This window comes from Mycobacterium sp. NGS51 (genome assembly GCF_059812525.1).
This window is the reverse complement of record NZ_JCALCV010000009.1, coordinates 1-115,343: the sequence shown is the minus strand read 5'-3', so window position 1 is coordinate 115,343 and position 115,343 is coordinate 1. Positions and strand designations below refer to the sequence as shown.

Annotated in this window: 99 protein-coding genes and 3 pseudogenes (1 of these 102 running past the window's edge); 57 read left to right on the top strand and 45 right to left on the bottom strand. The window is 66.1% G+C overall.

The window, feature by feature from the left end; genetic code table 11:
• On the top strand, positions 1 to 386 hold the final stretch of the coding sequence (locus AC5Y5W_RS13225; protein ID WP_500013270.1) for an NAD(P)H-quinone oxidoreductase. It extends 595 nt beyond the left edge of the window; the window shows 386 of its 981 coding nt (coding positions 596-981); its start codon lies beyond the left edge, outside the window; it ends in the stop codon at positions 384 to 386.
• A gap of 7 nt (positions 387 to 393) precedes the next feature.
• Here the strand turns inward: AC5Y5W_RS13225 and AC5Y5W_RS13220 are convergent, their stop codons facing one another.
• Complete coding sequence (locus tag AC5Y5W_RS13220) at positions 394 to 1,590, bottom strand: cysteine desulfurase-like protein (protein ID WP_500013272.1); 1,197 nt, start codon at positions 1,588 to 1,590, stop codon at positions 394 to 396.
• A 110-nt stretch (positions 1,591 to 1,700) separates the two neighbouring features.
• On the opposite strand from AC5Y5W_RS13220, the gene AC5Y5W_RS13215 reads away from it, so the two are divergent.
• The 6 genes from AC5Y5W_RS13215 to AC5Y5W_RS13190 are packed head-to-tail and all read left to right on the top strand — an operon-like array spanning position 1,701 to position 7,056.
• Positions 1,701 to 3,665, top strand: coding sequence for a DUF6541 family protein (locus tag AC5Y5W_RS13215; protein WP_500013274.1), 1,965 nt, complete (start codon positions 1,701 to 1,703; stop codon positions 3,663 to 3,665).
• A gap of 2 nt (positions 3,666 to 3,667) precedes the next feature.
• Positions 3,668 to 4,189, top strand: a complete 522-nt coding sequence (locus AC5Y5W_RS13210; RefSeq protein ID WP_500013276.1) for a bacterial proteasome activator family protein — start codon at positions 3,668 to 3,670, stop codon at positions 4,187 to 4,189.
• A gap of 10 nt (positions 4,190 to 4,199) precedes the next feature.
• Positions 4,200 to 5,006 carry a galactan export ABC transporter ATP-binding subunit Wzt/RfbE gene (gene wzt / locus AC5Y5W_RS13205; protein ID WP_500013278.1) on the top strand — a complete coding sequence of 269 codons (807 nt, stop codon included), beginning with the start codon at positions 4,200 to 4,202 and terminating at the stop codon, positions 5,004 to 5,006.
• Positions 5,003 to 5,965, top strand: coding sequence for a galactofuranosyltransferase GlfT1 (gene glfT1 / locus AC5Y5W_RS13200; RefSeq protein ID WP_500013280.1), 963 nt, complete (start codon positions 5,003 to 5,005; stop codon positions 5,963 to 5,965). The genes wzt and glfT1 overlap by 4 nt, the downstream gene beginning before the upstream one ends.
• Positions 5,962 to 6,792: a galactan export ABC transporter permease subunit Wzm/RfbD gene (gene wzm / locus AC5Y5W_RS13195; protein WP_500013282.1), complete on the top strand. Its 831-nt coding sequence runs from the start codon at positions 5,962 to 5,964 to the stop codon at positions 6,790 to 6,792. The genes glfT1 and wzm overlap by 4 nt, the downstream gene beginning before the upstream one ends.
• A gap of 60 nt (positions 6,793 to 6,852) precedes the next feature.
• Positions 6,853 to 7,056: a CsbD family protein gene (locus AC5Y5W_RS13190; RefSeq protein WP_500013283.1), complete on the top strand. Its 204-nt coding sequence runs from the start codon at positions 6,853 to 6,855 to the stop codon at positions 7,054 to 7,056.
• Positions 7,057 to 7,065: 9 nt separating this feature from the next.
• On the opposite strand, the gene AC5Y5W_RS13185 is transcribed toward AC5Y5W_RS13190, so the two are convergent.
• Positions 7,066 to 7,851, bottom strand: coding sequence for a type 1 glutamine amidotransferase domain-containing protein (locus AC5Y5W_RS13185; protein ID WP_500013285.1), 786 nt, complete (start codon positions 7,849 to 7,851; stop codon positions 7,066 to 7,068).
• A gap of 163 nt (positions 7,852 to 8,014) precedes the next feature.
• On the opposite strand from AC5Y5W_RS13185, the gene AC5Y5W_RS13180 reads away from it, so the two are divergent.
• From AC5Y5W_RS13180 to AC5Y5W_RS13130, 11 genes are all read left to right on the top strand, one after another.
• Positions 8,015 to 8,500 (top strand): GreA/GreB family elongation factor, encoded by a 486-nt coding sequence (locus tag AC5Y5W_RS13180; RefSeq protein ID WP_500013286.1) that lies wholly within the window; start codon positions 8,015 to 8,017, stop codon positions 8,498 to 8,500.
• 25 nt (positions 8,501 to 8,525) lie between these two features.
• Positions 8,526 to 8,939 carry a GtrA family protein gene (locus AC5Y5W_RS13175; protein WP_500013288.1) on the top strand — a complete coding sequence of 138 codons (414 nt, stop codon included), beginning with the start codon at positions 8,526 to 8,528 and terminating at the stop codon, positions 8,937 to 8,939.
• A 33-nt stretch (positions 8,940 to 8,972) separates the two neighbouring features.
• A complete protein-coding gene (gene dprE1, locus AC5Y5W_RS13170) occupies positions 8,973 to 10,352 on the top strand; it encodes a decaprenylphosphoryl-beta-D-ribose oxidase (RefSeq protein WP_500013290.1) in 1,380 nt (459 codons plus the stop codon).
• The gene (gene dprE2, locus AC5Y5W_RS13165) at positions 10,353 to 11,117 is read left to right on the top strand and encodes a decaprenylphospho-beta-D-erythro-pentofuranosid-2-ulose 2-reductase (protein WP_500013292.1); all 765 of its coding nucleotides are present in this window, start codon (positions 10,353 to 10,355) and stop codon (positions 11,115 to 11,117) included.
• Positions 11,118 to 11,122: 5 nt separating this feature from the next.
• The gene (locus AC5Y5W_RS13160; RefSeq protein WP_500013306.1) at positions 11,123 to 13,075 is read left to right on the top strand and encodes a galactan 5-O-arabinofuranosyltransferase; all 1,953 of its coding nucleotides are present in this window, start codon (positions 11,123 to 11,125) and stop codon (positions 13,073 to 13,075) included.
• Between the two features lie 98 nt (positions 13,076 to 13,173).
• Entirely contained in the window at positions 13,174 to 16,359 is a 3,186-nt protein-coding gene (locus AC5Y5W_RS13155) for an arabinosyltransferase domain-containing protein (RefSeq protein ID WP_500022376.1), read from the top strand.
• A gap of 129 nt (positions 16,360 to 16,488) precedes the next feature.
• On the top strand, positions 16,489 to 19,758 hold the full coding sequence (locus tag AC5Y5W_RS13150) for an arabinosyltransferase domain-containing protein (protein ID WP_500022374.1): 3,270 nt from the start codon (positions 16,489 to 16,491) through the stop codon (positions 19,756 to 19,758).
• Positions 19,759 to 19,831: 73 nt separating this feature from the next.
• Positions 19,832 to 23,029 (top strand): arabinosyltransferase domain-containing protein, encoded by a 3,198-nt coding sequence (locus AC5Y5W_RS13145; protein WP_500022373.1) that lies wholly within the window; start codon positions 19,832 to 19,834, stop codon positions 23,027 to 23,029.
• A 127-nt stretch (positions 23,030 to 23,156) separates the two neighbouring features.
• Positions 23,157 to 23,285 carry a hypothetical protein gene (locus tag AC5Y5W_RS13140; protein ID WP_500022372.1) on the top strand — a complete coding sequence of 43 codons (129 nt, stop codon included), beginning with the start codon at positions 23,157 to 23,159 and terminating at the stop codon, positions 23,283 to 23,285.
• Between the two features lie 15 nt (positions 23,286 to 23,300).
• Positions 23,301 to 23,927, top strand: a complete 627-nt coding sequence (locus AC5Y5W_RS13135) for a haloacid dehalogenase type II (RefSeq protein ID WP_500022371.1) — start codon at positions 23,301 to 23,303, stop codon at positions 23,925 to 23,927.
• Between the two features lie 17 nt (positions 23,928 to 23,944).
• Entirely contained in the window at positions 23,945 to 24,778 is an 834-nt protein-coding gene (locus tag AC5Y5W_RS13130; RefSeq protein WP_500022370.1) for an SGNH/GDSL hydrolase family protein, read from the top strand.
• A gap of 99 nt (positions 24,779 to 24,877) precedes the next feature.
• Here the strand turns inward: AC5Y5W_RS13130 and AC5Y5W_RS13125 are convergent, their stop codons facing one another.
• The 11 genes from AC5Y5W_RS13125 to glf form a co-directional block, all read right to left on the bottom strand.
• Positions 24,878 to 26,431, bottom strand: coding sequence for an acyl-CoA carboxylase subunit beta (locus AC5Y5W_RS13125; protein WP_500022369.1), 1,554 nt, complete (start codon positions 26,429 to 26,431; stop codon positions 24,878 to 24,880).
• The gene (pks13, locus tag AC5Y5W_RS13120) at positions 26,428 to 31,680 is read right to left on the bottom strand and encodes a polyketide synthase Pks13 (protein WP_500022368.1); all 5,253 of its coding nucleotides are present in this window, start codon (positions 31,678 to 31,680) and stop codon (positions 26,428 to 26,430) included. Before pks13 ends, AC5Y5W_RS13125 begins: the two co-directional genes overlap by 4 nt.
• Before the next feature lie 12 nt (positions 31,681 to 31,692).
• The gene (gene fadD32 / locus AC5Y5W_RS13115) at positions 31,693 to 33,603 is read right to left on the bottom strand and encodes a long-chain-fatty-acid--AMP ligase FadD32 (protein ID WP_500022367.1); all 1,911 of its coding nucleotides are present in this window, start codon (positions 33,601 to 33,603) and stop codon (positions 31,693 to 31,695) included.
• Between the two features lie 272 nt (positions 33,604 to 33,875).
• Positions 33,876 to 34,898, bottom strand: coding sequence for a carboxylesterase Culp6 (gene culp6 / locus AC5Y5W_RS13110; protein WP_500022366.1), 1,023 nt, complete (start codon positions 34,896 to 34,898; stop codon positions 33,876 to 33,878).
• A gap of 153 nt (positions 34,899 to 35,051) precedes the next feature.
• A complete protein-coding gene (locus AC5Y5W_RS13105) occupies positions 35,052 to 35,945 on the bottom strand; it encodes an esterase family protein (protein ID WP_500022365.1) in 894 nt (297 codons plus the stop codon).
• Positions 35,946 to 36,088: 143 nt separating this feature from the next.
• On the bottom strand, positions 36,089 to 37,204 hold the full coding sequence (locus AC5Y5W_RS13100) for an esterase family protein (protein ID WP_500022364.1): 1,116 nt from the start codon (positions 37,202 to 37,204) through the stop codon (positions 36,089 to 36,091).
• Between the two features lie 330 nt (positions 37,205 to 37,534).
• Positions 37,535 to 39,508, bottom strand: a complete 1,974-nt coding sequence (gene aftB, locus AC5Y5W_RS13095; RefSeq protein WP_500012871.1) for a terminal beta-(1->2)-arabinofuranosyltransferase — start codon at positions 39,506 to 39,508, stop codon at positions 37,535 to 37,537.
• Entirely contained in the window at positions 39,492 to 40,406 is a 915-nt protein-coding gene (locus AC5Y5W_RS13090) for a decaprenyl-phosphate phosphoribosyltransferase (protein ID WP_500012853.1), read from the bottom strand. The genes aftB and AC5Y5W_RS13090 overlap by 17 nt, the downstream gene beginning before the upstream one ends.
• Positions 40,399 to 40,950, bottom strand: coding sequence for a phosphatase PAP2 family protein (locus tag AC5Y5W_RS13085; protein ID WP_500012851.1), 552 nt, complete (start codon positions 40,948 to 40,950; stop codon positions 40,399 to 40,401). The genes AC5Y5W_RS13090 and AC5Y5W_RS13085 overlap by 8 nt, the downstream gene beginning before the upstream one ends.
• The gene (locus AC5Y5W_RS13080; RefSeq protein ID WP_500012849.1) at positions 40,943 to 42,880 is read right to left on the bottom strand and encodes a glycosyltransferase; all 1,938 of its coding nucleotides are present in this window, start codon (positions 42,878 to 42,880) and stop codon (positions 40,943 to 40,945) included. The genes AC5Y5W_RS13085 and AC5Y5W_RS13080 overlap by 8 nt, the downstream gene beginning before the upstream one ends.
• Entirely contained in the window at positions 42,877 to 44,070 is a 1,194-nt protein-coding gene (gene glf, locus AC5Y5W_RS13075) for a UDP-galactopyranose mutase (RefSeq protein ID WP_500012847.1), read from the bottom strand. Before glf ends, AC5Y5W_RS13080 begins: the two co-directional genes overlap by 4 nt.
• A gap of 288 nt (positions 44,071 to 44,358) precedes the next feature.
• Between glf and AC5Y5W_RS13070 the strand changes: the two genes are divergently transcribed.
• On the top strand, positions 44,359 to 45,309 hold the full coding sequence (locus AC5Y5W_RS13070) for a hypothetical protein (RefSeq protein ID WP_500022363.1): 951 nt from the start codon (positions 44,359 to 44,361) through the stop codon (positions 45,307 to 45,309).
• Between the two features lie 160 nt (positions 45,310 to 45,469).
• Positions 45,470 to 47,092, top strand: coding sequence for an N-acetylmuramoyl-L-alanine amidase (locus AC5Y5W_RS13065; RefSeq protein WP_500012843.1), 1,623 nt, complete (start codon positions 45,470 to 45,472; stop codon positions 47,090 to 47,092).
• Positions 47,093 to 47,097: 5 nt separating this feature from the next.
• Here AC5Y5W_RS13065 and AC5Y5W_RS13060 read toward each other — a convergent pair whose 3' ends face one another.
• The 4 genes and pseudogenes from AC5Y5W_RS13060 to AC5Y5W_RS13045 all read right to left on the bottom strand — a co-directional run bounded on the left by AC5Y5W_RS13060 (position 47,098) and on the right by AC5Y5W_RS13045 (position 50,121).
• Positions 47,098 to 47,913, bottom strand: coding sequence for an HAD family hydrolase (locus AC5Y5W_RS13060; RefSeq protein WP_500012842.1), 816 nt, complete (start codon positions 47,911 to 47,913; stop codon positions 47,098 to 47,100).
• Between the two features lie 34 nt (positions 47,914 to 47,947).
• A pseudogene (locus AC5Y5W_RS13055) lies at positions 47,948 to 48,529 on the bottom strand (lysophospholipid acyltransferase family protein); the annotation flags it as partial.
• A 55-nt stretch (positions 48,530 to 48,584) separates the two neighbouring features.
• Positions 48,585 to 49,334 carry a lysophospholipid acyltransferase family protein gene (locus AC5Y5W_RS13050; RefSeq protein WP_500012840.1) on the bottom strand — a complete coding sequence of 250 codons (750 nt, stop codon included), beginning with the start codon at positions 49,332 to 49,334 and terminating at the stop codon, positions 48,585 to 48,587.
• A gap of 4 nt (positions 49,335 to 49,338) precedes the next feature.
• Positions 49,339 to 50,121 carry a lysophospholipid acyltransferase family protein gene (locus tag AC5Y5W_RS13045; RefSeq protein WP_500012838.1) on the bottom strand — a complete coding sequence of 261 codons (783 nt, stop codon included), beginning with the start codon at positions 50,119 to 50,121 and terminating at the stop codon, positions 49,339 to 49,341.
• Between the two features lie 295 nt (positions 50,122 to 50,416).
• Here AC5Y5W_RS13045 and AC5Y5W_RS13040 point away from each other — a divergent pair, with 295 nt between their 5' ends.
• Together AC5Y5W_RS13040 and AC5Y5W_RS13035 are read left to right on the top strand one after the other, a co-directional pair.
• Positions 50,417 to 51,967, top strand: a complete 1,551-nt coding sequence (locus AC5Y5W_RS13040) for a Rieske 2Fe-2S domain-containing protein (protein ID WP_500012836.1) — start codon at positions 50,417 to 50,419, stop codon at positions 51,965 to 51,967.
• On the top strand, positions 51,964 to 52,305 hold the full coding sequence (locus AC5Y5W_RS13035; RefSeq protein ID WP_500012834.1) for a hypothetical protein: 342 nt from the start codon (positions 51,964 to 51,966) through the stop codon (positions 52,303 to 52,305). The genes AC5Y5W_RS13040 and AC5Y5W_RS13035 overlap by 4 nt, the downstream gene beginning before the upstream one ends.
• Here AC5Y5W_RS13035 and AC5Y5W_RS13030 read toward each other — a convergent pair.
• Both AC5Y5W_RS13030 and AC5Y5W_RS13025 read right to left on the bottom strand, forming a co-directional pair.
• Entirely contained in the window at positions 52,302 to 53,864 is a 1,563-nt protein-coding gene (locus AC5Y5W_RS13030; RefSeq protein WP_500012832.1) for a phytoene desaturase family protein, read from the bottom strand. The two genes, AC5Y5W_RS13035 and AC5Y5W_RS13030, sit on opposite strands and share 4 nt — an antisense overlap.
• A gap of 57 nt (positions 53,865 to 53,921) precedes the next feature.
• Positions 53,922 to 54,527, bottom strand: coding sequence for a TetR/AcrR family transcriptional regulator (locus AC5Y5W_RS13025; protein WP_500012830.1), 606 nt, complete (start codon positions 54,525 to 54,527; stop codon positions 53,922 to 53,924).
• A gap of 78 nt (positions 54,528 to 54,605) precedes the next feature.
• On the opposite strand from AC5Y5W_RS13025, the gene AC5Y5W_RS13020 reads away from it, so the two are divergent.
• Entirely contained in the window at positions 54,606 to 55,097 is a 492-nt protein-coding gene (locus AC5Y5W_RS13020; RefSeq protein ID WP_500012828.1) for a DUF2834 domain-containing protein, read from the top strand.
• Here the strand turns inward: AC5Y5W_RS13020 and serS are convergent.
• Positions 55,094 to 56,353, bottom strand: a complete 1,260-nt coding sequence (gene serS / locus AC5Y5W_RS13015; RefSeq protein WP_500022362.1) for a serine--tRNA ligase — start codon at positions 56,351 to 56,353, stop codon at positions 55,094 to 55,096. The two genes, AC5Y5W_RS13020 and serS, sit on opposite strands and share 4 nt — an antisense overlap.
• 121 nt (positions 56,354 to 56,474) lie before the next feature.
• Between serS and AC5Y5W_RS13010 the strand changes: the two genes are divergently transcribed.
• The 3 genes and pseudogenes from AC5Y5W_RS13010 to AC5Y5W_RS13000 all read left to right on the top strand — a co-directional run bounded on the left by AC5Y5W_RS13010 (position 56,475) and on the right by AC5Y5W_RS13000 (position 58,453).
• Entirely contained in the window at positions 56,475 to 57,839 is a 1,365-nt protein-coding gene (locus tag AC5Y5W_RS13010; protein WP_500022361.1) for a septum formation family protein, read from the top strand.
• 4 nt (positions 57,840 to 57,843) lie between these two features.
• Positions 57,844 to 58,265: pseudogene (locus tag AC5Y5W_RS13005) on the top strand (metallopeptidase family protein).
• Positions 58,262 to 58,453: a hypothetical protein gene (locus AC5Y5W_RS13000; RefSeq protein WP_500022360.1), complete on the top strand. Its 192-nt coding sequence runs from the start codon at positions 58,262 to 58,264 to the stop codon at positions 58,451 to 58,453. Before AC5Y5W_RS13005 ends, AC5Y5W_RS13000 begins: the two are co-directional and overlap by 4 nt.
• A 19-nt stretch (positions 58,454 to 58,472) precedes the next feature.
• On the opposite strand, the gene AC5Y5W_RS12995 is transcribed toward AC5Y5W_RS13000, so the two are convergent.
• Together AC5Y5W_RS12995 and pheA are read right to left on the bottom strand one after the other, a co-directional pair.
• The gene (locus AC5Y5W_RS12995; protein ID WP_499889449.1) at positions 58,473 to 59,162 is read right to left on the bottom strand and encodes a histidine phosphatase family protein; all 690 of its coding nucleotides are present in this window, start codon (positions 59,160 to 59,162) and stop codon (positions 58,473 to 58,475) included.
• Positions 59,159 to 60,082 (bottom strand): prephenate dehydratase, encoded by a 924-nt coding sequence (gene pheA / locus AC5Y5W_RS12990; protein ID WP_500022359.1) that lies wholly within the window; start codon positions 60,080 to 60,082, stop codon positions 59,159 to 59,161. The genes AC5Y5W_RS12995 and pheA overlap by 4 nt, the downstream gene beginning before the upstream one ends.
• Before the next feature lie 86 nt (positions 60,083 to 60,168).
• Between pheA and AC5Y5W_RS12985 the strand changes: the two genes are divergently transcribed.
• The 4 genes from AC5Y5W_RS12985 to AC5Y5W_RS12970 all read left to right on the top strand — a co-directional run bounded on the left by AC5Y5W_RS12985 (position 60,169) and on the right by AC5Y5W_RS12970 (position 63,631).
• Entirely contained in the window at positions 60,169 to 60,972 is an 804-nt protein-coding gene (locus tag AC5Y5W_RS12985) for a DUF2470 domain-containing protein (protein WP_500022358.1), read from the top strand.
• 66 nt (positions 60,973 to 61,038) lie between these two features.
• Positions 61,039 to 61,800, top strand: coding sequence for a CPBP family intramembrane glutamic endopeptidase (locus tag AC5Y5W_RS12980; protein ID WP_500022357.1), 762 nt, complete (start codon positions 61,039 to 61,041; stop codon positions 61,798 to 61,800).
• The gene (locus tag AC5Y5W_RS12975) at positions 61,800 to 62,918 is read left to right on the top strand and encodes an LCP family protein (protein ID WP_500022356.1); all 1,119 of its coding nucleotides are present in this window, start codon (positions 61,800 to 61,802) and stop codon (positions 62,916 to 62,918) included. Before AC5Y5W_RS12980 ends, AC5Y5W_RS12975 begins: the two co-directional genes overlap by 1 nt.
• A gap of 167 nt (positions 62,919 to 63,085) precedes the next feature.
• Positions 63,086 to 63,631 (top strand): ferritin, encoded by a 546-nt coding sequence (locus AC5Y5W_RS12970; protein ID WP_500022355.1) that lies wholly within the window; start codon positions 63,086 to 63,088, stop codon positions 63,629 to 63,631.
• Between the two features lie 68 nt (positions 63,632 to 63,699).
• On the opposite strand, the gene AC5Y5W_RS12965 is transcribed toward AC5Y5W_RS12970, so the two are convergent.
• The 3 genes from AC5Y5W_RS12965 to AC5Y5W_RS12955 all read right to left on the bottom strand — a co-directional run bounded on the left by AC5Y5W_RS12965 (position 63,700) and on the right by AC5Y5W_RS12955 (position 65,968).
• The gene (locus tag AC5Y5W_RS12965) at positions 63,700 to 64,524 is read right to left on the bottom strand and encodes a glycerophosphodiester phosphodiesterase (protein WP_499889437.1); all 825 of its coding nucleotides are present in this window, start codon (positions 64,522 to 64,524) and stop codon (positions 63,700 to 63,702) included.
• 4 nt (positions 64,525 to 64,528) lie between these two features.
• Entirely contained in the window at positions 64,529 to 65,557 is a 1,029-nt protein-coding gene (locus AC5Y5W_RS12960) for a DUF4328 domain-containing protein (protein ID WP_500022354.1), read from the bottom strand.
• Positions 65,558 to 65,620: 63 nt separating this feature from the next.
• Complete coding sequence (locus AC5Y5W_RS12955; RefSeq protein WP_500022353.1) at positions 65,621 to 65,968, bottom strand: rhodanese-like domain-containing protein; 348 nt, start codon at positions 65,966 to 65,968, stop codon at positions 65,621 to 65,623.
• A 462-nt stretch (positions 65,969 to 66,430) separates the two neighbouring features.
• Here AC5Y5W_RS12955 and AC5Y5W_RS12950 point away from each other — a divergent pair, with 462 nt between their 5' ends.
• From AC5Y5W_RS12950 to rraA, 10 genes are all read left to right on the top strand, one after another.
• Entirely contained in the window at positions 66,431 to 66,589 is a 159-nt protein-coding gene (locus tag AC5Y5W_RS12950) for a hypothetical protein (RefSeq protein WP_500022352.1), read from the top strand.
• A 176-nt stretch (positions 66,590 to 66,765) separates the two neighbouring features.
• A complete protein-coding gene (locus AC5Y5W_RS12945) occupies positions 66,766 to 67,389 on the top strand; it encodes a superoxide dismutase (protein ID WP_500022351.1) in 624 nt (207 codons plus the stop codon).
• A 162-nt stretch (positions 67,390 to 67,551) separates the two neighbouring features.
• Positions 67,552 to 68,085, top strand: a complete 534-nt coding sequence (locus tag AC5Y5W_RS12940) for a peptidase (protein ID WP_500022350.1) — start codon at positions 67,552 to 67,554, stop codon at positions 68,083 to 68,085.
• 296 nt (positions 68,086 to 68,381) lie between these two features.
• Entirely contained in the window at positions 68,382 to 69,077 is a 696-nt protein-coding gene (locus AC5Y5W_RS12935; protein ID WP_500022349.1) for a TMEM165/GDT1 family protein, read from the top strand.
• A gap of 332 nt (positions 69,078 to 69,409) precedes the next feature.
• A complete protein-coding gene (locus AC5Y5W_RS12930) occupies positions 69,410 to 69,808 on the top strand; it encodes a transcriptional regulator (RefSeq protein WP_500022348.1) in 399 nt (132 codons plus the stop codon).
• A gap of 108 nt (positions 69,809 to 69,916) precedes the next feature.
• Positions 69,917 to 70,573 carry a DUF6474 family protein gene (locus AC5Y5W_RS12925; protein ID WP_499898572.1) on the top strand — a complete coding sequence of 219 codons (657 nt, stop codon included), beginning with the start codon at positions 69,917 to 69,919 and terminating at the stop codon, positions 70,571 to 70,573.
• A 16-nt stretch (positions 70,574 to 70,589) separates the two neighbouring features.
• The gene (locus AC5Y5W_RS12920) at positions 70,590 to 71,237 is read left to right on the top strand and encodes a YcnI family copper-binding membrane protein (protein WP_500022375.1); all 648 of its coding nucleotides are present in this window, start codon (positions 70,590 to 70,592) and stop codon (positions 71,235 to 71,237) included.
• On the top strand, positions 71,234 to 71,749 hold the full coding sequence (locus AC5Y5W_RS12915; protein WP_499889420.1) for a copper resistance CopC family protein: 516 nt from the start codon (positions 71,234 to 71,236) through the stop codon (positions 71,747 to 71,749). Before AC5Y5W_RS12920 ends, AC5Y5W_RS12915 begins: the two co-directional genes overlap by 4 nt.
• A gap of 113 nt (positions 71,750 to 71,862) precedes the next feature.
• Positions 71,863 to 72,405 (top strand): hypothetical protein, encoded by a 543-nt coding sequence (locus AC5Y5W_RS12910; protein ID WP_500022347.1) that lies wholly within the window; start codon positions 71,863 to 71,865, stop codon positions 72,403 to 72,405.
• Positions 72,402 to 72,896 carry a ribonuclease E activity regulator RraA gene (rraA, locus tag AC5Y5W_RS12905; protein WP_500022346.1) on the top strand — a complete coding sequence of 165 codons (495 nt, stop codon included), beginning with the start codon at positions 72,402 to 72,404 and terminating at the stop codon, positions 72,894 to 72,896. Before AC5Y5W_RS12910 ends, rraA begins: the two co-directional genes overlap by 4 nt.
• 5 nt (positions 72,897 to 72,901) lie before the next feature.
• Here the strand turns inward: rraA and AC5Y5W_RS12900 are convergent, their stop codons facing one another.
• Positions 72,902 to 74,377 (bottom strand): flavin-containing monooxygenase, encoded by a 1,476-nt coding sequence (locus AC5Y5W_RS12900; protein WP_500022345.1) that lies wholly within the window; start codon positions 74,375 to 74,377, stop codon positions 72,902 to 72,904.
• A gap of 76 nt (positions 74,378 to 74,453) precedes the next feature.
• On the opposite strand from AC5Y5W_RS12900, the gene AC5Y5W_RS12895 reads away from it, so the two are divergent.
• From AC5Y5W_RS12895 to AC5Y5W_RS12870, 6 genes are all read left to right on the top strand, one after another.
• Positions 74,454 to 75,095, top strand: a complete 642-nt coding sequence (locus AC5Y5W_RS12895; protein WP_500022344.1) for a TetR/AcrR family transcriptional regulator — start codon at positions 74,454 to 74,456, stop codon at positions 75,093 to 75,095.
• A 24-nt stretch (positions 75,096 to 75,119) separates the two neighbouring features.
• On the top strand, positions 75,120 to 76,340 hold the full coding sequence (gene dinB, locus AC5Y5W_RS12890; RefSeq protein ID WP_500022343.1) for a DNA polymerase IV: 1,221 nt from the start codon (positions 75,120 to 75,122) through the stop codon (positions 76,338 to 76,340).
• Between the two features lie 632 nt (positions 76,341 to 76,972).
• Complete coding sequence (locus AC5Y5W_RS12885; protein ID WP_500012806.1) at positions 76,973 to 77,929, top strand: EspA/EspE family type VII secretion system effector; 957 nt, start codon at positions 76,973 to 76,975, stop codon at positions 77,927 to 77,929.
• A 29-nt stretch (positions 77,930 to 77,958) separates the two neighbouring features.
• Positions 77,959 to 78,279, top strand: coding sequence for an ESX-1 secretion-associated protein (locus tag AC5Y5W_RS12880; RefSeq protein ID WP_500012804.1), 321 nt, complete (start codon positions 77,959 to 77,961; stop codon positions 78,277 to 78,279).
• Positions 78,280 to 78,282: 3 nt separating this feature from the next.
• Positions 78,283 to 78,807 carry a hypothetical protein gene (locus AC5Y5W_RS12875; protein WP_500012803.1) on the top strand — a complete coding sequence of 175 codons (525 nt, stop codon included), beginning with the start codon at positions 78,283 to 78,285 and terminating at the stop codon, positions 78,805 to 78,807.
• Positions 78,808 to 78,824: 17 nt separating this feature from the next.
• On the top strand, positions 78,825 to 80,267 hold the full coding sequence (locus AC5Y5W_RS12870; RefSeq protein ID WP_500022342.1) for a 9-bladed beta-propeller domain-containing protein: 1,443 nt from the start codon (positions 78,825 to 78,827) through the stop codon (positions 80,265 to 80,267).
• A gap of 6 nt (positions 80,268 to 80,273) precedes the next feature.
• Here AC5Y5W_RS12870 and AC5Y5W_RS12865 read toward each other — a convergent pair whose 3' ends face one another.
• The gene (locus tag AC5Y5W_RS12865; protein ID WP_500022341.1) at positions 80,274 to 81,278 is read right to left on the bottom strand and encodes a PHP domain-containing protein; all 1,005 of its coding nucleotides are present in this window, start codon (positions 81,276 to 81,278) and stop codon (positions 80,274 to 80,276) included.
• A gap of 22 nt (positions 81,279 to 81,300) precedes the next feature.
• Entirely contained in the window at positions 81,301 to 81,735 is a 435-nt protein-coding gene (locus AC5Y5W_RS12860) for a hypothetical protein (RefSeq protein ID WP_500022340.1), read from the bottom strand.
• 54 nt (positions 81,736 to 81,789) lie between these two features.
• On the opposite strand from AC5Y5W_RS12860, the gene AC5Y5W_RS12855 reads away from it, so the two are divergent.
• Positions 81,790 to 82,638: an LLM class F420-dependent oxidoreductase gene (locus AC5Y5W_RS12855; RefSeq protein WP_500022339.1), complete on the top strand. Its 849-nt coding sequence runs from the start codon at positions 81,790 to 81,792 to the stop codon at positions 82,636 to 82,638.
• Between the two features lie 10 nt (positions 82,639 to 82,648).
• Here the strand turns inward: AC5Y5W_RS12855 and AC5Y5W_RS12850 are convergent, their stop codons facing one another.
• From AC5Y5W_RS12850 to gltB, 3 genes are all read right to left on the bottom strand, one after another.
• Positions 82,649 to 84,085, bottom strand: a complete 1,437-nt coding sequence (locus AC5Y5W_RS12850; RefSeq protein WP_500022338.1) for a WXG100 family type VII secretion target — start codon at positions 84,083 to 84,085, stop codon at positions 82,649 to 82,651.
• 490 nt (positions 84,086 to 84,575) lie between these two features.
• Positions 84,576 to 86,042, bottom strand: a complete 1,467-nt coding sequence (locus AC5Y5W_RS12845; protein WP_500022337.1) for a glutamate synthase subunit beta — start codon at positions 86,040 to 86,042, stop codon at positions 84,576 to 84,578.
• Positions 86,035 to 90,627, bottom strand: a complete 4,593-nt coding sequence (gene gltB, locus AC5Y5W_RS12840) for a glutamate synthase large subunit (protein ID WP_500022336.1) — start codon at positions 90,625 to 90,627, stop codon at positions 86,035 to 86,037. Before gltB ends, AC5Y5W_RS12845 begins: the two co-directional genes overlap by 8 nt.
• 680 nt (positions 90,628 to 91,307) lie before the next feature.
• Here gltB and AC5Y5W_RS12835 point away from each other — a divergent pair.
• Positions 91,308 to 92,456 carry a MinD/ParA family ATP-binding protein gene (locus AC5Y5W_RS12835; protein WP_500022335.1) on the top strand — a complete coding sequence of 383 codons (1,149 nt, stop codon included), beginning with the start codon at positions 91,308 to 91,310 and terminating at the stop codon, positions 92,454 to 92,456.
• On the opposite strand, the gene sigI is transcribed toward AC5Y5W_RS12835, so the two are convergent.
• Positions 92,453 to 93,325 carry an RNA polymerase sigma factor SigI gene (gene sigI, locus AC5Y5W_RS12830; protein WP_500022334.1) on the bottom strand — a complete coding sequence of 291 codons (873 nt, stop codon included), beginning with the start codon at positions 93,323 to 93,325 and terminating at the stop codon, positions 92,453 to 92,455. The two genes, AC5Y5W_RS12835 and sigI, sit on opposite strands and share 4 nt — an antisense overlap.
• A 114-nt stretch (positions 93,326 to 93,439) precedes the next feature.
• Between sigI and AC5Y5W_RS12825 the strand changes: the two genes are divergently transcribed.
• Positions 93,440 to 94,276: an NmrA family NAD(P)-binding protein gene (locus AC5Y5W_RS12825; protein ID WP_500022333.1), complete on the top strand. Its 837-nt coding sequence runs from the start codon at positions 93,440 to 93,442 to the stop codon at positions 94,274 to 94,276.
• A 15-nt stretch (positions 94,277 to 94,291) separates the two neighbouring features.
• Complete coding sequence (locus tag AC5Y5W_RS12820) at positions 94,292 to 94,726, top strand: nitroreductase family deazaflavin-dependent oxidoreductase (RefSeq protein ID WP_500022332.1); 435 nt, start codon at positions 94,292 to 94,294, stop codon at positions 94,724 to 94,726.
• 32 nt (positions 94,727 to 94,758) lie between these two features.
• Here AC5Y5W_RS12820 and eccA read toward each other — a convergent pair whose 3' ends face one another.
• The 12 genes and pseudogenes from eccA to AC5Y5W_RS12760 all read right to left on the bottom strand — a co-directional run bounded on the left by eccA (position 94,759) and on the right by AC5Y5W_RS12760 (position 107,313).
• Positions 94,759 to 96,609, bottom strand: coding sequence for a type VII secretion AAA-ATPase EccA (gene eccA / locus AC5Y5W_RS12815; protein ID WP_500022331.1), 1,851 nt, complete (start codon positions 96,607 to 96,609; stop codon positions 94,759 to 94,761).
• Between the two features lie 3 nt (positions 96,610 to 96,612).
• On the bottom strand, positions 96,613 to 98,145 hold the full coding sequence (gene eccE / locus AC5Y5W_RS12810; protein ID WP_500022330.1) for a type VII secretion protein EccE: 1,533 nt from the start codon (positions 98,143 to 98,145) through the stop codon (positions 96,613 to 96,615).
• Complete coding sequence (locus AC5Y5W_RS12805) at positions 98,142 to 99,647, bottom strand: S8 family serine peptidase (protein ID WP_500022329.1); 1,506 nt, start codon at positions 99,645 to 99,647, stop codon at positions 98,142 to 98,144. Before AC5Y5W_RS12805 ends, eccE begins: the two co-directional genes overlap by 4 nt.
• Complete coding sequence (gene eccD / locus AC5Y5W_RS12800; protein WP_500022328.1) at positions 99,644 to 101,119, bottom strand: type VII secretion integral membrane protein EccD; 1,476 nt, start codon at positions 101,117 to 101,119, stop codon at positions 99,644 to 99,646. Before eccD ends, AC5Y5W_RS12805 begins: the two co-directional genes overlap by 4 nt.
• A pseudogene (locus AC5Y5W_RS12795) lies at positions 101,119 to 102,060 on the bottom strand (MinD/ParA family ATP-binding protein); the annotation flags it as partial. The pseudogene AC5Y5W_RS12795 and the gene eccD, both read right to left, overlap by 1 nt.
• A 19-nt stretch (positions 102,061 to 102,079) precedes the next feature.
• Positions 102,080 to 102,886 carry an ESX secretion-associated protein EspG gene (locus tag AC5Y5W_RS12790; RefSeq protein ID WP_500022327.1) on the bottom strand — a complete coding sequence of 269 codons (807 nt, stop codon included), beginning with the start codon at positions 102,884 to 102,886 and terminating at the stop codon, positions 102,080 to 102,082.
• Between the two features lie 53 nt (positions 102,887 to 102,939).
• On the bottom strand, positions 102,940 to 103,230 hold the full coding sequence (locus tag AC5Y5W_RS12785) for a WXG100 family type VII secretion target (protein ID WP_500022326.1): 291 nt from the start codon (positions 103,228 to 103,230) through the stop codon (positions 102,940 to 102,942).
• A gap of 28 nt (positions 103,231 to 103,258) precedes the next feature.
• The gene (locus AC5Y5W_RS12780) at positions 103,259 to 103,576 is read right to left on the bottom strand and encodes a WXG100 family type VII secretion target (RefSeq protein WP_500012787.1); all 318 of its coding nucleotides are present in this window, start codon (positions 103,574 to 103,576) and stop codon (positions 103,259 to 103,261) included.
• A 172-nt stretch (positions 103,577 to 103,748) separates the two neighbouring features.
• On the bottom strand, positions 103,749 to 104,945 hold the full coding sequence (locus AC5Y5W_RS12775) for a PPE domain-containing protein (RefSeq protein WP_500012786.1): 1,197 nt from the start codon (positions 104,943 to 104,945) through the stop codon (positions 103,749 to 103,751).
• An 11-nt stretch (positions 104,946 to 104,956) separates the two neighbouring features.
• Positions 104,957 to 105,253, bottom strand: coding sequence for a PE domain-containing protein (locus AC5Y5W_RS12770; protein ID WP_500012868.1), 297 nt, complete (start codon positions 105,251 to 105,253; stop codon positions 104,957 to 104,959).
• Between the two features lie 138 nt (positions 105,254 to 105,391).
• Positions 105,392 to 106,087 carry a type 1 glutamine amidotransferase gene (locus AC5Y5W_RS12765; RefSeq protein ID WP_500012785.1) on the bottom strand — a complete coding sequence of 232 codons (696 nt, stop codon included), beginning with the start codon at positions 106,085 to 106,087 and terminating at the stop codon, positions 105,392 to 105,394.
• On the bottom strand, positions 106,084 to 107,313 hold the full coding sequence (locus tag AC5Y5W_RS12760) for a Mur ligase family protein (protein WP_500012783.1): 1,230 nt from the start codon (positions 107,311 to 107,313) through the stop codon (positions 106,084 to 106,086). Before AC5Y5W_RS12760 ends, AC5Y5W_RS12765 begins: the two co-directional genes overlap by 4 nt.
• 95 nt (positions 107,314 to 107,408) lie before the next feature.
• On the opposite strand from AC5Y5W_RS12760, the gene AC5Y5W_RS12755 reads away from it, so the two are divergent.
• Positions 107,409 to 108,398, top strand: coding sequence for a DEDDh family exonuclease (locus tag AC5Y5W_RS12755; RefSeq protein WP_500012782.1), 990 nt, complete (start codon positions 107,409 to 107,411; stop codon positions 108,396 to 108,398).
• A 120-nt stretch (positions 108,399 to 108,518) separates the two neighbouring features.
• Here AC5Y5W_RS12755 and leuA read toward each other — a convergent pair whose 3' ends face one another.
• A complete protein-coding gene (leuA, locus tag AC5Y5W_RS12750) occupies positions 108,519 to 110,339 on the bottom strand; it encodes a 2-isopropylmalate synthase (RefSeq protein ID WP_500012781.1) in 1,821 nt (606 codons plus the stop codon).
• A gap of 291 nt (positions 110,340 to 110,630) precedes the next feature.
• Here leuA and AC5Y5W_RS12745 point away from each other — a divergent pair, with 291 nt between their 5' ends.
• The 6 genes from AC5Y5W_RS12745 to AC5Y5W_RS12720 all read left to right on the top strand — a co-directional run.
• A complete protein-coding gene (locus tag AC5Y5W_RS12745) occupies positions 110,631 to 111,896 on the top strand; it encodes an aspartate kinase (RefSeq protein ID WP_500012780.1) in 1,266 nt (421 codons plus the stop codon).
• Positions 111,897 to 112,928, top strand: coding sequence for an aspartate-semialdehyde dehydrogenase (locus tag AC5Y5W_RS12740; RefSeq protein ID WP_500012779.1), 1,032 nt, complete (start codon positions 111,897 to 111,899; stop codon positions 112,926 to 112,928). It abuts the gene before it with no gap.
• A gap of 124 nt (positions 112,929 to 113,052) precedes the next feature.
• Entirely contained in the window at positions 113,053 to 114,096 is a 1,044-nt protein-coding gene (locus AC5Y5W_RS12735) for a DUF4185 domain-containing protein (protein ID WP_500012777.1), read from the top strand.
• Positions 114,097 to 114,160: 64 nt separating this feature from the next.
• Positions 114,161 to 114,538: a hypothetical protein gene (locus AC5Y5W_RS12730; protein WP_500012775.1), complete on the top strand. Its 378-nt coding sequence runs from the start codon at positions 114,161 to 114,163 to the stop codon at positions 114,536 to 114,538.
• A 105-nt stretch (positions 114,539 to 114,643) separates the two neighbouring features.
• Positions 114,644 to 114,811 carry a hypothetical protein gene (locus tag AC5Y5W_RS12725; protein ID WP_500012773.1) on the top strand — a complete coding sequence of 56 codons (168 nt, stop codon included), beginning with the start codon at positions 114,644 to 114,646 and terminating at the stop codon, positions 114,809 to 114,811.
• A gap of 42 nt (positions 114,812 to 114,853) precedes the next feature.
• The coding region (locus AC5Y5W_RS12720) for a hypothetical protein (protein ID WP_500012771.1) at positions 114,854 to 115,343 on the top strand (490 nt) is incomplete at its 3' end.

Genomic DNA, 115,343 nt, shown 5'->3' with positions numbered 1-115,343 from the left:
AGGCCAGTGACGGCGCGGGCGCCGACGTGATTCTGGACATCATGGGCGCGGCCTACCTGGACCGCAATATCGATGCGCTGGCCGCTGACGGGCAGCTGGTCATCATCGGTATGCAGGGCGGCGTCAAGGGCGAGCTCAACATCGGCAAGTTGATCGGCAAACGGGCACGGGTCATCGGGACCGCGTTGCGGGGCAGGCCGGTGGCTGGTCCCAGCGGTAAGAGCGCCGTCGTAGCGGCGGTACGGAAGTCGGTCTGGCCGATGTTTGCCGACGGCCGCGTGCGCCCGGTCATCGGTGCTCGGATGCCGATTCAGCAGGCTGCTGAGGCCCATCGAATGCTCAGCTCAGGCGGGGTGACTGGAAAGATCGTGCTGACGCTCGATTAGCGTCGGCTCACCCAAGGGAGGCCAGCGCCCGGACCAGTTGGTCGACCTCCGCCATGGTCGAGTAGTGCGCCAGACCCACCGTGACCGCGCCGCCGACGTCGTTGACACCGATCACGTTGAGTACCCGGGAGCTGGCATTGGAGACCGCCAGGATCCCGTTGTCCGCCAACCGTTGCACGACCCGCTCGGCCGGCACCTCTTGGACGGCGAAACTGACGACAGGTATTCGCGCCTCGGGCCGGCCGATCACCATCACCAACGGCAGCGACCGCAGCGACGTCATCAGGTAATCGAATATCCGGCTCATGTACGACGCGGCGGATTCCATCGAAACCGCGAGTCGTTCGCGTCTGCTTCCGCGAGCCGACTCGTCGAGCGACGCGAGATACTCGACGCTCGCGACGAATCCGGCCAGCAGCCCGAACTGGTGCACGCCGACTTCCAGCCGGGCCGGGCCGGTCGCGAGCGGGTTCGTCGAGACCGAACCGAACGAGTTGATCAGCGTGGGATCGCGAAATACCAACGCGCCGATCGGCGGACCGCCCCAGCCGACCGCGTTCACTGCCACCACGTCGGCGTCGATCTCGTCGATGTCGATCAGTCGGTAGGGTGCCGCGGCGGAGTGGTCGACAACCACCAGGCCGCCGACGTCGTGGATCAGCTTGGTTGCCGCGCGAAGGTCGGTGACGGTACCCAACGTTCCCGATGCCGACGTCACCGCGACTAGACGGGTGGATTTGCCGATCAGGCTCTCCCATTGCCAGGTCGGCAGCTCGCCGGTCTCGATGTCGACCTCGGCCCACTTCACCTTGGCGCCGAATCGGTTTGCTGCGCGAAGCCACGGGGCAATATTTGCCTCGTCGTCCAGGCGGCTGACGATCACCTCGTAGCCCAGGCCGGCCCGCGAGGACGACGCATCGGCCAGCGAGGCCAGCAAAACCGCGCGATCGGCACCCAGCACCACCGCACGCGGATCGGCGCCCACCAGGTCGGCCACCGCGACCCGCGCGGCCTCCAGCACGGCGGCGCTGCGCTGTGCCGAGGGGTGGGGGCCGGTGGCGCTGGGGAACGATCCGCGGAACGCGGTCGACACCGTGGTGGCCACCGAGTCGGGGACCAGCATCCCCGCAGGTGCGTCGAAGTGCACCCACCCGTCTCCCAGCGACGGGTGTAGACCGCGCACTCGGGCGACGTCGTATGCCATGCCAGCCACCTTAAGAATCCCGCAAATTCCGCAAACCGTGACGGTAGCGGGGCACCCGGATGCGTCCCCGCCGTCCCGAGCCAGGTCACCCGGCCAGCCATACTAGTCCAGTGGCGCTGACGTTCGGAACGCTGATCGCACTGTTTTTGCTGATCGTCCCGGGGGCAATCGTCGCCCGCAGCGCTCAGCTAACTTGGCCCATCGCCGTGGCGGTTGGCCCTGCGCTGACCTACGGCGTCGTCGCGCTGGCCATCATTCCCTTCGGCGCGGTCGGAATCCCTTGGAACGCTTGGACAGCTCTGGCCGCGCTGGTGATCGTGGCGGTACTGGCGGCGGGTTTGCGGGTGGGGTTGGCCCGCTACCGCGACGTAGCGGGCGAATCGCGGGCGGTCACCGGCCGGCCGGCGCTGACGGTGGCTGTCGGAGTGCTGCTGGGAGCGCTGCTCATTTGGTACGCAGCGCTGCGCGGCATCCCGCACTGGCAATCGATCCCCAGCACTTGGGACGCGGTCTGGCACGCCAATACGGTCCGGTTCATCCTCGACACCGGCCAGGCGTCGTCCACTCACATGGGTGAGCTGCGCAATGTGGACACCCGCGACGTGCTGTACTACCCGTCGGCGTTTCATGCGCTGGTCGCGGTGGATTGTCAGCTGACCGGCGCCGCGCCCACCACCGGCTACACGCTGAGCTCACTGGCGGCGGCCATTTGGCTGTTCCCGGTCAGCGCGGCGGTGCTCACCTGGCGGGTGGTGCGGGCGCATACCAGCGTCGGACGCACCGCCTGGGCCGCGGCCGCCGCGGCGGCGCTCTCGGCGTCATTCACCGCGGTGCCCTACATCGAATTCGACACCGCCGCAATGCCCAACCTGACCGCCTACGGTCTTGCGGTGCCCGCTTTTGCGGTGGTCACCTCCACACTGCGGCACCGCGACCGGATCCCGGTGGCAGCGCTGGCGTTGTTCGGGGTGTTTTCGGTGCACATCACCGGCGGCATCATCGCCATCCTGTTGCTGGCCGGGTGGTGGCTGCTGGAGGCGCTGCGCCATCCGGTGCGTGGCCGCCTCGCGGACTTCTGGACGCTGGTCGCCGTCGCAGTACCCACCGGGCTGGTGCTGTTGCCGCAGTTCCTCGTGGTGAAAAAGCAGGAAGACATCATCGCCGGGCATTCGTTTCTGACCTACCTGAGTAAGAAGCGGGGGTTGTTCGACGCGGTCTTCCAGCATTCGCGGCATCTCAACGATTTCCCGGTGCAGTACGCGCTGACCGTTTTGGCAGCCGTCGGCGGGCTGGTGCTGCTGATCAGGATGGTCTGGTGGCCGCTGGCGGTGTGGCTGCTGCTGGTCGTGATGAACGTCGACGCCGGGACACCGCTGGGTGGCCCGGTGGGAGCCGTCGCCGGACTGTTCGGCGAGTTCTTCTACAAAGATCCGCGCCGGATAGCGGCGGCCACCACGCTGCTGCTGACACCGATGGCCGGGATCGGGCTGCTGGCATTAGTTGCGTTACTGATGGCGGTACTACGACGGCTGGGTGGCCGGCGGCTGTCCGCCCGAGCCCTCGGCACAGCCGGTGCGGTAGCGCTGTTGGCAGTCACGCTGGTCAGCGCGTGGCACTACTTTCCCCGCCACCGGTTCTTGTTCGGCCACAAGTACGACTCGGCGATGGTCAGCCAGCGGGACCTCGAGGCGATGGCCTATCTGGCGCGGCTGCCCGGCGCCCGCACCACGCTGATCGGCAACGGCAACACCGACGGCACGGCGTGGATGTATGCGGTGGCTGGCCTGCATCCGCTGTGGACGCACTACGACTACCCGGTGCAGCAGGGACCCGGCTATAACCGCTTCATCTTCTGGGCCTACGCCGACGACGCTGACACCGACCCGCGAGTAGCTGAGGCAGTTCGGGTACTCGATATCCGCTACGTCCTGACCAGCAAGCCAGTGGTCGGGGGGTTCGCGATGCCCGACGGGCTAGTGTCACTCGAGAAGTCCACGTCGTGGGTGAAGATCTATGACAACGGCGAAGCCCGGATTTACGAATGGCGCGGCGCCCCTACGACCCCTAGAACATGAGGATGGTGACTGGATTGAGTACTCAAGACGACGACGACAACATCGAGATCGTCGGCGGCATGGACCCGCGGCTGATCACGGGCGGCGAGGACGACGACTCCGATGACCGGTCACTGACCGACCTCGTCGAGCAGCCCGCCAAGGTCATGCGGATCGGCACCATGATCAAACAGCTGCTCGAGGAGGTCCGGGCTGCCCCGCTCGACGAGGCCAGCCGCAACCGGCTCCGCGAGATCCACGCCACCAGCATTCGCGAGCTCGAAGACGGGCTGGCGCCCGAGCTGCGCGACGAACTCGACCGGTTGACATTGCCATTCAGCAACGAAACCCCGTCGGACTCCGAGCTGCGCATCGCCCAGGCCCAGTTGGTCGGCTGGCTGGAAGGGCTGTTCCACGGAATCCAGACGGCGCTATTCGCCCAGCAGATGGCTGCCCGCGCCCAACTCGAACAGATGCGCCAGGGCGCCCTGCCGCCCGGGATCGGCCGCAGCGGGCACGGCCCGGGTACCGGGCAATACCTGTAAGCAGACGCTGGTGAGCACACCGCAGATCGAGACACGCGATGCGTGGGTGGAGTTTCCCATCTTCGATGCCAAATCGCGCTCGCTGAAAAAGGCATTCCTCGGCAAGGCCGGCGGCACGATCGGGCGCAACGCGTCCAACGTGGTGGTCGTCGAGGCGCTGCGGGACATCACCATGTCGCTGAACCTGGGCGACCGGGTCGGCCTGGTCGGCCACAACGGGGCGGGAAAATCGACTCTGCTGCGCCTGCTTTCCGGGATCTACGAGCCGACGCGGGGTTCGGCTTCGGTCACCGGCCGGGTGGCGCCGGTCTTCGATCTCGGCGTCGGCATGGACCCAGAGATCTCGGGCTACGAGAACATCATCATCCGCGGCCTTTTCCTCGGTCAGACCCGGCGCCAGATGCTGGCCAAGGTCGACGAGATCGCCGAGTTCACCGAACTGGGCGATTACCTGTCGATGCCGCTACGCACCTATTCCACCGGGATGCGGGTCCGGCTGGCGATGGGAGTGGTCACCAGCATCGACCCGGAGATCCTGCTGCTCGACGAGGGCATCGGGGCAGTAGACGCCGAGTTCTTGAAGAAGGCCCAGACCCGGCTGCAGCGGCTGGTGGAGCGTTCCGGAATCCTGGTATTCGCCAGCCATTCCAACGAGTTTCTGGCGCGGCTGTGTAAGACCGCGATGTGGATTGACCACGGCAGTATCCGGCTCACCGGCGGCATCGAAGATGTCGTGCGGGCCTACGAGGGTGAGGATGCCGCCCGGCATGTGCGTGAGGTGCTGGCCGAGACTGCGGCGGACGAGGTGTCGGGATGAGTAGCACAGTATGTGCCGTCGTGGTGACCCATCGGCGCCCCGACGAACTGGCCAAGTCACTGGATGTGCTGACCACCCAGAGCCGGCTGCCCGATCACCTGATTGTGGTCGACAATGGGAACGAAGACAGGGTCCGGGAGCTGGTGACCGGCCAGCCGATTCCCACAATGTATCTGGGATCGCGCCGAAACCTCGGTGGTGCAGGGGGTTTCGCGCTGGGCATTCTGCAGGCTTTATCGCTGGGCGCGGATTGGGTGTGGCTGGCCGACGACGACGGCCACCCGGCCGACACCGAGGTGCTGGCCACCCTGCTGGCCTGCGCTCAGCAGTACGGCCTGGCCGAGGTGTCGCCGATGGTGTGCAATGCCGACGACCCGCAGCGGCTGGCATTCCCGCTGCGGCGCGGCCTGGTGTGGCGCAGGTTGGTCAGCGAATTACGCACTGACCGTGGCGATCGGAAGCGCGGCGAAGCCGGGCGCACCGGGTCGCCACCAGATCTTGCCGCCCAGGATCTACTGCCGGGGATCGCGTCGCTGTTCAACGGCGCGCTGTTTGCCGCCTCGACGTTCGAGGCGATCGGTGTACCCGACCTGCGGTTGTTCATCCGCGGCGACGAGGTCGAAATGCACCGCCGGCTGGTGCGCTCCGGGCTGCCGTTCGGGACCTGCCTGACCACGTCGTATCTGCATCCCTGCGGTTCCGCCGAGTTCAAGCCGATCCTGGGCGGCCGAATGCACACCCAGTATCCCGACGACGCCGCCAAGCGGTATTTCACCTACCGCAACCGCGGTTATCTGCTGTCGCAGCCTGGGCTGCGCCGCCTGCTTCCCCAGGAGTGGCTGCGGTTCGGCTGGTTTTTCCTCGTTTCTCGCCGCGACCCAGCCGGACTGGTGGAGTGGTTTCGGTTGCGGCGCTTGGGCCGTCGTGAACACTTCGGCCGACCCGGGGAGCGTGCGTGACCATCATTGACGCTGCGGCGCAGTCCAAGACGTTCACCCGCGCCTGGCGCGATCTGGCCGATGGTTTCCGGCGCCGTGAGCTGTGGCTGCACCTGGGCTGGCAGGACATCAAGCAGCGGTACCGCCGCAGCGTGCTGGGCCCGTTCTGGATCACGATCGCGACGGGAGTTACTGCCGTCGCGATGGGTGGCCTGTACTCCAAGCTCTTCCATCTCGAGCTCGCGGTGCACCTGCCCTACGTCACGCTCGGGCTGATCATCTGGAACCTGATCAACGCCGCCATCCTGGAAGGCGCCGACGTGTTCGTCGCCAACGAGGGACTGATCAAACAGTTGCCGGCGCCGCTGAGTTTGCACGTCTACCGGCTGGTCTGGCGGCAGGTGATCCTGTTCGCCCACAACATCGTCATCTACGTCGTTATCGCGATCATCTACCCCAAACCGTGGTCGTGGGCCGACCTGACCGTGATCCCGGCACTGCTGCTGATCGTGCTCAACGCCGTGTGGGTGGCGCTGTGTTTCGGCATCCTGGCCACCCGTTACCGCGATATCGGCCCGCTGCTGTTCTCCGTCGTGCAGTTGCTGTTCTTCATGACGCCGATCATCTGGAATGACGACACACTGCGACAGCAGGGCGCCGGCCGGTGGGGCAAAATCGTCGAACTCAACCCGCTATTGCACTATTTGGACATCGTGCGTGCGCCGCTGCTGGGCGCTCAGCAAGAACTGCGGCACTGGGTGGTGGTGCTGGTGCTGACGGTGGTCGGATGGGTGCTGGCGGCCATTGCGATGCGCCAATATCGTGCGCGCGTGCCGTATTGGGTCTAGCCGCTGCCGGTTGACCATCGTCCGCCGCGGGTATGCGGGAAGGCGGACAGAGGAGTCGTTATGAGTTTGACCGACAAGGCCAGAAACAAGTTGCAGAAGGTCAAGGGCACTGCGAAGGAGACCCTTGGCCGCGCCACCGGCGACCGCGATATGGAAAACCGCGGTGTCGGCGATCGGGTGGGATCAGATTTGAAGGATGCCGGCGAAAAGGTCAAAGACGCATTCCGCGGCCGCGGCCGTGGACGCGGCCGGCGACGCGCTTGATCGCGAAATTCAGCGGCCGCGCTGCACCTTGCTGACGAATGCGGCACCGAACGCTTTCGCCGAGTAGGGATCTTGACCGGTGATCAGCTCGCGGTCCTCGACGACCTTGCTGCCCATCGGCAGCACGGTCTGCTCTACCTTGGCGCCGCGAGAGGCCAGCAGCTGAGTCGGATCGTCGATGAGATGTCCATGGAAGCGGCGGGCCAGCGGGATCGTCGACAGCATCGTGTCGACGCCGGTCTTGAAGCACGTCATCCGGTAGCCGTCGTAGATCCAGCGGCGGTCGACGTTAGGCGCCGCAGCGAGCGCAGCCGGAGCATGACAGATCAACCCGGTGGTCCGTTGCGCGTCATGGAAATACCGCACGAGGGCCCCGAAGTCGTCGTTGAGAGACTGATCGGTGAACGCATCGCGGTGCAGCAAGTCGACCAGTGGCGCATGGCCACCCGGCACGAAGACAGCGTCGAAACCGGCCAACCGATGAGTGTCGTGGGCGATCTCCTCGAGTTTGGCGGGTTGTGCGAGACCGAGTTCCAGCAGCCGTCGATAACTGGACAGTGCCACGTCGCGTTTGCCTCGCGACAGGCCGAAATACAGCAGACTGCACGAGGTTCCGTCGATGGTGGGGATGCGCCCATTGGGCGTCGCGAACGACAATTCAAAGCCCGCAGCCAGCATCGCGTCGGTCGGCTCGACCAACTCGCCCAGATACGTGCCGGTCGGCTCGCTGCGCCCTTCCCGCAGCGGAATCCGATCGGCCGCCGACACCACGACCAGCACGCGGGGGGAATTCATCTGCACGGTGTCGGCAGTACCCGCAATCGGCGTGCATCAACCGGTCGCGCAATGGCACCACTCGGAACGACTGCGCGGGAATATATTGACGGAACAACCACAAAAACAATCGAGGCGCTCCGGGGTGGCTATCGCCGCTGCGCCCTGAGGGACAGGTGCGAAGGTGAGCGAGGAAGTCGAAGCCACGGGGTTGTCGGATGTGGCGCGCGAGCGCATCACCGCGGAGTTGGACCGGCTACGTGAACGCCGCGACCGGCTGGAGATCGAGGTCAGAAACGACCGCGGCAGTGTCAGCGACCATGCGGATGCCGCCGATGCCATCCAGCGCGCCGACGAACTGGCCGGCCTCGACGAGCGGATCGTCGAGCTCGACAGGCTGCTGCGCACCGGGCCGTCGCCGTCGAACGGAACCGACGCGCTGCCCGGCGGCACCGAGGTGACCTTGCGGTTCGGCGACGGTTCGGTCGTCACAATGCAGGTGATTTCCATTGTCGAGGAGACTCCGGCGGGCCACGAAGCCGAGACGCTGACGGCCGGCAGTCCGCTGGGGCAGGCCCTTGCCGGCCGTCAGCCCGGCGACAAGGTCACCTATACGACACCGCAAGGGGAAAGCCAGGTCGAACTGCTCGACGTGAAGTACCCGAGGTAGTCAGCCCGCCCGTAGACTTCCCGCGATGGCCGAAATCGCCCCACCGCGCGCAGACCTGAGCTTGACGACACAGGTGTGGCGGTTTGTCGTCACCGGGGGCTTGTCGGCGATCGTCGACTTCGGGCTTTACGTCGCCGGGCTGGCCGTCGGCCTTCAGGTCAACGTGGCAAAATCGCTGAGTTTCGTGGCGGGCACTGTCACCGCCTACCTGATCAACCGGCGCTGGACGTTTCAGGCGGCGCACACCACCGCCCGCTTCCTGGCGGTGTGTGGGCTCTACGGCGTGACATTCGCGGTACAGGTCGGCATCAATTACCTCTTCTATGTGCGGTTCGCCGCTCAGCCCTGGCGGGTTCCGGTCGCATTCGTGATCGCGCAGGGCACCGCCTCGGTGATCAATTTCGTCGTGCAGCGTTCGGTGATCTTCCGGATGCGCTGAGGCGCCCGGGCCAGGCGGTACCCTCTTTCACTGATGTTGCCCACGTTTCCCACCACCACGAAGCGGCTGACCGGCTGGGGCCGCACCGCGCCCTCGGTGGCGCAGGTGCTGGCGACGCCGGACGCCGAGCTGATCGCCAAGGCGGTGGCCCAGGCCGCCGACGCCGGCGACCGCGGCGTGATCGCGCGGGGGCTGGGCCGTTCCTACGGCGACAACGCGCAAAACGGCGGCGGGCTGGTCATCGACATGACGCCGCTGAATCGCATTCACTCGATCAGCGCCGACACCGGCCTGGTCGACGTCGACGGCGGCGTCAACCTGGACCAGTTGATGAAGGCCGCGCTGCCGTTCGGGCTGTGGGTTCCGGTGCTGCCCGGCACCCGGCAGGTCACCATCGGCGGGGCGATCGCTTGCGATATCCACGGGAAGAATCACCACAGCGCGGGCAGCTTCGGTGATCACGTGCGATCCATGGACTTGTTGACCGCCGGGGGCGAGGTCCGCCGGCTCACCCCCGACGGCGACGATGCCGAACTGTTCTGGGCCACGGTTGGCGGCAATGGTCTGACCGGAATCATCCTGCGCGCGGTGATCGCGATGACCCCGACCGAGACGGCGTACTTCATCGCCGACGGCGACGTCACCGCTAGCCTCGATGAAACGATCGCCTTTCACAGCGACGGCAGCGAGGCCAACTACACTTACTCGAGCGCGTGGTTCGACGCCATCAGCGCACCGCCGAAGCTGGGCCGGGCTGTGATTTCTCGTGGGTCTCTGGCAACTGTGGATCAATTACCGAAGAAACTGCAGAAGAACCCTCTCAAATTCGATGCGCCGCAATATTTTACGATGCCAGATATCTTTCCCAACGGCTTGGGCAACAAGCTGATCTTCGGCACACTGACGGATCTGTGGTACCGCATGGGCGGCACCTATCGCGGCAAAGCCCAGAACCTGACGCAGTTCTACCATCCGCTGGACATGGTCGCCGAGTGGAACCGCGCTTACGGCCCAGCCGGTTTCGGGCAGTACCAGTTCGTCGTGCCCGTCGAAGCGGTCGAGGAATTCAAGGGCATCATGTACGACATCCAACGCTCGGGTCACTATTCGTGGCTCAACGTGTTCAAGCTGTTCGGACCGGGCAACCAAGCACCGCTGAGCTTCCCAATTCCGGGCTGGAATGTCTGCGTCGATTTTCAGATCAAGCCCGGCCTCAACGAGTTCCTCAACGAACTCGACTGCCGGGTCCTGGAATTCGGCGGGCGCGTCTACACCGCCAAGGACTCCCGCACCACTGCCGAGATGTTCCACGCCATGTACCCGCGCATCGACGAATGGACTGCCGTACGCCGCAAGGTCGATCCCACCGGGGTGTTTGCTTCCGATATGGCCCGACGTTTGGAGCTGCTCTAGATGGTCTTTGACGCCGTTGGTAATCCGCAGACCATTCTGCTGCTCGGGGGCACCTCCGAGATCGGGCTGGCGATCTGCGAGCGCTACCTGCAGAACGCGCACGCGCGAATCGTACTGGCCTGCTTGCCCGACGACCCCGGCCGCGATGACGCCGTAGCGCAGATGAAAGCCGCCGGGGCCAAGGCGGTGGAGCTGATCGACTTCGACGCGGTCGACACCGACAGCCATCCCCGAGTCATCGAGCAAGCGTTCGCTGGCGGGGACGTCGACGTCGCGATCGTTGCGTTCGGACTGCTCGGCGACGCCGAGGAGCTGTGGCAGAACCAGCGCAAGGCGGTGCAGATCGCGGGAATCAACTACACCGCAGCGGTTTCAGTGGGCGTTCTGCTCGGCGAAAAGATGCGTGCTCAGGGCTTCGGCCAGATCATCGCGATGAGCACGGTGGCCGGCGAGCGGGTGCGTCGCTCCAACTTTGTCTACGGCTCCACCAAGGCCGGCTTGGACGGCTTTTATCTCGGTCTTGCAGAAGCGCTGCGGGAGTATGGCGTTCGGGTATTGGTCATCCGGCCGGGTCAGGTTCGCACCAGGATGAGTGCCCATATCAAAGAGGCGCCGTTGACGGTGGACAAGGAATATGTAGCCAACCTCGCGGTCACCGCGTCCGCGAAAGGTAAGGAATTGGTTTGGGCGCCAGGAGCATTCCGTTATGTGATGATGGTGTTGCGACACATTCCGCGGCCGATCTTCCGCAAACTGCCCATTTGAGCAGCATGCGAAACGCGCTGGCCACCATCGGTCAGATGCTGATCGCCGCCGCGGTGGCATTGCTTGTCGCGGTCGTCGCGCTGAAGGCCGTCGCCAGAGTGAACTGGCCGGCCTTCCCGTCGTCGAACCAACTGCACGCGCTGACCACGGTTGGCCAGGTCGGTTGCCTGGCCGGACTGCTCGGTGCCGGCTGGTTGTGGCGGCGGGGCCGGCAGCGGCTGGCGCAACTCGGCGCGCTGGTGTTCGTGTCGGCGTTTTCGGTGGTGACACTGGCGATGCCGTTGGGTGCCACCAAGCTCTATCTGTTCGGCATCTCCGTCGACCAGCAGTTCCGCACCGAATATCTGACCCGGCTCACCGACAGCGCCGCGTTGCAGGACATGACCTATATCGGGTTACCGCCGTTCTATCCGCCGGGCTGGTTCTGGATCGGCGGGCGCATCGCCGCGCTGACCGGAACACCGGCCTGGGAGATGTACAAGCCGTGGGCCATCACCTCGATCACGATCGCGGTTGCCGTGGCGCTGGTGTTGTGGTGGCGGATGATCCGCTTCGAGTACGCGCTGGTCGTCGCGACGGCCACCGCCGCGGTGACCCTGGCCTATAGCTCGCCGGAGCCTTACGCCGCGATGATCACCGTGCTGCTGCCGCCGGTGCTCGTGCTGACATGGTCGGGTCTGCGCGCTGGCGAGCGCAGCCTCCCCGCCGAACGTGAAGCTAACTTCACGCTGGGCGCCGACCGTGAACCCAACTTCACACTCGCGACCGTCGCCGGCCGCGGCGGGTGGGCGGCGGTGATCGGGGCCGGCATCTTCCTCGGCTTCGCGGCCACCTTCTACACACTGCTGCTGGCCTACAGCGCATTCACCATCGCGCTGATGGCGGTGCTGCTGGCGGCGTCGCGGTGGCGCGACGGGATCAAGGCCGCCCTGGGTCCGTTGCTGCGGCTGGCCGTCATCGCCGTGATCGCCGCAGCCATCGGGGCAACCACTTGGCTGCCGTATTTGCTGCGCACTGCCCACAATCCGGTCAGCAACACCGGCAGCGCCCGGCACTATCTGCCTGCTGACGGCGCCGAGCTGACCTTCCCGATGCTGCAGTTCACCCTGCTCGGCGCGCTCTGCATGGTCGGCACCCTGTGGCTGGTGCTTCGCGCTCGCGCCTCGGTGCGGGCCGCCGCGTTGGCGATCGGTGTCGTCGCCGTCTATCTCTGGTCGCTGCTGTCGATGCTGACCACGTTGGCCCGCACCACGCTGCTGTCGTTCCGGCTGCAGCCGACACTGACCGTGCTGCTGGCAGCCGCCGGAGTGTTCGGCTTCGTCGAACTGGCGCTCGCGGTCGCCCGCAGGCGCGACCGTCGGGTGATCGGCGTGGCCGTCGTCGTGGGGCTGGCCGGAGCGATCGGCTTCAGCCAGGACATTCCCGGCGTGCTGCGGCCGGACATCACCATCGCCTACACCGACACCGACGGGCACGGCCACCGCGGCGATCGCCGACCGCCCAGCGCCGAGAAGTACTATCCCGCCGTCGACGCCACGATCAGCCAGCTGACGGGCAAACCCCGCGACGAAATCGTGATGCTGACCGCGGACTACAGCTTTCTGTCCTACTACCCTTACTGGGGCTTTCAGGGGTTGACATCGCATTACGCCAACCCCCTTGCACAGTTCGACAGCCGGGCGGCCGCGATCAAGGCCTGGTCCAAGCTCAAGACCGCCGACGAATTCGTCCACGCCCTGGACACCCTGCCCTGGCAGCCGCCGACGGTATTCCTGATGCGACGCGGCGCGAACGACACCTACACGCTGCGGCTGGCCGAAGACGTCTATCCCAATCAGCCGAACGTCCGCCGCTACACCGTTGACTTCAACGACACGTCGTTTGCCGGCCCGCACTTCACGGTCAGGGATATCGGGCCGTTCGTCCTGGCAATCCGCAATCCGGAGACCCCTGGCTGATGGCGACTGAATCCACCAAGGCCGGGGAATTAGCATCTAGCTCCGTGAGCCGCGCTGTCGACAATGCAGAACGAAGCGATGAACAGCAGCGGCGCCCACTGACCGACGCGGGTGACAATCACCGGGTCGCCCGGGTTGTGGCCGTGCTCGCTGGACTGCTCGGCGCCCTGCTGGCGATCACCACCCCACTGCTGCCGGTCAAACAGACCACCGCCCAGTTGAACTGGCCGCAAAACGGCGTGCTGGGCAGTGTCGACGCACCGCTGATCGGCTACGTGGCCACCGACTTGAACATCACCATTCCGTGCCGGGCCGCCGCCGAACTGACCGGTGCCAAGTCGGTGCTGTTGTCCACGGTGCCCAAGCAGGCACCGAAAGCCGTCGACCGCGGGTTGTTGATCGAACGGGTCAACGACGATTTGCTGGTCATCGTCCGCAACACACCGGTGGTGGTGGCGCCGTTGAGCCAGGTGCTCAGCGGCGCCTGTCAGAAGCTGGTGTTGACCGCACACGCCGACAAAGTCACCGGCGAATTCGTCGGGCTGACTCAGGGACCCAACGCCAAAGACCCCGGCGCACCGCTGCGCGGCGAACGCGGCGGCTATGACTTCCGGCCGCAGATCGTCGGCGTATTCACCGATTTGAGCGGGCCGGCCCCGCCCGGCTTGACCTTCTCGGCGACCATCGACACCCGCTACAGCAGTGGGCCGACCTGGCTGAAACTGGCGGCGATGATCCTCGGGGTCTCGTTGACCGTCGCCGCACTGATCGCCCTGCACGTCTTGGACACTGCCGATTCCACTCGGCACCGCCGCTTCCTGCCCGCGCGCTGGTGGACTATCAGCGGGCTGGACGCCCTGGTCGCCGCCGTATTGGTGTGGTGGCACTTCGTGGGCGCCAACACCGCCGATGACGGCTACATCCTGACCATGGCCCGGGTTTCTGAACACGCCGGATACATGGCGAACTACTACCGGTGGTTCGGCACGCCCGAGGCGCCGTTCGGCTGGTACTACGACCTGCTGGCGCTGTGGGCGCATGTCAGCACAGCCAGCATTTGGATGCGCCTGCCCACCCTGCTGATGGCGCTGGCCTGCTGGTGGGTGATCAGCCGGGAAGTCATCCCCCGACTCGGCGATGCCGTCAAACACAGCCGCGCCGCGGCATGGACGGCGGCCGGGGTGTTCCTGGCGTTCTGGCTGCCGCTCAACAACGGGCTGCGGCCCGAGCCGATTATTGCCCTGGGCATCCTATTGACCTGGTGTTCGGTGGAACGGGCTGTGGCCACCAGTCGGCTGCTGCCGCTGGCGATCGCCTGCATCATCGGCGCCCTGACCCTGTTCTCCGGGCCGACCGGCATCGCGTCGATCGGCGCGCTGCTGGTGGCGATCGGGCCGCTGCGCACCATCCTGCACCGCCGTTCCAAACAGTTTGGGCTGCTGCCGCTGGTGGCACCGGTTGCGGCCGCGGTCACCGTCACAACGATCGTGATTTTCCGGGACCAGACGCTGGTGGGCGAAGCCCAAGCCAGCATGCTCAAATCCGCTGTCGGGCCCAGTTTGGCCTGGTTCGAGGAGCATGTCCGTTACGAGCGGCTGTTCCTGGCTACCCCCGACGGCTCGGTTGCCCGGCGGTTCGGCGTGCTGGCGTTGCTCGTCGCGTTGGCCGTGTCGGTGGCAATGTCCTTGCGCAAGGGCCGGATTCCGGGCACCGCCGTCGGGCCCAGCCGCCGGATCATCGGCATCACCGTCATCTCGTTCATCGCGATGATGTTCACGCCCACCAAGTGGACCCACCACTTCGGTGTGTTCGCCGGTTTGGCCGGCTCGCTGGGTGCGCTGGCTGCGGTCGCGGTGAGCGCGGCAGCGATGCGCTCCCGGCGCAACCGCACCTTGTTTGCCGCGCTGGTGCTGTTCGTCCTGGCGCTGTCATTCGCCAGCGTGAACGGCTGGTGGTACGTGTCCAATTTCGGTGTGCCGTGGTCGAATGCGTTCCCGAAATGGCATTTGGCATTCGCCACCGTGCTGGTCGGCCTGACGGTGCTGGTACTGCTGGCGGCGGCATGGTTCCATTTCGTCAACAACGGCGACTCGCCCGGCCGCCGCACGAGCTCTCGACTGGCGTCAATCATCCAGTCTCCTCTAGCGATTGCCGCGTGGGTGCTGATCTTCTTCCAGGTGCTGTCGCTGACCCTGGCGATGGTCGGCCAGTATCCGGCGTGGACGGTGGGCCGCTCCAACTTGCAGGCGCTGACCGGCAAGACCTGCGGGCTGGCCGACGACGTCTTGGTGGAGCAGGATCCCAACGCCGGCATGCTGGCACCGGTCGGTGTGCCGGCGAAAGACGCGCTGAGCGCCGGATTTGACCAAGGTTTCGAGGCCAACGGCATCCCCACCGACGTCTCCGCCGACCCCGTGATGGAACGCCCCGCCGACCGCAGCTTCGTCAGCGACGACGGGATGGTCACCAGCAGCGAGGCCGGCACCGAAGGCGGCACCACCGCCGCGCCGGGAATCAACGGGTCACGCGCGCGACTGCCCTACAACCTGGACCCCGCCCGCACGCCGGTGCTGGGCAGCTGGCGCTCGGGCGCGCAGGTACCCGCGGCGCTGCGGTCGGCGTGGTATCGACTGCCGCCGCGCGACGAGGCCGGGCCGCTGCTGGTGGTATCGGCAGCGGGCCGGTTCGACTCCGGCGAAGTTCAGGTGCAGTGGGCGGGCGATGACGAAAAGCCCGCGGGCACGGTAAGTTTCGGCGATGTCGGAGCATCGCCGGCCTGGCGTAACCTGCGTGCGCCGTTGGCGGCGGTGCCCCGCAGCGCCACCCAGGTGCGGGTAATCGTCAGCGACGACGACCTGGCGCCGCAGCACTGGATCGCGCTGACCCCGCCGCGAATACCGCGATTGCGCACCTTGCAGGAGGTAGTGGGCTCTCAGGATCCGGTGCTGCTGGACTGGCTGGTCGGCCTTGCGTTTCCCTGCCAGCGACCGTTCGGTCATCAAAACGGCGTCATCGAGGCACCGAAGTGGCGGATCCTGCCCGATCGGTTCGGCGCCGAGGCCAACTCGCCGGTGATGGACAACCTCGGCGGCGGCCCGCTGGGCATTACCGAACTACTGGACCGGGCAACCACCGTGCCCACCTATCTGAAGGACGACTGGTTCCGGGACTGGGGCGCGCTGCAGCAGTTGACGCCGTATTACCCCGCCGCGGTGCCGGCCCACCTCGACCTTGGCTCGGTGACACGCAGCGGGGTATGGAGTCCGGGGCCGCTTCGGCACTAGGGCGTTGCCTTGAGCGTGAAACTGTTGCGAGTTTCCGGCGAGAATTTCGCAGCAGCCTCACGCTCGGCGATTCAGACGCGCGGGCAGCCTCGTCGGAGCACCTAAGCCCGTCGCCTACGATCGACCCTCGTGCCCCACGACGATAAGACGGACCGGATCGCCCGGTTGGTCGCCATCGTCGCGGGAATTGCAGGGGTGTTGCTCTGCGGCGTAGTTCCGCTGCTTCCGGTGAAGCAGACCACTGCGACGGTCCTGTGGCCGCAGGGCGCGAAAGACGGCCACGTCAGCGCTATCACCGCACCGCTGGTGTCCGGCGCGCCGCGGGCACTGGACATCTCGATTCCCTGCCCGGCCATCACGACCCTGCCGGCCGCCGGCGGGCTGGTGTTGTCGACGCTGCCAACCAACGGCTTCGAGACCGGCAAGAGCGGCCTGTTCGTCCGCGCCAATAAAGACACGATCGTCGTCGCGTTCCGCGACTCGGTGGCCGCGGTCGCGCCTCGCTCCGCTATCGCCGCCGGAGGCTGCAGCGTCCTGCACATCTGGGCCGGCGCCGGCGGCGCGGGCGCGGACTTCGTCGGGATTCCCGGTGCGGCGGGCACGCTGGCCCCCGAGAAGAAGCCCCAAGTCGGCGGCATCTTCACCGAACTCGAAGTGCCCGCACAGCCCGGGCTGTCGGCGCGCATCGACATCGATACCCGCTTCATCACCGCACCGACGTTGTTGAAGAAAGCGGTGATGGTTCTCGGCGGCCTGTCAGTGCTGGCCGCGATCGTCGCGCTGGGCGTCCTCGACCGACGATCCGGCCGCCGTGCACCGCGCAACTGGCGACACTTCTGGCGGGCCGGTATCGCCACCTGGCTTGCGGATGCCGGCGTGCTCACCGCGCTGCTGATCTGGCACGTCATCGGCGCCATCTCGTCAGACGACGGCTACAACCTGACCATCGCCCGGGTCTCCCAGCAGGCCGGGTACATAGCCAACTACTACCGGTTCTTCGGGACAACCGAAGCGCCGTTCGACTGGTACCCCGCGCTGCTGGCGCACTTGGCCGCAGTGAGCACCGCCGGAGTGTGGATGCGACTGCCGGCCACGCTCGCCGGCATCGTCTGCTGGCTGATCATCAGCCGCTACGTGTTGCGGCGGCTCGGTCCCGGCAAGGGCGGCCTGGCCGCCAGCCGGGTGGCGGTGTGGACCGCCGGCGCGGTCTTTTTGGCCGCCTGGCTGCCGTTCAACAACGGGCTGCGCCCCGAGCCGCTGATCGCGCTGGGCGTCATTGTCACCTGGGTGCTGGTGGAGAGCGCGATCGCCACTCGACGGTTGGTCCCGGCCGCCGTCGCGATCATCGCGGCGATGCTGACCGCCACGCTGGCCCCGCAGGGCTTGATCGGTATCGCCGCGCTGCTCACCGGCGCTCGCGCGATCGCCCGCATCATCGCCCGGCGCCGCGCGACCGACGGGTTGTTGGCACCGCTGATGACGTTGGCGGCATCGCTGTCGTTGATCACCGTGGTGGTGTTCCGATCGCAGACGCTGGCCACGGTGGCGGAGTCGGCGCGCATCAAATACAAGGTCGGTCCGACGATCGCCTGGTATCAGGAGTGGCTGCGCTACTACTTCGTCACGGTGGAGAGCAACGTCGACGGGTCGATGTCGCGGCGATTCGCGTGGCTGATCCTGTTTTTCTGCCTATTCGGTGTGCTGGTGGTGTTGCTGCGGCGCGGCCGAGTCGCCGGTCTGGCCAGCGGCGCGGTGTGGCGGCTGATCGGCACTACCGCCGTGGGTCTGCTGTTGCTGACGTTCACGCCGACGAAGTGGGCGGTGCAGTTCGGCGCGTTCGCCGGGCTGGCCGGCGCACTGGGCGCCGTCACCGCCTTCGCGTTCGCCAGGGTCGGCCTGCACAGCCGTCGCAATTTGTCGCTGTATGTCACCGGGTTGCTGTTCGTGCTGGCCTGGGCGACGTCAGGGATCAACGGCTGGTTCTATGTCGGCAACTACGGGGTGCCGTGGTTCGACATCCAGCCGGTGATCGCCAGCCATCCGGTGACGTCGATGTTCCTGGCGCTCTCGATCGTGACCGGGCTGCTGGCCGCCTGGCAGCACTTCCGGCTGGACTACGCCGGGCACACCGAGGTCAAACCCACTCGGCGCAACCGGATTCTGGCGTCGACGCCGCTGCTGGTGGTGGCCGCGATCATGGTCGTCATGGAAGTGGGCTCGCTGGCCAAGGCCGCCGCCGTTCGCTACCCGATGTACACCACCGCCAAGGCCAACGTGGCTGCGCTCGAGTCGGGGCTGGCCGAGACCGCTTGCGCGATGGCCGACGACCTGTTGGCCGAGCCAGACGCCAATGTTGGTCTGCTGCAGCCACTCCCGGGACAGCAGTATGGACCGGCCGGACCGCTGGGCGGCGTGAACCCGGTGGGCTTCACCCCGACCGGGGTTGGTGAGGACCTGAGGTCTGACCCGGTGGTGTCGAAGCCCGGGCTGGTCAACTCCGACGCCTCCCCGAACAAGCCCAACGCCGCGATGAGCGACTCGGCGGGCACCGCCGGCGGTTACGGCCCGGTCGGGGTAAACGGATCGCGAGCCGCGCTGCCGTTCGGTCTGGACCCGGCCCGCACGCCGGTGATCGGCAGTTACGGCGAGAACAGCCTTGCCGCCACCGCGACATCGGCCTGGTACCAACTGCCGCCCCGCACACCGGACCGGCCGCTGGTCGTGGTCGCCGCCGCCGGTGCCATCTGGTCCTACAAAGAGGACGGCGACTTCAGCTACGGCCAGCAGCTGAAACTGGAGTGGGGCGTCACCCGGCCGGACGGCAGCACGCAACCTTTGGGGCAGATGTACCCGATCGACCTCGGCCCGCAACCGGCGTGGCGCAATCTGCGGTTCCCGCTGGCCGGGGCGCCGCCAGAGGCCAATGTGGCCCGCATCGTCGCGTATGACCCCAACCTGAGCTCCGAGCAGTGGTTCGCCTTCACCCCGCCCCGGGTGCCGGTGCTGCAGAGCTTGCAGCAGCTGGTCGGATCTCGGGCGCCGGTACTGATGGACGTCGCGACCGCCGCGAATTTCCCCTGCCAGCGGCCATTCTCCGAACACCTCGGCGTCGCCGAACTCCCGGACTACCGCATCCTGCCCGACCACAAGCAGACGGCGGCGTCGTCGAACCTGTGGCAGTCAGCCGAGGATGGCGGGCCGTTCATGTTCACCACCGCGCTGCTGTGGACCTCCACCATCCCGACCTATCTACGCGACGACTGGTACCGGGACTGGGGATCAGTGGAGCAGTACCACCGCGTGGTCCCGGCCGACCAGGCGCCGGACGCCGTCATCGACCAGGGGGTCGTCAAGGTCTACGGCTGGAGTCGACAAGGGCCGATTCGAGCACTGCCATGACCGCGCCGGCGACGATATACAACGCAGCGATGAGGCGGGGGCACCTCCCGCTTGCGGGGGAGAGCGGCGCCTCATGACGATGACTCAGGAAAACACCGCTCCCGACACCACCACTCGCGACGTGCAGGTGGCACGGTGGGTGGCGACGATCGCCGGGCTGATCGGCTTCCTGCTGTCGGTCGCGACACCGCTGCTGCCGGTCGTGCAGACCACCGCGACACTGAATTGGCCGCAACAGGGACAATTCAACAACGTCACCGCGCCGCTGATTTCGCAGACACCGGTCGCGGTGACGGTGACGGTGCCGTGCTCCGTGGTGAACGCGATGCCGGACAAGGGTGGTCTGGTGCTGGGCACCGCGCCCAAGAGTGGCAAGGACGCTGCGCTGCAGGGTCTGTTCGTGAACGTCACCACCCAACGGGTCGACGTCACCGACCGCAACGTGGTGATCGCCAGTGTGCCGCGCGCCCAGATGAGCAATTGTCAGCGCGTCGAGGTCACTTCGACGCACGCGGGCACCTTCGCCACCTTCGCCGGGTTGCCCGGACCAGCGGGACAGCCCTCGGGGTTCCCCGACCCCAACTTGCGCCCGCAGATCGTCGGTGTATTCACCGATCTCACCGGTCCGGCGCCGCCCGGCCTGCAACTCTCGGCGACGATCGACACCCGGTTTTCCACCAAACCCACCGCGCTGAAGCTGGCCGCAATCGTGCTGGCGATCACCGCCACCGTCGTGGCATTGGTTGCGCTGTGGCGGCTGGACCGCATGGACGGCCGCCGGATGCACCGCATCATCCCGGGCCGCTGGCACGGTTTCAGCCTGGCCGATGCCACGGTGATCTTCGCGTTCTTGCTCTGGCACGTGATGGGGGCCAACTCGTCGGACGACGGCTACATCCTGGGCATGGCCCGCGTCGCTGACCATGCCGGCTACATGTCCAACTACTTCCGTTGGTTCGGCAGCCCGGAAGACCCGTTCGGCTGGTACTACAATCTGCTGGCGCTGATGACCCATGTCAGCGACCAAAGCATCTGGGTTCGGTTGCCCGATCTTGCTGCCGGGCTGGTGTGTTGGCTGCTGTTGTCCCGTGAGGTGTTGCCGCGGTTGGGGCCCGCGGTGGCGTCGAGCAAGGCCGCGGTCTGGGCGGCCGGCCTGGTGCTGTTGGCGGCGTGGATGCCGTTCAACAATGGGTTGCGGCCCGAGGGCATCATCGCCGTCGGTTCGCTGATCACTTACGTGCTGATCGAGCGGTCGATGAACTCCGGGCGGATGACGCCGGCGGCGCTGGCGATCATCGCCGCGGCGTTCACCCTCGGCATCCAGCCGACGGGTCTGATCGCGGTGGCCGCGCTGGTGGCCGGCGGTCGCCCGATTCTGCGGATTCTGGTGCGCCGGCATCGGTTGGTGGGCACCTGGCCGCTGGTGGCGCCGCTGCTGGCCGCCGGCTTTGTGGTGCTGACCGTGGTGTTCGCCGACCAAACGTTGTCAACGGTGTTGGAAGCCACCAGGATTCGCAGCGACATCGGTCCCAGCCAGGCCTGGTACACCGAGAACCTGCGCTACTACTACCTACTCCTGCCTACCGTCGACGGCTCACTGTCCCGCCGCTTCGGCTTCTTGATCACGGCACTGTGCCTATTCACATCGCTGTTCATCATGTTGCGGCGCAAGCGCGTTCCGGGGGTGGCTCGCGGGCCGGCGTGGCGGCTGACGGGCGTCATCTTCGGCACCATGTTCTTCCTGATGTTCACCCCCACCAAATGGGTGCACCACTTCGGCTTGTTCGCCGCCGTCGGGGCGGCGATGGCGGCGCTGGCCACCGCACTGGTCTCGCCCAAGGTGCTGCGCTGGTCACGCAACCGGATGACGTTCGTCTCGGCCGTCTTTTTCCTCCTCGCGTTGTGCTTCGCCACCACCAACGGCTGGTGGTACGTGTCGAGCTACGGTGTGCCGTTCAACAGTGCTATGCCTAAAATCGCCGGAATCACAGTCAGCACAGTCTTTTTCGTGTTGTTTGCTCTGACGGCGCTGTATGCGGTCTGGCTGCACTTCGCTCCTCGGGACCGTGGCGAGGGCCGGGTGGCCCGCGCGCTGACGGCCGCGCCGGTGCCGGTCGCGGCCGGCTTCATGGTGTTGGTGTTCATCGCGTCGATGGTGATCGGTGTAGTGCGCCAGTACCCCACCTACTCCAACGGCTGGGCCAACCTGCGGGCGTTCTCCGGCGGGTGCGGGCTGGCCGACGACGTCCTGGTCGAGCCCGACGCCAACGACGGCTACATGGGCCCGCTGCCCGGGGGTTACGGCCCGCTGGGACCGCTGGGTGGTGTCAACCCGGTGGGCTTCACACCAAGTGGCGTCCCGGAACACACAGTGGCAGAAGCGATTCGGATGCCAACACCGCCGCAGCCAGGCACCGACTACGACTGGGACGCGCCGACCAAGCTCAAGACGCCCGGCGTCAACGGCTCGACGGTGCCGTTGCCGTACGGCCTGGACCCGGCGCGAGTTCCGTTGGCGGGCAGCTACACCACCGGGGCGCAGCAGCAGAGCCGGCTCACCTCGGCGTGGTATCAGCTGCCCACGGCCGACGACGGGCATCCGCTGGTGGTGGTGACCGCCGCGGGCAAGATCACCGGCAACAGCGTGCTGCACGGACACACCGAAGGGCAGACCGTCGTGCTGGAGTACGCGCGGGCCGACCTGGCGCCGGCCGGGCGGCTGGTGCCCGACGATCTGTACGGTGAGCAACCGAAGGCGTGGCGCAACCTGCGCTTCGCCCGCGCCGACATCCCAGCCGACGCCACTGCGGTGCGCGTTGTGGCCGAAGACCTCTCGCTGACTCCGGAAGACTGGATCGCGGTGACCCCGCCGCGGGTGCCGGAGCTGCGCTCGTTGCAGGAATACGTCGGCTCGTCGCAGCCGGTGCTGATGGACTGGGCGGTCGGGCTGGCCTTCCCGTGCCAGCAGCCGATGCTGCATGCCAACGGCGTCACCGAGATACCAAAGTTCCGCATCACCCCGGACTACACCGCTAAAAAGCAGGACACCGACACCTGGGAAGACGGTGTCAACGGCGGTCTGCTGGGCATCACCGACGTGCTGCTGCGCGCCCACGTCATGGCCACCTACCTGTCCCGGGACTGGGCCCGCGACTGGGGATCACTGCGCAAGTTCGACACGATCGCCAATACGCAGCCGGCGCAGCTTGAGCTCGGTACCGCGACCCGCAGCGGTTGGTGGTCGCCCGGGCAGATCCGAATCAAGCCGTAGTCCACATCGCAACTGGACGTCGAAAGTGGAGTTGTTGCACGGTTTTCCGTGATTTGCGCGCAACAACTCCACGTTCGGCGAGGCGGTCCGTGATTGACAGCGGCCGATGATGGGTAGTCGGGTCCCTATGCGCGCTGAAGAAGGGGACGAAACCGTCAAGGGCCTGGCCGACGAAGCCGGGCAAGCGAAGAAGGAGCTCAAGGAGTCCACGACGACGGGAAAGAAGGCCCAGGAAGAGTCCGACGAGTCCGACTGACCCGGGATCGCCGAGATGGCCGTCATCGCGTTCGACGTCAACGGGACCTTGCTTGATCCTCAGGCGTTGGATTCGCTGCTGGGCGGGGACGACGTGCGCCGACGCTGGTTTTCGCTAATGTTGCAGAACGCGTTCGTCGGCGGCCTGACCGGCAACTACATCGACTACCCCAGTGCGCAGCAGGCTGCGTTGGAAATGCTCGACCTGCCGCGCGAAGCCGACGTGATCGCCGGGATGAAGCAGTTGCCGGCCTACCCTGACGTCGGGCCGGCTCTAGACCGGCTTGCTGATTTCACGTTGGTGGCGCTGACCAATTCACCGCTCGAATCAGCGACCACCGCGTTGGAAAACGCCGGAATTGCCGGACGGTTCGCCATGATTCTCTCCGCTGATGATGTGCGGGCTTTAAAACCGCGCGCCGAGGCCTACCAGCATGTGGCGAAATCGGTGGGCGTCGGCTTGAGTGAGGTGCGTTTAGTCGCCGGGCACGGTTGGGATGTCGCCGGTGCGCTGGCGGCCGGCTGCCGCGCTGCCTTTGTGCGACGACCGGGGGAGGCTCTGATTCCGCTTGATCCGCAGCCAGACATTGTCGGCAACGATTTGGTCGAGGTGGCCGCCAAGATCGCTGGTGCGGGCGGCTGACGTTGCGTCGGGGTCTGGTGGCACTGCTCGGGGCGGTGGCAGTCGCATGCAGCTCGCCGTCGCCGAGCAGCGCTGAACCGCCGAATCAGCTGACCTATGTGGCGATGGGCGACTCCGCCGCGGCCGAGCCCGGTGTGCCGGACCCCGCGCCGCCGCCCGGTTGTCAGAAGTCGACCAACAACTATCCCTCGGTGTTGGCCCGACGAATCACCCCCGCCGTCTTCAGTGACGTCACCTGCAGTGGCGCCACCACGGAGGACATCATCACTCGTGCGCAAGTGACGCGTGACGGCACGGTGCCCCCGCAAATCGACGCCGTCGACGCCGCCACCACCTTGATCACGGTCACCATCGGCGGCAACGACGTCAGCCTGGCTGCCGATGCCGCACAGTGCCGGGCAACGTCGCTCGACGCGCCGCCATGCGTGGACCGCTTCGTCGTCGACGGCACCGACAGCATCTCCGCAGCGATCAAAGCCCATACGCCGCAGTGGGCCGCGATGATCGACGCCATCCGGGCCAAGGCCCCGGGCCCGCGGATTGTCTGGGTCGGATACCCGACCTACATCCGGCCCGGCGGCTGCTATCCGCAGCAGCCGGTGCTGCCCCGGGATGCCACCTACTTCGAGTCGAAAATCAACGAGCTTGATGACCAGCAACGGCAACTCGCCGCAGACAAAGGGATCGACTACTTCGATACCCGACCTATGTCGGCGGGCCATGACATGTGTGCGCCGCCCAACGAACGCTGGGTCGAGGGATTCGTGCCCGTCAACCCCGCGGCTCCGCTGCACCCCAACGCCATGGGCGCCGCCGCGATCGGTAACGCACTTGCCGACTATCTCGGCTAGCAACCGCGGCGCCCACCCGACGAGCGTGCGCCGTCCCGCGACAAAGGTTGGCGTGTCGACCGGGGACACGCACGCTCGCGGCGAATGGGGGGCGCCAGACTAAATCGGTGTCAGGCCGTGCTTGCGCTGCACCCGGTCGTACTTCTGTTTGTCGCGCAGTATCCGCAGCGACTTGCGCAGCAGCAGCCGGGTTTCGTGCGGCTGAATCACGCCGTCGATGTAGCCGCGTTCCGCTGCCGTCCACGGGATGGCCATATTGAGGTTGTAGCCCTCGATGAAATCTTTCTTGACCTGCTGCGCCTCGGGCGCATTCGGGTCGGGGAAGCGTTTCATCAGCAGCTGGGCCGCACCGTCGGCGCCGATCACCGCGATCCGCGCCGTGGGCCACGCGAAGTTCAAGTCGGCGGCCAGTTGCTTGCAACCCATCACCGCGTAGCCGCCGCCGTAGGCCTTGCGAACGATGAATGTGACCTTCGGGACGTCGGCCTCGACGAGGGCGTTGAAGAATCGGCCGCCGCGCTTGATGATCCCGCTTTTCTCTTCCTGCACCCCGGGCATGGCACCTGGGGTGTCGACGACGAAAACCAAAGGCAGGTTGTAAGAGTCGCAGAACCGGATGAAGCCGGCTGCTTTGTCGGAGGCCTCGGTGTCGACCGCCCCGGACATGTGCATCGGCTGGTTGGCGATCACGCCGACCGGCCGGCCGTCCACCCGGGCGAACGCGGTGATCATCGCCAGGCCACGCTGCGCTGCCACGTCGAAGACGTCGCCGTCGTCGAAGATGCGCAGCAGAATCTCGTGCATGTCGTAGGCGCTGTTGTCCGCGTCCGGCACGATCGAGTCGAGCTCGAGATCGCTGGGAGTGATCTCCGGCTCCAGGCCGGGGTTGACGATCGGCGGGTCGTCAAAGGTGTTGGCCGGCAGGAAGCTCAGGTAGTCGCGGACGTACTGGAAGGCCGCGGCCTCGTCCTCGACGACCTGGTGGATGTTGCCGTAGCGCGCCTGGTTATCCGCGCCGCCCAACTCGTCGAGGCTGACGTCCTCGCCGGTGACGTCCTTGATCACGTCAGGGCCGGTGATGAACATGTAGCCCTGGTCGCGTACCGCCACCACCAGGTCAGTCTGGATGGGTGAATACACCGCTCCGCCAGCGCATTTGCCGAGAATGATGGAGACCTCCGGAACCAGGCCGCGCAACATCTCGTGCCGGCGGGCCAACTCGGCATACCAGGCCAGCGAGGTGACCGCGTCCTGGATGCGGGCGCCGGCCGAGTCGTTGATGCCGACGATCGGGCAGCCGGTCATCGCGCACCACTCCATCAGCTTGGCCACCTTGCGGCCGAACATCTCCCCCACCGAGCCCTGGAACACGGTCTGGTCGTGGGAGAAGACCGCCACCGGACGGCCGTTGATCCGGCCGTGCCCGGTCACCACCCCGTCGCCGTACAGCGCGTTCGGGTCGCCCGGTGTCTTGCACAGCGCGCCGATCTCCAGGAAGCTGCCGGGGTCCACCAGCGCGTGGATCCGCGCCCGTGCGCTTGGGATGCCCTTCTTGGCCCGCTTGGCGACGGCCTTCTCACCGCCGGGCTCCTTGGCCAGCTCCAGCTTCTCCTGCAGGTCGGCCAGCAACTCCGCGGTGGTCTTGGTGGTCACTTGGTCTCGCTCTCGGCTTGAATCTTGTTGAGCGCCTGAGTCATATGCGCGCCCACCTTGGCGATGATCGGTTCGTCGATGGCTTGGATGTGCTCCCCGCCGATCGGCACGACCTCCAGATCGGCAACATAGTCACCCCAGCCGCCGTCGGGCTTACGGGTGGCATACCGAGGCTCGAACATGATGGCGTCGTCGTGGTAGCGGTCGGCCATGTAGAGAGTGACATGTCCCTCGTAGGGCTGAATCTGGGCGGTGTCGATGGTCCGCTGATCCAGATACGACGTGCGCTGGTGCTCGATGATTCCGCCGGGAATCTGCACGCCGCTGGCTTTGACGGCTTCCAGGACGAAGCGCACCTGACCTTCGTCGTCGAGTTCTTCCAGCTGCTCGTAAGGGATTTCGGGGATCTGCACATTGAAGGTGCGCTCAGCGAAGCGCGCGTAGCGCTCCCAGCGCTTGCGGGTCTCCTCCTTGGTCTGCGGGATTTCCTCGCCCGGGCGCACCGCGTCGATCAGCCCGACGAACGGCACGTCACAGCCCTGTTGCCGCAGGCCGATCGCGCAGGCATAGGCCAGCGCTCCGCCCAGCGACCACCCGGCCAGGATGAACGGTCCGTCACCCTGTAACTCGCGCAGTTTGGGAACGTACTGCGCAGCGCGCTCATCAATGGTGCCCTCGACACGCTCGAAGCCGTACATCGGTGTGTCCGGTGGCAGCCGGTTGAGCAGCGGCTCGTAGACCACCGTGGACCCGCCGGCGGCGTGGAACACGAATACCGGCGGCTTGGTGGAGCCTTCGGGCCGGGCCCGAATGGTGCGCACGAAGCCGTCGATCTGGCCGGCTTCCAGGTATTCGCGCACGGTGGTCGCCAGCGCCTCGATGGTCTCGGCGGCCTGGACGTCCTCGGCGGTGATCGACCCCTCCGCGCGTTCGGACAGTCGTTGCGCCATCTTGGCGGCGGCGTCGTCGTCGAGCTTGGGCAACGTGTTGAAGATTCCGCCTGGCGATTTCCCGGTGACGATCGCCCAGGTGGCGAAGGTGACCCGCTCCGCGGCGTCGCGCGGCGGCACATCGGAACCCAGCGCATCGGCGACAGCCTGCTGGTTGAGCGCCTGCGCGGTCGCGGCCAGGTTGGGCTGCGCAGCCGGGCCCGAAGGATCGGTGGGCGGAGGCGGGATGGGCGTATCGGTGGCCGGCGGTGGCGCCTGCGTCTCCGGCTCCGCTTGTGGATCAGCGGCTTCGGTCACCGTGGCCGGCGTTGCACCGGAAATCAGCGCGGCCTGCTCCTTGGCGATCTCGTCGGCCGTCAGCGTCTTCTGGTGCTCGTGCAGCTGCTGCACCTCGTCGCGATGCTCGATCGCGTACTTGATCAGTTCCTCGACGTTGTAGAGGTTGGCGTCGCGGACTGCCTGCAACTGGATCGGTGGCATGTCGAAGTCGTACTCGACGCGGTTCTTGATCCGCACCGCCATCATCGAGTCCAGGCCGAGCTCGACCAGGGGTACCTCCCACGGCAGGTCTTCGGGCTCATAACCCATCGCCATCGACACGATGGCGGCCAGCCGCTCGCCCACGGTCTCACCGGATTCCGGTGACCACCGCTGCAAAGCCCCGACTTGGCGGGCAGTGAGGCTGTCCTGCACGGCGTCGGGTTCAGGTTCGACCGGCGCAGTCTCTTCCGGCGTGGGTGTTGCTGCGACTCCGGTTCCGGCGCCCACTGCCGTCGGCAACACCGCCGCTTGACCGGCCCGCGATACCAGCGCGTCGTAGACCAGGGTGAAGGACTCGTCGATCCGGGCATGCACCTGAACCGACGCACCGCCGGGGTGCCGGGCCAGTGTCGTCACCAGCCGGGCGTTGTCCCCGGGCACCGCCCGCTGTTCGGAAGCAGCCAACTGTGCTTCGGGAAGCACCTGTGCGGCAGCGGCTTTCACCAACGCAGCCAGGTCGGTCTCGCCGCGCGGCGCGTATTCCCAGACGTGGCGACCGTCCGGCATCGCAACATGGTTGCCGGGCATCATCACCGAAGCGTCGCCGGAGAAGTGCGCATCCAGCCAGTGCTCCTTGCGCCGGAACCGGGTCGGCGGGATGCTGGCGTAGTCCTCGGGGCCGATGGCCCGAGTGAAAAGTGTTCGGATGTCGAGGTCGTGGCCGTAGACGAACAGCTGCGCCATGGTCGCGGTCATCGAGTCGACGTCGTCCTGTTTGCGAGCCAGTGTCGGAATCAGTTGCGCATCAGGTAATCCCGCAGCAGCGGTGGTCAACCCAATTTGCATCAACGCGACCGGGTTTGGCGCAAGCTCCAAGAACGTGGTGTACCCACTGTCGACGGCGTTGCGCACGCCGTGGGTGAAGTACACCGAATGCCGCATGCCCTTGAGCCAGTAGGCGACGTCGTGGATCGGCTCGCCACCGGGTCGGATGTAGTTGCCCTCGTGCACTGTCGAGAAGATTCCGACGCCGGGGCTCATCGGCGTGATGCCTTGCAGCTCCGCGGAGAACTCGCCGAGCAGCGGATCCATCTGGGAGGTATGGCCGGCGCCCTTGGTCTGCAGCTTGCGGGCGAAGCGGCCCTCGGCCTCGCAGCGGGCGACAATCGCGTCGATCTGCTCGGGCGGGCCGCCGATCACGGTCTGACTGGGCGCCGCGTAGACGCACACCTCCAGGCCGGGGAAGTCGGCGAACACCGTCTTCAATTCGTCGGCGGAGTACTCGACCAACGCCATGAACCGGATGTATTCACCGAATAGCATCGCCTCGCCCTCGCCCATCAGATGCGAGCGCGAGCAAATCACCCGGGTGGCGTCGGCCAGCGACAGCCCCCCGGCGAAGTAGGCCGATGCGGGCTCACCCAGCGACTGGCCCACCACCGCAGCAGGTTTGGCGCCGTGATGCTTCAAAAGCTCGCCCAACGCGATCTGGATCGCGAAGATCACCACGTTGCTGGTTTCGATGCCGTAATCCTGCGAGTCGTCGAGGATCAGCTCCAGCACCGAGTAGCCGCGCTCGTCTTGAATCAGCGCGTCGACCTTCTCGATCCACTCCGCGAAGACCTCGTCGCGCAGATACAGGTTCTTGCCCATCTTGCGGTGCTGCGCGCCGAAACCAGCCATCGCCCACACCGGGCCGTTGGTCACCGGCCCGTCGGTGCTGAACACGTTGGGCTTCTGCTTACCTTCGGCAACTGCCCGCAGTCCCTTGATCGCGTCGTCGTGGTCGCGAGCCAGCACCACCGCACGAGAACGGCCATGGTTGCGCCGAGACAACGACCGGCCGATCGACTCCAGCGACGACGCCCGTCCCTCCGGACTTTCCATCCAGTCGGCCAGTTCGGCGGCAGCCGCCTTCTTGCGAGAGGTCAAAAAAGCCGACACGGCCAACGGCACCAGCGGCGCCGGAAGCTCTTCAGCTGCAAGCTCTTCTAAGGCGATCTCCTTGAGCCGCAACGCCTCCTCGGTGATGCCGGGCAGTTCGTAGTCCAGCTCCTCGGAACCGGCCCCGTCGGTTTCGATGAACTCGCCGTACTCGTCGAACCGCACATGCTCGGCGGGCTGTTCCTCGGTGGCGGCCGCGGGTTCGGCCTCCGGTTCCGGTTCCGGTTCACGCTCGACGACGTCGCGGGGGAGCACCTCGCGCAGCACCACGTGTGCGTTGGCGCCGCCGAAGCCGAAGCTGGACACCCCGGCGACCGCGTAGCCGCTGTAGCGGGGCCAGTCGGCCGCCGAATCCAAAACGCGCAGATGCGTTGCGTCGAAGTCGATGTAGGGGTTGGGGCCGGCGTAGTTGATCGACGGCGGCAGCTTGTCGTGCTGCAACGACAGCACCATCTTGACCAGGCTGGCGGCACCGGCCGCCGACTCCATATGTCCGACATTGGTTTTCACTGCGCCGAGCAGGGCCGGCTTGTCGGCCGGGCGGCCACGGCCCACCACCCGGCCCAGCGCCTGAGCCTCGATCGGGTCACCGAGCACGGTGCCGGTGCCATGCGCTTCGATGTAGTCGACACTGCGCGGGTTGATGCCGGCGTCCTTGTAAGCCCGGCGCAGCACGTCGGCCTGCGCGTCGGGGTTGGGGGCGATCAGACCGTTCGACCGCCCGTCGTGATTGACTGCGCTGCCGGCGATGACGGCGAGAATCTGGTCACCATCACGGCGGGCGTCGTCGACCCGCTTCAGTACCAGCATCGCGCCGCCCTCGGAGCGGGTGTAACCGTCGGCATCCGACGAAAACGACTTGATCCGGCCGTCCGGCGCCAGCACCTGCCCGATCTCGTCGAAACCGAGTGTCACCGCCGGGGTGATCAGCGCGTTGACGCCTCCGGCGACGGCCACGTCGCACTCACCGCTGCGCAGCGCCTGCACCGCCTGGTGTGCGGCGACCAGTGAACTCGAGCAGGCGGTGTCGACCGCCACCGACGGCCCGTGGAAGTCGTAGAAGTACGACACCCGGTTGGCCACAATGGAACTCGCCGTACCGGTGATCGCGTACGGGTGCGCGACGGTCGGATCCGACATCGCCAGGAAGCTGTAGTCGTTGATCGACGTGCCGACGTACACCCCGACGGATTCGCCGCGCAGGCTCGAGGCGGGGATGCGGGCGTGCTCGAAGGCCTCCCAGGTCAGCTCGAGCGCCATCCGCTGCTGCGGGTCGATGTTGTCGGCTTCGGTCTTCGACAACGCGAAGAACTCCGAGTCGAAGCCCTTGATGTCGTTGAGGTAGCCGCCGCGGGTGCGAGCCTTGCCGACGCGCTCGGCGATCCGCGGCTCCTCCAGAAACTCCGACCAGCGCCCCTCGGGCAGGTCGGTGATCGCGTCGCGGCCTTCCAGCAGCGCCTGCCAGGTCTCCTCGGGAGTGTTCATGTCGCCCGGCAACCGGGTGGCCAGGCCCACCACCGCGATGTCGACCCGTTCCACCGGTCCGCTGCGCGTCCAGTCCTGATCGGCGTCGGCGCCGGCCTCGTCCATCGGGTCGCCTTCGACGATCCAGGTGGCCAGCGATTCGATGGTCGGATGCTCGAAGGCGGCCGCGATGGACACCGTGACCCCGGTGCGGTCCTCGATGTCGGCGGCCATCGCTACCGCGTCCCGCGACGACAGCCCCAGCTCCACCATCGGGGTGGCCTCGTCGATCGTGTCGGGCGAATGCCCGGTTGCTTTGCCGACCCAGTCGCGCAGCCATTGCCGCACCTCGGCGACGGTCATGTCGGTGCGGGCAGCGGCCGGGGCCGCGGAGGTGTCTGTATCAGTCATGGTCGTCGAGAATCAGTCCGCCTGGTCGGGGAAGGCGTTCGGGGAAGCGGTGCCGCTGCGCAAACTGCCGTCGATGTAGGCGGTCCGGCAAGCGCGGCGGCCGATCTTGCCGCTGGACGTACGCGGAACCGATCCAGCCGACACCAGCAGCACGTCACGCACGGTCACGCCGTGCCGGACGGCAATGGCCGCCCGGATGTCGTCGGCGATCGGTTGGTAATCGAGCTTGTGCGCGCCGGGTGCGCGCTCAGCAACGATCACCAGCTGCTCGGAGGAATCTTCCGGGTCGTGCTTCAGCCCGGCGTGCGGGTCGTCGAATACCTGGGCGGGCAGCTGGTTGGCCGGCACCGAGAACGCGGCCACGTAACCGGTGCGTAAGGCCCGACTGGCCTCCTGCGCCGAGTACTCCAAGTCCTGCGGGTAATGGTTACGGCCGTCAATGATGACCAGGTCTTTCACTCGGCCGGTGATATAGAGGTGGCCCTCGTGGTAGGTGCCGTAGTCGCCTGTGCTGACCCATAGCCCGTCGTCGGGTGCGCCCTCGGCGTGCGACGGGCTGGTGCGCGACTTGAGGATGTTTTTAAAGGTCTCCCGGGTCTCTTCTTCGCGGGCCCAGTAACCGGTACCCATGTTCTTGCCATGCAGCCAGATCTCGCCGATCTGGCCGTCGGGCAGTTCGGAGGCGGTCTCGACGTCGACGATCGCTGCCTGTTCGTCGACCCCGACCTTGCCGGCGGAGACCTGCGCGACGGCGTTGGGCGCGTCGGCGGCCACCTCGACGAACCGGTGGTTGTTCAGAGCGTCCCGGTCGACGTGGATGATCGTGGGTGCCTCATCCATCGGGGTGGTCGAGACGAACAGCGTGGCCTCGGCCAGACCGTAGGACGGCTTGATCGCCGTGTCAGGAAGGCCGTACGGCCCAAACGCCTCCTGAAATTTGCGCATCGACGCCGGCGACACCGGCTCGCTGCCGTTGAGGATCGACCTGACGTTGCTCAAGTCCAGCGGCGGCTCGTCCTCTTTTGGCAGGCCGCGCAGCGCGGCGTGTTCGAACGCGAAGTTCGGCGCGGCGGAGATCGTCTGGCCGGTGTCGTCGTCCTTGCGGGCGAGCTCGCGGATCCAACGATTGGGCCGACGCACGAAGGCGGCGGGCGTCATAAAGGTGAAGCTGTAGCCGACCACCGTTGACAACAAGGCGGTGATCAGGCCCATGTCGTGGAAGAACGGTAGCCAGCTGACGCCGCGGTCGCCATCTTTGCCCTCTAACGCATTGATCACCTGGACCACGTTGGTGGGCAGGTTGAGATGCGTGATCTGCACACCCGCCGGGGTTCGGGTGGAGCCGGAGGTGTACTGCAGATATGCGATGGTGTCGGCATCGGCCGGCACGCCCTCCCAGGTGGCGGCGACGTCGTTGGGCACCGCATCGACGGCGATGATCCGGGGCCGCTCCTTGGCCGGGCGGCTACGGAAGAACTTGCGGACACCCTCGGCGGAGTCGCTGGTGGTCAAGATCGCCGATGGAGTGCAGTCGTCGAGCACGGCGTGTAGACGACCGACGTGGCCCGGCTCGGCCGGGTCGAACAGCGGCACCGCGATCCGTCCCGCGTAGAGGGTGCCGAAGAATGCGACGAGGTAGTCCAGGTTCTGCGCGCACAGAATCGCGACGCGGTCACCCGGTTGGGTGACTTGCTGCAACCGGGCGCCGATCGCCCGGTTGCGGGCGCCGAACTCCGCCCAGGAAATGTCCCGCGCGACACCGTCGCGTTCGGTGGAGTAATCCAGAAACCGGTAGGCCAGCCGGTCGCCGCGAACTGATGCCCACTTCTCGACGTGACGCACCAGGTCGGTGTTATCGGGAAACCTGATCTTTCCGTCCACGATGAACGGGTTGTGGTACCCGACGTGGGACCTGTTGGCCATGCGACTCTCCTGTCACGACACATCTAGATCGGATTACGGCTGGATGATGTCCGCGGACGGCTACATCCGACTCCGGGGCGGCTGGCGGGATGCCGCCCAATTCGCCTGCGCGTTTGTCGCGAACGCCAAACTTCCCAGATGGTACAGAAACGCGCTGTGCGAGCAGCACGGCGTCGACTCAGCAGACCAACCTCAGCTCTTCTTAATTTCCTCTTAATGTTAAGGGGCGGTGCGCTGCGAACCAAATCCGAAGGTACCGCTTGACAGAACTGTTACCCGTGTTTGGGATGCGGCGCGTTTTCGATGAGATTGCGGGTCCAGTTCAACGTCCACTCGGTGGCCGACTGCCCATCCAAGTTCCAGAACTGGGTGGTGGCATACAGCGCATGGACGGGCTGACCGGCGCCGCCGGCCAAGGTGTCCAGCGTGCCCGGCAGGTTGACGATGCTGAAAGCTTCCTGCGGCGCCGCGCAGATCAGGTCGCCCTGGCCGCAGATCTCATTGGTTCGGCCATTGAGGTCACCGAAACCGCCGGGCCGCGCACCGGTCATCGTCAAGCCCATGGTCGACAGCACCGGCACCTCATGCAGGGTGATCTCGGCGCCCTGGCCCGGCGGATTGGGACCGACGTCCTGGCCCACGCCCTGCTGGCGCCGCCCGTCAGCGATCAACGTCACACCGAGCACCAGGTCTTCGTCGACGGGGCCGCGCCCGTTGCCGACGTCGCTGGCGATGTCACCGGCGATCACCGCCCCCTGAGAGAAGCCGACCAGCACATAGCTGGTCAGCGGGCATTTGTCATTCATGTCGGTCATTGCCTTGAGCGCCGCTGCGGTGCCTTCCTTGCGGCTGTCGTTGTAGGAGATCTGGTTGTCGCCCGACAGCGGATTGTGGAACTGCGCGGTGTAGGGAACGGTGTACACCTCGACGCGGTTGGCGTCGAACTGCTCGGTGATCGGACCGGTCACGTTGAGCAGCAAGGCCTTCGGAAAGTCGACTGGGTTGAGCGGGTTGAGCTGCAACGACGACTCCCAGGTGCCGGGAATCGAAAGCAACTGCACGTCGGGGCAACTGGCGTCTTGAAAGGCCGGTCGCGGCTTCTTCGGATGTGCGGGCCCGCTGGTCGGCGGCACGATGCTGGGTGGCACCGCGCTGGGCGGGGTATCCGGGTTACGGAGATAGAGCACCACGAACACTAGGACCAGTGCCACGACAAGGGCCGTCGCGGCGGCCGCGACCAATGCCAGGATGCGGTGGCGCTTACGCCGCGCGTTAGCAGCCTTCTTAACAGCCATGTCTCCTGCTAGCAGAGTCGGTCGGTTGCCCGGTCGACGTGCCATGCAGCGGCCGTCGCACCCTGCTTTACGGTACCGGGTTCCTGGCTCGGTCCTGCCCGCCGGTGATGCGGCGCCGTCGAGCCTGCGCTGACGGCGCCGAGTCTGCGCCGCCTAGCGAATCGCACCGACGATGTCGCCGGACATCGCCGCGAGCTGCGCGCTCCACGAACCCCAGCCGTTGTCCCCGGCCGGGAAATCGAAGTGCCCGTTGTGGCCGCCGTCATTGCGGTACTGCTGATAGAAGAACCGGCCGCTGCCCGTGGCCACGGCCTCCTGGCCGATCATCGCGGCCGGGTTGCTGGCCCCGCCGCTCGGGTTGTACACCCAGATCCGGCTGTTGTTCTGCGCCAGCATCGAGGCGTGCGCGTACGGGTCATGCCATTTCCACCGGCCCAGCTGTGGCGCGCCCCACATACCGTAGGAATCCACGCCGCCGAACTGCGCCATGCCGGCAGTGATCGCGCCGGTCTCGTCCGTACCCGACGGGCGCAAAAAGCCCGACAATGACCCGGCGTAACCGAACCGGTCGGGGTGGAAGCAGGCCAGCGCCATTGCGCCGTATCCGCCCTGTGAGGCGCCGACGACCGCATGGCCCCCGGGCGCCAGGCCCTTGTTGGCGGCCAGCCAGTCCGGCAGCTCGCTGGACAAGAAGGTGTCCCACTGCTTGCTGCCGTCCTGTTCCCAGTTGGTGTACATGCTGTACGCGCCACCCGCCGGCGCGACCACCGAGATTCCCTTGCCCGACAGGGTGTTCATCGCATTACCCGCGTTCACCCAGTTGCTGACATCCGGGGCGGCATCAAAGGCGTCCAGCAGGTACACCGCGTGCGGGCCGCCGGCCATGAAGCTCACCGGGATGTCGCGGCCCATCGCGCCCGACGGCACCATGAGATTTTCGACACCTGCCGCATGCGCCGAGCTGATGTGTGTCGCGGTGATACCGCCCAACGCGACGGCAAGCACGGCAGCGAACAGCATCCGCAGCAGCATCGACAGGCCCCTCATGTCCACCTCACTCGTGTCGCTCCACCAACCCCGCGCAGCCCCGTCCCGCAAGGTAGTGAACCACACCGGGTGCGACAGGAGGGCCGGAAACGACTAACGGCGGCGACCCGAAGGTCGCCGCCGTCAGCGGTGATGATTGGCGCCTAGCCGTGGCTGCCCTGCGCGGCAACCGGCGTCCCGCCGCTGCCACCCTGGCTGGCCGGGGTGCCCTGGCTGGCCGCGTTGGACGCGGTGCCCTGAGGCGCGCTCTCGGTGGTGCCGCCACCGCCGCCAGGCGTTGCGCCCAGCACACGCTGCAGGTCGGGCTTCATCGCGTTCAGCTGCTGGCCCCAGTACTCCCAGCTGTGCGTGCCGTTCTCCGGGAAGTTGAACGTGGCGTTGTGGCCCCCGGCGGCGTTGTAGGCGTCCTGATACTTGATGTTGCTGGTCCGCACAAAACCCTCGAGGAACTTGGCCGGCAGGTTGTCGCCACCCAGTTCCGACGGCTTGCCGTTGCCGCAGTAGATCCACACCCGGGTGTTGTTGGCGACGATCTTTCCGACGTTCAGCAACGGGTCGTTGCGCTGCCATGCCGGGTCCTCCTTGGGGCCCCACATGTCGGCGGCCTTGTAACCGCCGGCGTCACCCATCGCCAGGTTGATCAACGACGGCCCCATCCCCTGAGACGGGTCCAGCAGGGCCGACATCGAGCCGGCGTAGATGAACTGGTCCGGGTGGTAGGCCGCGAGAGTCAATGCCGACGCGCCTGCCATCGACAGGCCGACCACGGCACCGCCGGTGGGCTTGACCTGCTGGTTGGCCTGCAGGTATTGCGGCAGCTCGCTGGTCAGGAAGGTTTCCCACTTGTAGGACGTGCAGCCGGCCTTACCGCAGGCAGGCTTGTACCAGTCGCTGTAGAAGCTGGACTGCCCGCCGACTGGCATGACCGCCGACAGACCGGACTGGTAGTACCACTCGAAGGCCGGGGTCTCGATGTCCCAGCCGTTGAAGTCGTCCCGGGCGCGCATGCCGTCGAGCAGGTACACCGCCGGCGCGTTGGCTCCGCCGCTCTGGAACTGAACCTTGATCTCGCGACCCATCGCCGCCGACGGCACCTGCAGATAATCGACCGGCAGACCCGGCCGGGAGAACGCCCCCGCGGTCGCGGAGCTGCCGACGACGCCGATCAGCCCCGGCAGCAGCGCTGCCCCGGCGGCGCCGACAACGAGGCGGCGCGGCATCCCCTTGAGCGCGCCGCGAAGTCTGTCAACAAGCTTCATCCGTGCTTTCCTCATCCTTGGTTGGCCCATATTCGGGTCGAACTGCATGCGCTAGATATGCGCTAGGTGCAACAGTGCTCGTGTAGTCAACCACATCGTGGTGCGAACTCTCTCATCGAGAGCAGCGTGAAAGCCCGCGGCGGCGCGCCGGTTGGCGCGGCCAGCGGGCCGGTTTCGGCCCCGTGATGAATGTGCCCACGACGGATTTACCGCCGGTGAGCAGTCTCATCCGGCGTTGCTGTCGGAGGCAACGCGGTTCTGGTGCTGCCGCGGCAAGCGAGTGGCCAAAATTTTCTGCGGAATGACCGTCGGGGAGCGTCGCGGCGGGGCTCACGGGCCTGCCGCCGGCAACCCCGTGTAGGGGGCCACGCCGGATTCCGGTACTTCGAGTCCACACCTGAGCAGCTCATAGCGCGGGACACGGTCGATTCGATATTTGGTGAACTCGTAGGCGTGCAAGAAGTTCGACAGGAACCGACGCGGGCCCATCGGGCTGCGCACCGAATTCAGCACTGCCTGGGTTGCTGGGCAGTGCAGTGCTGCCTCGGCTTGGGTGACCCACTGCGCGTCAAGGTATCCCGGAACGCCCGGATACCACTTGACCCACGGGCCGTCGGCGATCACCCAGTCCGGGAACAGGTTCTTGTCGTGACCGATGCGGCCGTACTGCAACCGCGCGGTATGGGCGGCCAACGGATTGGCCAATCCGATCTGGTCGAGCACCCTGATGTCCAAGCCGACGTTCATGCTCAACATGCCGAGGTTGGTGAAAAAGACGGCGTGCGGCGCCTTTTGAGGTGCGCCGGTTGCCGACGGCGGGATCGGTGGCACCAGATCCCAGCGGTCGTAGTCGCCGGAGGGCAGCAGTAGCGCCCCTTCCGGGGTGTTATTGAGCGCCACCAGCACCGCGCGCATCCGTGGATAGTCCAGGTAGTCAGCGGCGGTCAGCGGATGTGCATGCCCGGTCGCCTGCGCGTAGAAGCGGCGCTCGTCGACGATGCCGGAGTAGGTGACGCGGGTGGCGCCGTCGCCCATTCCCGGCGAGTTCGCGGCCCACAGCGACCAGCCTGCGACCGCCAGCCACAGCGCGCTGATCGCCCCAGCCAGCCAGTAACCGGTCTCCCGGGAGAACTTCGTGCCGTCGGGAAACATCACCGGCACCACGGCCACCGGTGCCAGCAGACAAACAATCGGCACCAGCAGGACCCGCCCGTGCATGAAGTCGCCGCCCTGCCGGATCCAGTACAGGGCCTGCAGCAACCCACTGAACACAATGAAGGCCACCGCGGCGGCCGGGCTTTGCACGGTGCGCGCCAACCGTCCGTAGCCGGCTGGCGGTGCGTGTCGAATCCACCAGGGCCGACCACGGGTGGTCAACAACAACAGACCCAGCGCCAACAACAGCAGGGCGGGAACCCACAACGCATAGGGCTGGTTGAAGTTGGACAGATAAATCAGGCCGTGCGGCCATTTGTCACCGGCTGCGTCCTTGGCCAGCGCCGTGCTGGGGAACAGCAGCGCGTAATAGCCCATCCGGAAGATCTGATACGCCACCGGAAGCAGCCCGCCGGACACCACGATCAGCAACCGCCACCGCCAACCCTGTGCAGCGACCAGCATCATGATCAACGCCAGACCACCGATCAGCGCCAGTTCGGGACGCACCAGGACGCTTAAGCCCGCGACGAACGCCATTACGCCAATGAAGATTCGGCCCGGCGGATGCGATCGCAGCGCCTGCGACCAGCAGACCATCAGCCACCAAAGCAGCCCGAGGTAGGCCAGCACCAGGCCGCTTTCCAGCCCGGATGTGGCGAAATCGCGCGCCGGCGGTATCGCGATGTAAACCAGCGCGCCGGCCGGCAGCATCACCGCTCGTCGCTCCAGCAGGCTGGGCGCGTACAGCCGGCCCGTTCCCAACATCAGCAGCGCCATGCCCAGCAGGCTCAGCACCAGCGCCAGCGTCAGCGCCACGTATTCCATCCGCATCGGCCCGGCCAGCCAGCTTCCCGCATAGACCAGATAGGTCCACACCACCGAGGTGTTGGCCTCCACCCGTTCGCCCGCGTTGAACACCGGCCCGTTGCCGGCCAGCAGGTTGCGCACCGTCCGCAACACGATCAGCCCGTCGTCGGCGATCCACCGCCGCTGCCAGGCCCCCCAGCCGAACAGCACGGTGACCACCGCGACGCTCACCCACAAGCTGACCCGAACCGTCGTGTCGTAAGGAAACACCGGCCGGCCCGCCGGCGCCGACGCCGACCGGCGAGACGAGACCGGCGCGGCGCTAGCCGAACGCAACAGCAGCACCAACTGTTCCTATCCACGCCAGAAACAGCAGCTGTAACACCCGGTCACGCAACGCAATATCTTCCGGTTCCCCGGCCAGCCCGCCGTCGACGTCGACCGCATACCGCAGGATCGCGATCGTGAACGGGACCATCGACAGCGCGAACCAGGTGCCCGAGTAGCGGTCGCGCTCGAACGCCCACAGCCCGTAACACACCACCAACGCGGTCGCCGACATCGTCCAGACGAAGCGGAGATAGGTGCTGGTATAGCTCTCCAGCGATTTGCGGATCTTGGCCCCGGTGCGCTCGGCCAGTTGCAACTCCGCGTAGCGCTTGCCGGCCCCCATGAACAGCGACCCGAACGCCATCATCAACAAAAACCATTGCGACAGATAAATATCGGCGGCCACACCGCCGGCGATGGCACGGATCAAAAACCCCGAGGAGACGATGCAGATGTCGATCACCGCTTGGTGTTTGAGACCGAAGCAGTAGGCCAACTGCAGTCCGAGGTAGACGGCCATCACCACCGCCAGATTCGGCGTCAGCCACCAGGAGATGCCGAGCGAGACCACCCCGAGCACCGCCGCCAGGGTGTAGGCCAGCCACTCGGGCACCACACCGGCGGCGATCGGCCGGAACTGCTTGGTGGGATGCTGCCGGTCGGCCTCGACATCGCGGACGTCGTTGATCAGGTAGATCGACGATGCAGCCAGGCAGAACACCACGAACGCGACGGCTTCCTGGCGTGCCACGTCGACGTAGTCGTAATGGACGTCGGTGCCCAACGCGGCCACCGGGGCCGCCAGCACCAAGATGTTCTTCACCCATTGGCGCGGGCGGATCGCCTTGACGACTCCGACGATCAGGTTGGCCGGAGGTCCGGTCACCGGCACCACGTCCTCACCCATTCGGCACCTCACCTTTGAGCCGGCCGTCAACCCGCATGGTGACCGCTGCGACGGCGGCGCCAACGCCGACGCCGACGGCCACGTCGCTCGGATAGTGCACCCCCAGCAGCATCCGGGACAACGCCATCGGTGGCACCAGCAGGGCCGGCAGCGGTGACCCGGTGACCCGGGCCAGCAGGATTGCCGCAGCGGTGGTGGACGTGGCGTGCGCGGACGGAAAGCTCAGCCGACTCGGTGTGCCGACGTTCACTGCGACCGCCGGATGATCCGGGCGGGTGCGTCGCGCCAGCCGCTTGATCAGCACGGCCGCCGCATGCGCGGCGAAGGCTCCGGCCCCGACCCGCAGCCACGCCCGGCGCCGCCGCGGCTGCAGGAGCGCGCCGAGCGCTGAGGCAGCCAGCCAGCCGATGCTGTGCTCACCGAAATGCGATAGACCCCGCGCCGCGGCCAGCGTTCCCGGCCGATCGGCCAGCGCTGCTTGGACAGCCACCAACACAGCAAGTTCGCCACGCGGCGCGGCAGTTTCGGCCACGACGTCAGCCATCGCGAGGCACGCTGTCTGCCGTGTCTTTTCGGGCCCGGGGGGACGGCCCGCTGGCGGCGAACAGCACCGTCTCCCACTTCTGCTTGCTGGACAGCACCGGCAAGGCTTCGCGGTAGACGCGGCGCATCTCGTCGAACCGACTGGCCAGCCGGCGCTGACGGCGCAGCGATTGCCACAACAAGCTGAACATCTTCGCCCGGTCGCGCTGGCGGTAGACCACGCCGCGGCCGTCGGCCGTTGTGACGGTGGCGCCGTCGAGCGTGCACAGTTTGAACCACCGGGCGTCCTGGGTCGGCACGTTCAACTGCGGACGCTGGTGGTGTCGGGGGTCGGCCTTGGTGAGGTTGTGCAGCGTCCCGCGGGCCAGCCGGTAGCTGATGGCCAGGGGGTTCACCGGCGGCTTCATCTGGGTGTTTTTGCGTGACGGCGCCGGCAGTTCGCTGGCCGCCGGCAACACCACCGCATCTGGATAGGCTTTACGCAGCCGGTGCACCTCCGGTAGCGCGGATTCCAGGATCGAGAAGATGTGCTCCGGGCCGGCCAGGAAGTCGTCGATCGCCCTGTTTTGAATTGCGACCGTCGAATACTCCAGGCAGGCAAGGTGTTTCAGCGTGGCTTTCAGGTGGCTGCGCAGCAGGCCGATGATGTCGCCGTCCCAGTGCATGGCTGCCACCACCAACCGGTTACGCAGATGGAAGTAGGCCTGCCAGTCGATGGCGTCGTCCTTGTCGCTCCACGCCATGTGCCAGATCGCGGCGCCGGGCAGCGTGGCGGTGGGGTAGCCGTGTTCCGCGGCCCGCAGGCCGTAGTCGGCGTCGTCCCATTTGATGAACAGTGGCAGTGGTTGACCCAGTTCTTCGGCGACCTGCCGCGGGATCATGCACGTCCACCAGCCGTTGAAGTCGGCGTCGATGCGCCGGTGCAGCAGGTTACTGCGAATGTTCTTGTCGCTCAGGGAATATTCAGCGAAGTCGTGGTCATACTCTGCGTGCGGCGCCGCGGTCCACATGAACTTCGACCGATCGACGACCTCACCCATGATGTGCAGGTGGGACGGCTCTTGCAGGTTGAGCATCTGGCCGCCCACCAACATCGGCGACTTGGCGAAGCGGTGCAATGCCAGCACCCGCAAGATGGTGTCGGGCTCGATGCGGATGTCATCGTCCATGAACAGGATCTGCTGGCAGTCGGTGTTTTTCAGTGCCTCGTACATCACCCGGCTGTATCCGCCGGAACCGCCCAAGTTGGGCTGGTCATGGATCGAAAGCCGGTTGCCCAGTGCGGCGGCAGCTTCGGGGAAATCGGGGTGGTTACGGGCCTTCGTAGTACCTTGGTCGGGCACGATCACGGCACCGATCACGTTGTCCACCAATGGGTCCGACGTGAGCTCACGCAGTGCGCTGACGCAGTCGGCGGGCCGGTTGAAGGTGGGGATGCCGACCGCGATATTGGCCACGCCCGGCGCCGGCGCCGGCGCATACCAGCCGGCGCTGTGCAAGGTGACGTCGCTGTCGGTGGTGATGTCGAACCAGACCCAGCCACCGTCCTCGAACGGCTGCAGGCCGATCTCGAATTCGATCACCGCCGCCTGGTCGGCGTCGCTGGCAAATCCGCGCCCCTCGACGAAAATCCGGGCTCCGGTGGCCTTGGTCCGATACACGTCGACCCGCCCGGCGCCGGTCAGCTCGGCGCGCAGCACCACGGTCGTCAGCGTCGTCCAGCGCCGCCAGTAGCTGGCCGGAAAAGCGTTGAAATAGCTGGCGAACGACACCTGAGACTCGGTGCCGATCTGCAGCGAGGTACGCGTCGCGGCGTGCGCCCGTCGAGCGTTGGTCGTCGACTCCTCCAGGTATAGCTTGCGCACGTCGAGCGGTTCGCCCGGGCGCGGCAAGATGACACGGGCCAGTAGGCTCACGGCTTTCTCACTCATCCGCGGATGCTTTCCTCTAACGGCAGGCCATCGCGCAGGTGCGGCGCAACAACGTTGTCGTACATGTTCAGTGCGCTGGCAATGGCCATGTGCATGTCGAGATATTGATAGGTGCCCAGGCGTCCTCCGAAGAGCACTTTCGACGACGCCGTCTCGGCTTTGGCCCTGGCGCGGTATGCGGTCAGCAGGGCGCGGTCGGCTTCGGTGTTGATCGGATAGTAGGGCTCGTCCTCGTCGTCCGCGAACCGCGAGTACTCCCGCATGATCACCGTCTTGTCGGTCGGGTAGTCCCGCTCGGGGTGGAAGTGGCGAAATTCGTGAATGCGGGTGTACGGCACGTCCGGATCGTTGTAGTTCATCACCGGCGTGCCCTGGAAATCTCCGGTGGGCAGCACTTCGACTTCGAAATCCAATGTGCGCCAACCTAAGTGTCCATCAGCGTAGCCGAAGTAGCGGTCCAGCGGGCCGGTGTAGACGACCGGAGCATCCGGATTGTCGGCGCGCAGCTCGTCTCGGACGTCGAACCAGTCGGTGTCCAGCCGTACCTCGATGCGGTCATCGGCGGCCATGTTCTGCAGCCACGCGGTGTATCCGTCGACCGGCAGCCCCTCGTAAGTGTCGTTGAAGTAGCGGTTGTCGAAGGTATAACGCACCGGCAAGCGGGTGATGTTGGCTGCGGGCAGCTCTTTGGGATCGGTTTGCCATTGCTTGGCGGTGTAGCCCTTGACGAACGCCTCGTAAAGCGGGCGTCCGATCAACGAGATTGCCTTTTCCTCGAGGTTCTGCGCGTCAGCGGTGTCGATTTCGGCGGCTTGCTGCGCGATCAGCTCGCGCGCCTGGTCAGGAGTGAAGTAGCGGCCGAAGAACTGCGAGACCAAGCCGAGGCCCATCGGAAACTGGTAGGCCTGCCCGTCGTGCAACGCAAACACGCGGTGCTGGTAACCGGTGAACTCGGTGAACTGTCGGACGTAGTCCCACACCCGCTTGTTGGATGTGTGGAACAGATGCGCGCCGTACTTGTGCACCTCTATCCCGGTCTGCGGGTCGGGCTCGGAGTACGCGTTACCGCCGATGTGTGGGCGCTTCTCGACGACCAGCACGCGCTTGTCGAGTTGGGTGGCCACACGCTCGGCGATCGTCAGGCCGAAGAAGCCGGAGCCGACGACAAAGAGGTCGAAACGAGAAGTCATCGGTTGCCTAGGGTATCCGACTGCGCGGCTCCAGCCCGCTACGCGGCTCCGGGAGTGCCGGGTTGAAGGTGACATACGTCGAGCGTCGCGCACAACAGCGAAGCCACACATGGCGAAACAGCGCCCGCGAGGTGACGAAGGTCGCGATTGGTTCACGATTCGATATCGCCACACTAGTCCCAACAGTCACATCAGTACCATCGATCACGTGGCCTGGTATTCAGGCTCCATGTCGCGCTTCACCGGCATGACACCGACGACCATGCAGTCCAGATTGAGGAGACTTCCGTGCCGAACCGACGTCGACGCAGGCTCTCGACGGCTATGAGCGCAGTCGCCGCTCTGGCGGTCGCAAGTCCTTTTGCTTATGTCACTGTCTGCCAGCTAGCGGCTGATTCCAAGCCGGCGCCCGATCATCAGGAGTTCGTGCAGGCGGCCGTCATGACGGATCTGCCCAACGAACTGATGTCCGCCCTGACCCAAGGACTTTCACAGTTCGGGATCAATATGCCGCCGGTGCCGAGCCTGGGCGGCAGTCCCGCGGCGGTCTCGTCGGGCCTGACCAGTCCTGGCCTGACCAGTCCCGGTTTGACTTCGCCGGGCCTGACCGCGCCGGGTCTCACCGATCCGAGTCTGGCCACCCCCGGCCTGACCACGCCGGATGCCACCCCTGGTCTCACGACGCCGGGTCTGACCACGCCGGGCGCCACCCCTGGTCTCACGACGCCGGGTCTGACCACGCCCGGCGTGACGCCGGGCACGACGCCGGGTCTTACGACGCCAGGCCTGACTCCGGGTGCCACGCCGGGTCTGACCACGCCGGGTCTTACCGATCCGAGTCTGACCAACCCGGGCCTGACGACGCCGGGGCTGACCAACCCGGCCGGGTTGACACCTGGGCTGACCAGTCCCGCGGGTATCGATCCGTCGCTGACCAGCCCGGCTGGGACGCTGCCTGGCCTGACGTCACCCGGAGAGGTGCCGATCAGCGCACCGATCGGATTGGATCCGGGCCTCGGCGGGACGTACCCGATCCTGGGCGATCCGTCCTTGGGTGCCGCACCGGCAGCCGCATCGGGTGGCAGCGGCGGAATCGTCAACGACATGATGAGCGCCGCCAACCAACTGGGTGCCAGCCAGGCCATCGACCTGCTCAAGGGGCTGGTGATGCCGTCGATCTCGCAGGCTATGCAGGGCGCCGCACCGGCCGCAGCCGCCGTGCCGGTACCAACCCCTTAACGGAGTTCTGAGGTAAGGACCTGCCCCCTGACGGCACCGCAGAGTGAGCCCCGCGTTCGCGGCCAGACTCTGCGGTGCCGTTACCAGGCGGGCTAACTTCCCTCACTCCGGTGCCGTGTCGTATCACAGGCAACATAGGTCACATAAGTAACATCGGTTCGTGCCGCTCCGCCGCCATCCGCCCAGGCTGCTGTTCACCGCGATCGCGGCAACGGCCGTCATCCTGCCGTGGGCGGCGGCTCCGACTCGGCAACCCGGGGATCATCCGCCGGGTGGAGACACGCACCTGAGCCAGCAGCCACTGATCGGCGTTGGTGGCGGCGTCACGGTCCGCGAAATCAGCCAGCCCACACCTTTTTCGATGGTGGCGCTGACCGGCGGAGACCTCACCGGAACCTCCGCGCGGGTGCGCGCCAAGCGCGTCGACGGTTCCTGGGGCCGCTGGTATGACACCGAGACGCTGGGCCCCGACGGCGCCGATGGGGCGTCGCCGCACGTCGCGCGCGGCACCGAGCCGGTTTTCGTCGGCACCACAACCGCCGTGCAGATCGCAGTCAGCCGACCGGCCGGCGCGCCGGTGACTTCGCCGCCACCGAGTGCGACGGCCGCCAAGCCCGACCTCGGTTACCTGCCGGCGACGCTCGAACAACCGCTGCCGCAAAATCTCTCCGCGATCCTGATTTCGCCCCCGCAGGCGCCGGCCGATCCGCAGTGGACGCCGCCGACGGCGATCATCGCGCCAGGCCAGCCACCCAACGTCATCGGCCGCTCCCAATGGGGCGCCGACGACGTGGTGCGGTGCCACAACCCGCCGTACCACGATCGGCTGCATGCGAGCGTGGTACACCACACCGCCGAGAGCAACGATTATGAGCCGGAGGACTCGGCCCGGATCGTTCAGGCGATCTACGCCTACCACACCAGAATGCTGGGCTGGTGCGACATCGCCTACAACGCGCTGGTCGACAAATACGGGCAGGTATTCGAGGGGCGCGCCGGTGGGCTCACCGGCCCGGTGACGGGCGATCACACCGGCGGGTTCAACCGCGGCACCTGGGGCGTGGCGATGATCGGCAACTTCGACGACGTGCCGCCGACGCCGATTCAGTTGCGCACCATCGGCAGGCTGCTCGGCTGGCGGCTCGGCCTGGATCACGTCGACCCCTTGGGAACGGTCACGCTGACCTCGGCCGGCGGGGCCAACACCCATTTCGCGGCGGGGGCCACGCCCACACTGCCGACAATTTTCAGTCATCGAGACGTCAGCAACACCGACTGCCCGGGACACCTCGCCTACCCGCTGATGCCCGAGATTCGCAATACCGCTGCCCGGTTCAACGACCCGCCCGGGCCTGCTGACTTGGCGGCAGCGCTGGACGGCGGGGCGATCCACGCCCGATGGCAGGAAATGGGCGGAGCGAACGGCGCGCTGGGGGAGCCGACCTCGCCAGAAGCCGTCGCGGCCGGCTCCGCGCGGTATGCGACTTTCGACCATGGCGCGATGTACTGGTCGCCGGAAACCGGTGCGCAACCGGTGACCGGCGCCATCTACGAGGCCTGGGCCTCGCTGGGTTACGAGCGGGGCGTGCTCGGCCTGCCGACCAGTGCCGAGATTCAAGAACCGCTGTGGATCAAACAGAACTTCCAGCACGGCACGTTGAACTTCGACCGGGAGGATGGCCGCATCACCCGGGTCATCGACGGCGTCGCGGAGGTACTGCCACCGACCTCACCGGAAGGTCCGCCGGTACAACTCGAGCGCTTCTCGCCCCTGGTCGGCTAGACCCGTTACAGCCACCACCGTTCCAAGACGCGCGCCACGCCGTCGTCGGTGTTCGGTGCCGTGACCTCGTTGGCGGCGGCCATGACCTTGGGATGAGCGTTGCCCATCGCCACGCCATGCCCCGCGCGCAACAGCATCGGCACGTCGTTGGGCATGTCGCCGAAAGCCACCACATCGTCGTCGGTGATGCCCAGTGGCTGGGCCAGCTCGTCGATGCCAGTGGCTTTGCTGATGCCGGGCGGCACGATCTCGATCAGGCCATTGTTGGTGGAGTACGTGATGTCGCCCTCGACGCCCAGGTGTTTGGTCAATTCGGCTGCCATGTCCTCGCTGCGGGCACCGGCCTTACGGATCAGCAATTTGACCGCGGGCGCGCTGAGCAGATCTTCGATGGACACTTCGGTGTTGTCCGGGTTGAGCCAGGCGTGCTCGTAGCCCGGCGAGCTGATGAATTGTGGTGTGGCGGTGTCGTGCGCCCGGCTGCCGATCCTCTCGACGGCCAGTCCGGCGCCCGGGATGGCGCGAGCGGCGATGTCGGCCAGCTCCCCCAGTAAATCCACTGACAGCGTTCGGGCCGACACCACGCGGTCTGTCGCCGGGTCGTAGATGACGGCGCCGTTGGCGCACACCGCCATCGGGGCGAACCCCAGCGCATCGACGACCGGTTTCACCCAGCGCGGCGGACGTCCGGTGGCCAAGACGAACTGCGCACCGGCGGCGACGGCGGCGCGCACCGCCTGCCGGGTACGCGGAGTGATCGCGTCTGCATTGTTGACCAGGGTGCCGTCCACGTCGCAGGCGATGAGCGCCGGCAGTGTCATGGGCGGGTCACCGGGCGGAGCCCGTTGTTCCCGGCTTCCGCAGCGTGGTGTTGAGCTGCTCAACGTCGCCGGATGGCGGCAGCGGCGTACCGGCGGTGACGGTGATTGGGATCTTGTTGCGGAACACGTTCTTTGGGTGATCTTTGGGCCAGATCCGATGTGCACCCCAGACGATCAGCGGAATGATCTGCACCTGCGCTGCCAGCGCCAACCGGGCCGCGCCGGTCTTGAATGGGCGGAGTTCGAAGCTGCGGCTGATCGTGGCCTCGGGATGCAGCCCGACGAGTTCGCCGCGCTTCAACTCCTGCACGGCCAGTGCGTAGGCGTCCGAACCGTGCTGGCGGTCCACCGGGATCAGCTTGGCGTGGCGGATTACGTAGTTGACTGCCGCAACGTCCTGCATCTCGGCTTTGATCATGAACCTCAGCCGACGCCGCCGTTGAATTGCGGCCAGCGACGCCGGCAGCCAGTCCACATAACTAGTGTGGTTGAGGGCGATCAGAGCACCGCCGCGGGCGGGGATGTTCTCCAAGCCGTGGTAGGTGATCTTGGTCCCGTTAGCGGCGACCACCGGCGGGACGATCATTTCCATCAAGCGGAAAAATGGTTCTGCCATCGCATTCTCCTGCTCTTCAGGCCGCTCGGCGAGCGGACTATTCGGCTCGCCGGTTTCATCGGTCACCGTCCGCACGCTTGCGCGCCCGCTCGGCCAGTTCGGCCTCTTCGAGAACTTGGGCCTCGGCCAACGTTGGGGCACCGCCACCGAGCCGCCGTGGTACCCAGTACGCACCCTCGGGATGTGGATAGTCCTCCTGTACTCGGTGCAGCACCGCCGTCATTTCGTCGCGCAATTCGGATTCGAGCGCCTCGACGTCACCATGCGGCAACAGTGATGGACCGGCCGCCACGGTGATGGGGATCTTTTTACGGCCGAGGTTTCTGGGGTGGTCTTTGGTCCAGATCCGCTGAGCGCCCCACACGATCAGCGGAACGATCGGTACCTGCGCGTCCAGCGCCATCCGGGCGGCACCGGTCTTGAAATCCTTGAGTTCGAAGCTGCGGCTGATTGTCGCCTCGGGCATCAATCCCACCACTTCGCCCTCACGCAGCCGCTGGACGGCGACCGCATAGGCGTCGGCTCCCGCGCCGCGGTTCACCGGGATGGTCTTGGTGTGCTTGATCAGGAAATTGACCGACTTCACCTGCTGCATCTCGGCTTTGATCATGTACCGGATGCGCCGCCCGCGGTCATGCACGGCGAGGGCGGCCGGCAGCCAGTCGACATAGCTGGTGTGGTTGATGGCGATCACCGCGCCGCCGGCCTGGGGAATGTTGTCCAGCCCCTGGTAGGTGATCGGGCTGCCCACCGCCTTAACCAGGGCTTTCGCGGTGATCTCGAGTGTGCGGAATACCGGTTCCATGCAGCTACTCCGGTGCCGCCTCCGAATCGGAGGCCCGCCGGGCGGCCTTGGCCGCGGCGCGCCGGGAGGCTTCCTCGGCGTCCAACCGGGCGGCCTCCGCCAGCGTTGGGGCGCCGCCGCCCAGCCGGTGCGGGACCCAGTACTCGCCCGCGGGGTGCGGTCCGTAGGAGTCTTGCACCCGCTCGAGCAGGTGCTGCATGCGCGAATGCAGCAACACGGTCAGGTCCGGCGCGGGCAGCGTCGGCATGATCGGTTCACCGACCGCCACCGTGATCGGCACCTTTGGCCGCAGCAGCTTTTTGGGATGGTCTTTGGTCCAGATCCGTTGGGCACCCCACACGATGTGCGGGACGATCGGCGCGTTGGCCGCAATGGCCATCCGGGCGGCACCGGACTTGAGTTCCTTGATCTCGAAGCTGCGGCTGATCGTCGCCTCGGGATAGACACCGACCAGCTCACCGGCCTGCAGCGCCGCAACCGCGGCCTCGAAGGAGGCGGCGCCACTATCGCGGTCCACCGGAATGTGCCGGCAGCCGCGCATGATCGGCCCGGTCATCCGGTGGTCGAACACTTCCTGCTTGGCCATGAATCGCACCTTGCGCCCGCGATGCTGCTTGTAGGCGGGCAGGCCGGCGAAGGTGAAGTCGAAATAGCTGGTGTGGTTGATTGCCACGACAGCCCCGCCGGTCTCCGGCAGGTGCTCCACGCCGCTGACGGTGAACCGCAACCCCTGTAATCGCCATGTCAAGCGGGCAAGCTGAATCACAGTCCCGTACACCGGTTCCACCTCACCAACCCTAGTGTTTTGCCGCTGTGCGAGTGCGCGGGTAGTCAACACGGCCGGCTGCGCCCGGCGCCGCCGCGCTGGCGATCGCCGCTGGGTTGTTGCGCCGACCCGCTGCGCCCGGCGCCGCCGCGCTGGCGATCGCCGCCGGTCTGATGGCGCCGACCCGCTGCGCCCGGCGCCGCCGCGCTTGCGATCGCCGCCGGTCTGATGGCGCCGACCCGCTGCGCCCGGCGCCGCCGCGCTTGCGATCGCCGCTAAGCTCGGGGCGGCACCATCCGCTCGTCGAAAGGGTTTAGTGCAGGTCACCAGCGTCGGTCATGCCGGCTTTCGGATCGAGACGCAGGCGGGCAGCATCCTGTGCGACCCGTGGGTCAACCCGGCCTACTTCGCGTCGTGGTTCCCCTTCCCGGACAACAGCGGGTTGGACTGGGACGTCCTGGGCGATTGCGACTACCTCTACGTCTCACACCTGCACAAAGACCACTTCGACGCCAGGCTGCTCAGTCGCCACGTCAACAAAGACGCTGTGGTGCTGTTGCCGGACTACCCGGTGCCCGACTTGCGTGACGAGCTGGCCAAGCTCGGATTTCATCGATTCTTCGAAACCACCGATTCGCATCTGCATCGGGTCAGCGGGCCAAAGGGCGAGCTGGAGGTCATGGTCATCGCCCTGCGCGCTCCCGCCGACGGGCCGATCGGGGATTCCGCGCTGGTGATTTCGGATGGCCTCACGACCGCTTTCAATATGAACGACGCCCGGCCGGTGGATCTCGACGCGCTGCATTCGGAGTTCGGCCATATCGACGTGCACATGCTGCAGTACTCCGGCGCGATCTGGTACCCGATGGTCTACGACATGCCCACCCGCGCCAAAGAGGCGTTCGGCACCCAGAAGCGGCAACGCCAAATGGACCGCGCCCGCGCTTACATCGCACAGGTCGACGCCACCTGGGTGATCCCGTCAGCGGGCCCGCCATGCTTCCTGGACCCCGAATTGCGGGACCTCAACGACGACCGCGGCGACCCGGCCAATATCTTTCCCGACCAGGTGGTCTTCCTCGACCAGATGAAGGCGCATGGTCATGACCGGGGTCTGCTGATGATGCCCGACTCCACCGCCGATTTTTCTGGCGCACAACTGATCTCATTGCGGCACCCGGTTCCTGAAGAACAGGTCGAGGCAATCTTCACCACCGGCAAAGCCGCGTATATCGCCGACTACGCCGAACGGATGGCACCGGTGCTGGCTGCCGAGAAGGCCGGCTGGGCACCGGCTGCCGGCGAGTCGTTGCTCGAGCCGTTGCGCGCGGTGTTCGAACCGATCATGCTTGGCAGTGACGAAATCTGCGACGGTATCGGCTATCCGGTCGAGCTGGTACTCGGCTCAGAAACCGTGGTTGTCGACTTCCCGAAACGCACTGTGCGCGAACCTATTCCCGAGGAAAAATTCCGGTACGGGTTTGCGATTCCGCCGGAGTTGGTCCGCACCGTACTGCGCGACGACGAGCCCGACTGGGTCAACACCATCTTCTTGTCCACCCGGTTTCAGGCGTGGCGAGTCGGCGGCTACAACGAATACCTTTACACGTTCTTCAAATGTCTGACCGATGAGCGGATCGCCTACGCCGACGGCTGGTTCGCCGAGACACATGACGACACCGCGACGATTACCCTGGATGGCTGGCAGATGCAACGACGCTGCCCGCACCTGAAGGCCGACTTGTCTAAATTCGGTGTGGTGGAGGGCAATACCTTGACCTGTAACCTGCACGGCTGGCAGTGGAACCTGGAAAACGGCCGCTGCCTCACGGCGCGCGGTCACGAGCTTAGGTGCGAGCGGCAGTGAGCACGTCCACGCAACATTACGACGACGGTCTGGTCCAGTTGGACCGCACCGCAATCACCTTGCGGCGTTATCATTTCCCTTCGGGCACCTCGAAAATTATTGCCCTGGAAAGGATTCGCGGATATCAGGCCGAGCCGCTCGGGATGCTCATGCACAGGTTCCGGATCTGGGGGAGTTCAGACCTTCGTCGCTGGCTGCCGCTGGACATTCGGCGGCCGTTGAAGTCGACATTGATCACGCTGGACGTACCGGGGATCCAGCTGCGCCCCGCGTTCACGCCGGAGGACCCGGAGCAGTTCACCGCATTGCTGGACGAACTGCTGGGCCGGTCGGGTTAGCAGCCGGCGTCAGCCAGCGCCTGGTGCGCGGCGTTGTAACCGGGAATAAAGGTGATGCCCGGCCCGCCGTGGCAGCCCGCACTGCCCAGGTACAGGCCCCGGATCGGGATCGGCTGGCCGGCAAAGCCGTTGGGACCTGGCCGGTTGGGGCCGATCTGATTCGCGTTCAACAGCCCGTGGCAGTAGTCGCCGCCCGGGGCGCCGAACATCACACCCATGTGCCTGGGCGTGAAGGTGGTGTGCCGGATGATGCTGCCTTCGAAATTCGGTGCGAGGCGGGTGATCTTGTCGATCACGCGCTGACCCATGTCAACCTTGGCCCGGCCGTAATCGGCATCCCCTTCGATCGGGAACCACAACGCGAATGCCGATGCCGCGTGTTTGCCGTCGGGGGCAAGGTCTGGATCGTTCTGCGACGGGATCTGCAACACCACGGTCGGGTCGGCCGGAACCGTCCCACGGCGGCAATCCTCCCACTGCTGCTGGACTTCTTCGGGTGTGCAGAACAAGCCGATCGACGCCTGCATGGCAGGGTCGTCGAGCGCCTCGTAGGGCGCGGCGAATCTGGGCGGCTCCTCCAGCGCGAAGTGCATCTGCAGGTAGCTGCCGCGATGGTCGATCCGCGCGTAGCGCTGCCGGATATCTGCGGACAGCGCGGCCGGATCGATCAACTCGTTGAGCGTGAGGTCGGGCGCGATGCCCGAGACGACGACAGGGGCGGTGATGGTGTCGCCCGCCTCGGTGCGTATGCCGTTGACCTGGCCGTCGGTGAGCAGGATCTCGGTCACCTTGGTACGTAGTCGAACTTCGCCGCCGTGGCTTTCCAGCAGTTGGCACAGATGCGAGGTGAGCGCGCCGATGCCGCCGCGCAGCTTCTTCATCTGCATGGTGTCGCCGTCGGGAACACCGAGTCCGAAGGCCAGCGCAGCCGCGCTGCCGGGCGTGGCCGGCCCGCGGTAGAGCGTGTTGACGGCCAGCACGGTCATCGATCCGCGTAGCGCGCCGTGTTTTTCGCGGTCCGGAAGATAGCGGTCCAAGACGTCGGTGACCGAGCCGAACAGCATGTCGTCGATGGCTGAACGTTCGAATTCGTTGGCGGCACAGGCATACATCTGATCAATCGTCTTCGGCGGTGTCCCAGCCTCGAACCGGCCCAGCGCGCGGGTGGGCGCCTGGCTCCAGGCCATCAACCCGGCCATGCCGTTGACGGCATCAGCGCCGTGCACATCGCTCAAGTGGGTGAATAGTTTGACCGGATCGCTGTACTGGACCAGTGGGTCGTCACCCACTCCGCGCAGCGCGACTGACATGACGTCCAGGTCGATCGTCGGCAAGGTGTCCAGTCCCAACGCTTCGACAACCACGGCCGCGGTCGGGAACTGCACCGAGCCGGCGATCTCGAATCGGTAGCCGTCGAACAACTCGACCGTGGAAGCCATACCGCCGGCGTAAAGCTTGGACTCCAGACACAACGTGCGCAGTCCCGCGCGTTGCAGCAGCACCGCCGCGGCCAACCCGTTGTGCCCGGCACCAATGACGATCGCGTCGTAATCGGCCATCCGCATGCCCTCCCTGACTCTGCAGCGCAGGCTGGCATGGATCGTTAGTTTTGTCAATTATGACGAAACTGGTCGCAGCACGCGCAGCCGAAGCGAGTCGAGCGCCGCCCGGCATAACCGGGCCAGTTCGGCCAGCGACCGGTCCTCGCCGAGCATCCAGACCTCCATCGCGCCGAACACCGCGGCGCCGATGCAGCGAGCAGTCACCGTGATCTGCAGCCGGTCATCCGGCGTACGGGGACCGTCGGGCGCCAGTCGCTCGACGATCGCATTGGCGAAGTCGGCCTCCACCTGGCGAATATGCCGCACGATGCGTCCAGGATCGAGTTCTTGGGCCCGCAGCGCGGCAATTCGGGTCACCGCCTCGACGTCGTAGGGAAACGCGAAGATCGCCGCCTGCACCGACTCGATGATCGACTCGTCGGGCCGACGTGCGTTCAGTGCGGTGCGAAACCAGTGCAAGCCGGCGTCGTAGTCGGCGAATAGCAGGTCGTGCTTGGAGGTGAAATGCCGGTAGAAGGTGCGCAACGACACCCCGGCATCGGCCGCGATCTGCTCGGCTGAGGTGTCTTCGACACCTTGGGCTAAGAACCGCACCAGTGCGGCCTGGCGCAAGGCCTCGCGAGTGCGTTCGCTGCGCGACGTCTGCGGCGGTCGGGCCATGCCGGTAACCTACCGTGCCGTTCCACCGCCCGAAATGTCAATATTGACAAAACTGTGTGAGTTGCCGAGACTGCCCGCATGATGTCGCTTCTCGTACACGCAATATTGGGGCTGACGGTGATCGGCTTGATCGTTGCCTCGAACCCCGCCGTATTCGGCCGGCCGTCCGGCGGTTCCCGGTTCTCGGCGCTGGAGTGCCTGTATTACGTCATCGGCATCGCGTCGATCGTGTTGGGCTGGTATTTCAATATCCGGTTCGTGCGTGAGTATTCGACGGGATCTGGGAATCCGATTTGGGGACCTGGCAGTTGGTCGGATTACATCCGGCTGATGTTCACCAATCCTGCGGCCAGTTCGGCCAGCCAGGACTACACGATCATCAATGTCGTTCTGCTGCCGCTGTTCACCATCATCGACGGGTACCGGCGGGGCCTGCGGCGGCCTTGGCTGTATTTCGTGTCCAGCCTGTTCACCAGCTGCGCCTTCGCGTTCGCGTTCTATTTCGCCACGATCGAGCGACAGCACCGGCACGCGCAGTTGCGCGCGACGCCAACCGCGGTGGATGCCTAGCCGACTGGCTCGAGTAGTTCGGTGCCGACGAACGGCACCAGTGCCTCGGGGACCCGCACGCTGCCGTCGGGGCGCTGGTGGTTCTCCAAGATGGCCACCAGCCAACGGGTGGTGGCCAGCGTGCCGTTGAGTGTCGCGGCGATCTGCGGCTTGCCGTTGGCGTCCCGGTACCGGGTGGCCAGCCGTCGGGCCTGGAACGTGGTGCAGTTCGACGTCGACGTCAGCTCGCGGTAAGCGCCCTGGGTGGGCACCCACGCTTCGCAGTCGAACTTGCGGGCCGCTGAGGAGCCGAGATCGCCGGCCGCGACGTCGATTACGCGATACGGCACTTCGATGCGGGACAGCATTTCGCGCTGCCAGCCCAGCAGCCGGCTGTGCTCCGCCTCGCTGTCGGCCGGTGTGCAGTAGACGAACCCCTCGACCTTGTCGAACTGGTGCACCCGGATGATGCCGCGGGTGTCCTTGCCGTGGCTGCCGGCTTCCCGTCGAAAGCAAGACGACCAGCCCGCATACCGCAGCGGTCCCCCGGAAAGGTCCAAGATCTCGTCGGCGTGGTAGCCGGCCAGCGGCACCTCGGAGGTGCCGACCAGATAGAGGTCGTCGGCTTGGAGGTGGTAGACCTCCTCGGCGTGCGCGCCCAGAAAACCGGTGCCCGACATCACGTCCGGGCGTACCAGCACCGGGGGGATCACCGGGACGAAGTCGTTGTCTGCCGCGAGCCGGATGGCCAGCTGTAGCAGCCCCAGCTGCAGCAGCGCACCCCGGCCGGTTAGGAAATAGAACCGCGAGCCGGACACCTTGGCGCCCCGCTCCATGTCCAGAAGACCCAGCGACTCGCCGAGTTCCAAATGGTCCCTTGGGTTTTCGATAGCGGTCGGCTCACCGACGACATCGAGGACGGTGTAGTCGTCCTCGCCGCCGGCGGGCACCGGATCGAGGATGACGTTGGAGATCGCCATATGGGCAGCGGTGAACGCCGCCTCGGCTTCGGCCTGCTCGGCCTCGGCCGCCTTGACCTGCTCGGCCAAATCGCGGGCCTGCTGTAACAGCGCCGGGCGCTCGTCGGCGGATGCGGCGCCGACTTTCTTGCTGGCGGTCTTCTGCTCGGCCCGCAGTGAATCGGCGGACGAGATCGCGCCGCGCCGGGCGGTATCGGCCGACAGCAGGGTGTCGACCAGGCCCGGGTCCTCGCCACGGCTGGTCTGGGAGCGCCGGACGGCGTCGGGGTCTTCGCGCAACAGTTTCAGGTCGATCACGGCCTAGAACACTACTTTTGTTCGGCGCCGCACCGAGCGTTGGCCAAGGCCGGCACGCCCGGCGCCCACCTCGCAGGCAACTTTTGCATCAACTGTCACGCCGCGCATTGCGCCTGTCAGAATGGAGCCGATGTTGGACGCACTCGAACAGGACGATGCGCTCACCGACCAGCCGCAATCTCGGCCGGCTCGGTTCGGCTGGCTGCGCACCCTGCACGCTTCGGCAACCCGGCGGGCACTGCTGCTGACCGCGCTGGGTGGTCTGCTGATCGCCGGGTTGGTGACCGCGCTGCCGATCACCGGCGACGGCGGGCGACTCGCCGGCTACATCGACCCGGTGCCCAGCACCGGTACCAAGGGCAACGCCGCTTTCAACCGCGCTGCCGGCGGCGACTGCCTGATGTGGCCCGATCAGACTCCAGATGCCGCGACCATCGTCGACTGCAAGGACGAGCACCGGTTCGAGGTCGCCGAGTCAGTCGACATGCGGACTTTCCCGGGTTCGGAGTATGGGCCGGATGCCGCTCCGCCGTCGGCGGCCCGCATCGAGCAGATTGGCCAGGAACAGTGCGAGTCGGCGGTGCACCGCTACCTCGGTGCCCGGTTTGATCCGCACAGCAAGTTCACCATCAGCATGCTGTGGTCGGGCGACAGGGCGTGGCGGCAAGCCGGTGAGCGGCGCATGCTGTGCGGCCTGCAATTGCCCGGCGCCGGTAACGAACAACAGGTCTTCAAGGGCAAGGTCGCCGATCTCGACCAGTCCCGGGTGTGGCCGGACGGTACCTGTCTGGGTATCGACCCCACGACCAACCAGCCCACCGACGTCCCCGTCGACTGCGCCGCCCCGCATGCGATGGAGGTCACCGGCACCGTCAACCTGGTCGCCAAGTTCCCCGACGCGCTGCCTCCCGAACCCGAACAGGATGCCTTCGTCAAGGAGTCGTGTACCCGGCTCACCGACGGCTACCTGGCGCCGGTGCAATTGCGCAGCACGACGCTGACGCTGACTTACAGCACGCTGTCATTGCCGAGTTGGTCTGCCGGCAGCCGCGAGGTGGCCTGCAGCATCGGCGCGACACTGGGTAACGGCGGCTGGGCGACGCTGGTGAACAGTGCCAAGGGCGCGCTGATGATCAACGGCCAGCCGCCGGTTCCGCCGCCGGACATTCCGCAGGAGCGACTCAACCTGCCGCCCATACCCATGCCGCCGGCCAACCCCGGTGGAGGCGCTTCGTCATCAGCCGCCGGACAGCCCGATCAGCAACGGCAAGGCAACCAGCATCTGCCGCAACAGCCGGGCGCACCTGCCGTGCAGCCGCCACCGGCGGCACCCGCGCCGGCTCAGCCTCCCGCACCGCCGCCCCAAGCGCCGGTCCCGCCACCGGAGGCACCGCCGGCACCCCCGCCGCCGGCTCCGGAAGCGCCACCGCCGCCGCCCGCCGAACCCGCGCCGCCGCCGCCCGCCGAACCCGCGCCGGGGGGGTAGCCGGGTGGCGGTGCGCATGGACCCGCAGCGATTCGAGGAGCTGGTGTCCGACGCGCTCGACCTGATCCCGCCTGAGCTGGCCGCCGTCATGGACAACGTCGTGGTGTTGGTCGCCGACCGCCATCCGGACGACGCCGAGCTGCTCGGCCTCTATGAGGGCCTGGCGTTGACCGAGCGCGACTCCAACTACGCCGGGTCGCTGCCCGACGCGATCACGATTTACCGCGACGCGCTGTTAGACATCTGCGACTCCGACGACGACGTTGTCGACGAGGTGAAGATCACGGTGATCCATGAGATCGCCCACCATTTCGGCATCGACGACGACCGCCTGCACGACTTGGGCTGGGCCTGACGATCTCATCCCGGCCCGCCGGGCGCGGCACCACGGATCTGTCGGCGCAGCGTGCTAAGAACGGGCCATGAGTACAGGCTGCCGCGATTGCCGGGCCGGCTTGGATCACTGCCACGGCACCATCATTCGACATTCACTGCGCCGGTCGGAGTGCACCGAGCTGGACTGCACCAGCCCGGAGCTGATGCCGCACGCCTTCGTGGTCGACTGCGACGCGGTCGGCTGCGAGTGCGCTGAATCCATCGCGCTGGCGGTCTGATCGCCGACTGCCCGGGCGGTCAGCCCATCGGGTCGGTGCCGGATTCCACGGCGTCGGCCACCGGTGTCGCCTGCGGCTCGGGAGAAAACGGCGGGGACAGCGCGCCCCACTGCACGCAACTCCAGCGCCCGTCAGTGATGGGCGACAACACCACCGACTCGGCGTTACCCAAGTGGTGGTCCAGCACGAAGCTGCCGTCGACTCCGGCCAGTACGGCCGCGGCCAGCCGAATCGCAGCGCCGTGGCTGACGACGACGATGTCGCGGTCCCACTCGTCGTCGTCGAGATAGCGCATCCGCAGCTCGGTCAGGACCGGCACGTAACGGTCCAGCACCTGGTTGGCGGTCTCGCCGCCCGGCAGCGCAACATCCCAGTTGCCCTCGTGCCAGCGCTGGTAGATGGCATTGAACTCGGCGACGGCGTCGTCGTCGCTGCGGTTTTCCAACTCGCCGACCTGCACCTCATGGATGCCGGTGACTTCGCTGGCTGACACGTCGACTGCGGCGCCGATCTCCGCGGCGGTCTGTGCCGCCCGGGTGGCGATCGAGTGCACCAACAGCCCCGGCGGTCGCAGGCCGTTGTGGGCGAACGCGCGCGCCTGATCGCGGCCCAACGGCGTCAGCTCGCTGCCCGGCGGGCGGGTGTCCAGCCGGCGGTCGACATTGCCGAAGGACTGACCGTGCCGCAGCAAAACCAACCGGCCGCTCATCGCCGCCGACCCCGTAACCGCGTCAGCCAGCGCGACGCCTCGTCAAGTTGCGGTGGCGCGGCGCCCGCGGCCACGCCGGTAGGCCAGGAACCCAGATAACGCACGTCCGTACAACGACGGTAGAGCGCTTTGAGTGCCTCGCCGACCGCGTCGTCGTCGATGTGCCCCACGCAATCCAGAAAAAACACGTAGGTGCCCAACTCTTTTCGGGTCGGGCGGGATTCGATCCGAGTGAGGTCGATATCGCGGATGCCGAACTCGATCAATGCCGCTACCAGGGCTCCAGGCGCATTCTCGATATGCAACACCACCGACGTCCGGTCGGCCCCGGTACGGGCGGGCGGCGGACCCGGCGGCCCGACCAGCACGAATCGGGTGCGCGCGTTGGGCTCGTCGACGACCCCCTCGGCCAGCGCGGCCAACCCGCGGTGGGCCGCGGCCAGCGGCGAGCTCACCGCCGCGTCCACCAGTCCGTCGGCGACTTGCTGCGCGGCTTCGGCGTTGGAGTTGGCCGGCTGCAATTCGACGGTGGGCAGATGCTTGGCCAGCCAGCGCCGTACCTGTGCAGCCGCGACCGGGAAGGCGGCCAGCGTCCGCACGTCGGCCTCGGCGCGACCAGGTTTGACGGCGATGGAAAACGCCACGTCCAGGGTCACTTCGGCGAACACCTGCAGCGGCGACCCGATGGCCAGACTGTCCAGCGTCGGCACCACCGACCCGTCGATGGAGTTCTCGATCGGCACGCAGGCGTAATCAGCCTCACCACTCCGGACGGCGTCCAACGCAGCCGGTGTGCTCACGACCGGCACCGCGTGCACCGCGTCGGGACTCTGCTGGGGAACCATGCCGGCATCCCGCATCTGGAGCAGCGCGGCTTCGGTGAAGGTCCCCTCGGGTCCGAGATACGCGATACGAGCCACGACAAAACCCTATCGGGTCGACAGTCTTGCGCCGCCGCACCCGAGCTAGTTAAGTTAGGCTTACCTCACTTGAAGGATGGTGATCGATGACCCTCGCCAACTGCGCCACGCCGACGACCGCTGAGCGGATCCGCAGCACCTGCTTCCGGGCCGGCGGTGCGCTGCTCGCTGTCGACGGGGCGGAGCCGGTCACCACGCCGCTGCACCACCTGCTGGCCGACGGGTCGTTCGCGGTCCTGGCCGCCACTGATGGGGAAGTGGCCGAGCAGTTGGCCTGCGCTGCGGCAGGGGCGCAAGCTGTGCTGGAGCTGGCCGACTACGCGCCGTTGCCGCTGCGTGAGCCGGTGCGCTCGCTGGTGTGGATCCGCGGCCGGTTGCGGCCGGTGCCGCTGCCCGTGGTGGGCGAAATGCTTGACCTGATTGCCGCCGAGGACCCGAACCCGGCGCTGCTGCAGGTAGAGACGGCGGCGTCCCGGCCCGCCATCGACGGCGACACCCGCTACGCGCTGCTTCGGCTGGAGATCGAGTCAGTGGTGGCAACCGATACCACCGGGGCCGAATCCGTCGGGGTCGCCGCTCTGCTGGCCGCACGCCCGGACCCGTTTTGTGCGTTGGAGACATGCTGGATTCGGCACCTCGACACCGCGCACCGCGATGTGGTGGCGCGACTGGCCGCCAGACTGCCCGCGCGGCTACGGCGCGGCGACGTGCGACCGCTGGGTATCGACCGCTACGGGGTGCGGCTGCGCGTCGAAAGCGCCGACGGCGACAGCGACGTCCGGTTGCCATTTCGCCAACCGGTTGACGACGTCGTCGGGCTCAGCCAGGCCATCCGGGTGCTGATGGGCTGCCCATTCGTCAACGGCCTGCGGGCCCGCGGTTACTCGTAGCCGGTTTCGCCTCGACCCCCAGCACGGTGACGGCCGTCAGGTAATGCGACCGGTTACCGTGTCGAGGTGACCGCACCCGATCGCCAACTGGTGCAGCCACGCGCGCTGTGGATCGAGGTCGGCGTCGTACTGGGCGTCACGTTCGGCTTGGCCGCCGTCACCGCGGTTCTGCAACTCACCGACGCAGTACTGCGGAATTTGAGCGCGCAGCGGATTCCGCTCAACCCGAAGCGGTCCTACTTCGACCTGATTGATCTGGGGCTGAACGCGGCCTTCATCGGGCAACTGATCGCCTGGGGCGGGCTCGGCCTGTACCTGTTGTGGCGCAGCGGCTTCACGCCTGCCCGGATTGGCCTCGGCCGCTTTGACTGGCGTACCGATCTGTGGGGCGGTGTCGGTCTGGCCGCGCTGATCGGATTACCCGGGTTGGGTCTCTACTTCGCCGCGCGGGCCATCGGGCTCAACGCCGAGGTCGTCCCGTCCAGTCTGAGCGACACCTGGTGGCGGGTGCCGATATTGGTTGCGGCCGCGTTCGCCAACGGCTGGGCAGAAGAGATCATCGTCGTCGGCTATCTGCTGACCCGGCTGCCCCAGCTGGGCGTCAACCCGCGGGTGGCGCTGGCATGCTCCAGCCTGCTGCGCGGTAGCTACCACCTCTACCAAGGCTTCGGCGCCGGCCTCGGCAACATCGCCATGGGACTGGTGTTCGGATACGCGTGGCAACGCAGCGGCCGACTGTGGCCGCTGGTGATCGCCCACGGGTTGATCGACACGGTGGCCTTCGTCGGTTATGCGCTGCTGGCCGGCCACCTCGGATGGCTGCGCTGATGAACCGCAACCGGCCGACCGGACCGCAACGTGAGCCGTCGCCGATCATCCAGCGCGAGATCGGCTCCCGACCGCGCCATCCCGTTCCGCCCCCACCAAACCGAGCCACCAAACCGCAACGCGCTCGTCCCAGCCGGCCTCGGCGGCGTCGCAAACGCGCGTGGGGACAGGTGATTTCGTTGACGGCGCTGATCGCGGTGCTGTTGACCACCGCCGCAACACTCGGCGGTGCGCTGTGGATGGACACCGCGCTGCATCGGCAACCGGTGCTGGCCGACTATCCCGGTCGGCCAGCCTCCGGGCGCGGCACCACCTGGCTACTGGTCGGGTCGGATAGCCGAGAAGGGCTCACCGCCGAACAGCAGCAGGCTCTGACCACCGGCGACGACATCGGCAACGGCCGCACCGACACGATCCTGGTGGTACACGTGCCGACGTTCGGGTCGACGCTTCCGACAACGATGGTGTCCATTCCCCGCGACTCCTACGTGCCGATCCCCGGTTATGGGCGGGACAAGATCAACGCGGCGTTCGCGATGGGCGGCGCGTCGTTGCTGGCGCAGACGGTCGAACAGGCCACCGGTCTGCGACTCGACCATTACGCCGAAGTCGGATTCAGCGGGTTCGCGGTCCTTGTCGATGCCCTGGGCGGCGTCACCGCTTGCCCGACGGCGCCGATTGACGATCCGCTGGCTGGGATCGACCTATCTGCCGGCTGCCAGACACTCGACGGCCGCACCGCCCTGGGTTACGTGCGCAGCCGCGCCACTCCGCGCGCCGACCTCGACCGCATGACCAACCAGCGGCAATTCATGTCGGCGCTGTTGCACCGTGCCACCAGCCCCGGGGTGTGGCTGAACCCCTGGCGCTGGTACTCGGTGCCGCGCGCGGCGGCCGATGCGCTGACCGTCGACCAGGGCACCCACGTCTGGGACCTGGCCCGGTTGGGTTGGTCCTTGCACGGGGCGACGACCACGGTGACGGTGCCGATCGGCGAATTCACCGGCAGCGACTCGGGCTCGGTCGTGGTGTGGAATCACGATGAAGCCGCCCAATTATTCGACGCGCTGGCCGCCGACGCGCCGGTGCCGGCGGCGGTTGTCGAGGGGCAGCCGTAACAGTCGGGTGAACAATTTCCTGACCACTCGCCATAAGCTCGCCTACCAATATATGAGAACGGCCGATTAAAGCATTAAACATAGCCTTGCATAACTTAGGCAAAGCTCGCCTGAGTAAGTATTACCTTGGATGACAATAGCCTCTGACCTGGAGTAGCGTTGCCGTCATGACCGATCGCGATGCCCACCGAACAAAATTCCATGCATTAATGCAGGAACAGATGTATAACGAATTCACCACCGCACAACAATATATTGCAATGGCTGTCTATTTCGACGATTCCGACCTGCCTCAGCTGGCAAAACACTTTTACAGCCAAGCTGTGGAAGAACGGAATCACGCGATGATGCTGGTGCAATACCTGCTCGACCGCGACGTCCGCGTCGAGATCCCCGGCGTGGACCGGGTACGCAACCAATTCGACACGCCACGGGATGCATTGGCGCTGGCCTTGGATCAGGAGCGGTCCGTCACCGACCAGGTGAGCCGGCTAGCCGCCGTCGCGCGCGACGAAGCCGACTATCTGGGCGAGCAATTCATCCAATGGTTCCTCAAGGAGCAGGTTGAAGAGGTGGCATTGATGACGACGCTGTTGCGGGTCGCCGACCGCGCCGGAGCTAATCTGTTCGACCTGGAGAATTTCGTCGCTCGTGAAATCGGTTCGGCGCCTCGGCAGTCCGAGGCACCGGCCGCGGCCGGCGGCCGGCTGTAGTTTTGGCGATCGCCACTAGTCCTGGTGGCGACCCGCTGCGCCCGGCTTCGCCGCGCTTGCGATCGCCACTAGTCGAGCCCTGCGCCGGTCAGTCCGTCCTGCAGCCAAGCTTTGACGCGGCCGGGGTGGCGGGTGGCCAGCCATGCCACCCCCACTTCGCGGCAGAAACGGACGTCGTCGTAGTGGTCGACGTTCCAGCAGTACAACGCCCGCCCCTGGGCCGCGGCGCGGTCGACGAGCTCGGGATGCTCACGCAGCGTCGCGATCGACGGCCCTACCGCGGTAGCGCCAACGGCCGTCGCTGCACTACTGCCTAGGTATCGGGCAGCCTTACCGAGCAGCACCGTGGGCAGCAGTGGCGCGGCGCGCCGGACACGCCACACCGCGGCTGCCGAAAACGACATCACCACTGCGCGTGATCGATCTGCGGAGGCGGGGGTCGCGATGCCGAAGCGCTGCAACAGCGCCAGCACTTTGCTTTCCACCAGCGCGCCGTACCGCACCGGGTGCTTGGTCTCGATGAAGATCTTCACCGGTCGGTTCCAATCCAGCACCAACTCCACCAATGCGTCGAGCGTCAGCAGACCGCTGTCCCCGTGTCCACCGTCGGGACGCCAGCTGCCGTGCCACGCCCCGTATTCCAGCTCGCGTAGTTGTGCGAGGGTCATCGTGCTGACCAGACCGGCGCCGGTCGACGTCCGGTCCAGCCGGCGGTCGTGCACACAAACCAGATAGCCGTCGCGGGTAAGCCGGACATCGCATTCCACGCCATCGGCCCCCTCTTTGAGGGCGAGGTCATATGCGGCCAGCGTGTGTTCCGGCCGAGCAGCCGAGGCGCCCCGATGGGCGACCACGAACGGGTGCCGGGCGAGCACCTCGTCGGCCGGCGTCATACTCCTATGCTGCCGGTTCCGCACCCTCCAACTCAACCGCCGGAGCGGATCCCGCTGCACTGCCGTGATCGTCGGGAACCATCACCCACCGGCGGGTAGGCCGCTCGACCGGCTTGCGCTCGAATCCCTCGAAAACCCGCCCAGCGGCGGCCACCGTGGCCGCCGCCACCAGGTAGGCAAAGATCATCGCCACCGTGTTGTTCGCAATACCCTGAGCATCCTGAGCTCCGCTGGTGGCGATGGCGAAGAGCGACACCGCGGTGCTGCCGATCCACATGATCCACCAGAGCAGGATCGGCTTGCGTAACCGTTCGTAGATGCCCTCGGTGTCGGCTAATTCGATGACATAGACCGGGGCCCACACCAAGTTCAGCAGCGGCACCAGACAGCCGGCCCACAGCGCTCGAGGCCCACGCCGCTCTGGTCTGCCGCAATTGGCGAAGGCGGCGGCCCGGCGCGCGATCAACCATCGGGTCAGCACAATCACGCAGGTGACTACCACCGCGATCGCGGCGATGCTTGCCAGCACTCCGAGCCAGAACGCGGCACCTGCCACGATCGGGTTCAGCAGCGTGTTGCGGTTGATGACGAGCAGCAAGTAGCGCACGACATGCACCAGTGCGGCAATGCCCAGCACCACGACGCCGGCGAACAGCGTGCTGCGCACCCATGCCACCGTTGGCCCGCGCTCGGCGCTCGGCATCGGAGCCGGCCCGGTGGGGCCGGCCCGGTCTGCCAGGCCCCATCGGGGTATGACTGCGTAGCGCGGGGTTGGACCCAGTGGCACCCGACGCCGCCGCGCAGGCGGCGGGGCACCGGGACGCACCGCGATCCACCGGTAGCCCGGCGGCAGCCGGGGCGCTGTCCGCTGCGCACCGACCGGTTGTCCGGCACCGCGCGGCGCCCAGCGCGGATCGGTGGTCGGCGCCTCGCTCGAGGGCGCCAGCAGTGTCCCGCGGCAGCGGGGGCACCACACCCGCTGGCGATCACGCACATTCCAGCGTGTGCCGCACTGGGAGCACACTTGGATCACCGGACCAGCTTAGTGACGAGGGCAAGCCCGGGCGGCGCGGCGGGTCGCCGCCATGCAAGGCGGTCAGACGGTGCCGGGTCTGCCGTCGTCGGTGATCACGGGCCGCCCGGCGCCCGCCCAGGCCAGCATTCCCCCGCCGACATTGACAGCGCGGTAGCCGATTTGCTGTAGGTAGTGCGCCACCCGCATGGAGCGGCCACCGACATGGCAGATGACGTACAAGTCAGCGCCGGGATCGATCTCGGCGAGCCGCGCCGGCACCTCGCCCATCGGGATGTGTTGAGCATCTGCGGCGTGGCCACGCTGCCACTCGTCGTCTTCGCGCACATCCAGCAGCACCGCCGCGGCGGCTTCGAAGTCGGCGGGCAACGCAGCGACGTCTACTTCTGCGACCACCGGTTCACCACCCATGCGGTCGATCTTGGCATGTGCCCGCGAGTTGTGCAGCGTGCCGCAAACGCCAGCAACCAACAGCTATCCACAGTTTCCACAGGTTTATTCACAGGCCACTGTGCGGCGGCGCACCGTCGAGGCAGTTCCAACAGGCCTGTTGGAACCGCGGTTGTGGATAACGACCGGATAACGGGCACGTCCGTCGACAGCCCGACGGACGGCCGAGCGAAATGTATCGTCACGCTAAACACCGGCCCGCGACTGCCCGACGGCCGTAGTCCGGATAGGCGGCCGGTCCGTCCGAAACCCGGACAAGGCGCGGCGCCGGTTCGCACGCGGCCATGCTGCAGTGCAGGTCAACCGCCTTTTGGCGGATCAATTTTCCCCGCGCTTCACGAGGCGTTATTATCGCGACCACCGAAGTTGCTTTGTGACTCATCTCACTGGGGGCGTGTTGGACGTGCAGGTCAGGGTCATTCGATGACGACACAACCGATCGGGCCGCAGCCGGCGGCGTCGTCGTCACATTGGTATGCCGGCTCGCCTGCGTGTAATCGCTCCTACTTGGTGGCGGGAGTGCGCGCGGGTCTCATCGCCCTGGTGTTGCTGGCTGTCCTCGTGGTCATCGTTTTGGTCTAAAGACGCGTCCGCCGGGTATGCAACTCGTTGCACTCGTTGTTGCGGTGCGCGTAGTCATGGAGCAGGGTTGATTACGCTAGCCCCCCGCGGGGTGAACGCCCTGCGAGTGCAGCGTCGGACGCAGCTCACCATCGGTCGTCAGACGCAGCTCACCAACGATGAAGGAAAGGAACCCCGTGGCTGAATACACCTTGCCAGATTTGGACTGGGACTACGGAGCGCTCGAGCCGCACATCTCGGGACAAATCAACGAGCTTCACCACAGCAAGCACCACGCGACGTACGTCAAGGGTGCCAACGATGCGCTGGCCAAACTCGACGAGGCGCGCAGCAAGGATGACTACTCCTCGATTCTGCTGAGCGAGAAGAACCTGGCGTTCAACCTCGCCGGCCACGTCAACCACACGATGTGGTGGAAGAACCTGTCCCCCAATGGCGGTGACAAACCGACCGGTGAGCTCGCCGCCGCGATCGACGATGCGTTTGGGTCGTTCGACAAGTTCCGCGCACAATTCACGGCGGCCGCCAACACCGTGCAGGGATCAGGCTGGGCGGCACTCGGGTGGGACAACCTCGGCGAGAAGCTGCTCGTATTCCAGGTATACGACCACCAGACCAACTTCCCGCTGGGCGTCATGCCACTGCTGTTACTTGACATGTGGGAGCACGCGTTCTATCTGCAGTACAAGAACGTCAAGGCCGACTTCTCCAAGGCGTTTTGGAATGTCGTCAACTGGGACGACGTGCAGTCGCGCTACGCGGCTGCGAGCTCGAAGACCAAGGGATTGATCGCCGGCTGACTTTCGAGCAGTACCGGGGCGTCGCGGTTATCGCGGCGCCCCGACTTTTTGGCCGTGATCCTTTTGCGACACCGGCGATTGATTGGCCGTGTCGGCTTGCGGGTATTCCAGCGCTAACGCATGCTGAGCACATCGACCCGCTTGCATATCGCGGAGGGCCACATGGAAACAGGGTCAGGCCGGGCCGTCGAAGTCGCCCCATTCCACTCCCATGGCGCCCTGAAAGGGTTCGTGATCTCTGGCCGTTGGCCTGATTCGACCAAGGAATGGGCGCAGCTGCTGATGGTGGCCGTCAGAGTTGCGTCGCTTCCTGGATTGCTTTCTACAACAACGGTATTCGGTGCTCGTGAAGAGCTGCCGGATGCACCTCAGCCTGGCACGGTTGGGCTGGTCCTCGCGGAGGGGCCCGTCGTCGGCGAATCAGCGGTTGCCCCAGGCTATTTCGCCGACCACCAGCCGCCCGCGTTGCTGATGTTACATCCGCCATCCGAGACGACACCGTCGTTGCCTGAATGCAACGGAGCAGCTTCGGGATGCGTACTGTTGCCGGGGCTGCCGTATCTGGGCCTGGAACATCGCGCAGCATGGGTAGAAGCCGAAGCCGACGGCACCATCACTTCGATGGTCAGTCGCGTCGGTGTCGATCCCATCAGCCACCCCGATACCGCGATTTTGGCGATGCTGCTTGCCGCATAACGAATTCCGGCGACCGCCGACGATTGGGCGAATCATTAATAGCCGCACATCGAATCGAGAAATACGGCTACCCGAACTCCGTCGGCCCGCTGGTGCGTTTCGGGTACGACCGCTAGCCTGAGGGCGATTGTCGAAGGGAACCGAAGGGCCCTGGCCCTCATTCATCGGGTCACACACTGGCGAATAGCCGGCCGGCGAGCCAGTCCGACCCGGGCATTGGGAGAGACCTTCGACCTGACGTTGGACGAGCGAAGGGAAACCTCGATCGTCAGCGACGCGCTGAAAGGTCACCAAACATGCTCGCAGCCGCGCTACTGAGCTTCGGAGTGGTCTTCCTCGCCGAACTCGGCGACAGGTCGCAGCTCATCACCATGACGTATGCGCTCCGTTACCGCTGGTGGGTGGTTTTGACCGGTGTGGGCATCGCCGCTTGTGTGGCGCACGGAGTCTCGGTGGCCATCGGCCACTTCCTGGGTCTGACGCTGCCGGCCAAGCCGATGGCCTTCGCGGCCGCAGTTGCGTTCCTGGCGTTCGCGGTGTGGACGTGGCGCGAGGGCACCAATGCGGGCGACGACGTCCGCCCCGTCCGTGAGCCCCGGTTCGCGCTGCTCGCCGTCGTGTCGTCGTTTCTGCTTGCCGAGTTGGGGGACAAAACCACGCTGGCGACCGTCGCGCTGGCGAGCGACAAGAACTGGGCCGGCGTTTGGATCGGTACGACGGTCGCCATGGTCGTCGCCGACGGCCTGGCGATCGCAGCGGGCATCCTGCTGCACCGGCGGTTGCCGGAGGGGCTGTTGCACGTGTTGGCCAGTCTGCTGTTCCTGTTGTTCGGGTTGTGGATGCTGTTCGACGGCGCGCTGGGCTGGCGCTGGGTCGCCGTCGCCGTGACCGGGTCGGCCGCGCTCATCGCGGGAACCTTCGCGGCGGTGCGGTTCATCCGCCGGCCGCCTGCCGCGGCCTCGATCCCAGAGGCGTCGCGGGGCATCAGTTGAGACGCGTTATAGGACCGACAGCAAAGTTGGTTCTCGGCCCGTCCTCGCCGCGTGCTGGTTGCCCGGCGCTAGCTTCGCCCACCCGAGCGAGGCACCGTGCGCCAGTGCCCGCGACGACGACGACGAATCTGCTGCACAATTCGCTTGGTGCATCTTGTGTATGCGCTGTGTGCGGCAAGCGTTGCGTTTCGGTGTTCTGTCAACGGCGGTACCGACCGCCCTCGCCAATTCCGCAGGGGTTTGCACTTGGTTGTGGCGATAAGTGTCGCTACGATGATCAGCAAATACGTGCCTGAGTCATTCGTGCTACCAACCTGGTGGAGGTCATATCGATGAGCACGACGTTCGCTGCCCGGCTGAATCGCTTATTCGACACCGTGTATCCGCCCGGACGTGGGCCGCATACATCTGCTGAGGTGATCGCGGCGCTGAAGTCGGAAGGCATCACGATGTCGGCTCCCTACCTCTCGCAACTCCGCTCGGGCAACCGTACGAACCCCTCCACGACGACCATGGCCGCGCTGGCAAACTTCTTCCGTATCAAGCCGGCTTACTTCACCGACGACGAGTACTACGAAAATCTCGACAAAGAGTTGTCCTGGCTGGCCACGATGCGTGAAGAGGGCGTCCGTCGTATTGCGATGCGCGCCAGCGGCTTGTCGCCGGAAGCGCAGCACGACATCGTGCAGCGGGTCGACGAGCTGCGGCGCAAGGAGCACCTGGACGCCTGAGCCGCCGCGACCTGACGACCTGTCGCCGGTTCGGTCCGTTAGGGTTGGCCCATCGATCGCGTTAGACGTAGGGCGATACGCACCGAGATACCGGGGAGGCGGCCGGGAATGGGCCTGTTCCGCAAGCGAAAAAGCCGCGCATTGCGTCGTGCCGAGGCCCGGGCGATCAAGGCGCGCGCCAAACTCGAGGCCAAGCTGGCCGCAAAGAACGAGGCCCGTCGTCTCAAGTCCGCGCAACGCGCCGAAACCAAAGCGCTCAAAGCGCAGTTGAAGGCTCAACGGGACAGTGACCGCTCAACAGTGAAGGCCGCCGAGGCCCAGCTCAAGGCGGCGCGCGAGGGCAAGTTGTTCTCGCCCAGCCGGATTCGGCGGGTACTGACCGTCTCACGACTGTTAGCGCCGGTCGTGGTGCCACTGGTTTACCGGGGCGCGACGGCGGTACGTGGACTGTTGGACCAGCGCCGAGCCGACCAGCTGGGCGTTCCGCTGGCACAAGTCGGGCAGTTCTCCGGGCACGGCGCGCAACTGTCGGCCCGTGTCGCCGGCGCTGAGCAATCGCTGCGAACAGTGCAGGAGAATAGGCCCAAAGACGCCGAGACCAAGCAATTCGTCGCGGCGATTTCCGAACGGCTCCGTGACTTGGCAGCAGCCGTGACTGCCGCCGAAAATATGCCCGCCCCACGTCGCCGCGCCGCCCACGCCGCAATCTCCAAGCAACTCGATGAGATCGATGCCGATTTGATGGCACGACTCGGATTGGCCTGACGTGGCCTCACGGGCGTTGATCACGGCCGCGGCGGCCATCACCCTGTTTCTCGGCCCGACGATCGGCATCGCGCCGGCGTCGGCTCATGTCCGGGCGGTCAGCGACAATGCGGTGCGCGGCGGCCATGCCCTCGTCACTTTTTCGGTACCCAACGAGTCCACGACGGGAGCCCTCACCACCGCACTGACCGTCACGCTCCCCGACGTGGCTTCGGCGAGTACCGAATCCATGCCCGGTTGGACGGCTCGCCTCGACCGTGACGTCACGGCCGGCACCGTCAAGTCGGTCACCTGGACGGCCGCGTCCAACAGCGGTATCCCAGCGGATCAGTTCGCACTGTTCCGGATATCGGTGACGCTGCCCGACGCGGATACCGTCAGCTTCCCGGCCGTCCAGACGTATTCGGACGGGTTGGCGGTCACATGGGACCAGCCGCCCATGCCCGACGGGGGTGAGCCCGAACATCCGGCGCCGATGCTGACGCTGGCAGAGCCGACCGCGTCGCCGGGACAGCACACGGCTGCTGCCGACTCGCGAACCGCGGCAGTTTCGGGCAGCGGTCTGCAAAGCCGGCCGGACAACACTGCCCGGTTACTGGCCGGCGCGGCCCTGCTCGTCGGCGCCATCGGTATTGCCGTTGCGCTGGTTCGGCGGCGGGCATGACACGGCTGGCACGCTCGGCTGCGGCGGGGCTGCTGCTGGTCGCGATCGCATGCACCGCGCTCGGCACCGCCGGCGTTGCCGCTGCGCACGCGGTACGGGTTGCTACCGACCCGGCCGAGAATGCCGCCCTCAGCACCGGCCCGAGTCGGGTCAGCGCCACGTTCAACGAGCGGTTGCAACCCGCCTTCGCGGCGATGAATGTCCTCGGGCCGGACGGCCGCGTGTGGTCAACCGGTGAACCGCTGGTGCAGGGCGCGGTGGTCAGCATCGGCGTGCGGCCGCTGGGTCCCAGCGGCACCTACACGGTGAATTACCGAGTGACCTCAGCCGATGGCCATGTGGTGTCGGGATCGTGGACGTTCCGACTGACGGTGCCCGGCACCGGCGAGCCCGGGCCCTCCCCATATCCGGATGACACCTCGAACGACGCCGCCCCCGTCTGGCCGTTCGTGGCCGGAGCTGTGCTGGCCGTTGGCGCTGCCGCATTCTGGACGACGCGACGCCGGTCCTGACCCCGACCAGCAGACACGGCCAGCGGTCGACAACCCCGGCTGGCATGATGGAGCCCGACCGCTGGTGCCCCGCGACTGGTGTACGCGACGAGAAACTGCAAAGGAGCAGCCGCATGGCAGACCCGCAGGATCAACCGGACAACACACCCGACGCCTCGCCCGAGGACGCACCCGGCGCCGGACCGACGCCGCCCGCACCACCTGCGCCGCCCGCCGACGAAGCGCCGCCGCCCGCGCCACCCGCCGACAAGGCGCCACCGCCCGCACCGCCTGCCGACAAGGCCCCGGAGAAAGCCGCAAAGAAGGCCGCTGCAAAGAAAGCGCCCGCCAAGGCGGCAAAAAAACAAGCACCAGCCAAGAAAGCCGCCAAAAAGGCACCGGCCAAGAAAGCTCCGGCCAAGAAGGTACCCGCTAAAAAAGCCCAGCCCAGTGCCGCCAAGCCGGGCGACACCAACGGCCAGCTGGCCGCTGGCGCCAAAGAAGCTGCGGCACAGGCGAAGTCAACTGTAGCCGCCGCAAAGAACCCGATGTCCGGGCAGCCAGCGGTACCACCGCCGGCGGGCCGTTCTGCCGTTCCGCTGGCGGTGGCTGTCGCGGTCTGCCTGCTGGCGCTGCTGCTGGTTCGCCAGCTGCGTCGGCGCGGCAACGGAAGGTGACGGTGACCTTTCGGCCCACCGCCGACCTGGTCGACGACATCGGGCCTAATGTCCGCAGCTGCGATACCCAGTTTCGCCAGTTCGGCGGCCGCACGACATTCGCCGGACCGATCAGCACCGTACGGTGCTTCGAGGACAACGCGTTGTTGAAGTCGGTGCTCTCCGAACCGGGTGACGGCGGGGTGCTGGTGATCGACGGCGGGGGCTCGTTGCACTGCGCGCTGGTCGGTGACGTCATCGCCGAGTTGGCCCGCTCCAACGGCTGGAGCGGGCTGGTTGTGTACGGCGCTGTTCGGGACGCGTCAGCTCTGCGCGACATTGATCTCGGCGTCAAAGCACTGGGCACCAACCCCCGCAAGAGCACCAAAACCGGCAGCGGCGAGCGCGACATCCCGGTCGAGTTCGGCGGGGTGCGGTTCATACCGGGTGACATGGCCTACAGCGACGACGACGGGATCGTCGTCGTCGCTGCGGCGTCGGAGACCGTTTAACGCTGCTAGGCCGAGACCGCCACGGCTGCAGGGCGTTTGCTGAATCGCAGTGATTTCTCGTCCACCCTGCCGTACCGGATCAAGCGCATGTCGAGCAGATAATTCTGCTTGAGCCGCCAAGGCGCCTCCGAACCCGACTTGGGCAACAGGTGCATCGAACGCCGGAAGTAGCCCGGAGTGAAGTCCATGAACGGCAGCTCGTCGATGTCAGCACCCGGGTGCTGCGGCTCCACGGTGTCAAAACCCTTGGCGTCCATATAGTTCAGCAAGCGGCAGACGAACTCGGAAACCAGGTCGGCCTTGAGCGTCCATGAGGCGTTCGTGTATCCGAAGGTGATGGCGAAATTCGGAATCCCGGAAAACATCAGGCCTTTGTAAGTCATCAACGAGGTCAGGTCGATGGGCTTACCGTTTTTGGACGGCTTCACTCCGCCCAACAACTGCATATTCAAACCCGTGGCAGTGACGATGATGTCAGCCTTGAGTTCCTCACCGGAACTGAGCTTGATACCAGTCTCGGTGAACCGGTCGATGGTGTCGGTGACAACGTCGGCCTTGCCGTGCCGGATGGCGCGGAAGAAGTCGCCGTCGGGCGCCAGGCAGAGTCGCTCGTCCCAGACTTTGTACCGCGGGCCGAAGTGCTTCTCAACGTCGTAGCCTGCGGGCAAGCGGCGCTCCGCCATCGTCATCAGCAGGTTGCGCATGAATTTCGGGAACCACCGTGACAGTTGATATTGGCCGGTGCTGAAGCCGATCGCCTTCCACCGATTCACAAAGTGCGCAGCCCTGGCGGGCAGGAACTTGTTGGCACGCACGGCAACTGGGTCCACTCCGGGAAGTGACCCGATGTAGGTCGGGGAGCGCTGCAGCATCGTTACGTGTCCGGAGCCCGAATTCACCAGGGCCGGAATGAGAGTCACCGCAGTGGCGCCGGAGCCGATCACGACGATCTTCTTGTCCGCGTAGTCCAGATCTTCGGGCCAGTGCTGCGGATGGATGATGGTCCCCGCGAAGTCCTCCGAGCCCGGGAAGGTCGGGGAGTAGCCCTCGTCGTAGTTGTAGTAGCCGCTGCACGCGAACACGAACGATGCGGTGATGCGCTTTTGCTGACCGTCGTGTTCGACGGTCACGGTCCACTGGTTGTCGGCATCGGACCAGTCCGCGGCGACGACGCGGTGGCGGTATCGGATGTGCTTGTCGATGCCGTTTTCAGTGGCGGCCTCGTTGATGTAGTTCCAGATCGAGTCCCCATCGGCGATGGATTTGGCCGACCGCCACGGTTTGAACCGGAAACCGAGGGTGAACATGTCGGAGTCGGACCGGATGCCGGGGTACTTGAAGAGGTCCCAGGTGCCGCCGAGATTGTCGCGGCGTTCCAGGACTGCATAACTCTTCGACGGGCAGCGTTCCTGCAGGTGCCAGGCCGCACTAATGCCGGAAATGCCGGCTCCGACGATGAGCACGTCGAGGTGTTCGGTCATAGCGCCACAGTATCAACACGGTGTTGAGTGGGTCAACAGCCTGTCGAAATTCTCAACACGATGTAAAGTAACCAGCGTGGCCACCCCCAGTACTACGCGCGCAGTCCGCGGCCGGCGCTCGACGCGTCCGTCGGGCGACGACCGGGAGCAGGCAATTCTTGCGACTGCCGTGCGACTGCTCCAAGAGCGGTCGTTCGCCGACATTTCTGTCGATGACCTGGCCAAGGGCGCGGGCCTGTCACGGCCGACCTTCTACTTCTACTTCCGGTCCAAAGAGGCGGTGCTGGTATCGCTGCTGGAGCCGCTGATCGCGCGGGCCGACGCCGAGTTCGACGGCGCTGTGCAGCGGCTACCCGCCGATCCGCGCCGGGTGTGGCGCAGTGGCATCAAGGCCTTCTTCTCGGCATTCGCGTCCCATCCGGCGGTGGCCCGGGCGGGTACGGATGCGCTGGCTACCAGTGCCGAGATCCGCAGCGTGTGGTCGAGCTTCATGCAGAAGTGGATCGACCAGACTGCGGCGATGATCAATGCCGAACGAGCGCGCGGCGCAGCACCGGAGACCATTTCCGCGAGCGATCTGGCGACGTCACTGAACCAGATGAACGAACGCACGATGATGGCGGCACTGTCTGCCGAGCAGCCGGCGGTCCCCGAGGAGTGCCTCGTCGACACCCTTGCCCACATTTGGGTCAGCAGCATCTACGGAGAACCCACCTAGCCCGTCAGTCTCTAATGCGAACATATGTTCGTGCGATGCGCGTCCGGCCCAGCAGCCGAGATCCTGCACGCCGACTTGGACTCGTTCTACGCATCCGTCGAGCAGCGCGATGATCCGGCGTTGCGCGGCCGCCCGGTGATCGTCGGCGGCGGCGTGGTGCTGGCTGCCAGCTACGAGGCCAAAGCCTATGGCGTGCGCACCGCGATGAGCGGCGCGCAGGCGCGCCGGATGTGCCCGCATGCGGTCGTGGTGCCACCACGGATGCGGGCGTACATGCGGGCCAGCGGCGCGGTGTTCGAGGTGTTCCGCGACACGACGCCTCTGGTAGAGCCGATCTCGGTAGACGAGGCGTTCTTGGATGTATCCGGGCTGCGCCGGGTTTCGGGCCTGCCGGTGCAGATCGCGGAGCAACTACGCGTCGATGTGCGTGATCGCGTTGGGCTGCCGATCACCGTCGGCATCGCCCGGACCAAGTTCCTGGCGAAGGTCGCCAGCCAGGAAGCCAAACCCGACGGGTTGCTGCTGGTGCCGCCCGAGCAGGAGCTGGCTTTTCTGCATCCGCTGCCGATCCGCCGGTTGTGGGGGGTGGGCGCCAAGACCGCCGAGAAGTTGCGCGCGCACGGGATCGAAACGGTAGCCGATGTCGCTGAACTCAGCGGCTCCATGCTGGGGTCACTGGTGGGCGAGGCGATGGGTCGGCAGCTGTATGCGCTGTCCCACAACATCGACCGCCGTCGGGTGTCTCCCGGTGTGCGCCGACGGTCGATGGGCGCCCAACGCGCACTTGGGCGCGCCGGCAACTCGATGTCGTCGGGAGAGATCGACGCGGTCGTGATCGCGCTGATCGACCGGATCACCGGACGCATGCGGGCAGCAGGCCGCACCGGACGAACTGTCGTGTTGCGGTTGCGATTCGATGACTTCAGCCGGGCCACTCGGTCGCACACCTTGCCGTGGGCGACGTCGTCGACGCCGCCCATCCTCGCCGCCGCGAGGTTCCTGGTCGCATCGGCCGCACCGCTGATCGCCGAGCGCGGGCTGACGATGGTTGGGTTTGCGGTCTCGGAGATCGACCGCAGCGGTGCCGAGCAATTGATGCTGCCGTTCACCGCGGGTGAGGCCGAACCCCGGTCCCTCGAAGCCGCCGTCGATCGGGTTCGTAGCCGCTACGGCAAGGCGGCGCTGACCCGCGGTGTTTTGGTCGGCCGCGACCCTGGACCCGAAATGCCCCATCTGCCGGACTGAGGTGATCTAGGGCTGCGTGGTTCCGATTGGCAGCGGGCGATAGTCGGGCCACCAGTACTCGTTGCCAATGGTACGGATACGCGCACCGATCGCTGAGATCGCCGTTGGTCTGTTTGACCACGTCGGCCACATCGCCAATTCCTTTGCGGGCAATCGGAAGTAGGATCTGCTCACGGTCCACGCCCGACGGCGCTCCCACCCTGATACCGTTCCTAAACACTGAGCGGAACTGAGTTCTGCTCGGTGGGCGGCCTCGAACGGTGTTGGGTCGCCTGGTTGCCCGCGTTCTTGTGTCCGGGTGGGTGCACGGATCGTGTCGGTGGTCCAGCCTCGGGGTGTCGGGTCTGCTCGCGTCGTCGGGTGGCGGGTCTGGCCTGGCCGGTCCGACGCCCGGCCACATCACTCTGGTGTGGTCGGGGCGACTTGACCACGAGTACATCTGCGCCGAATGGGTAGCCCTCGCGGCCGCCACGTCGCCAGTACGGTGGCTGAGGTCCCGTCACACCGGCGAGGGTAAACCGTCCGCCGCGTGTCATCGACAGCGTGGTTCCCGGAAGCCGGTTTGCCGGTCAATTTGCTGCATTAGCGCCCGAGGGGGCATTGGTACGCTTTGCTGGACGGTAGGAGCGGCATTGAATATCTTCCCCGACCCGTTCAAAGTGCTCAACGGCCTGCGGAGCGGCGTCAAGGATGCCGGCCAGTTGGTTCACGATGTTGCCACCGGCAATGTCCATGGAATCGTGACCAGTGGCCGGAGCCTTTTTGGCGATGTAGGCGATGTTCTCCAGGGTCTCGATGGCCTCGGTGTGAGCCTGGGCCCGGTCCCAGCGACGTATGCGAAGAGTCCATTCGGCAAACTGTCGGACTCGGAGGTCCTGTCCGCAGCACAACTCGTGATTGAAGGCGAGAGAGCGCTGACGGGTTCTGGTGCGCCAGAAGACGGCAATGGCTACCGTGAATCGGCCAAGCGATTGGAAGAAACCGTCGAAACCCTCGTCGACGCTTCGCCGCACCCCGACCGGTGGGACGGGAAAGCTTCAGAGGCCTATCAAGAGACCAACGAAACTCATCGGAGGCTCACCTCGAATGTTCAGGTCGCCGACCATCACGTTGCGGCGATCCTCAGCACCGAGGCCGGTCAGGTCAGCCGAACCCGACAGACCTTGGACGACACGTCGCAGTACCTCTACGACTACGGCCTCTTCACCTCATGGATGAATGCATTTCCTCCACTCAAGCTCGTGAAGTTCGGCCTGGACTCGACCGCTGCCGCCACCGCGTTGACAACTACAAACGTCACCATGATGACCCTGGTCAAGAACGTGGCCGAGAATGCGCTGCGTATGCGCTCCAATCTTGACAAATACCAGAAGGCGACCGAGGACAGGACTGGGAATCCTGGGCAAAACCTTGGTCCTGGCGCCCCTTTCGTTTCGCAGAAAGTCGACATCGGTGCGGGCCTACCCAGCCGCGCCAATCCGGGCAAACCGTACACGGTTCCGGCACCGGACGGACCTCCAGGGAATTACCCGCCCGCCACTCCGTACGGTCCGTCGGCGCCGTCGCCCACGCCTGCGCCGCACCCATAGAGAACGAACTGACTCAGGAGACGGGATCGATGACCGACCAGCAGATGAATCTTCACGTTCTCACCGAGCACATCGACAAACTTGCGGAGAAGCAACACACCGCGGCAGACAAGATCACCGGGGCGAATCGAATGACCGGCGGAGACATCGCCTACAAGGTCTTCAGCACGCATGGCGCGGTGTGTTCGCCTACCAGCATGGTCTTTTCTGGCGTCGATACGGCTCGCAAAGCTGCCGGCGCCGCATTACACAAAGTGTCGACCGAGTTGGCGGAGAAACTGACCACAGCGGCGAGCAACTACAACAGCACCGATTACATGTCGGGCAAGATGCTCGACCGAAATATGTGACCCGTGGCTGGTGGCGGACCATTCGACGGGCCCTGGGAGGACGACGACGAGGACGGCAGCGCTGGCGAAGAGTCTGTCGCTGACGCCTTCGACGCGTACCTTCCGCCCCGACAAGCAGACGACGATGTCGATGATTCGTGGGATGCGTCGCCGCCGAACGAGAACGATGACGATCAGGATCTGACCTACCTCTTCACCGCTACCAATCCCGCCGGAACGGTGTCCGCCACGGCACTGATGGACGGCAGCGTGATGCGAGTCGAACTGGCACCGACGGTAACGAAAATGACGGAAGCCGAACTTGCTAAAGAGATCACGACCACCTCGATACTTGCCCGCCAGCAGGCTCGGGCCGGCCTGTATGCGGTAATCGCCCATTTTGGACGCCAACTGGGCCACGACGAAGCCGCGCTGCGCAACCTTCTCGAACACGAACTACATCTGCCGTCCCCGGACACCGTCTACGAAGAACAGGCAAGGATCTTCGCCGCCCACTATGACCAAGACTCCGGTCCTTCGGCGAACTGAGTGCGAAAGTCCTAACTATGGCGTGGAATAACCCAGTTTCTCCTGCTTCAGAACGGCGCCGTCGATGGCCGATCGTGCTGGCTACCGTCGCTATTGCCACGGTCGTGGTTGTCGCGGCCACGGGTCTAATCGTGTGGTGGCAGCGCGACGATGACACCCGTGCGCGCCGTGCCTGGCAGCCACCGGCACAGACGTTTTTGGAGGAATCGATGCGCGTGCAGCCTGCCCCAGGCTGGCGAACGAGTGTCACCGGTCTCGGCCTGCCCCCCTCGACGCCCGGTGTGACGGGCCAAAGCAGGATTGCCACCGACGACGACCCGTTTCACTCTTTCCCGTTCGTCGGAAACGTAGGCGACGATGCATATTTCATCGGCAAAAGCCCGGGTCCCCCCGATCCGCAATGGTGGCTGGTTGGTATCGACGTGCGCGATGGGCGTCGTTTGTTCCCGCCGGTGCGATTGTCTTCTGAGATGCCACGACCCGAGTGTTTCCTCAATGGGCCCAACGCCGTGTTGTGCTTACGCAGCACAATCAACGAGGTCACCGCCTGGGTGATCGACGCTCACACCGGTCGGGTGACGTACACCGGCCCGAGCAGCCTTAAAACGTATCCTGCGACGCTCACCGTCCATCAGATTGGTATTTACGCCGTTGCCACGACCGAGAATCAAGGTGTTTACGGTGTCGGGCCACACGCCGAGACCACCTGGTTCGTCCCCGGTAGCGGGCACGTCGACCATATGTATCCGCCTCCACGTGACACCGCACCTCGGACGCTCGCCACGCAGGCCGCGACCGGTCGCGGAGTTGATCGGAGAGTGGTTTTCTCACTCAGTGACGGCACCGTCATCCAGCCAAAGTTGGCCGATGATGCCGAGCAGCAGGTTACCGTCTTCTATCCGGGCGGCTTCGCCGCGGAAATTCGCGTAGGCCAGGAACTTTCGCGGGTCGAGTTCTTCGACGACAGCGGTAATCGGACGAGCCGAAGAAGCATAAAGGGCAGTCTCGTGAACTTCGAGGCGCTGGACTTGCCGTTCCTCAGGATCAAGGATGATTGGGCGGTCTACAGCCCCGACGGCGGCAGGCTACTGAAAGTCCCCGGCGACCCGCCGGCAATGGCTCGCCTGATCGGGACCACGCTCTACGTCGGGGCGCCCTGGGACACGATGGGCCCGCACTGGCAGCAATACGATCTGCGAACTGGTGCGCAGGGAAAGGCGTGCGACTACCAACTAGGTTCCTCGGACTACATCGGCACGGAAGGCACTGTGGCCGTAGTCGAGCTAGGTAACCCCAACGTCGGGCGCGTGACGGAAGCGTATGACCTGGCGACCTGCGACACCTTGTGGACGGTCAGATCAGCGATCGGATCATTTCGACAGGTATGGCGGATCAACACCACATTGGTCCAATTGTCCGACGACGGAACAGAACTCGTGTCTCTGGTCGCGCCGAGCTAAACGTCCCTACGACGCCGTCCAGGCCAGCAGCTTGTCGACAGGCCAGGTGTTGACGATCCGGTCGACGGGAACGCCGGCATCCAGCGCCCGTTGTGCGCCGTAGCCGAGGAAATCGAGTTGGCCCGGCGCGTGCGCGTCGGTGTCGATACTGAAATCACAACCGATCTCCAGCGCGAGGGCCAGCAGCCGGCTTGGTGGATCACGCCGTTCCGGCCGGGAGTTGATCTCCACGGCGGTGCCGTGATCGCGGCAGGCGGCGAACACCGCCTCGGCGTCGAACTTCGATTCCGGTCGAATGCCGCGATTGCCCGCGACCAAGCGCCCGGTGCAGTGGCCGAGCACGTCGGCATGCTCGTTGGCGACGGCCGCCAGCATTCGCCGGGTCATCGACGCCGAATCCATCGACAGCTTGGAGTGCACGCTGGCCACCACGACGTCGAGGCGTTCCAGCAGTTCGGGTTCCTGGTCCAGGCTGCCGTCGTCGAGGATGTCGACCTCGATACCGGTCAGAATGCGCATCGGCGCGAACTGCTCACGCAGCCCGTCGATGACATCGAGCTGATTGCGCAGACGGTCCGGCGACAATCCGTTGGCGATGGTCAGCCGCGGCGAATGGTCGGTCAGCGCACAGTATTCATGGCCCAGCGCCGCCGCGGTGGCCATCATCTCCTCGATCGGGGCCGAGCCGTCCGACCAGTTCGAATGCAGATGCAGATCACCGCGCAACGCGGCGCGGATGTCGCCTCCGCCGAGGTCTTTTGCGCCAGAACGTAATTCGATCAGATAATCGGGTTCGCGTCCCGACCAGGCCTGGTCGATCACCTTGGCCGTCTTCGGTCCGATCCCCGGCAGCGACTGCCAGCTATTGGCCTGGCCGTGCCGTTCCCGCTCGGCATCATCAAGCGCCTCGACAATGTCGGCGGCGTTGCGGTAGGCCATGACGCGGCGGGGCTCCTCGCGCGCCCGGTCTTTGTGGTAGGCGATCTCACGCAGCGCGGCTACCGGATCCATCACACCAGTGTGCCCCGAGCGGCTAGGACGCGAATTGTGCCGCGACGAACCCCGCCAGGATCACCGCGAAGCCGCCCATCTCACCGACGATCAGCAACGCCATCGACACCCCCGTGGCGCGGGTGGGGTGCTCGAATTGGTTGGTGGTGTCACGCAGTGCGCCGTGGACGATATAGCTCACGATCGCGGCGACGAAAAAGAACACCACCACCAGGGCCGCCGTCAGGTTCACCCACGTTGGCCAGGCGCTCAGCTCGACGAAAGCCGCGATCAGCAGCGTGGCGAACGAGTAGAGCAGCGCGGCGCGGTGCGCGATGTCGACGTAGGGGTGTGCGCGGTGGTCATCGGCAACGACGATCTGCCGGTACTTCCAGACGCCGAGAGCGAGTGCGAGCAGGAAGGTCAGCCCAGCCGCCAGCAGGGTGATTTTGGTGTCGATTCCGAGGTCGCAGCACATGGTCCAGCGAGTCTAGCCGCGCGGTCACCGGTCCTCGAGGACTACGGTCGGCTCATGCGATTCGCGTTCAAGACTTCACCGCAACACACCACCTGGGCACAGATGCTGGCCGTTTGGAAGGCGGCCGACGATATCGACGTCTTCGAGTCTGGGTGGACCTTCGACCACTTCTATCCGATCTTCAGCGATGCCACCGGCCCGTGCCTGGAGGGCTGGACGACGTTGACCGCGCTGGCTCAAGCCACGACGCGACTTCGATTGGGCACCTTGGTCACCGGCATCCACTACCGCCATCCGGCGGTACTCGCCAATATGGCGGCTGCGCTGGACATCATCTCCGACGGCCGGCTCGAGTTGGGCATCGGCGCGGGATGGAATGAGGAAGAGTCCGGCGCCTACGGCATTGAACTGGGCAGCATCAAAGAGCGCTTCGACCGATTCGAGGAGGCATGCCAGGTGCTGACCAGCCTGCTCAGCCAGGAGACCACCGACTTCGACGGCACGTACTACCAGCTCAAAGTCGCCCGCAACGAACCCAAGGGGCCGCAGCGACCGCACCCGCCGATCTGCATCGGTGGCAGCGGCGAGAAGCGCACACTGCGTATCACCGCGCGGTACGCCCAGCACTGGAACTTCGTCGGCGGCACGCCGGAGGAGTTCGCACGCAAGCGCGACGTGCTGGCGGCCCACTGCGCAGATATCGGCCGGGATCCCAAGGAGATCCTGCTGTCTGCGCACTTGTTCCTCGGTGACGACCGCAACTACGGGCAGGTCATCGAAAATGCGGCCGCGCTGGACGCTGAAGGTCTGGACTTGGGCATCGTGTACATCGCCCCGCCGCACGACCCGGCTGTGGTGGAGTCGCTCGCCGAGGCGATCCGCGGGTCAGGACTGTGCGGCTAGAGCGCCCAACTCACGGAGACACGGTAAACGTGGTGTCGTAGGTTTCCGGGTTGTGCGGCATCCCGTTCGGATTCGTGCAGATGCTCACCCGCATGTGCACGACCCATTGTCCGTGCTCGTTGTGCACAAATTCGGTGATGGTCGGCCCATACGGTGAGCCCCATCTGCTGGCGCTGTCTTGGATCGGGCCCACGAGAAGCTCGGGCACCGCGTCGAACAATGCCTCGGGAGTCCGTGCCACCACGCCCTCCACAGGTCCGGCGTCGGTGGCGCCCACCAACAGGTACCCCCCGCCATTGGGAAGCGCCACGATCTGATTCTCCCGGTTACCGTTCATGGCGCCGCTGAAGGTTTGGTATGGCTGCGAAGGCAGCAAGTTACCCCAGTCCCGGCTTTTCCCGACGGGCTCAGAGCGCCACATCGCGCGATCGCCCGCTGGGGTGTTTCCGACGATGATCATGCGCCCGCTCTGCGTGTCAAAAGCACCGCTGGCCCGTGAAACACCGTCCAGGACGTACAAACGTCGTTCCAGATCAGCGAGATCTACCACGACCGTCTTCGGCACCGGGAAGCCGAGATCACTGGTGCCGCCGCTGTTCTCATACCGCACGAGGGCAAAGAACGCGTAATGCTCGCCGTTCGGGCCAATCGCGGTACCGGTCGGAATGGGCCGCGCTAACGGATTTCCATTCGCACCCCGACGAACCGGCAACGGGTTGTCTCCGTCGTATATCCACGGTATTTGCACCTGCGGATAGCCTGATCTGCCATCGGCGGCGACGCCATTCCCGCCGAGCCGGATACCGGTGCCCGGGATCGCCGCGCCCAAGTCATCGTGTTTTTGTTCAACGGGGGTGTGCACCGTCGCCGGCCCGTGGATCGTGGGGCCTGCGCCGCCCAGGTTGCCCGATGTTTCGGTGACATGGCCCGGCAGGCCTTTGATGGCATTCCGCAAGTCCTGGGCGAGCCTGCGGTCTTGAGTGTCGTATTCGGCCAGCAACCTGGCCAACGACACCGAGTTGGTCGCTGCCAGCTGGCGCAGTTGCATCGCACTGACCGGGCTCGATTGGAACAACCGCTGTAATGGACCGTCGGGCCGGACCGAGACGGTTCCGTGCGGTGCCACCTGCCAGCCTTGTTGCTGGAGCTGCTCAAGGATCCGCAGGGTGCTGGCGCGCGTCGCGGCCAGTTGGTCGCCTCCGCTTTGCAGTACCGATCGGAACCGCTGCAGCGTGTCAGCCAGTTGTTGCTGCTGCGCCAACGTGCGCTCGACACGAGTCGCGGCCGCCTCGGAGGCTGCCCCCTCCCAACCATCACGCAGCTGCATCAGTGCTTGCCGCCCGGCGCTGAGTTGTTCCCGGACGGCAGCCGCCGAGGCACCTGCCTGGCCGGCGGCTTGCGTCAGCCGGTCGGGGTTTGATGCCTCAACATCGCGAATGTTGACCATGCGTCAGCTCGTAGCACGCAGATATGCGCCCCCCTGGCCGAGTTCGGCCTGCGACGCCGGCGTCATAGTCGGCATCGTAATGGCGTAGCAAGGGCTGTCGACTCGCGACTGATCATCCGGAAGGTTTCGAGCCCAGCGCAGCCAGATAACAAGTCGATCAATGTGAGCAAACTAAAATGGATCTAATGGTTAGTGGGCGCCGAGGACTAGACGCCGAAACGCAGCAGCTCTTCGGGTGTGATCAGGCGTTCATGTCGAGCCGGGAATTCACGGCTTTTAACCGGGTGCCGAAACCATGACCAGGCGATTCGCCCCACCCGTGACCGGGGTAGTGGGTTGATGTGCACAGTGATCACTCCTGCGGTCGGTCAACTGGACCGTGGCCCACGTTACGTGGCGCCCACACCGGGTTATTAGACACCTAACATCTGGCAAACAGCGGGAGACGCGCCGAGCAATTTATCAAATGTTGCAGATGCGTCTGGAGTGACTATCGTTGCGGCGCTGTGGTGGGTGTGATGGGCGCTGGCAATGCAGTTCGGCCCATCAAGTAACGATCTGCGGCTGCTGCCGCCGCGCGGCCCTCGGCGATCGCCCAGACAATCAATGACTGGCCCCGCCCCATGTCGCCGGCAACGTAGACGCCGGGCACCGAAGTCTCGAAGTCCTTGTTACGCGCGACGTTACCGCGGTCGGTCAGCTCCACGCCCAGGTCGGTCAGCAGGCCGGGTTGCTCCGGGCCGACGAACCCCATCGCCAACAGCACCAGATCCGCCTCGATCTCAAAATCGCTGTCCTCGGTTTTGACGAACTTGCCGTCCTGCATGGTCACCTCATGCACCTTCAGCGCGGTGACGTGACCGTCTCGACCGACGAACTCCTCGGTGTTGACCGAGAACATCCGCTCGCCGCCCTCCTCGTGCGCCGACGAGATCCGGAACATCAGCTCGTACATCGGCCACGGCGTGGATTCGGCGCGGGTCTGCGGCGGGCGCGGCATGATCTCGAACTGGTGCACCGTCACCGCTCCCTGGCGGTGCACGGTGCCCAGGCAGTCGGCTCCGGTGTCGCCACCACCGATGATGATGACCTTCTTGCCCTTGGCGGTGATCGGCGGCTCGCCGTCCGGCCCAAGCACGTCATCGCCCTCTTGAACCCGGTTGGCCCAGGGCAGAAACTCCATCGCCTGGTGAATACCGTCGAGCTCGCGGCCTCCGATGGGCAGATCGCGCGCGACAGTGGCACCACCGGCCAGCACCACCGCATCGAAATCGGCGCGTAACTGCTCAGCGCTGATGTCGGCGCCGACGTCGACTCCCGCACGGAACTCGGTGCCCTCGGCGCTCATCTGTTCCAGTCGGCGATCCAGGTACCGCTTTTCCATCTTGAACTCCGGGATGCCATAACGCAGCAGCCCCCCGATGCGGTCAGCGCGCTCGAAGACGGTCACGCGATGGCCCGCCCGGGTCAACTGTTGAGCGGCGGCCAGTCCGGCCGGACCCGATCCCACTACCGCAACCGTCTTGCCGGTCAGCTGCTCCGGCGGCAACGGAACCACCCAGCCCTCGTCGAAGGCGTTCTCGATGATGTCCAGCTCGATCTGCTTGATGGTCACCGGATCCTGGTTGATGCCCAGCACACACGATGATTCACACGGCGCCGGGCAGAGTCGGCCGGTGAAGTCGGGGAAGTTGTTGGTGGCATGCAGCCGTTCGATCGCATCGCGCCAGCGGCCGGTGCGGACCAGGTCGTTCCACTCCGGGATCAGGTTGCCCAGCGGGCAGCCGTTGTGGCAGAACGGGATCCCGCAGTCCATGCAACGCGTCGCCTGCTCCTGCAGCGTCTGGTGCGGGAAGTCTTCGTAGACTTCTTTCCAATCGCGCAGGCGCAGGTCCACCGGCCGGCGTTTCGGGGTCTCCCGGTGGGTGTACTTCAGAAAGCCCTTCGGATCAGCCACTGGCGGCCGCCATGATTGCTTCATCGGCATCGCTTCCGCTGCGTTCGGCCTCGGCGATCGCCTCCAGTACCCGCTTGTAGTCGCGGGGCATCACCTTGAAGAAGCAGCGCTGCTCGCCTGCCCAGTCGGCCAGGATGCGCTGGCCGACTGCGGAGTCGGTCGCATCGACGTGGGCTTCGATGATGCCGTGCAGCCAGGCCAGGTCGTCGTCGTCGAGGCTCTCCAACTCCACCATCTCGGTGTTGAGGTGGGAGGGGAACACGGCCTCGGGGTCATAGACGTAAGCCACACCGCCGGACATGCCGGCCGCGAAGTTGCGGCCAGTATGGCCCAGGATGACCACTTTGCCTCCGGTCATGTACTCACAGCCATGATCGCCGACTCCCTCGACCACTGCGTGGGCTCCGGAGTTGCGCACCGCGAATCGTTCGCCGACCACGCCGCGCAGAAACGCCTCGCCGCTGGTGGCGCCGAACAGAATGACGTTGCCGCCGATGATGTTGTCTTCCGCGGCATAGCCTTCCGGCGAATTGTCGGATGGCCGCACCACGATCCGGCCCCCGGACAGCCCCTTGCCGACATAGTCGTTGGCGTCGCCGTAGACCCGCAGCGTGATGCCTTTGGGCACAAACGCACCGAAGCTGTTGCCGGCCGAGCCGTCGAACGTGATGTCGATGGTGCCGTCCGGCAAGCCTTGGCCGCCATAGGCTTTCGTCACTTCGTGGCCGAGCATGGTGCCCACCGTGCGGTTGACGTTGCTGATTGTCGTAGAGAAACGAACGGGTGAACCGGAATCCAGTGCCTCGCGGCTCATCACGATCAACTGCTGGTCCAGCGCCTTGTCCAAACCGTGGTCCTGGCTGGAACTGCAGTACAGATCCTGGTTCATGAACGCCGACTCCGGCTCGTGCAGTACCGGCGCCAGATCGAGCTTGTGGGCCTTCCAGTGTGCCCGTGCCAACGTGGTGTCCAACGCGCCCACTTGGCCGACGGCCTCGTTGAGCGTACGGAAACCCAGCGCTGCCATGTATTCGCGGACTTCTTCGGCGATGAAAAGGAAGAAGTTTTCGACGAACTCGGGCTGGCCGGTGAACCGTTGCCGCAGCACCGGGTTCTGGGTGGCCACGCCGACTGGGCAAGTGTCGAGATGACAGACCCGCATCATGATGCAGCCAGACACCACGAGCGGGGCGGTGGCAAAACCGAATTCCTCGCCGCCAAGCAGCGCGGCGATTATCACGTCGCGCCCGGTCTTGAGCTGACCGTCGACCTGAACGACGATGCGGTCGCGTAACCCGTTGAGCAGCAACGTCTGCTGGGTTTCGGCCAGCCCCAGCTCCCACGGTGCGCCGGCGTGCTTCATCGACGTCAGAGGAGTGGCTCCGGTGCCGCCGTCGTGACCAGAGATCAGCACCACGTCGGCGTGTGCCTTCGATACACCGGCGGCCACTGTGCCGACACCGTTCTCGGAGACCAGCTTGACGTGGATTCGCGCCGACGGGTTGGCGTTCTTGAGGTCGTGAATCAGCTGCGCCAGGTCCTCGATGGAGTAGATGTCATGATGCGGCGGCGGTGAGATCAGTCCGACCCCGGGCGTGGAGTGCCGCACTTCGGCAATCCACGGGTATACCTTGCCGCCCGGAAGTTGCCCGCCCTCACCGGGTTTCGCTCCCTGCGCCATCTTGATCTGAATGTCGCTGCAGTTGGTCAGGTAGTGCGAGGTGACGCCGAATCGGGCGGAGGCGACCTGCTTGATCGCACTGCGCCGCCAGTCACCGTTGGGGTCGCGGTCGAAGCGGCCGATGTGCTCCCCACCCTCACCTGAATTCGACCGGCCGCCCAGCCGGTTCATGGCGATGGCCAGCGTCTCGTGCGCTTCGGCGGAGATGGATCCGTAACTCATTGCGCCAGTGGCGAACCGCTTGACGATCTCGGTGGCCGGTTCGACCTCGTCGAGCGGAACCGGCGGTCGGAGGCCATCGCGGAATTTCAACAGCCCGCGCAGCGACGCCATCCGCTCACTCTGGTCGTCAACCAGACGGGTGTATTCCTTAAAGATCTTGTACTGCCCGGTGCGGGTGGAGTGCTGCAGCTTGAAAACGGTGTCGGGGTTGAACAAGTGGTACTCGCCTTCACGGCGCCACTGGTATTCGCCGCCCACCTCGAGTTCACGGTGCGCTCGTTCGTCGGGCCGGTCCAGGAAGGCCAGCGCGTGGCGGGTGGCGACGTCGGCGGCGATGTCGTCGAGGGTGATACCGCCGGTGGGGCAGGTCAGCCCGGTGAAGTATTCGTCGAGCAGATCCTCGGAAACCCCGACGGCCTGGAACAGCTGGGCGCCGGTGTAGGACGCCAGCGTCGAGATGCCCATTTTGGACATCACTTTCAGCACGCCCTTGCCGGCAGCCTTGGTGTAGTTCTGCAGCGCCTTCTCCAGCTCGATCCCGGTGATGGCACCGCGATCGAGCATGTCCGCGATCGACTCGAATGCCATGTAGGGGTTGATCGCCGCGGCCCCGAATCCGACCAGCGCGGCCATGTGATGCACCTCGCGAGCGTCGCCGGACTCCACCACCAGCCCGACCTTGGTGCGGGACCGCTCGCGTACCAGATGGTGATGCACCGCCGAGACCGCCAGCAGCGACGGGATCGGGGCCATTTCCTGGTCGGACTCGCGGTCGGACAAGACGATGATACGCGCACCGTCGGCGATCGCCGCCGAGGTCTGCGAACGTACATCGTCCAGCGCGGCCTTCAGACCGGCGCCGCCCTCGCCAACCGGGTACAGACAGCGAATCACTTTGGACCGCAAACCATGCCGCCGTCCATTGACCTCCACGTCGGGATCGAGGTTGACCAGCTTGGCCAGCTCGTGGTTGCGCAGGATGGGCTGCGACAACACGATCTGGCGGCACGAATCTTCGGTGGGGTTGAGCAGGTCGCCCTCCGGTCCAAGGGCCCCGTGCAGGCTGGTCACCACCTCTTCGCGGATGGCGTCCAGCGGTGGGTTGGTCACCTGGGCGAACAGCTGCTGGAAGTAGTCGAACAGCATCCGCGGCCGCTCTGAGAGCACCGCGACCGGGGTGTCGGTGCCCATCGATCCGAGCGGCTCGGCGCCGGTGCGCACCATCGGGGCCACCAGCAGGTTGAGCTCCTCGTAGGTGTAGCCGAAAACCAGCTGCCGCAACACCACCCGGTGGTGCGGCATCTGCACGTAGTTGCCCTGCGGCAACTCCTCCAACGGGATCAGCCCCTTGTCGAGCCACTCCTGATACGGATGTTCGGCGGCCAGCTCCGCCTTGATCTCCTCGTCGGAGACGATGCGGCCCTGCGCCGTGTCGACCAGGAACATCCGGCCCGGCTGCAGCCGCATCCGGCGCACCACCGTCGACGGGTCGAGATCCAGCACACCGGCCTCTGAGGCCATCACGACCAGACCTTCGTCGGTGACCCAGATCCGAGACGGCCGCAAGCCGTTGCGGTCCAGCACCGCCCCGATGATGGTCCCGTCGGTGAACGTCATCGACGCGGGGCCGTCCCACGGCTCCATCAGCGCGGAGTGGTAGGCGTAAAACGCGCGCCGGGCCGGATCCATCGACTCGTGGCGCTCCCACGCCTCGGGGATCATCATCAGCACCGCGTGCGCCAAGCTGCGACCGCCCAAGTGCAGCAGTTCCAGCACCTCGTCGAAGCGGGCGGTGTCGGAGGCGCCGGGAGTGCAAATCGGGAACAACTTGTCGGCGCTATCCAGGTCGCCCGGCTCCCCGAAGACGTCCGTACGGATCAGCGACTCTCTGGCGCGCATCCAGTTCTCGTTGCCGGTGACAGTGTTGATCTCGCCGTTGTGGGCGATACGCCGGAACGGATGGGCCAACGGCCAGGACGGGAAAGTGTTGGTGGAAAACCGCGAGTGCACGATGCCCAACGCACTGGTCAGCCGGTCGTCTTGCAGGTCGAGGTAGAACGCCTTGAGCTGTGGCGTGGTCAGCATGCCCTTGTACACAAAGGTCTGACCGGAAAGGCTTGCGAAATAAACAGTTTCGCGTCCAGGACCGTCCTGCCCGGGGCCCTTGGTGCCGAGTTCGTGTTCGGCGCGCTTGCGGATCACATAGGCGCGCCGCTCCAGCTCCATCCCGGAGGCTCCGGCGACGAACAACTGCCGGAAGGTGGGCATGGCGTCACGGGATAGTGCACCCAGCGAGGAATCGTCGGTGGGTACGTCGCGCCAGCCGAGCACCTTTAATCCTTCGGAGGCCACGATCTTCTCCACCGCGGCGCAGGCAGTCGCGGCGTCCTTGGACGACTGCGGCAAGAACGCGATACCGGTGGCGTAGCTGCCCGGGGCCGGCAATTCGAAGTCGACAATCGCACGCAGGAAGTCGTCGGGGACCTGGATCAGGATGCCCGCGCCGTCACCGCTGTGCGGCTCGGCACCGGCGGCGCCGCGGTGCTCGAGATTGAGCAGCGCGGTGATCGCCTTTTCCACGATGTCGCGGCTGCGCCGGCCGTGCATGTCGACGACCATCGCCACCCCGCACGAGTCGTGCTCGAACGCGGGGTTGTACAGCCCGACGCGGTTGGGCGCCATTCTTACCTGACCCTTCACCAAGAACTTTCTGCGCGGCATTCATGAGTAGCTCCGGCGGCGCCGCCCCTAAGGAGAGCGGCTAAGCCCGTCGGCCCTTGTCGATATCCTGTACGCCAAACGGCGAAGACCCGGAGCAGGGGAATGCGTCCGTGCAGCGCTGAACGGTGGCCCTGTACCCAGTTCTCGACAAGTCGTAAAACGATATGACAAAAACCGCCTGACATGCCAACTTGATCAATAGTAACCCGTCGGTCGGCGGCGCCGAGCTGGCGAAACGGTCGACAGTACGCGAATTTGCCGGTTCTGGTTGCGCGCCTGGGTGTTTGCCTGCTGTGACGTTGCGTTCAGCGACTCGCAGCCGCGAATCGCGGTCGGCCGAATCCAGGCCCGCTGATTTGCTGTGAGGACCACCTGACGGCATTTTCGGAGCACCTCATTGGTGGTGGGCTGACCATGATGCAGTGATGGAACTCACCATAAGCCGTGGCAGCGGGCACCGATGTGGCATTCGCAGGGCCTGGTGTGGAATAACCGGCGATGACGGCGTGGCGCGCAGCAAGTTTGCGCAATAACTTTGCACGAGATTGCGGATCGCCACCGTGCTGCTCCGGCGCCTCGATAACCGATACTGGACTGGCGGCAGCCTGTAAACCCACGGTCGGATGCCAGCTGAGGAGCCTATGAACGAACGCGACGACTTCCTGCGGGACCGATTTCGGCCTGCGCAGCCCGGCGCACCCTCGCCGCCTCCACCGCATCCGCAATCGGCGAATCCGCGGCCGATGCCGCCCCATCCGTTCCAGCCGTTCCCACCGGCAACACCGTCGCGCCGCGGAACACCCCCGGGGCCGCCGCGGTCCGCCGGTGTACCCCCCGCTGAGCGTTGGCCCGACTTCGGGGTGGGGCCGGCGCCGGTCACGCCGCCACGTCGTCGGGCGCCGGGCCGTGGTTGGCGGCGCATGCTCTGGACGGCCACGTTCGGTCTGGTCAATCTGGGCCCGTCGGCGGCAGAACGACAGGAAGCGGAATTCGAGGCGGTCATCAAATCGGTCCTGCGCGGCAATTACAAGGTCGGCGTGCTCGGTAAGGGCGGCGTCGGAAAAACCACCGTCGCGGCCAGCGTCGGATCGGTCTTTGCTGAGTTGCGGCGCCAGGACCGCGTGGTGGCGATCGACGCCGACACCGCCTTCGGACGTCTCGGCAGCCGGATCGATCCGCGGACCAGTGGTTCCTATTGGGAACTGACGGCCGACAAAAATCTGCAGTCGTTCGCCGATGTCAGCTCTCGCGTCGGGAGCAACTCCGCCGGTCTGTACGTGCTGGCCGGAGAACCGCCGGCAGGCCCGCGGCGCGTGCTCGATCCGGCGATCTACCGGGAAGCCACCTTGCGGCTGGACCGTCATTTTACGATCGCGATCATCGACTGCGGGTCGACGATGGACGCGCCGGTGACCCAGGAGGCCCTCAGCGACCTCGACGCTCTGATCGTGGTGTCCTCGCCCTGGGCCGACGGAGCCTCGGCCGCCGCGCAGACCATGGAGTGGCTGTCTGCGCACGGCCGGACCGATCTGCTGCGGCGAAGCATCGTGGTACTCAACGATTCCGACGGCCACGCCGACAAACGGACACGCTCGGTGTTGGCGCGCCAATTCCTCGACCGCGGCCAGATGGTGGTCGAGGTGCCCTTCGATCCCCACCTGCGACCCGGCGGCGTGATCGACGTCACCAGCGAGATGGCTCCGGCGGCGCGGCGACGGTTTCTGCAGATCGCCGCGACGATCGCCCGGTTCTTCGCATCGGAGCCGCCCGGCGGGCGAGAACCGGGCTAGCGGTTCTCAGCGCGCGCCGACGGGTCGGCGGTTGCTTCGATCTTGGTGATGAGTTGGCCACCGATGGTCAACACGATGACGGCGAAGAGCCGGCGCTGCGCGTAGGCCAGCAGCACCGGTTGCCCGGCGGGCCCGCTGACCAACGTCACGCCCGGGCCTAAGTAGCGCAGCAGGTTGGTGGCGACGTCGCGTGGGCCATGGTTGACCTGCGGCGGCAAAGCATGCTCGGCGAGCACCGTGCCAACACCCCACACGGTCGGATCCAGTACTGCCGCCAGCGCCTGCAGATCGCCGTTGGCGCAGGCGGTGATGAACTTCTCGGTGACCAGTTGGTGCTCGGCCGGGGAGATCTCACTGAGCTTGGGGCGTCCGACAGTGAACTTCGCTCGCGCGCGCCGCGCCAGCTGGCGGCAGGTGCCGACCGGGCGTCCCACCGTCTCGGCGATGGTGTCGAACGGCAGCCCGAACACGTCGTGCAGCACAAACGACACCCGCTCACCGGGACTCAGCCGGCGTAGGACTTCTAGTAGCGCGGTACGGACCTCGTCGTCGAGGGTGACCCGGTCCGCCGGATCAATCCGACGGGATTGATTGAGCGCCAACGCCTCTGCGCCGAGCTCTTCCGGATGCTCACGACGGGCCCGCGCCGAACGTACCTGGTCGAGGCACAGCCGGCCGGCGACCACGGTGAGCCAGCCTCGGACGTCGTCGAGCTCACTGACCTCAGTTCGGGATAACCGCAGAAATGCTTCTTGCGCAACGTCTTCGGCGTCACCGATATCCCCGAGCATCTGATAGGCGAGATTGACCAGGTAAGCGCGGTGACGTCGCCAAGCCTCGGCGATCTGCTCAGACTGCGGTTCGGTCATATGTCGACGACGATCTACTGCCGGAAAAAGTTACATGTTCTGGCCGTAACTTTCCCATGCTGCGCGCCGTCCTTGGTGAAAAGCACAGTCTTCACCGTCAGGAAGGAGCCCATCATGACGATCGTGGTCACCGGAGCCACCGGTAACGTCGGCCGTCCCCTTGTTACGGAACTGGCCGCCGAGGGTGCGCAGGTGCGGGCGGTCACCCGTTCTTCTGACACCGCGGGATTTCCCGCCGGTGTCGAGGTGGTCGGCTCGGCCATCGATGCGCTGGCCGGCGCCTCGGCGGTGTTTCTCAACTCGCGTGCGTTGGGTGATCAGCTTGCCGAAGTGGTAGCACTGGCCGCGCGCAGCGGGGTTGCCAAACTCGTCGCGCTGTCGTCGCTCAACGCCGATGACGACTTCTCGCGGCAACCGTCGCGTTGTCGCGGCGACCGCAACGCCGAAGTCGAGCAGTTCGCCGTCGAATCCGGCTTGGGCTGGGTGAGCTTACGGCCATCGGTGTTCGCCTCGAACTTCATCGGGATGTGGGCGGCACAGATCCGGGCCGGCGATGTCGTCGGGGGTCCTTGCGCGGCGGCGTCGACTGCGCCGATCGCCGACAGCGACATCGCCGCAGTCGCAGTCCGGGCGCTGCTCAGCGATGAACTCGACGGGCGCAAGATTGCCCTGACCGGGCCGCAAGCACTCACCGATACCGAGTTGGTGCGCATCATCGGCGCGGTGTTGGGCCGTGAGCTGAGGTATCTGGAAGTGCTGCCGGAGGTAGTGCGGCAGCGCTTCGTTGCCATCGGTCTGGGCGCTCAATTCGCCGATGCCTATATGGCGATGCTCGCCGAGACGCTGGACAAACCGGCGCTGGTCACCCACGAGGTGGAGAAGATCGTGGGCCGGCCGGCCGTCACGTTTGCCCAGTGGGCCGCCCAGCACCGCGATGCGTTCACCAATTAGCCAAGGAGGCAAGACATGTCTGATCCGCGTCCGCCGCGCTACCTCAAGCCGATGAACAAGGTGATGATGGCCGTGCAGAAGCTCGGCATACCGACCGGGCCGGCCATGGTCTTGACGGTGCCGGGCCGCAAGTCCGGTCAACCGCGCAGCACCCCGATGACACCGTTCGAATTTCATGGTGGTCTCTACGTCGTAGCCGGTTACCCCGGTGCGGATTGGGCCGCCAATGCCCGCGCGGCGGGCGCCGGCACGCTGCGCCGCGGACGCAAGTCACGTGCGGTTAGGATCGTCGAATTGACCGCCGAACAGGCGCGTCCGGTGCTGCGGGCGTTCCCAGTCGAGGTGCCCGTCGGCGTGGCATTCGCGAAGCGCTCCGGAATGGTGCGAGACGGCACGCCTGACGAATTCGAAGCTCTGGCCGGCCGGATCGCGGTGTTTCGATTCGTGTAGTGCGTTGAGCAGTACAGCTGCACGGCCGATGTTCAGAGCTCGACGGGCACGTGCTTTTCGGCGCATGCGTCGATTACCGCTCTGGTCACGTCCTGGGTACGTAACGTCTCGAGGTCGTCGACAGTCACCGATCCCCTGGCAGCACGGTGCTGGGCGGCCACTCGCGAATCTCGCAGTCGCTCAGCGCGTTCGATCACATTGCGGGCAAAGCGACCGTTCTGCATGACGTCGATGCCGTGGTTGCCATCCGGTGCCAGATAGGCCCGCAGGGTTGTGCACCCGCCGGTCAATGCGTCGCGCGCAGCAGGATCCATGACGGTGGCCCGCGGCTGCCCGTAACGCACCGCGATCTCGACCAGCTCTTCGGCTGTATACGAGGCGAAGCGCAGCTTGCGATTGAACCGACCGGCTAAACCCGGGTTGACGGTGAGGAATTCGTCGACTTCTTTCTCGTAGCCGGCCCCGATGAAGCAGAAGTCGAACCTGTGCACCTCCAGCGCAACCAGCAACTGATTGACCGCTTCCATCCCGATCATGTCCGGCCGGCCGTCGTGGTGGCGTTCCACCAGCGAATAGAACTCGTCCATGAACAGGATGCGGCCCAGCGAGCGGTTGATGAGCTCGTTGGTCTTAGGCCCTGACGCTCCGATGTATTCGCCGCAGAAGTCCGCCCGTTTGACTTCGACGATTTCGGGGTGCCGCACAATGCCCAGGCCTGCATAGATCTTTCCCAGCGCCGCTGCGGTTGTGGTCTTGCCGGTGCCGGGCGGTCCGACCAACAAGACGTGGTTGGTCTGGCTGGTCACCGGCAGCCCGGCGGCCAGCCTTAGTGCGCGGACCTCGATCTGGTCCTCGAGCTCGGCGACCACACGCTTCACTTCGGCCAGACCGACCTGGTTGTTGAGCAGCGCACGACCTTCGGCCAGCAGTTCCCGGCGCCGCTCTTTGCTTTCTTCGTCCCGACGCTGCTGGCCGGACCGCGCAGTGGTGACGTCCCATTTGTCGGTGCGGGTATCGATGGTCTTCTCGTCGGTGATCGCCAGCTGCAGGTCCGGGTCGGCCAACGCCTGTTTCGCTGCCGCGGTCAGCGCACCATTGATGGTCGCTCTGGACAACCAGATCTGTGCGTTGTCCTGCTCACCGAGCAAGCGGTGTGCCATTCCGCGTACATAGGCCAGATCGGCGGCGATCAGCGGAAATTCGCCGGGGTCGATCGTGGCGACCGGGCTGTCACTCTGGGCGCGGCGGTGCTCGGTCAGCTCGGTGGGCCCGGCGCCCAGCTCCACTCGGTCAGTCCAGCCCAAAGAAACCAGTGCCTGCCCGAGATGGGCCGCCGCGTAGGCGGCCAGCGTAGCGGTCGCCGCGCTGACCGCCGGCATAATGATGGCCTGCGGCGGCAGGGTGGTGGCGGCGACCGAGATCAGGTCGGGCCAGCGCTGGGTGACGAACATCAGGTAGGCGCGGATGTAGTGCTGCCATTGGTGATTCTCCCAGCTGTCCAGCAGAGTCGAATCATCGAGCAGCGCAGCGGCTTTCTGGTATGCGCCGTCGTCGATGAGTGCGCTGGCCAGTGCCAGACCGGCATGTGACGACTCGGTCACCGCGATGGACAGGTACGGCCCCGCTTTGATGGGCGCAGACAACTGCACGCCGAGCCGGTTGGTTTCCCGGCGCAGTCGGCCGCCGCAGGCATACAGCTTCCGCAGCGTCGACAACGCCTTGTCGCCGGTGGCGATCCGGCCCAGCCAGGCGTCGGCCATCGACGGGTCGATCTCCGTTGCCTCCCGGAACCGCGCCTGCGCGGCGACGAGGTCTGAGTCGAATACCACCATCGCCTGATCGAACCGCTTACGCGCGGCGACGATCGACGTGCTGCCGGCCATCAGCTAGTCCACCGGTGCGAGTCCGGCCGCGGTCAGCCTGGCGGGACAGGAAGCCACATAGCGATTCTCCGCGCGAAACAACTCGACCTCGATGGTGTGCACGCGCCCGGCGGCATGTACTTCCGCGGTCGCCGGACCGGTCTGGATGATCAGAACGTCGGCGGATCCCCGGTAAGGCTCACCTGGTTCGCCGACGGAGACCAGTGTGTTCGGCCGCGGCGCCGGCGCAATGGTGTCGTCCACGACGCTGACCGTGGTGCCTGCGGCGGGTCTTGGCTGGTCGATCACCGCAATGTTGGGCATGCGAACACTGGCCCAGCGCTGCGTGTTCCGACTGTGGACCGTAATGCGTTCGCCGGCCCCGGCCATCCGAACAACAATTCGTTTCGCCACATCGTCGTCTGCGGCGATATGCACGCGGCTGAATTCGCCGGGGTCGTCGAGGGGGAGCGCGAACCGGTTGCCGGCCCCGTCCTTGCCGAGGAGCACACCGGACGGTCCGATCGGCACAACGAGCCGACCGGCCAGTGCGCCACGGCGCATACCGCCGACCGGCGGCGTCGGACCGCAGAGATTGGCGGCGACGGCTGGCAGCTGTGCGCCCGGCAACGTCTGCAACAACACGCTCGGTGGGGCGGACGGCGGCTGCGCATCGCAGACTGTGGTGGCGGCAGTGGCAGTGCCATCGTTGAACAGCGTGACGTTCTGGATGATTGCGTCAGAGCGCACCGTCCAACCTTTCGCCAAGTTGTCGGCGGTGATGTCGCGCGGCAGATACCAGTAGGTCGTCAGCGAACCGATGTCGCTTCGCACCGAGTTCCAGCGCTGTTCATGAGCGTCCAGCGCCGATCGGCCCAGCCGTCGCTCCAGCTCGAGGATGTCGGTGACTGTGGCCACCCTGGTGCGAATCCCCTGCTGGCGCAGAGAACTACCGATCCGCTGCGCGGCCGCCAGCGTCGCGGTGCCGATCGAGGTCCGCCATTGCAATCCCTGGGCGTTATCCCGACCCGCGACCCGCACGATGACCCATGTTTCTCGCCGCCCGGCGTAGGGCACGGCGCCGATCAGAGTGTCGTAGAGCCGCGAATAGTCGCCGGTGCTGCGTCGTCTGGCACCCGAACTGATCACACTCAACGAATCGATCGTCAGGCCCAGGCTTTGCCGCATCAACGGATGCAGGGCCATGACGTTCAGCACATTCGCGGTATGCGTCGACGCCGAGCCGGTGAACAATGTCGGCGTGTGCGCGGCACCGAGCAGTTGGAGCGCGGCCACCGCAACACCGCCCTGGTAGCGAACGCCGCCTCCGGCCCCGTCGTTGACCACCGTCACGGGCTCGTTCCAGGCCAGGGGCCGGCCACGTCGCATCCATAACGCCAGCCATGACCACAACGTCCGGCGTCGCCACGGGATCACGGCCGCAACGACTCCGAACGTCAACCCTGTTGCGGCGCCGATATATCCGTCGAAAGACCAGCCAAGGAGGCCGGTGAGCAGAACGCCGGTGATGATTGCCTGCCTGCTGGTCGCGTTCATCGCGCCCGCCGGGCTCGCCCGACGATTGATGCGACCGCTACCGCGGCGACGACGATCCCCGCGAATACCAATGCCATGGTGCGCGCCCGGTAATCCGGTGCTGCCGGCGGTGCAGCCGGTATCACCACCCGGCTCTGCGTGGCAGGTGAAACACGTTCTCCCGGAGGAACGTCGAAGGTCAGGGCTGCGACGGGATCCACCACGCCGTGACCCACCTGATTGTCGACCCCATGCGGCGGATTGTGTGCTGTTTGTAGGATGCGGTTGATGACCTGGTGGGCGGAGAGCTCCGGATACTTTGCCCGCACCAGAGCGGCGACGCCGCTGGCGTAAGCGGCCGAGAAACTCGTTCCCCAGAACGGCATGGTCTGCTCTCCCGCGCGGATCGGTGGATAAGCGTTGACCGCAGCGCCGGTTTGCGGTGAGAGCCCCATGATCCCCACACCCGGTGCCGCCGCGCCCACCCACGGCCCGGCAAGGCTTTTGCCGATGGGGACACCGGTGTTGTCGACTGCACCCACCGAGAGGACGTAGTCGGCGAAGCAGGACGGCGACGACACCGTCTTGACTTGATGCCAGTCACGCGGATCGGAAGGATCCAGCGGATCAAAGAACGGGTTCTGGGCGCAGGAATCCTCCCCCTCGTTGCCCGCGGCGGCGACGATGACCGCGTCTTTCACGGTGGCGGCATACCAAACCGCGGCTCCGACGGCGCTCTGGTCCAGCGGGTCGGCCGCCGACACGCACGACGTCACGCTGATGTTGATCACCTTGGCGCCCATGTCGGCCGCGTGGACGATCGCCTTCGCCAGGGTGGCGACGGTGCCGGCCTTCTTGTGCGCCTCGGCGTCGCCCGGTAGCGGGTTGATCGGCTCATAGGCCCGCGATGACTGGCGGATGGAGATGACCACCGCGTGCGGGGCAACCCCGACCACGCCGTCGGCTGCGTCTGGCGGCGGGTTCGGCGCCTGCTCCGGGTCATCCGGTTGATCAGATATCGGCGGCGCCCCAGCGCTGACGGGCGGCAAGCCTGCCGGCGCCGGAAATGCCGGGGCGGCCGGCATCGGGGCGGGCATCGGAATCCCCTGAGGTGCAGCAGCAATTACCGACGCGACGATGGTTCCGTGTGCGTCGCAGTCGGTCAATCCGTCGCCGGCCATGATGTAGTCACCGCCGGCGGTGACGGGCAATCGGGCGGTCGGATTGATCCCGGTGTCGATCACCGCCACCGGTACCCCATTGCCAGTCGAGTACTGCCAGGCTGTGCTGACGTTGAGCATGGTGAACCCGGGCACGGTGGCCGCCACGTTCGGGTCGGCAACCGTCGTCGTCCGCGCGCAGACATTGCGCTGCCGCATCGGCTGTTCCGGCTCTGGCCTGCCATCCGCTGGCACGCGGGCGGGGTCGACGCTCGGTGGCGGAATCGCATGGGCCAGCGGCACGCTGGCCGATAGCGCTACGAAAAGTGCGATCGCGGTCGTGGAGATGCTGCCCGGCGTCATCGCATGCGTACCCAGGTGAACAACCCGCCGATCCACGCGGCCAGCGGCAAGGCTGCGGCAATCGCCGCCAATTCGAGCCATTCGGTGAGCATCCGCACCAGCGGCGTGAACTTGGTGATCGGGACCAGCAGGGCGGCCGCCAGGCCGGCGCCGCCAAACCCGGCCAGGACCAGCACGCCCCACAGCATTGGGTCGGCCGATGCGGCCGGCTGGTGCAGAACAAATTTCACCACGCCCGCACATGCCGCCGCGGCCGCCCCGCACACCAGCGCCACGGCTTGCCGTTTGTCGGTGAATGCCCTTCCGCGGCTGATGAAAATCAGCACGAACAGCCCGGCCAACGTGGCTGCAGCCGGGCTATGGGATTGTCCGGGCATCAGGGTGGCCCAAACGCCGGCGGGAAGTGCCAGCGCGGCGGCTACACAGATGCCGGTGAGCACACCGTTGGCGCGTACCGCAGCCGCGGCGATCTGCTTTCCGCGCGGCGTGGTATCCAGGTTCGCCTCATCCTCGGCATCCACCGGCGACACGGTGTCCACCGGCAGTCCGTCACGTCGACGAAACAGGTCACGGCCGGTGATCGACCCGAAGTGTGGCGGCCGGATCCGTGCGGCCCACAGGGCGGTCGTCGGGGCGGCCGTTAACACCACCAGCAATGCGATCAGGGCGCACATGCCCAGCCACTGCGCCGGAACCGGTCGCCACATCCTGGCCGCGGCCAGAGCCCCGGCCACACCACCCAACGTGACGATGGCCGCCGCCGCGGCGATACGACGTTGCGTTGCCACGCACACTGCCCAACTCAGCAGGGCCACACCGAGGACCGCGATGAACACGTGGGCGGATCCCAGCTGTCCGGGCGCGGCCCCGGCAACGCCGCCGGCCAGCATCGGCACCGCGATCCAGCTGAATCCATCCGCCAGGTCGCCCCGATGTGGCCACCGCAACCACACCGCTGCCAGCCCGGCGGCGGCCAGCACGCCGAATGCTCCGGTGACAATGCTGGGTGCCAGCGAGTCGGTGCGGGCGCGGACCCGCAGCGCCAGCGCCAACGCCGTCGCGGCGATCATCGCCACGATGGCCAGCGCAGTGTGCGCCGCGGTGTCGGCCGTGACCGGCTCGAACAACTTCTTGCCGATCCGCGCCAACCCGGTCGACAGTGACTCGTACTGGGGCTCAAAGGAATCGCCGCTTGTGGCCGGGGTCAGCACCAGGGTGGTGCCGTCTTCGACGCCGAGTTCATCGAGGGTCTTGCTGATATCGAGCCGCACGCCGTTGACCTTGTGCAGTTCATAGCCGACGCCGGCCGTAAGTCCGGTCAAGCCACGGCGTTTGAGTTCGTCGCCGACCAACTCGACAACGTCGTCGATGAAGACTTCGATGGGCACCGACGCCGGGTATATCTGCGAGATCAGGTGCTTGCCGCAGACCACTGCGACGGCGCAGCGCGCCGGAAGCGAGACGCTGGCCATCAATGCGTCCGGTCTGCTTCTGGAATGTACTTATCCGCCAGAGTGGCTGCGATTTCGTAGAGGCGCAGTCGTGTCTTCTTTTTCAGCTCATGCTGCGTGTCGATGATTCCGCCTTCCGCGAGATGCGGGTCGTAGGGCATGAATTCAACGTCGGCGCCGGATTGAGCGAATCGCTCGGTGAGGTAGCGCTGGGACTGCGGATCATATTTGTCGCGACTGTCGTTGAGCACGATCACACCGCGGGATACCAGCTCGTGATAACCCATCGACCGCAACAGGTCTATCGAACGCGACACCGGCAGCGAGGTATCCACCGTCAGCCCGGATATGAACGCGAGTGTGTCGCAGGCGTCGAAGACGGCCTTCATCACCGGGTGCTCGAGATCATCCGACGTGTCGACCACGATGACGTTGTGGGTGCGTCGCAGCCGGGACAGTACCCCGGTGAACATCGACGGGGCTAACGGCCGCGGTCGGCCGGATCCGCGGTTTCCTGCCAGCACGTCCAAGCCGACGCTGTTCTGCCCCAGGTGCTCGCGAATGTCGGCATAACCTTGGACATCCGTGTCGTTCAGGACATCGGCGTAATCGCCGGGCGGTGCTTCGTCGATTCGGCCGGCCAGTGTCCCGAAACCGGGCGCGGCGTCCACGGCGACCACATTTTCGGGCCGGCATTCGCGAAACACCGCGCCGATACAGGCCGTCATGGTGGTCTTGCCGACGCCCCCTTTGCCCGAAACCACGCCGATCACGTACTGCTTGCGGATGTGGCGCCGGATCCGTGCCTGCAACTCACGGTGATGTCGCTCGGCCGAAGATCCACCCAAATTCACAGCATGAAACGACGCACTGTAGACGAACTTTCGCCATCCAGCTGACGATGGGATTTTCCGTGGTGCGACCATGTCGGAAATGCGCAGTCTGCCCGAAACCGAATCCTGAACCTCGCAACAGTTTTCGTCACACAACTTTTCGATGGGAGTACCACCCTTCCCTCAGGGGCAGATGTTGCAGCATGCCCTTGACCGCTGATTCGATAGCGGGCGGCGTCGCCGGCCCGACGACCAGCCAGCTCTTGCCGGCAGAGGCGACATGCTCGGCCAGCAGTCGACCTTCCGGGGTGTCGATGATTGTCACGGCACGTTCGTCGACGTGCGCCCGCGTGAGCTGGGCGGTATCGGCCGCCCGGATTGCGACGATCGAGGCTTGGGCTGATCGGGTCGAGTCGCCGGCCCACTTCAGCAGCCGCTGCTGATCGGCATCGAGGTGTTGTCCGGCCAAGAACCGCCGCAGCCCACCCGGATTGGTCGCTTCGGCCCGCATGGCCGCGGTGTCGAAGGTGACCGGTCGCAGCGGCGCCGCGGGCTGGCACCCGCACACTCGCTCAATGTAAGCACTGATCAGTGTCGCGGCTGTGGCTGCATTGCTGTCGGTTCCAGCGCCGTGAATCCGGATACCGCTGGCCGAGCGTTTCATCACCACCCACCACCGGGCGTATCTGGCCAGCAGAACTCGCGCCGATTCGAGGCTGGCCGGTGGCCGGAGTTGCACGAGCAGCGCCATGTCGCGACGCGACAGCACGGTCAGCCATTCCACCACCGTGTCGTCTACTACACCCGAATCGTTGATGACGCCGTGCGCCCGCAGTTCGTCGGCAATCGGATGTGCCAGCGCCAGTTGCCTGGATTCGACGCTCGGCAGGTGCGGCCGAAGACCCAGTTCAGGTGCGATGACCTCGATGCCAGTGAGCACCTGGAGAACCCACAAACCATCTACCGTGGTGGTTAACAACTGTCCCCCAACGCAATCGGGCGGCCAAGCTAGATGAACGCCTGGCTGATGGCCTGATCGGTGGCTTGAGCGCTTTCGGCCGTGTTGTTGACGACGTGTCCGTGTTGGCTGACGGTTTGGATCAGGCCCTCCAGGCCATGCAGCATCTGTCGTTGGGCGTCGAAGAAAGCAGTGGCGCCGGTGCCCTGGAAGAAGTCGGCCAACGCCTGAGTGCGGTGGGCAATGTCGTCGTGAATTTCCATCAGCTGAGCCGCCCGCGAGGCGACGTCGGAAGCAAAACCGGTGACTGCCCCGTAGTTGTAGGTGATTTGGTCTGACATATCCGTGAGCCCTTCTGCTTGACTTCTGCTAGCTCGCTGCACCAAATAAGCCGGTAAATCCATGGGACGCATCGGCTTCGTGGTTTTCCATCAGTGCCGCCGCGCGGCCGAGCCCATGAGCCAGGCGTTGGCCGCCGGTTACCGTCTGCTGGAGGTCGTGATTGATTTGCCCGGCGGTGGCCAGTGACGTGCTACCAGCCTGGCCGTGCCAGGTGGCCACGCCGATCACGTTTTCGTGGGTGCTCAGGTAGTCGTTGGCCACGGCGGTTGCGTACTGCAGGGCCGATTCGATGGCCTGCTGGGTAGTCCGCAGCAATTCCGGTGTCACAACGGTCGCGTTTGACATGCCTGCTCCTTGATTTCTCTCCCCCGAGCGGAGGGTTTGGCTAGCAGTGTAGGCGCGGTTCGCAGGTTGTCACTTCACTCGACAGCAAACATTAAGTATCGCTACTTGGTATGTGCTACAAGCGCTATTGATGGAGACAGCAAACCCACGATGCGCTGGCACTTATCACGCACTATCCGTTGTGCACCGGGTCGCCGTCGACGGCGACGCGTGCACGAGCCACCGCTCGCTTGTCCGCATCACTGCCTCCGCGGGCGGGCGGACCGGTCGGTGTCATCGCCATCGGACCGCCGGCCGTCGGCGATGTGGTCGGACTGCGGTGTTCGGCAGCGCCGAACAGCTCGCCCCGCAGACCGGTGGGTCGCCCGCCGGCCGGCGGGTCGAAGCTGCTGGGCGGGCGAGTGTAGCTGGTGAGCCCGGCTCCCGGATATCCGCCGATACCGCTTGCACCACTGGGGGTTCCGGCACTAAGCCGACCGGAGCTATCGCCACCGCGGAGTGCCGGCTCTGCGCCGGACATCGTCGCCCCATCTGATAACCCGGCCGGCGTAAACATGCCGCCGACCGACTGCAGCAAGGCTTGCGGCATGCCCGTCAAGCCCTGCAGCCCGTGCATCGGTGCCTGGGCTGACGCCGTCAATGGCTGGATTGCGCCCGATACCCCTTGCTGCAAGGGTTCGATAAATGCACTGAGCGGGCTGGACGTAGCGGCGGGCGCCGACGTCGTCTGACCCGCGGCCTGCGCAGTCCGGTTGGAAAGCTGCAGCGCGTCATTGATGCCGGTTTGCGCGGCTGCTTCGGCGACGGCCTCGCCCGCCGCTGCCGGCCCGGCTGGTGATGCTGCCGCGAGCGCAATTGGCGGCGGCACCGCCAATGCGGCGCAAAGCGTGCTCAGCGCAGCGGAATACGCCCAACCGACACTTGAGTTGTGCGGCCAGTGTTCGCCGAAGTATTCGCTGTCCAGGCCCACGATTTCCGGTGTGCGTATGCCGAAGAAGTTGGTGGCGTTGGCGGTCATCCACTCGTCACGATTCAACTGACATACCTGGGACGGAACGACCGATGAACTGGCAACGATGAATGCGTCCACGGCGGCTTGCGTCAGCGCGATCTTTTCCATCGTCCATACCGCCAACGTCTGTAGCGCCGCGTTGAGTCCGAGCACCGCCGCCGTCGAGGCAACCCCGCCCATCCCTTGCCAGGACGCCGCGGTCGCCGCGGTGTTAGCCGCCGAGAGGCCCATAGCCGTCTCGTGGCAGGCGGTTTCGGCTGTCCATGCCGCGTTGCTGGTGATCACCGACGCCGGCGAGCCGGCCTCGAAGGTAGCGGCGATCACCTCTGGTGGACCAGACCACCTCGGGTCGGGCACGGGTCGCTTCGCTAGGCCAAATTGGCCGCGCGGACCGCTTCGGTGGCGGTGTATGTGCCCGAAGCCAGGGCCTGCGATCCGGCGAATGCCGCTCGCTGGCCGACATGCTCGGCCGCGGTCGCAAGGTAAGCGACGCCGGTCGCGTTCAAAGCTGTGGCGAATTCGGCCGAATCCACATCCGCGGCCATCGGCATCACGCCGGTGAGCGCGGCCGCACCCGCCGCGGAGGCGGCGGCCGATTGCGCGCTGATCGCTGTCTCGGTGGCTGCCGACGCATCGACGGCACCCGGAATTACGTTGAGTGGCAACATCGTATCCCCTCCGGCTCTGGTCTAGCCGTCCCGCACAGTGCCGGCACCTCGATCACAACCGACGCGAATGGGACTCGGCTCGAATCCAGAGTGCTCCAGTGGCGCCCAACGCACAATTCAGTGGGGCATATCGATTCAGGCTCGCAGCCGCTCGCGGCGCAGTAACTCCACCTCCGGCAGTTCCAGCGGTGCGAGCTCACCGACCACCCGCGTCAACAGCCAATCGCCCAGCTCAGGATTGCGGGCCAGACATGGGCCGTGCATGTAGGTGGCGATCACGCTGCCCTGCACCGCGCCGTCTACGCCGTCACCGGCGCGGTTGCCGGCACCCTTCTTCACAGCGCCCAACGGTTTTGCGGCCGACCCGAGCACTGTCCCGCCACGGTGGTTCTCGAAACCGGTCAACGGCGCGGCCAACCCGTCCAGCAGCGGGGCGCTGACCACCTCGCCGATGGTGCGCTCGCGCTGCGGCGACGTGGTCGCATCCAGCAGACCCACCCCGTCGACCCGTTCGCCTGCCGACGTTTCGTACCACTGACCCAGCACCTGAATGGCGGCGCAGATCGCCAACACCGGCGCGCCCCGGGCCGCCGCACGCTGCAGCCCCGGATGCTTGACCAGATGGCGGGTGGCCAGCCGCTGCGCGTAGTCCTCGGCCCCGCCCAGCGTGTAGAGGTCCAGCGACTCGGGCACCGGGTCGGCCAATGTGATCTCGACGATCTCTGCCGCGATGCCCCGCAATAGCAGCCGCTGCCGCAGCACCACCGCGTTGCCGCCGTCGCCGTAGGTGCCCATCACGTCGGGCAGCACCAGCCCGATCCGCACCGTCATCGCGAGCGCTCCAACGCCCGGTGCAACTGCAGGAAAGCCGTGTAGTTGGCGACGACCTCCACCGCCCCCGGCGGGCACGACGCGATGGCCGCCAGCATGTCATGCACCAGGGTGTGCTGCACCCCTGCATATCCCAACCGAACGGCAAGGTCGGTGCCGCGTTCACCGGCGGCCACCACCGTTGTGTCTTCGAAATGCTCAAACCGCACATCCCACAGCCACGACAGGTCCTCGCCGTCGGGCACCTGCCCGTTGACCGCGATGACCACCCCCGCGGCGTGCTTGTCGACCATCGACAGCGCCTCCTGCCAGCCAGCCGGGTTCTTGGCCAGCAGGATCCGTATGGTGTGTTCGCCCACGCGGACGGTGCGATACCGGCCGGCGACCTCATCGACCGTGGCGACCGCCGCCAACGCTGCCGCCGGATCGACGCCCACCGCCACGGCGGCTGCCACCGCCTGGGCCGCGTTACCGCGGTTCACCGACCCCGGCAACGCCAGCCGCATTGGCAGCGCCAGCCCGTTCGGCCCGTAGAGCCGCTCGTCGTCGAACCACCAGTGCGGGCTGGGCCGCCGGAAGTCCGCACCGGTGGAATACCAATGATCCTTGTCGCGGACGATCACCTCGCCGCTGCGCGGGCAACTCACCGAGTCGGCCGACCAGCCGGCGCCTGCCGCCACCCACACGACGTCGGCACTGTCGTAGGCGGCCGAGGCCATCAGCACGTCATCGCAGTTGGCGACGACCACGGTTTTGGGGTGCCGGGCCAGCCCGGCCCGTAGCGTGCGTTCGATCACGTTGATCTCGCCGACCCGGTCCAGTTGGTCGCGGGACAGGTTGAGCAAGATGATGACGACCGCGCCTACTGCATCTAAGACGTGCGGGACGTGCATCTCGTCGACTTCCAGCGCGGCCAGCTCGGCATCACGGCCGGCAGCCAGCGCAGCCACCAGCCCGGCGTCCATGTTGGCGCCCTCGGCATTGGTCGCCACCGCCCCGAGGCTGCCCAGCGCGGCCGCGGTCATCCGGGTGGTCGTCGACTTGCCGTTGGTCCCGGTGACGATGACCGTGCGCCGGTCCACCCCGAGCTGACGCAATATCGAGCGGTCAAGCGTCATCGCCACCAGGCCGCCGATCATCGCGCCCGCCCCGCGCCCGGTCACTCGCGATGCCCACCGGGCACCGGCCCCGGCGGCGAGGGCCACGCGTCCCCGGGCGGTAATCACCCGCGCAGTTTAAATTGACGGCACGACGGGCGTTAAATCCACGACACGAGCGGTAGCGAACCGACGATGTCGGTCCGACGTGCCATCCTCCCCTTATGGGGATCGCTTGGGGTCGGCCGGCCAGTGAAGCCGGCGCGGGCTGGGCCGTCATCGATGTCGAGACCTCGGGCTTTCGACCAGGTCACGCCCGGATCATCAGCCTGGCGGCGCTGGCCCTCGACGCAGACGGCCGAATCGAGGAATCCGTCGTCAGCCTGCTGAACCCCGGTGTCGATCCCGGACCCACGCATGTGCACGGGCTGACCGCTGCGATGCTCGAAGACCAGCCGCAGTTCACCGACATCGCCGCTGATGTCGTCGAGCTGCTGCGCGGACGCACACTGGTCGCGCACAATGTCGCGTTCGACTACGCCTTCCTTGCCGCGGAAGCCGAGATCGCCGACGCCGAACTGCCCGTTGACGCCGTCATGTGCACGGTCGAGTTGGCGCGACGGCTCGGGCTCGGGACCGACAACCTGCGGTTGCAGACGCTGGCCGCGCACTGGGGCGTGGCGCAAGAACGCCCGCACGATGCGTTCGACGACGCTCTGGTGCTGACTCGTGTGCTGGCCGCCGCCCTCCAGCGGGCGCGTGAGCGCGACGTGTGGCTACCGGTGCGCCCCGTCACTCGTCGCCGGTGGCCGAACGGACGGGTCACGCATGATGAGCTGCGACCGCTGAAGATGCTGGCGTCTCGGATGCCGTGCCCCTATCTCAACCCCGGCCCGTATGTGCGGGGCCGTCCGCTGGTGCAGGGCATGCGGGTGGCGCTGGCGGCCGAGGTCCGACGCACCCACGAGGAACTGGTCGAGCGGATCCTGCATGCCGGGCTGGCTTATAGCGACGCCGTCGACCTTGACACGTCGTTGGTGGTCTGCAACGAAACCCAGCCCGGACACGGCAAGGGTTATCTGGCCCGCGAACTGGGCGTCCCGGTGGTTTCCGACGCGCAGTTCATGGATTCCGTCGGCACCGTCGCCGGCGGCACAGGTGTCGAGGACTTCACCGAGCCGGCCGACGCCGGCGAACAGTTCGCGTTGTTCTGATTGCCCGGCTTCTCCTCACGCCGCTGCGCGGCGTGCATCGGCGCCGCGTTGTTCTGATTGCCCGGCTTCTCCTCACGCCGCTGCGCGGCGTGCATCGGCGCCGCGCGGTTCTGATTGCGCCTAACGAGCCGCCCGGTTGACCGCGGAGACGACGGCACGCAGCGACGCGGTGGTGATCGACGGCGCGATGCCCACGCCCCACACCGTTCGGCCGCCGATCGCCGCCTCCACGTAGGCCGCCGCCTGCGCTTCCTCACCGGCGCTCATGGCGTGCTCGGAGTAGTCCAGCACTGCCACGTCGAACCCCGCCCGACCCAGCGCGTCGACGAACGCAGCCAGCGGGCCGTTGCCGGCGCCGCTGATCTCGGTCTCGGTGCCGTTGATCTTCACGGTCGCGACGATGCTGGTGGTTCCGCTGTCCTCGTCGGCGGCGTCGACCCGGTGCTTCATCGGCTCCAGCGGTCGCACCGGCGCGAGGTACTCCTCAGCGAAGGCGTCCCACATCTCTTTCGGTGAGATTTCGCCGCCCTCGCCGTCGGTGATGTGCTGGATCACCTGGCTGAACTCGATCTGCAGCCGGCGCGGCAGCGCCAGACCGTGGTCGGCCTTCATGATGTAGGCCACCCCGCCCTTACCGGACTGCGAGTTGACTCGGATCACCGCCTCGTAGGTGCGGCCGACATCGCGCGGGTCGATCGGCAGATACGGCACCTGCCAGAGCATGTCGTCGACATCGGAGTCGGCCTCGTCGGCGGCGATCTTCATGGCGTCCAGGCCCTTGTTGATGGCGTCCTGGTGGCTGCCGGAGAATGCGGTATAGACCAAGTCGCCCCCGTAGGGGTGCCGCTCGTGCACCGGTAGCTGGTTGCAGTACTCCACGGTGCGCCGGATCTCGTCGATGTCTGAGAAGTCGATCTGCGGGTCCACCCCGCGGCTGAACAGGTTCAGACCCAGCGTCACCAGGCACACATTGCCGGTGCGCTCACCATTGCCGAACAGGCAGCCCTCGATCCGGTCGGCGCCGGCCTGGTAGCCCAACTCGGCTGCGGCAACAGCGGTTCCGCGGTCATTGTGCGGATGCAGGCTCAAGATCACCGAATCGCGGCGCTTCAGATTACGGCTCATCCACTCGATCGAGTCGGCGTAGATGTTGGGGGTGGCCATCTCCACGGTGGCCGGCAGATTGAAGATGACCGGGTTGGCCGGCGTCGGTTGGATGACATCGCCGACGGCGTCGCACACCTGCTTGGCGTACTCCAGTTCGGTGCCGGTGTAGGACTCCGGCGAGTATTCGAACCGCCACTGCGTACCGGGATATTTGGCGGCTTCCTCCACGCATTTGCGGGCTCCGGCCACCGCGATCTCCTGCACTGCCGCGCGGTCGGCACGGAACACCACCCGGCGCTGCAGGATCGACGTGGAGTTGTAGAAGTGCACGATCGCCCGCGAAGCACCCTCGCAAGCCTGGAAGGTGCGCTCGATCAGCTCCGGTCGGCATTGGGTTAGAACTTGAATGGTCACGTCATCGGGGATGAGGCCCTGCTCGATGATCTCGCGAACGAAATCGAAGTCGGTCTGGCTGGCCGACGGGAACCCGACTTCGATCTCCTTGTAACCCATTCGCACCAGCAGCTCGAACATGCGGCGTTTGCGCGCCGGGCTCATCGGGTCGATCAGGGCCTGGTTGCCGTCCCGTAGGTCGACCGCACACCACATCGGGGCGCGACGGATGACCTGGTCCGGCCACGTGCGGTCGCCCAACGCGACGGGCTCGACTTCCTCGGCGAACGGACGGTAGCGACCGATCGGCATCGCCGAGGCGCGCTGAGTGTTCCAGACGGGCTGCGCGGATTTGGGCGCACCCGCAGGTGTGGTGATGGTTCGACCGGACCTGAAGGCATCGGCCGAATCGGCCGGATCCGGGGAGGAAAAGGTTGTCACGATGATCGCTCCGGGGGATGGGAGGGAGCCGAAAGGCTACGACCGGCGCATCGCGAACACCCGCGACGGGAAGCCGGTCTGGATCAGACCCCGCCGCGGCGTCCGAGGAGGAGCACGCGCTGCACGGTGTGTACTTTACCGCGCTCACTGCCCTCACCAAAACGGTTTCGAACACCGACATGGCCGACCTTGACCCCGTGCTTCTCCTCGAGCATTGGACGGCCCGCACCGTCGTCGGGCAGCCACGTATTCTGTTGTCGACCTAAAACCCGTGAACCTGAAAGGACGGAAGTGGCGCTCGTCGTGCAGAAGTACGGCGGATCGTCGGTGGCCGACGCCGACAGCATCCGCCGGGTTGCTGAGCGCATCGTCGAAACCAAAAAGCAGGGCAACGACGTGGTCGTGGTGGTCTCGGCGATGGGCGACACCACCGATGATCTGCTCGACCTGGCCCAGCAGGTATGCCCGGCGCCGCCAGCGCGGGAACTGGACATGCTGCTGACCGCCGGTGAGCGCATCTCCAATGCGCTGGTGGCGATGGCAATCGAATCGTTGGGATCCCAGGCCCGGTCCTTCACCGGCTCCCAGGCCGGCGTCATCACGACCGGCGCGCACGGCAAAGCCAAGATCATCGACGTCACCCCGGCCCGGCTGCAATCCGCGCTCGATGAGGACCAAATCGTTTTGGTCGCCGGTTTCCAAGGTGTGAGCCAGGACACCAGAGATGTCACCACGCTCGGTCGCGGCGGCTCGGACACCACCGCGATTGCGCTGGCAGCGGCGCTGGGCGCCGATGTCTGTGAGATCTATACCGACGTGGACGGCATCTTCAGCGCCGACCCACGCATCGTGTCCAACGCCCGACGGCTGCAGACCGTCACCTTCGAGGAGATGCTCGAAATGGCCGCCTGCGGCGCCAAGGTGCTGATGCTGCGCTGTGTCGAATACGCCCGCCGCTACAACATTCCCGTGCACGTCCGGTCGTCGTACTCGGACAAGTCGGGCACTTTTGTCACCGGATCGATCAAGGACATTCCCATGGAAGACCCCATTCTGACCGGCGTCGCGCATGACCGCAGCGAGGCCAAGGTGACCGTCGTCGGCATCCCCGACATCCCCGGCTACGCCGCCAAGGTGTTCCGGGCGGCCGCCGACGCCGACATCAACATCGACATGGTGTTGCAGAACGTTTCCAAGGTGGAGGACGGCAAGACCGACATCACCTTCACCTGCCCGCGCGACAACGGGCCCGTCGCGGTGGAGAAATTGGTGTCACTCAAAGACGAGATCGGCTTCACCGAGGTGCTCTACGACGACCACATCGGCAAGGTGTCGCTGATTGGGGCGGGCATGCGCAGCCATCCCGGCGTCACCGCCACGTTCTGCGAGACGCTGGCCGGTGTCGGCGTCAACATCGACCTGATCTCCACCTCGGAAATCCGGATTTCGGTGCTGTGCCGTGACACCGAGCTGGACAAAGCGGTCGTCGCGCTGCATGAGGCGTTCGGCCTCGGCGGCGAGGAGCAGGCGACGGTCTACGCCGGGACGGGGCGCTAGATGGTTGCCATTGGCGTAGTGGGTGCCACCGGGCAAGTGGGCCAGGTGATGCGCACCCTGCTCGAAGAGCGCGACTTCCCGGCGAGCAGCGTGCGGTTCTTCGCCTCGGCGCGTTCGCAGGGCCGCAAGCTGTCATTCCGCGGCGAGGAGATCGAGGTCGAGGACGCCGAAACCGCCGACCCGGTCGGGCTGGACATCGCGCTGTTCTCCGCCGGCGCGGCGATGTCCCGGGTGCAGGCGCCACGCTTCGCCGCCGCCGGGGTGACGGTGATCGACAACTCCTCGGCATGGCGCAAGGATCCCGACGTGCCGCTGGTGGTCTCCGAGGTGAACTTCGCCGACGCGCGCAAGCGGCCGAAAGGCATTGTTGCCAACCCGAATTGCACGACGATGGCCGCCATGCCGGTGCTCAAGGTGCTGCACGACGAGGCCAAGCTGGTGCGCCTGGTGGTCTCGACCTATCAGGCCGTCTCCGGCAGCGGGGTGGCCGGGGTGGCCGAGCTGGCCGACCAGGTTCGCGCGGTGGTCGACGGTGCCGAGCTGCTGGTGCACGACGGCAGCGCGCTGGCATTCCCGCCGCCCAAGACCTACGTTGCGCCAATCGCTTTCAACGTGTTGCCGTTGGCAGGCTCGCTGGTCGGCGACGACTCCGGCGAGACCGACGAGGACCAGAAGCTGCGCAACGAAAGCCGCAAAATCCTGGGTATTCCCGACCTTCTGGTCAGCGGCACCTGTGTGCGGGTTCCGGTGTTCACCGGCCATAGCTTGTCGATCAATGCCGAGTTCGCACAACCGCTTTCACCCCAACGTGCTCGCGAACTTCTCGACGGCGCGCCGGGCGTCAAGCTGGTCGACGTGCCGACTCCGTTGGCCGCCGCGGGGGCCGACGAGTCGCTGGTGGGCCGGATCCGCGAAGATCCGGGCGCGCCGGACGGGCGCGGGCTGGCGCTCTTCGTCGCAAGTGACAATCTGCGCAAGGGCGCAGCCCTGAACACCATTCAGATCGCCGAGCTGCTGGCCGCCGAATTGTGATCCGGGGGTGATCCCGCCGCCCGACGCCGTTCGCGTTGCGCGCTTATCTCTGACGGTTTTTGCGGTGGTGTCTTTGCTTGTGCTGCACTCTGTTTCGTTTGCGAATGCGGATCCGCCCGCACCGATGCCTGAGCCGATCCTACAGCCGCTGATGCCGGGGGAGGTGATCCGGATCGGTCCCACCGCCGGGACCGGCACGCCTACCCGGGATTACGGCATCGGCGCCACCGACCTGTGCGAGTTCATGGAGTTCCCCACCGAAGTGCTGCAGGTCTGCGGGGACAGCTTCGCCGGCCAGGGTGTTGGATTCGGCGGCTGGTTCACGCCGATCGCGCTACGCGTGGACACCTCGTCCGTCGGCGACCCGGAAGGGGTGCGCTACACCGGGGTCACCGGCGTGTCGGAGCCGCTGCTGGCCGACCCGCCGCCGCCCGGGTCGGGGCAGCTGCCCGCCGGGGTGGTGCGGATCAACCGCGACAACTACCTGCTCGTCGCCACCACCAAAGAACTGGAGCCCCAAAGTTCGCGGTTAGTGAAAGCCCAACCGGTGCAAGGCTATTGGCAGACGGTTACAGGATCGGTGCGAGACGCTTCCTATCAGGGCGGCGGGCAGTCACAGATCAGCGGCTATTACGATCCGATCCCGACCGCTGACTCGCCGACCGGCTGGGTGTACATCGTCGCCGACAGTTTCCAACGCAACCTGCCGGTGGTGCTGTACCGGGTTGCCCCGGAGAGTTTCACCGACCGCTCCCGGTGGCAAGGTTGGGCATCGGGACCTGACGGCGGTTGGAACAAACCGCCAACACCGTTGTGGCAGGACATGGTCGGTGAGATGAGCTTCAAGCAGATCGACGGAAAGGCCGTGCTGTCGTATTTCAACTCCAACACGGGAAACATGGAAGTTCGGGTCGCCGACGAACCGACCTCACTGGGCACCGCACCGGTGACCACGGTGGTGCAACATGACGAGTGGCCCGATCCCGCCGAAAGCCTGCCGCCACCCTACGACAACCGGCTGGCCCAGCCGTATGGCGGCTATATCTCCCCGGGGTCGACGCTCGACGAACTGCGGGTGTTTGTAAGCCAATGGCACAACAGCGATCCGCGCGCCCGGGCCCCGTATCGAGTGATCCAGTTCGCCGTCAACCCGTTCAAGCCCGAATGACTCATAGCTCTTACATAGCTGGTACCTAGCTCGGACTATCGGTTGGTCGCGCATGATGCGAAGCATGAGCGAAACACCTGAAGCACGCACCGCGCCGACCACGGCCACAACTACGCCACGTCCGGACAAGCCGTATTGGCTTTATCGACTCGCTGCATGGGTCGTGATCGTCGCGGGCATCCTGTTCATCGTCACGACCATTTTCTTTGCCGGCTTCCGGATCGCCGGACATCATGGTCATGGTCACCACGGCCATCATCACGGCCACCACCACTCGATGTTCCATCGCGGACCGGGCGGCGGGCCGGGCGGTGGCCCCGGTGGTGGACCCGGGGCAGTCCCTCCCGGTGGACCAGTCGGCCCCGGTGGCCCCGGCGCCGTCGCACCCGGACCCGGGCAGCCGCCGGCGTCGGTGGCCCCGTCCTCTGCTCCGGCGCGCTAGCGCAACGTCATTACTTCACAACCCGGCGTCCCGACAATGGGACGCCGGGTTCCGACGTTGTGCCGGGTTCGCAGGTAGGGCCGTGCCTGCGGCATGATGCGGGACATGAGCGATACACCTCAACGGCCGGCTCCGCCACCTGCGGCCGCGCCACCGTCGACAACGCCCGACCGGCTCTACCAAGTCGCGGCCTGGGTCGCGATCATCGCAGGAATCGTCTTCATCGCCGCGACTGCCCTGTTCATCGTCTGCATGCTCTGGTGCTGCCACTAATTGGTCGCGCGGCGACCCGCCGCGAAGGCGCATGATCGGGGTATGACCGAAACACCCGAAGCTCCGCCGCCCGTCCCCGCCCCGCCGCCACCGCCGCCACCGCCGCCTCCGGCTGCGGCACCCCAGAGCAAGCTTTACCGGACCGCCGCCTGGGTGGTGATCGTTGCCGGCATCGTTTTCATCGTGACGGCCGTCTTTTTCACCGGCGCCGCGGTTAGCGGTTACAACCTCTATCACCAGCGCCACCATCACGGCATGTTCAACCCTGGCGGCCCGCCGCCTCCCGGGGCAGGGCAGTGGCTGTTCGTCTTCCCGGGCGGACCCGGCATGGCGCCCGGGCCCGGCATGGCGCCCGGGCCCGGCATGGGACCCGGACCCGGCATGGGACCCGGACCCGGCATGGGACCCGGTGGTCCGGGCGGTGCCGGATTACCGCCGATGATGCCTGGCGGGCCGGGCATGGGGCCAGGGCCCGGGCCTGGTGGTCTCTTCCCACCGCCGTCGAGCCCCGCGCCCGCTCCGCCTCCGCCGC

Bases quoted from the DNA above. Each gene is read 5' to 3' on its own strand.
- eccE (WP_500022330.1), bottom strand. From the start codon at position 98,145: ATGAACGCGACCAGCAGGCAGGCAATCATCACCGGCGTTCTGCTCACC.
- dinB (WP_500022343.1), top strand. From the start codon at position 75,120: ATGTTCGTGCGATGCGCGTCCGGCCCAGCAGCCGAGATCCTGCACGCC.
- AC5Y5W_RS12755 (WP_500012782.1), top strand. From the start codon at position 107,409: ATGGGGATCGCTTGGGGTCGGCCGGCCAGTGAAGCCGGCGCGGGCTGG.
- AC5Y5W_RS12900 (WP_500022345.1), bottom strand. From the start codon at position 74,377: ATGACCGAACACCTCGACGTGCTCATCGTCGGAGCCGGCATTTCCGGC.
- AC5Y5W_RS13140 (WP_500022372.1), top strand. From the start codon at position 23,157: ATGCGCGCTGAAGAAGGGGACGAAACCGTCAAGGGCCTGGCCGACGAA.
- AC5Y5W_RS12730 (WP_500012775.1), top strand. From the start codon at position 114,161: ATGAGCGAAACACCTGAAGCACGCACCGCGCCGACCACGGCCACAACT.
- AC5Y5W_RS12780 (WP_500012787.1), bottom strand. From the start codon at position 103,576: ATGTCAAACGCGACCGTTGTGACACCGGAATTGCTGCGGACTACCCAG.
- AC5Y5W_RS13190 (WP_500013283.1), top strand. From the start codon at position 6,853: ATGAGTTTGACCGACAAGGCCAGAAACAAGTTGCAGAAGGTCAAGGGC.
- dprE2 (WP_500013292.1), top strand. From the start codon at position 10,353: ATGGTCTTTGACGCCGTTGGTAATCCGCAGACCATTCTGCTGCTCGGG.
- AC5Y5W_RS12925 (WP_499898572.1), top strand. From the start codon at position 69,917: ATGGGCCTGTTCCGCAAGCGAAAAAGCCGCGCATTGCGTCGTGCCGAG.
- AC5Y5W_RS13000 (WP_500022360.1), top strand. From the start codon at position 58,262: ATGAGTACAGGCTGCCGCGATTGCCGGGCCGGCTTGGATCACTGCCAC.
- AC5Y5W_RS13160 (WP_500013306.1), top strand. From the start codon at position 11,123: ATGCGAAACGCGCTGGCCACCATCGGTCAGATGCTGATCGCCGCCGCG.
- AC5Y5W_RS12725 (WP_500012773.1), top strand. From the start codon at position 114,644: ATGAGCGATACACCTCAACGGCCGGCTCCGCCACCTGCGGCCGCGCCA.
- culp6 (WP_500022366.1), bottom strand. From the start codon at position 34,898: ATGGCTGTTAAGAAGGCTGCTAACGCGCGGCGTAAGCGCCACCGCATC.
- AC5Y5W_RS13085 (WP_500012851.1), bottom strand. From the start codon at position 40,950: ATGGCTGACGTCGTGGCCGAAACTGCCGCGCCGCGTGGCGAACTTGCT.
- sigI (WP_500022334.1), bottom strand. From the start codon at position 93,325: ATGACCGAACCGCAGTCTGAGCAGATCGCCGAGGCTTGGCGACGTCAC.
- AC5Y5W_RS12765 (WP_500012785.1), bottom strand. From the start codon at position 106,087: ATGACGGTGCGGATCGGGCTGGTGCTGCCCGACGTGATGGGCACCTAC.
- fadD32 (WP_500022367.1), bottom strand. From the start codon at position 33,603: ATGGCCAACAGGTCCCACGTCGGGTACCACAACCCGTTCATCGTGGAC.
- AC5Y5W_RS13060 (WP_500012842.1), bottom strand. From the start codon at position 47,913: ATGACACTGCCGGCGCTCATCGCCTGCGACGTGGACGGCACCCTGGTC.
- AC5Y5W_RS12740 (WP_500012779.1), top strand. From the start codon at position 111,897: ATGGTTGCCATTGGCGTAGTGGGTGCCACCGGGCAAGTGGGCCAGGTG.
- AC5Y5W_RS13030 (WP_500012832.1), bottom strand. From the start codon at position 53,864: ATGGCCGATTACGACGCGATCGTCATTGGTGCCGGGCACAACGGGTTG.
- AC5Y5W_RS12735 (WP_500012777.1), top strand. From the start codon at position 113,053: ATGCCTGAGCCGATCCTACAGCCGCTGATGCCGGGGGAGGTGATCCGG.
- AC5Y5W_RS13100 (WP_500022364.1), bottom strand. From the start codon at position 37,204: ATGAAGCTTGTTGACAGACTTCGCGGCGCGCTCAAGGGGATGCCGCGC.
- AC5Y5W_RS12785 (WP_500022326.1), bottom strand. From the start codon at position 103,230: ATGTCAGACCAAATCACCTACAACTACGGGGCAGTCACCGGTTTTGCT.
- AC5Y5W_RS12860 (WP_500022340.1), bottom strand. From the start codon at position 81,735: ATGTGCTGCGACCTCGGAATCGACACCAAAATCACCCTGCTGGCGGCT.
- AC5Y5W_RS12940 (WP_500022350.1), top strand. From the start codon at position 67,552: ATGGAAACAGGGTCAGGCCGGGCCGTCGAAGTCGCCCCATTCCACTCC.
- pks13 (WP_500022368.1), bottom strand. From the start codon at position 31,680: ATGACTGATACAGACACCTCCGCGGCCCCGGCCGCTGCCCGCACCGAC.
- eccA (WP_500022331.1), bottom strand. From the start codon at position 96,609: ATGGCCGGCAGCACGTCGATCGTCGCCGCGCGTAAGCGGTTCGATCAG.
- AC5Y5W_RS13020 (WP_500012828.1), top strand. From the start codon at position 54,606: ATGATGTCGCTTCTCGTACACGCAATATTGGGGCTGACGGTGATCGGC.
- glf (WP_500012847.1), bottom strand. From the start codon at position 44,070: ATGACTTCTCGTTTCGACCTCTTTGTCGTCGGCTCCGGCTTCTTCGGC.
- AC5Y5W_RS12975 (WP_500022356.1), top strand. From the start codon at position 61,800: ATGAACCGCAACCGGCCGACCGGACCGCAACGTGAGCCGTCGCCGATC.
- AC5Y5W_RS12835 (WP_500022335.1), top strand. From the start codon at position 91,308: ATGAACGAACGCGACGACTTCCTGCGGGACCGATTTCGGCCTGCGCAG.
- AC5Y5W_RS13050 (WP_500012840.1), bottom strand. From the start codon at position 49,334: ATGGAACCGGTATTCCGCACACTCGAGATCACCGCGAAAGCCCTGGTT.
- AC5Y5W_RS13090 (WP_500012853.1), bottom strand. From the start codon at position 40,406: ATGGGTGAGGACGTGGTGCCGGTGACCGGACCTCCGGCCAACCTGATC.
- AC5Y5W_RS12805 (WP_500022329.1), bottom strand. From the start codon at position 99,647: ATGACGCCGGGCAGCATCTCCACGACCGCGATCGCACTTTTCGTAGCG.
- AC5Y5W_RS13145 (WP_500022373.1), top strand. From the start codon at position 19,832: ATGACGATGACTCAGGAAAACACCGCTCCCGACACCACCACTCGCGAC.
- AC5Y5W_RS13105 (WP_500022365.1), bottom strand. From the start codon at position 35,945: ATGAGGGGCCTGTCGATGCTGCTGCGGATGCTGTTCGCTGCCGTGCTT.
- AC5Y5W_RS12880 (WP_500012804.1), top strand. From the start codon at position 77,959: ATGACCGACCAGCAGATGAATCTTCACGTTCTCACCGAGCACATCGAC.
- AC5Y5W_RS13080 (WP_500012849.1), bottom strand. From the start codon at position 42,880: ATGAGTGAGAAAGCCGTGAGCCTACTGGCCCGTGTCATCTTGCCGCGC.
- eccD (WP_500022328.1), bottom strand. From the start codon at position 101,119: ATGGCCAGCGTCTCGCTTCCGGCGCGCTGCGCCGTCGCAGTGGTCTGC.
- AC5Y5W_RS13175 (WP_500013288.1), top strand. From the start codon at position 8,526: ATGGCCGAAATCGCCCCACCGCGCGCAGACCTGAGCTTGACGACACAG.
- AC5Y5W_RS12955 (WP_500022353.1), bottom strand. From the start codon at position 65,968: ATGGGTGGTGAACCGGTGGTCGCAGAAGTAGACGTCGCTGCGTTGCCC.
- AC5Y5W_RS13220 (WP_500013272.1), bottom strand. From the start codon at position 1,590: ATGGCATACGACGTCGCCCGAGTGCGCGGTCTACACCCGTCGCTGGGA.
- AC5Y5W_RS12930 (WP_500022348.1), top strand. From the start codon at position 69,410: ATGAGCACGACGTTCGCTGCCCGGCTGAATCGCTTATTCGACACCGTG.
- AC5Y5W_RS12970 (WP_500022355.1), top strand. From the start codon at position 63,086: ATGACCGATCGCGATGCCCACCGAACAAAATTCCATGCATTAATGCAG.
- AC5Y5W_RS12935 (WP_500022349.1), top strand. From the start codon at position 68,382: ATGCTCGCAGCCGCGCTACTGAGCTTCGGAGTGGTCTTCCTCGCCGAA.
- AC5Y5W_RS12850 (WP_500022338.1), bottom strand. From the start codon at position 84,085: ATGGTCAACATTCGCGATGTTGAGGCATCAAACCCCGACCGGCTGACG.
- AC5Y5W_RS13210 (WP_500013276.1), top strand. From the start codon at position 3,668: ATGGTGACTGGATTGAGTACTCAAGACGACGACGACAACATCGAGATC.
- AC5Y5W_RS13010 (WP_500022361.1), top strand. From the start codon at position 56,475: ATGGAGCCGATGTTGGACGCACTCGAACAGGACGATGCGCTCACCGAC.
- glfT1 (WP_500013280.1), top strand. From the start codon at position 5,003: ATGAGTAGCACAGTATGTGCCGTCGTGGTGACCCATCGGCGCCCCGAC.
- AC5Y5W_RS12950 (WP_500022352.1), top strand. From the start codon at position 66,431: ATGACGACACAACCGATCGGGCCGCAGCCGGCGGCGTCGTCGTCACAT.
- AC5Y5W_RS13185 (WP_500013285.1), bottom strand. From the start codon at position 7,851: ATGAATTCCCCCCGCGTGCTGGTCGTGGTGTCGGCGGCCGATCGGATT.
- AC5Y5W_RS12915 (WP_499889420.1), top strand. From the start codon at position 71,234: ATGACACGGCTGGCACGCTCGGCTGCGGCGGGGCTGCTGCTGGTCGCG.
- AC5Y5W_RS12995 (WP_499889449.1), bottom strand. From the start codon at position 59,162: ATGAGCGGCCGGTTGGTTTTGCTGCGGCACGGTCAGTCCTTCGGCAAT.
- dprE1 (WP_500013290.1), top strand. From the start codon at position 8,973: ATGTTGCCCACGTTTCCCACCACCACGAAGCGGCTGACCGGCTGGGGC.
- AC5Y5W_RS12825 (WP_500022333.1), top strand. From the start codon at position 93,440: ATGACGATCGTGGTCACCGGAGCCACCGGTAACGTCGGCCGTCCCCTT.
- AC5Y5W_RS13025 (WP_500012830.1), bottom strand. From the start codon at position 54,527: ATGGCCCGACCGCCGCAGACGTCGCGCAGCGAACGCACTCGCGAGGCC.
- AC5Y5W_RS12870 (WP_500022342.1), top strand. From the start codon at position 78,825: ATGGCGTGGAATAACCCAGTTTCTCCTGCTTCAGAACGGCGCCGTCGA.
- AC5Y5W_RS12910 (WP_500022347.1), top strand. From the start codon at position 71,863: ATGGCAGACCCGCAGGATCAACCGGACAACACACCCGACGCCTCGCCC.
- AC5Y5W_RS13135 (WP_500022371.1), top strand. From the start codon at position 23,301: ATGGCCGTCATCGCGTTCGACGTCAACGGGACCTTGCTTGATCCTCAG.
- AC5Y5W_RS12985 (WP_500022358.1), top strand. From the start codon at position 60,169: ATGACCCTCGCCAACTGCGCCACGCCGACGACCGCTGAGCGGATCCGC.
- AC5Y5W_RS12855 (WP_500022339.1), top strand. From the start codon at position 81,790: ATGCGATTCGCGTTCAAGACTTCACCGCAACACACCACCTGGGCACAG.
- AC5Y5W_RS12865 (WP_500022341.1), bottom strand. From the start codon at position 81,278: ATGGATCCGGTAGCCGCGCTGCGTGAGATCGCCTACCACAAAGACCGG.
- AC5Y5W_RS12965 (WP_499889437.1), bottom strand. From the start codon at position 64,524: ATGACGCCGGCCGACGAGGTGCTCGCCCGGCACCCGTTCGTGGTCGCC.
- gltB (WP_500022336.1), bottom strand. From the start codon at position 90,627: ATGGCGCCCAACCGCGTCGGGCTGTACAACCCCGCGTTCGAGCACGAC.
- AC5Y5W_RS12820 (WP_500022332.1), top strand. From the start codon at position 94,292: ATGTCTGATCCGCGTCCGCCGCGCTACCTCAAGCCGATGAACAAGGTG.